The organism is Methylomicrobium agile (assembly GCF_000733855.1).
Taxonomy (GTDB): domain Bacteria; phylum Pseudomonadota; class Gammaproteobacteria; order Methylococcales; family Methylomonadaceae; genus Methylomicrobium; species Methylomicrobium agile.
The window spans coordinates 2,059,514-2,174,856 of the sequence record NZ_JPOJ01000001.1 but is presented as its reverse complement, the minus strand read 5'-3'; the positions used below and the strand labels follow the sequence as shown (position 1 = coordinate 2,174,856).

The window sequence follows — 115,343 nt, the reverse complement described above, 5'->3', positions numbered from 1 at the left end:
CACACATAATATCCGCAAGCAGCTGCAAGCCGCGCCGTTGCTGCACCAATTCCACGGCTACCGCCAGTTATCAGTATTACTTTAATCACATTTATAAAGGTACTCGATTTTTGGTTTATTTACCTAAAGGATGCGCTGATTAAATCCTTCGACAAGCTCAGGATGAACGGTAAGTGGTTGATTCCGTTCGTAGGGAGCTTGTCGAACCATGAGCGGAATCGATTTATTCAGCAATTCCCCAGGGAATTAGATAGTTAACAACATATTTACCGCAAAATTTACATCAACCCAATAAAGCCTTGATCTGCATTAGTTTTCCTCTTCCGTATACCATCTGGACAAAGTAACTGTGGTTGGTAAAGATCAAATTTCAACCATTGAGTCAGATGGAACGTTCGACTGCAGGGGTCGTATTTACTCAGACACCAGCCACTCCTATCCCGTAATTATGGCATTCTACGCAGCTAGAGCTTTACGTTCTCACGCAGTCCACCATTGACGGCACCGCAATCATTATCCCCACACTTCCAAAACTGCTTTCCCGTCTTGGCTAGGCTGGGCCAGCCGTTGGGCAATCAGGTAATTTATCAGGCCGTGGCAGTCCAGCAGAACGTTGTCATGCGCTTCCGCCAATCCGGCCAGCCGGGTTGCGGCCTGTCGAGCCCGACAATTGGCGGCGGCATAAGCTTCGCCGTTTTGCTAGAAACCGGCCAACCAGAGTAACCGGCAAAATGTCCCCCAAACCGCAATGGGCAATGTAACCGGGCCGCCGCCGAAATGCGGATGCGCCGATTCGCGAAACAAGCTATCCGTCACATACATATCGGCAAACCTCATCGCATGAGCCGATTCGACCGAGCGCCACAAGTCGCTGCATACCACGTAGTTATAGATTCGGCAATATGAAGTTTTAACTTATTTTCAGATCAATACCTTCGGAACCGGCGTGTTTCCTGGTCTACAGTCCAAGCCATAACGAATATCTTCAAACTTCAGAGGGCCGGATTAATAGCATGGTGCAGTTAAAAAAATACATGATTAATCGACAAACGGCGCACAGATAAAATCAATGTCGCCGTAGTCGCAACCGCACTGGCTCAACTGCGCGGTGATTTGGCCGCGATGATGGGTTTTATGTAGCAACAAGGTGGTCAACATGATCCCGACACTCAAATCCTTGTCCTGTCCGGTGGACAGGCTGCGAAACGCGATGCGCCGTTGCAAATCGTCGATTTGCAAGTTTTGAATCCAATCCAGCAAGGTTTGGTCGCAATTGGCTTGCGCCGCCCGCAATTCGTCGAAATCGGCGTAAAGCTCCAAGTCCAAGCGCTGGTAAGGCGCGGGCCGCTCCTGCAATCGGGCCAGCCAGACGCGATCCCCCAACAGCAAATGGTTCAAGGTACCATGGATGGATCCAAAAAATACGCCGCGATCCCGTTTGCGTTCGTCGTCCGCCAAGGTGTCGCAAGTGCCATACAAACGCTGGTTCACCCATTGACTGTAACGTGCCTGCAACAGCAAATTTTCCAGAAAATTCATCTTTCACCTCCGCACTCTACGGCTATAGTCCGCTGAAAAGCCAGTTGCAACCGGCGGAACACCGGTCCGGGGCAACTAGGCAATAGTCGGCAGTCGATACTGGCCACCGGAATAAGTTCCGCGCCGGTGCCGGTCAAAAAACATTCGTCGGCGGCATACAAATCGTAAACGCCCAAAGGCTGTTCGCAGGTTTCAATGCCGTCGGCTTGCGCCAATTCTAACACCAAAGCGCGGGTGATACCTTCCAGCGCGCCTTCGCTGCAGGATGGCGTCAATAAGCGGCCATTGCGGACGGTGAACACATTATCGGCGGTGCCTTCGGCCACCCGGCCTTGCGCGTTGAGCAGTATCGCCTCGTCGACGCCGGCATGGTTGGCCTCGATTTTTGCCAGAATGTGGTTCAAATAATTCAGGCTTTTGATGCGCGAATCCAGGCCGTCGGCCGGCAAGCGGCGCACCGACGACACCATCAAGCGCGCACCGGCCTGTTGTTGATCGATGTATATCATCGTCAATTGGTCGGCGATGGCGATGACATTGGGCTGCGAACAATTTTTGGGATTCAAGCCCAGCGGTCCGGCACCGCGCGTCACCATCAGACGGATATAGCCGTCGTCATCGGGAAACGCATCGATCAACCGTTCGATGACGGCTGTTAATTCGTCGGTAGAGAGCGGTATTTCCAGCGCAATCGCCCGCGCCGACAGCCGCAGCCGCTGCAAATGCCGTTGTAGCCGAAAAGCGCGGCGCCGGTAAAAGCGTATGCCTTCGAACACGCCGTCGCCATACAGCAAACCGTGGTCGTTGACCGGGACAACCGCTTGATCGGTGGACAACAGTTGGCCATTCAGCCACGTTATCGAATGGGTACTCATCAAATTCTCCTGAAAATTGAGTGTCGGTTTTAGGATTTTCTGCCGTCCAAGACGCAAGCGGCGACCAGTGAGGCGGTTGCCAATTGTTCAATCTCGACGCTTTCGCCGATCAAGGCCGAACCGGCCGCCATGCTGAGAAACGGCTGCAGCAATCGAATATCGGATCGAGTTCCGCCACCGCCAGCCGGGTTGCCGGCAAGGTCAGGCTGAAACCGAAGATACCGGTGGAACTAAACCAATAACCGCGCTTGAGTTCGGAGGGCTGGGGAGAAATCGTATGGTTTCGACCGCCAACGGCAAACGTGGCGCGGTTCAACAAGCGGAATTTCATAGTCTTGCTCTGCTTGATCGGAGGCGCCAGTTTAGACTATGATCAGGCAATCAATACAGATGCAAAATCTGTAAATTATATCGATACAATTTTGACTCATAATGAATTGTATCGATAGCCAAGCGCCGAAACTGTATTGCAAACGCCATGAATCTACGCTACGAAAACCTCGCCGAACATTTGCTCAACGCCATCGCGCAGAATCTGTACCGACCGGGAGAACGTCTGCCCAGCGTGCGCCAACTCAGCCAACAACATCAGGTCAGTACCGCGACGGCGGTCAGCGCATTGCGGTTGCTGGAGGACCAGGGCCATCTCGAAGCTCGCCAGCGCTCGGGCTATTACGTCAGGACGCGTCCGCGCTGTTCGCTACAGGAACCGGCGATTTCGGCGCCGTCGCGCGAACCGTCGCTGGTGACGGGTCAGGAATTGGTGTTGCGTTTGGTCAAGGCCGCCAACGATCCGAGAATCGTGCAATTGGGCGCGGCAGTGCCGGCAACGTCGTTTTTGCCGACGCAAAAAATGGCCCAGCTATTGGCCAACGTTGCCCGCCGTTACAGCCAACGCATTGCCAATTACGAGTTTCCGCCCGGCGTGCCGGAATTGCGGCGGCAAATCGCCCGCCGCATGTCGGAACAGGGCTGCCCGATCGCCCCCAACGACATCCTGATCACCAACGGCTGCCAGGAAGCGATGACGCTGGCGTTGAGAGCGGTTACCCGGCCGGGCGACATCGTCGCCGTCGAATCGCCGACCTTTTACGGGCTGTTGCAAATCATCGAATCGTTGTCGCTGCGCGCGATCGAAATTCCGACCCATCCGCGCGACGGCATCGCGCTGGACGCGCTGCAACTGGCCTGCGATCAATGGCGGATTAAGGCTTGTATTGCGGTGCCCAACTACAGCAATCCCTTGGGTTATTGCATGAGCGACGAACGCAAACGCGCGCTGGTGGAGTTGGTCAACCGCTACCGGATCGCGCTGATCGAGGACGACATTTACGGCGATCTGGGGTTCGGCGTTCAGCGCCCGTCGATGGCGAAAAGCTGGGACAGCGAGGGACGGGTGTTATATTGCTCGTCGTTTTCAAAATCCCTGTGTCCCGGTTTACGGGTGGGTTGGCTGGTGGCCGGGCCGTACCTGGAACAAACCGAATACCTGAAATACGTTGGTAATCTGGCAACGCCGACCCACGCGCAATTGACGGTCGGGGAAATGCTGGCCAAGGGCGGCTACGAACGCCATCTGCGCCAGGCGCGCAACCAATACCGGCAAGCGGTGGAAAGAATGACGGCGGCCATTGGCGCTTATTTTCCGCCTGGCATTCGCGTTACCCAGCCGGAGGGCGGCTTCGTGATATGGGTGGAGCTGCCGGAAACTGTCGATGCGACGACCTTGACCCGGCGAGCGTTGCTGCAAGGTATCAGCATCGCGCCCGGCCAGATGTTCTCGGCAACACAAAAATACCGCAATTTCATCCGCCTGAATTGCGCGGTGGATTGGGACGAGCGGGTCAATCAAGCGTTGGTCAAATTGGGACAGATGGTCAGCGAGCAATAACCCGGATTGAACAACATACTTATAAGCTCTTAACAAAAAATCGTCTGGTGTTTAGAATGTAAAGATTTATGAAGCCAGCCAAGGAAGGAAATGCGAGTTGTCCGTGTTGAACTGACCGACACCGATCGGGAGTTGCTCCAAATCATCGTCAAAAAAGGCAGCGACTGGCGCGAACGAGAACGAGCCCAAGCGATTTTACTGCTCGCCGAAGGGCATACGACGTTCGAAGTGGCGGAAAAGCAAGGGGTGTTGCCGGAGACGATCCGGGAACGGCGGCGCAAATGGTTCAAAGCCGGTTTAGCCAGCCTACCCGACCAACCACGCAGCGGAGCACCGAGCAAGTTGAGTGATGAACACCGGGCGCGGTTAAAGGCGTGGATCGAGGCCGAACCGTTAACCTGCCGGTTCTTGGTCGATCGCCTGGAAACCGAATGCGGCATTCGCCTCAGCGCCAATACCTTGCGTAACGAGTTGAAACGCATGGGATATGTCTGGAAGCGGACGCGCTACAGTTTAAAAAAAAGCGCGACCCCGAGCGCTTCGCACAAGCCCAGCGCGACATAGCAGAGCTCATCGTCCAGGCGAAGGCCGGCGCGATCGAGCTGGCTTATGTCGACGAAGCCGGGTTTGCGCCGCAACCGCCCAACCGTTCCGCCTGGACGAAAAAGGGCGAAACCCATGCCGTCACGGCGAAACGGGGGCGACGACTGAATGTGATTGGGGCCATGCTGTCATCGGGAAAACTGGTGATGGCAAAACTATGGCAGAGCATCAATGGGTTGTGGTTCTTTGCCTTCTTGATGACCATGCTGGATAAGGTCAGCAAGCCTTTGGTAGTGATCCTGGACAATGCGTCCATCCACACCGCCAAAAAACTGAAACCTTACTGGGACTTATTGGAAGAAAAAGGCATGCGGTTTTATTTCCTGCCGCCTTACAGCCCCGAATTGAACCGGATTGAATTGCTTTGGCACAAGATGAAATACGAATGGCTCAAATTCAAACTGTATACGCCGGATGAGCTGGAACGGGCCATCGACGAAATTGGGGAAGAGTTCGGCAATTTATACAGGCTGACTTTTTGAGAGGCGCTTAGCAACTAGCGAACAGCATGCACTCCAAGAAGGAAAAAATATGATTGTCACTACTAAAGATGGAGTAAGGAAAACAAACTACGGAGTTTTTTTCTTGGTTTTGTCACATGGCCATGACGCCATGATTACCAAAATGGTTTACAAGCCTGGCGATAGGGTGTGCCCCTACACGATCACCCAAATGAACAGAGTGGATTCGTTCTGGCTGGGAAATACCGAATAAAATTTTCGGGGTATGACCAAGAAATTGGTCCGGGAGATTCATACACTATCCCCGCCAACGTGCCGCACAGTATTGAAATATTGAAGGCAGGAGAAGTATTGGATATATTCACTCCGCCGCGCGGAGATTTTTTGGATGCAAAATAACGCGTTCAACGCTGGCTTGCAAAAAGGGGCGTGTGCGCCACTTTTTGTTCGCCGGTTAACGCGAACGCCAAGTACAGACCACAACAAGCCCCCTATCCAATGAACAGAGAACTCGCCGAACACTTTACCAAGAACTGGCTCGATGCCTGGAATGCGCATGACCTACCGCGCATCCTGGCCCACTACACCGATGACTTCGAAATGTCCTCGCCGCTTATCATCCAAGTGACCGGCAATCCGGAAGGTCGGCTTCAAGGCAAGCAGGCAGTCGGCGACTACTGGGCCAAGGCACTGACACTTTTCCCGAACTTGCGCTTCAACCCCCTATGCACGCTGATTGGAGTCAACAGCGTCGTGATTCACTACGTGGGCGCCACCGGCAAACGTGTGGCCGAGGTTTTCCACTTCAATGAAGCCGGCCTGATCTTCCGCGCTCAGGCGCACTACGAGCCATGAACCTCACTCCTCCCCACAAAAGTACAGCCCATGAGCAATCCTAAGCCCCCCATCGCGGTGCAAGCGGCCGAAGTGCCGCCTCGCACCAAGCCCTCGAATTATCCTGAACCATTTGCCTCGCGAATGAAGGGGAGAGAAAAGCGGCAACTTGGCGATCTCTTCGGTCTAACCAACTTTGGCGTCAACTTAACCCATCTCGCCCCGAAATCGCTCTCTGCTCTTCGCCATAGTCACACCAAACAGGACGAGTTCATCTACATCCTCAGCGGCTATCCGACGCTGCGAACTGACGAGGGCAATACTCAACTCGCGCCGGGCATGTGCGCTGGCTTTAAGGCCGGAACGAGTAATGCACACCACTTGATAAACGACACTTCCGAAGTCGTCGTCTACCTCGAGATCGGCGATAGAACTCCCGGAGATCAGGGGGCGTACCCGGACGATGATATCCAAGCCGATCTCAAGGACGGCAAATGGCACTTCACCCACAAGAACGGAACGCCTTACTGAGGATAATTGCATCGGCTGCTTTCGAGCAATTTTATTGATTGCTAAGGTCCATGGGGATTGCGAATTCATCAGACACATTGAAGATTTAAACGATGGCGTCCAGGTAGAGATGATAACGAGTATGCTTCCTTTCGCCTGTCCTTGACAACGCGCCCTTGCCGACCAAGTCCTGCAAATCCCGTGTCGCGGTGGCTCGGGTTGCGCCGGTGATGTTGATGTATTTTTCGGCACTCAGCCCGCCCGTGAAGCCTTCCGGTCCTTCCCGGAACATCCTGGCCAGCGCTTTTTCCTGACGCGCATTCAATTGGCCCCGTAGCCGATCATACAATTTGGTTTTTTTGATCAAAAACTCGATCCAGCTTTGGGTATAGGCTTGAGCGGCTATCACCCGATCCGCGAAATAGATCAGCCAATCAGTAATCTCGTTGTGTCGATTGGCGCGCTCAAGCGCTTCGTAGTAGGACTTTTTGTGGCGTTCGATGGTGGTGGCAAGTGCAATCAGGGTCGGTTGACCCAGACATTGAGCCAGCGCCTTTTCGGCAAGCGCCCTTCCAATACGGCCATTGCCATCTTCGAAGGGATGGATGCTGACAAAATAGAGATGGGCCATGCCGGCGCGCAATAAAGCCGGCAGCGGGTTTTTTCCCTCTGGTGCTGTATCGTTAAACCAGGCAATAAACCGATCCATCTCCGGCATCATTTGCTCGGATGGGGGGGCTTCAAAATGCACTTTTGGCGCATAGACGGCGTCGGACACGATTTGCATCGGCTCCGGGTGAGTCCGGTATCGACCGATGTCATGCAGGTCACGGCGACCATTCGCCAGCATTTGATGCCATTCGAATAGCAGGGTATGGGACAGAGGCGCAGCAAACCCCCGATACAACGACACCATCAATTCCGCGATGCCTTGTTCAGCCGGGGAGACTTTGCGATTGTCAGACAGCAAGCCGAATTGGCGGCGAATAGAGGACTGAAGACTATCGCGGTTAAGGGTTTCTCCTTCAATCTCGGAGGTTTTCAGGGCTTCATTACTGATCAACTCGATGGTTAATTGCCGCTTGTCATCTTCGCCAAGGTGTCTAAAAGCGCCGAATAAAAGACCGGCGCCCAGCAGCAGCCGCTTTTCGCTTTCCTCAATCCGGGATGGGTCGTAGCTAAAATCAGGCCAGTCAGGCTGCTGCCAGTTCCAGATCATGAGTGATATCTCCTCCTCTTATAACTCATAATAAGCAACCATATGAGTTATAGAAAGTATTTTTTTAACTCATTTGCCTCGTTGAAGAAAGTTTCAGTGAAATTCAAGTTTTCCGGATGTAAAAATAAAGCGTTTGAATCGAATGTCATCCCGATCTACGTGTTTTCCTGATTCACTGCGTTGTAATGCTATGGAAAAAACCGTTAAACTCGCTTCTGGGTATTGGCCAAAAACACATTCAGGGCAGCCGCTACCACAAAGATGCCGACTGGGATCGCTTGCGGCGGCACCGGAAACGGCAGCGTTAGCCCCATGAACAACAGATAGACGGCGCCCAGCATCAGATAAAGACTGTAGCGATGCGCCATGGGGCTGGGATAATCGAAATTGGTCTGGCTGATTTTGCGTCGAATCAGACCGTCGATTGCAAAGGGCATGAGGGTGACAGCCAACAACGGCCACCACATCCACGCCATGATCAACCGTTTGATCATCTGGTACACGGTCTCCCAAAGCACATCCAGTCGGCTTTGGATAAACGGAAAGAAATCCCGGCGGCCGACATCTTCAAAACCTTTCGATAGTTGCCGTTCGCGTTCGGTCGGAATGAAGTAGTGGTAGACGCTCTCCCGGATTCCGGTACTTACGAAGAGCCTATCAAACCCTTGTTGGCTGGTCCGGCGGATTTCCGCCTCTTTCTCGACGCCGATATAGGCGATCAGCATGTGGTCCTCGGCCGTTTGAATCTCCCTGGTCCAACGATCCGAGACCAGGCAGGCCACCAGAACGATTTCCAAGAGCCAGATCATCAAGCTGAGCAATAAATTACGCTGCACGTTCAATCCTTGCCGGTGTCGAGGACTGAACGCAGCACCGGCAGTCGGCCTTTAACGATTCGTCCGCCCGACAATTTGGCGATGTAATGCAGGTCAGGGAGTTGCCCCAACAGCTGCGGCGCAAACAAATCGCCCTCCTCTTCCATCAAACGCTCGCCGACATTGCCGGAAAATACCGTGGGATTCGTCGCGCTGGTGGCGACACCCTGAGTACGCATGATGTATTTCAGCCGGGTCTTGGGCAGATTGTCGGTAATGTACTGCTGGGTTTCGCTATCCATGATGCGCAGGGCGATCAGATTATTGACGTTGCCGAGAACCTGCCGGGCTTTATCCTGGGAGCCCGTGCGCGCCGCAAAGTCGGCAAAAGTCTGGGTGGCAATGAACAACCGTATCTTGGCGCCGCGGCCTTTGTTCAAGACTTGAATGAAAGGATCATTGATCACTTCGGCGGCTTCATCGACAAACACATTCACCGGTCTGTCCGAGGCCCCGTAGTTGTAGCGATCACCGGCAACGGCGGCGAGATCGGCCAGTAGAATCGAACCAATCGCGCTGCCGACCAAGCCATCCGACAGAGAATCCAGGCCGATATACGCCACTTGCGCTTTTTCGATAATATGGCCGGTATTGGTGATGGGGCGAAGATCATCCACATCATTCGGATTGGGCGACAGTAAAGGTCCTAAAGGACCAGACGTCAGCATATTCATGATCGGAATCAAGGAGGCCACCATCTTGCTGAAATGGGTGCGATCGTGTTCGAATAACGATAACAGGCCTTCCAGATCCAGGTTGGCCGCCTGGTGCTGCACAACTTCCCGATAAAAGCGCACCAGGCCGGCGGCTTTGGAATCAATGTCTTTGGCCGCTTTTAAATACGGTCTGGCCTCCCGCCGCCAATCGCCTAGACAGGTGTCGTAATAGCGTTCCAAAGCCTGAATGACCAAGGTGGAAGGGCCGCCTTCCAGATAACGGCGCAGCTTGGCTAAGGTCGGCCTTTCCTCGATCACCAAGAGCCCTTGAATCACGTTGTCCAATGACTTCTGGCCAAATGCCTTGAAGGGATCATTGGTCGTCTCGCCCGGCGAAATGGCGGTAATGCGGCTGGCAATTTCCGAAGGGCGGTTGAAATTGTGCAGGGGATCCAGACGCACGCTGTCTTCCGGGAAGGCCGGATGGAAATAGACGAAGCGATCCGGGCGCTTGGCCAATTGACAGGCCCGCTTCGCTGATGCCATCAGGTCCTTGTCGCCTTTGGGATCGATGATGATCACCGCTTCACCGCGCAGCACCGCCTGCGTCACCAGCAAATCGAACGCCCGCGTCTTGCCGGCGCCGGTGGTGCCGACGATCAAGGTATGGCCGGCCGTATGTGGAAGCGGCTGCCGGACATCGCTTTCCGAAATTTCAAGCCCATGAATCCAGGCGGAGCCCATGCGTTGATGATCCGTCGGAATGAGGGTGGAAACATCGCGTTTGAGAATTTCGTAAGCGAGCTGGGCATGGCTTTGCACCCAATCAAAACCCCAGCCGAACCATAACTCTTCCGGGTGGCGTTTCACAAACTGCTTGAGCTTGTCGGCTTCCAGATACTGAAACCGGAATTGCCGAAGGCGTCTTTTGCGGACCCAGAGACTTATCGCGGGCGGCAATCGCCACAATATCATGAGGCCGCACACCCCCATTAGCCAGTCGAAAGGCTCACGCGGCAAACCCGACCAGCGGTTGACCCAAAAGGCCATGACAGCGCCGCCGAGCCAGCCGGTAATCGAAATGACTTCGAAGAGAGGCCGCCAGGGAAACTGATAATCGTAATCGGACTTCATGGACCGATTCTGACTTTGATGTCACCGTTCTCGATTCGACAATCGGGATGGCTAGCCATCTCGCGTAATAGCGTGCTGCGCTTGAGTCCGGGATGCTGTTGCAGACATTGAACGAGGTTAGACTCCTCAACAAGGCACCAATCTTTGTCAACAGGACCCGCTTTTGAAACCGGCCTGGTTTTTCTCAATTGGTCGATCAAGGCCATGACCGCTTGACTGCCAGATGGCGTACTGTGGGCCACCTTCGTCACGAAGGGCTTGGTCGAAACGGTATCGACAGCGGACTTTTGTTTCGATGGCTTTTGGGTAATGGATGACTCAGGATCAGATTGCTGTTTGGGCTGGGAAAATGCCTCGGGTTTGGCTTGCGCCGGTTTCACGGCTAGTCCTTTGGCCGCCCGGGTTTCTGCAGGCACCGGATTATCTGCAATCGAAGCTTTATTGGGGTCAAGCCGCTTCCCGGGCTTTTCAGACCTGATTGGCAAAGGTTTAACCTTTTTGTCCTTAACAGGTGTTCGTTCAGCAATTCTCGGAGCTTGTTCCATGGCAACGGCTAGCGAACCGGGTACCTGAATGAGCTGTTTCAGAAAGCCACTGGGTTCCTGGGCCAACAGTACCCCCGAACCTGATTGATCACCTGTACCTTACGCATGGGGGAAAGAACATCGGTCACCAGCCAGCCTTTCTCTTCCAGGGTCTTGATGAATAGGTTTTGTTCGACATGGAGTTTTTGCGCCGTGTCCGGAAATGGCAATAACCATTTTCCCTGAGCCTCCAACAGATCGACGCCCCACTGTAAATTTCCCGAGTTAATTTCGTCAGCCAGCTGAATGAGCCATTCTCCAGCCAAGCCATGGGCATCATATAGCCAATTTCTGGCTGCATCGACACTGTCGATTTTGGACGGAGGGATAACTGGTTGTTCGTTGTTTGCCTCAGGATTGAGCGAAGTGTTTGGACGTTTTAATTTTTTCGATGTGGCGGCCTTTTCGATGGGTTGTACGGCATGTTGAGAAATGGCCATATCCGTGTTGATCGGTTCAACCCCGGCAGTCGGGTTTAACGGCGTGTCACCCATTTCATCCTTATTCAACTGATCTGGGTATTCCGGAAGGATCCGTTGATCAGGCGCCGTCGCAACCTCCGGGTTGCTAGCAAGCATGTCATTCTGCTCTTGATTGATTCCCATTGCCGACGTGGCCATCGCGCCATCACCCTCGAAGGTTGTTATCATCTGCGCATTCCGTTGAGCCTCTAGCTCTGGTTTGCCTTGTTCCGATTCAGCTTTAACGACTGCCTGGAGGTCTTCATCGACCTCGATCCCTTCGATGGCGACCGGTGGCTCATTGCTATAAATCAATTCCGTTGAAGCCAGACGCAGCATGTACAAAACCACATCCAATCCCTGAGGCTGCATGCGCCAATAGCGATAATGCCGGCCATCAGGCAAGGTCTTCGGAATTGCCAAGCCGCGCTCGATCAAAATATCGGCCAAGGTATCTTCATCGCGCGGAATGCCGGGGACTTTGTCTTTGGCGAGCAGGTCAACGATATCCTGAGCGCCGGTCCGCCAGACAATATGAATGCCTTCCTTGAACCGCCAGAGGCGCGCGCCCTTTTCATTGGCCAGCCAGTGTCCCGACTTGATCAAGCGCCGCATCGCATCGAACAGGTATTTTTCAACCGGCATCCCCATCGCCGAATCGACGGTATGATAATGCGCCTTCAGGTCACGCTCGACGCTCTTCCGATCCGCCGCCATGACCAGTTCATATAATTTCGCACCGCGGTCCAGGCCGTGGATAGCTTCCAGCATCGCCTGCATGATGTCGGGACCTGGCGCCAACAGGTAAGTCCTCGAAGCCCGGGTGAGCACCCGCTCGATCACCAGGGCGGAGAACTGTTCATGGCGCTTATGACGGTTTTCCCGCCAGCGCAAAAAATAACGGTCGATGCCATGTTGGTATGCCCAGTCGGTCAGATTTTCCTCGCAGGGATTCCAGAGATGCTCGCCCTCTCTGTCGACGACAGCGATATCGGAAACCGGTTTACCGATGTCATGCAGCAAGCCCGCAAAACACACCGCCAGGCGCCAACGCAGTTCTTGCTCTTTGCGTTCGCGCGGCGTGGCCTGGGTGGCAAACAAACAGCCTTGCGCGGCCTGCGTTGCCCAATGCGCCACCTCCAAGCCATGCCGGAACAGACCGCCGGCACCCCGATGATGGTGCGATTCCGAGGCCGGCAACAGATGGCTGAAGGCCGCGTAACGCGCAATGACGGGTTCGGCGATGGTCTGATACAGATCGTCCGGCAAGGACAGCGCATGTTCGATCGCTTTGATCAGTTCGACTTGGCTTGCCAGGATGCGCTCGACCGGCGCCGCTGGCAGCCCTTTCATGAACGGCGGGTAGCGTGGAATCTCCTCTTCGGGCGGTGGCGTCTGAACGGTTGATAACGCCGGACGTTGGCCAAACAGACGGTTCCCCAGGCGGCTGATGAAGTCAGTGTAAATTTTTCCCATAACGGTTCATCGTGGCAAACATCGGGGCCGCGTGCCTGACAAAAGATGTCAAAAAGCCCAATCTTTTACGTTAATGCAACGCTTGATTACTTCTACGGTGGTGATTTTTCAAATCATCCCGGAGCCACCATGAAATCGAAATCCCTGCCCTCCTTCCTCCTCATAAACTCACTGTTGAGCACGGGTTGCGCTCATCATGCCCCATCGGCAGAGGTGAGCGAGGCTGTGATCGCGTCGCTGTTACCCAATGATCCATCTGAACTGCCCTGGCGCCTCGATCATGCCTGGCAAGGTGGTGAACTCGGTGGCGCGGCATTACGGTCGGCGTCGATCGAGCATGTCGTCCGGCAGATCGATAATCCGATTCCGATTTCGTCATCCGACTCAGACTTATCGTCAATTAAGCCTGGTGTCGACAACAAAACCGTTACATCTTCAAACTCAAGTGACAAGGAAGGCATCGAGCGCGCCTGGCGGAAGTATTGTCATCACCAACTCGACATGACAGCGGAAGACCACGCTCTCATCGAGCGCATACCGGTTCCTAAGACCATCCTGAAACAAGGCTGCAACCCTAAGAGCCTGTTGAAGTGAGGCGACGATGAAAAATTGTCGCGCTCCCTCAGAACCTTCAGAAATGAATGGTCAAAACTCGGACCCCATCAACCCCAACGATCTTTCCGCCCGATTCGAACAATTGGTCAAGCGCAAAAAAGCTCAGCTGCGCGTTGTCGAACCGTTGACGGCGATTCCCAGTTGGCCGACAACGATGCGAGGCACTCCCAATGCCTGTTTACGCAGTGCCTTATTTGCCGGCATCCAGGGCAAAGAACGCATTGCCTACAAAAAACGTACCTTGCTGGCGTCGGTAGACGGTATCGAAGTCCGTTTTCTGGGCATACAACTGATCCAGTCGGATCTGGATGTCTGGATGCAAATCGTGCATCTGTCCAGGCAACAGTTGCCGGGGTTCAGCGTCACCTTCAGCGCCCATGCGCTGCTGACCGCTCTCGGCAAAGGTACCGGCAAAAGTCAGCACGAATGGCTGAAAGAATCGATGGCCCGCTTGGGCGGAGCCTTTGTCGAGATCACCTTCCAGGGCCGCGACAGTTACGGCGAAAAAGGCTTTCTACGGTATTACCGAGACGAGACAACCCAGCGCTACATTGTCGAGCTGACCGAATCGATGCTGCGACTGTTTGAAGACGGCTATACCCACATTCAATTCGAGCAGCGGCACAAATTGCGCAAACAGCCGCTGGCTCTGTGGCTGCATGGTTTTTTATCTTCCCACGCTGCCCCTTATCCGCTGAAGGTCGACACGCTTCATCGTTTGAGCGGCAGCAGCACAACCAATCTTCGGGACTTCAAGCTGAGATTGCGTAAAGCCTTGGAAGCTCTGGTTGTCATCGGAGCGATCGAAAGTTTTTCGATCGCCGAGGATGCGGTCAAGATCAAAAAGAACCCGACCCCGAGCCAACAACGCCATCTCATCAGCAAACAGCAGGGATGAAAAAGCACGGCATACGGCTGACGCCCTTTTGGGTCGGTCAATGTTCCTGGGATACGGCATTCGGCCGACGCTGACACGGCATTCGACTGACAGAGGCACGGCATTCGGCCGACGGGATAACGGCATTCGGCTGACTCCACACGGCATTAGGCCGACGCAAAGCACGGCATTCGACTGACGTTTGACACGGCATTAGACTGACGCCAAGCCCATTTTTGAAAATCGCTGCAGCCCTTGCTTGACCTGGCATACAGACAATTTGAAGACGCCCAAAATTCTCATGCTAATCTTTTTATAATCTTTATTTAATCTAAATAATAAGGCAGACACGGCTGTGGATAACTCTGTACGGTTTGCCCAAAGCACGAAATAGCCTCATTCAATCCTTACCTAAAACTGGATGCGTCGACTTGACCTTCCAATGGATCGACGGCACGACCTTCGCGTCGCTCTCCAAGTCCAAGAAGAGACAGCAGATGGGAAGTCAAGAAGAACCATGGAGTGGACAGGCACATGCAGACCACTCCCGGCATGTCGGACAATAAAAAGACGCGGCCAGGTGGCTATGTGTAATGGTGTTAATGGCCAATTAAAAACGGTCGGGCTCATTTATCGCCAATTTCAGCTCGAATTAATTGCAAATGAGCTTGCATTCATGGGCTCGGGCTTGCAATGCATCTTCGTGGGCTCAATTTTTTTGCAACTGTAGTGTAGTCCCAATTCTGTCTCATTAGGATCTAGGGCTTCGAACTCGCTCGTCTCAAAAATGCTGAATTGATCCTATTGGTACATGGATATCGCCTCAATCGAGTGTATCGTAAAGGTATAGGCACAAGAAAGCCCATAGATATGTCAGTAGCGGCGAATAAATGTTTAAACTGTCATTGATTATTTAGCGCATGTTTAATAAAATAAGATCGTCTTAAATTTTTTATGGGATTTTAAATGGAGATGTTTCAACAAGTGCAGTTAGACTCCAAGCTTGAAGAGCTGTTGTTGAACGGCATGACATTTATTTCGTGGAATCAGATTTATACCTGGTACAGGGTAGCCAAAATAACTAAAACGCCGTGGCGTGACATTCAAAACCGTTGGAACATCTTATGTGAGAGCCAAGGCATTGACGATCCTTTGGCGATCACTGTGCGTGGAATCACTGGCGGAAAGGGTGGAGTATGGCTCGTTAGGCCGCACATTGAGCGTTTCGATGGCACAGAAACGCAAATTGACGAATTGATCTAGGAGAATTTGATGAGCAATCTATTGAAGAAACATCGTGTAATTGGTATTCGGCACTTTTCGCGTGTATTGAAAGATGCTGGTCTTATTTCAGAAAAAGTAATGTACCCAAGTGAAGCAGTCGCCGAATTGAAACCTATCAAAGTTAAAGCCGACGCGGCACGTCGACAGCGTAATGCGCGTCGAGATGCATCCATTCCTTCTATCATAAGAACAATCGAAAAAATATTGAAATTGCCACATGGTTCCGTAAAAATCATCTATCCAAGCGGTCGCCAAGCGCGCTCGGATGCGACCGTTGGATCGCTTCGGAAGCAATGGAAATAACTTTCAATGCGAGCCACTACAGGAGGTGGCTTTGAAACATAGAAAGGACGGCAAGAGGGCTAGCTCTTGCCATCCTATCCGCTTTCGTGAGTAGGCAGCAACTCGTTGTTTATCCCGAGACGTAAGAGGCCGATCAGCTCACCGCATCGAGTCAATTTTGAATAGCCTGGATGCGTGGTTTTAATTTGCAATTAATGTGAGCCTACGAAAATGGATTGCGAGCCCGACCGATTTCAAATGCAAGCCATTACGGCTATGGATTCAGTAGGCCTATCGAAGCCTGAGCGTGAGGCCTTGCGATAGCCCTGTATGGCATCCCGAATTTTTCCCAGCAAATCGATCTGCTTGCGAATGTCGGCAAATTCGGTTTCCAACTCTTCAATCAGCACCGCCTCCCATTCGGGTTCTCCTTGCAGGAGACGCCCCATGGGGTAATGATAACCCGGCCCTTTTTTGAGATAGTGGGCGATGGGTTTGGTTTGGCCCTGCTGACGAATCATCGCCATCCGAAACCACTCGATACTGAATGACAGGCAAGATTCCCGACGGCGAATACGCACCCCGATTCGGGCCTTTTCCGATGCCGCATGCTGGTTCTGCTCCGCTTTCAATCGCCGCCAATAATCATCGACCAACACCTTGGCCTCTGCGTAAAGCTGATCCACTTTCGTCTCGATCCAGCCGAGCACGTCTTCCTCCGACAACATGGATAAGTCCACATTGGCTTGTTCGTTTTTCATTCACGATCCCTAATACTTAACTACAGGAATTTAGGCCTGAAATCCCTAGGTGATTGATGGGTCCAACAATGGCGTTTCTGGCGTTCATCCAGCAACCCAAACGACTTTCACGCCTATCGGGATTTTGAAGATTCCATCCCTATTGCATTAGGGATTTGGGGATCGACCAAACTTGGTCAACGATCGAGAAATTCCTAATGTAGGAACTTGCCTTCAATTTGATGGGCATTCTGAGCATCGCAATCCCTCATTTCTTAGGGATTTAATCTCGTCATCCCCAATAGAGACGTCAGGCCTTACTCGTGATTTTAGGAGAGGTTCCAACCAGCTTTCGGCAATAAATCAACCAGCATGCGATTTTTTACGGCAACCCCGTTCATGCTGCCCGCCTCCCCCACTGCAAATCATGGCGCTTTCAAGAATCTTTTGAAGACTGGGTGGGACTGGCCTGATGGAAAATTCGGCTATGAACCGAAACTCTGTCTTATTGATCGTGTTGACCCTATTGTTCCAGGACTATGCTGCCTGGAGCGCCGATATCGATGAGCCCGGCGTTTCGTATTTCACGGACAAGCAGCGCGGTTGGTTCTGGTATGAAGTCCAGCCGGAACCGGTGTTGAAACGCAAACCCGAACCGCCCCAACCGCCTCCGAGTTTATCCGCGATCACCGCTGAGCCACCCTCAAAGCCGAATACCCCGGCGGAACCAGAACCCTTCACCTCGGCCTGGCTGCGCAAAAACATGGAGACTTATCTCAACAAGGCCATTGATGAGCCGACGCATGAAAACGTTGCGGCGTTTTATTACCTGCAACGGGTGATGATGGACAAAGCCGAGCGTTTTACCAACACGGCTCGCTATGTGGTGATGTCCGATCCTCAGCTGGATGAAACCGTCCGCCGTCCGGTCGCGACCTATGCCGCCAATGAAGCCAATCATCAGGCCAGTGCCATGGCGGATCGCGCCTTGAAAGCCATCGCAGACCAAGCCGGAATTTTATTTTTCTTCCGCTCCGATTGCCCTTATTGCCATGTGCAGGCACCGGTTCTGAACATGCTGGAAAAGGCCTACGGTTTTAAGATTTATCCGGTCTCACTGGATGGCCGGCCGATGCCGAATGGCCTGTTTGGGATCTTCAAGCTCGATCAGGGCCAGGCCGCCATGCTGGGCGTTGAACAAACACCCGCCCTCTTCCTGATGAAACCGCCCCGGCAAATCGTGCCGCTCTCGCAGGGTGCGTTGTCGCTGGAGGAACTGACCAGCCGCATTTTGCTGGCAGCCAAGGAATCGGGTTGGCTGGATGCAGCACAGTACGAAACCATCCAGGGCATCCGTTCCACACCGCGGCTGTTACCCACTTCGGGGAGCATCAGCTCAGCCAGCCTGCCAGATCCGCTGTCATTGATTCAAGCGCTGCAACACAGTGCTCAAGACGGGAGAACCCCATGATCAGCCCGATGGGTAAACGAGCCCTATTGTTTCTTCTGCTGACACTGAGTTCGAGGTCCGCTGATGCCGATTTGCAGCAGGAAATGGATAGCATGTTCGGCACGATGACCAATTACACCGCGCCAACCGCGCATCTGGGGCAACGCCGGGGCGTGATTACCGGCGGCAGTCTGGTCGCTCGCAACGGCATTACCAACACCAATCTGGTGTCTTTCGTACCGCCTTCGTTCAGCGCCGGGTGCGGGGGAATCGATCTGTTCGCCGGCAGCTTCAGCTTCATCAATTACAACCAGTTCGTGCAATTGCTGCGGAATATCGCCGCCAATGCCGCCGGCTATGCATTTCAACTGGCGATCGGGGCCATGTGTCCGTGGTGCGCTTCGGTAATGACCGATCTGCAAAAGAAAATCCAGGAACTGAACCAGATGTTCAGTAACTCCTGTCGACTGGCGCAGGGCATGGTCAACGATACCGTCAAGGCGTTCGATCTGCAGAGTAAAACCAATCTGTCCAATGTCTCATTCACCCAGGGCATCAGCGATGTGTTTTCCAGCTGGACCAACACCAGTACGCTGGGCGATCCGGTTCAGCAGGTCAAACAAAACGCGCCCAATGACATGGCGCAAAAAATCCAGGGCAATCTGGTTTGGCGGGCGTTGATCAATCAGAATGCCGGCGCCTGGTTCCGCTTCGGCGGCAATAGCCTGTTGGAAGCGGCGATGAGCATCTCCGGCACCGTCATTGTCGATGCCCCCAAGCCGCTCCCGACGGCAAGGGCGAAAACACTCCGGTGAGTGCGCCGCCACCCCTTCTTCGCATCAAGGACCTGATCTACGGCAGCGATGCCGGCAACAGTTATCAAACCGTCAAATTGTACAGCTGTTCGGATGGCCATGGCGCCGACCAGTGCCTGAAACCGGTGGCCCAGAACATCAATCTGGTCGGCCTCAAACAACGGGTCATGGAGATCTTGCTGGGCTCGGCCAGCAACGGCAATGGCCTGATCGTTAAATTTTCGACCAACCAGGGACAAATCACCGCCACCGAACAGGCTTTCATGCAAACCGTACCGGATGCCATCGGCGGCATGATCCACAATCTGGCCCGTGAAGATGCCGGGATTGCCAAACTCTGGGCCGAAGAAGCCGCGCCGGTGATTGCCTTGGAACTGGCGCAGCTGATCGTCAACGATTTACTGAGTGCGGTGCAAACGGCCGCACAGATCAACGATCATGCCTATGCCAAGCTGCTGATGGATGCCCTGAAGGACGCCCGCGAACAGATCCAGGACGAATATGTCACCATCGCCGGTCGTTATGGCAATCCGCAAACCCTGATGGCGTTTTACCAGCAACTGATGAATACCGTCAAACCGCGCCAATATGGCAGTGTGGCTCAGCTCCCGGCTTCCGCTCCGGCGTGGCCGAGCCCATAGCCATTCCCATTCTCAGCTCATTCCACAGTCAGGACACTTATGTTCGAAATCTTCTCCGTCGGTGATTCGGCCTACCTGCAAGCCGTGTTAAATGCGGTCGCGATGATTTCCGGAACCGGCGATTACCGGACCGCCGCCGGCGTGGGCGGCTTGATCGGCGTGATCATCATCATGCTGCGGGCTTTACTGCAATGGGATGGCCGGGGACTTCGCTATCAGGACCTATTTTTGGCGTATGTCTTGTGGCTGATGCTGTACGCGCCCTCCGTCAAGGTCACGATTGAAGATGCTTATACCGGCAGTGTGGTCGTGGTCGACCACGTGCCGTTGGGGCCGGCCGTCGTCGGCAGCGTCATGTCGAATATGGGTTATCGGTCGACCCGCCTGTTTGAACAGGCCTTTGCCCTGCCCTCGATGACCGGCCATGGTTTTGCCGATAGTTTGCAAACCTTGACCGCGGTTCGCAGGAACCTGCTCTCCCGGGTCGGCTTGGGCGCCGCCAATGCCCCCAATGCCGGCAGCGACATGGAAACGTCCTTTGCCAATTATGTCCGGGAATGCACCCTGACCGGCGTGGATTTGAATCTGAAATCGGTCGACGCCATTTTACGCGATGCCGATCCCCTCAATGCGCTTCGGTTTGACTCCGACATTTACATGACCGAAATCTATGTCGGCGGCCAGCCGCAAACCAAAACCTGCACCGATGCCTGGGCGGATTTGGGCGTGGTGGCGAATGGCGCTTTCGCTACCTCCCTGGAAAATCTGTTGCAGCAGACCTTGGGCGTCGCCGCGGCGAGCGATACTGTGCCGAAAATTCAGGAGGCCTTCGATGCCCTGGCCGGTCCCGGTGTCATCCATGCGGCCGATTATATGTTGATGTCGGCGATCTTGCCGATGTTTGAAAAAGGCGTCATCGGCCGGCATGAGGATGCGATGCACTGGACCAAAGCCTCGATGATCGAACAAGCCATCCAGCAGCGCAATACTCAATGGGCGGCGGAACAGACTTTGTTCTCCAGGATTGTCCGGCCCATGATGGCGTTTATCGAAGGCCTGAGCTATGCGATTGCGCCGATCATGGCGTTCGTGGTGCTGTTCGGCAGTGTGGGATTGCGGATGAACATCGGTTACTTTTCCATGCTGCTCTGGATCCAGTTGTGGATGCCGATTCTCGCGGTGGTGAATTTGTTCATCAATATGTCGGCAGCCGGCAAAATGGCGGCGTTGACTTCTGCCAATTACAATCTGCCGTCGATGATGGGCATTTACCAGCTCGATATGGAATTACAGCAATGGCTGTCGATTGGCGGCATGTTGGCGGCCTCGACACCGGCCATCACCTTGATGCTGATTTATCGCGGCGCCGTGACCGCCACGCATTTTCTGGGACGGATGGACGGCGGCGATTATGTCAACGAGAAAATCGCCACCCCGGATGTAGTCAGTCCCGGACCGCTATTGAACGCTCAACCATTGCATCAGTACAGCCCCCTGTCGGCGGTCACTATGAGCGGAAGCGACAAAGTCTTGCCGACCTTTTCCGCAGGACGTGACCTTAACGCGGCCGTGGCGTCCGCCTCCCAGGCATCCGAACAAGCCACGAGTAGCTTCATGCACAACGTATCGGCGACGGCTTCAAAAACCCACAGTATCACCAGCGATGCGTTTGACAGCCATTCCCTGGGCCAGCAGATCGCCAGCAGCACCAGCCAGACCGATGCCTATAACCGGCAGTACGGTGAATCGTTTGCCAAGAAGCATAGCGATACGGGCATTTCAGCGGATCACTTCTCCGCATTGGTGGCCGGCAGCGCGAATGCCGGCGCCAAATTGTCCGAAGAAGCCTTGGGCGCCGCCATTTCAGGGCGGTTACAGAACGATTTTAAAGTCGGCCAGGATAAATTCGATTCGATCGCCGCGGACATAGCGCAAACGGTGATGGACAGTAAAGGTTATCAGGCCGGGCTTGCGAAAAGTTTGGCTCTGGACGCACAATCCGGCATCCGTAACGTGGCCTCGCTGGGCTTGCAAAACCAATCGCTATCATCGTTACAACACAGTGCAACCGATGCCGTTTTCGCCTCGGAAACCTATCAACAAACGGTCTCCGCCGGGCAACGCTTCGGGGCCCAGGCCAGCTTTGGCGCTGCGGAGACCGGATTGCGGCTGGCCAGTGACGGCGCCTTGATGGAACGACTGGATCAAGCGCTGGATCAGTATGGCCTTCGCGGAGATGCGCAACGATTGGCTTCGCAATGGAAATCGGTCGGTTGGATGGCCAATAGCGATCAGGCCTATGCGGCGGCAGGCATGTCCTTGTTAACCGGCTTTTCCTCACCCCGCTATCGAACCTTGGATAGTCAACAGTCGCGTAGTGCGGAAATTGCGGGTTACCAGTTACTGGGCTATGCGTTTCATGCGCCAACATCGGACGCTGACTGGAATTCAGGGAAAAACGAAAACCTGAAATCCCAGACACCCATCTTCGGTGCGGCTCAAACTCTGGTTGAACGCGCAGACCTGGCTGATCCTCGACCCGAAGCTGAAGCCGCTACTCACCGAGCACAAAGCCAGATCAACACGACAGGTGGCCGGATGGCGGCTGGTCAAAAGTCGATTGCGGCCGATCATCAGCAGAGCCTCGAGCGTTTGGATCAACAGACGAATGCCGGGGTTGACGAGATGAGGCAACTCAAAGCCGAACATTTTAGAAACGCGTTAGCAGCTGCCGCCAACAATACGCCATCAGCTGCGGAGTGGTCATACAACATGCTGGGCGGCAGTCTCTATGATACGGCTAAAACAATTGAAGCTGTCGGTGCTGCCAGCAGTGAGGCTATCCACCAATTTACCGGAAGCTTTCAAGAGGCGCTTTCGACAGGCGCGGATTACTGGGATGCGCTTAAATTCGCCGCATCAGAGTCGTCTTCCGGGTTTGAACAAGCTTCACAAATCTGGGCCGATCACCGAGTCAATGAAGTAGCCGACAAACTGACGCCGAGCCAACAAGCCTATTATCGCGCCGCCATGTTCGAGGCCTTTGCCGGAATTGCCGTCGGCGGTGAAGACAATGGCAGCTTGGGGCAGGCAAAACAAAAACTGCTTGAGGAAGAAGGCGACATCGACGGCAACAATATCGCAAATTTGCTACGCAGTGCGGCCGGGCAGAACCGAAAGGATCTGATCGATCAGATTGGTAACTTCAATCGGGCACGCGGACGGGTGAGCGATTAATAATCGATCCGACTGCTACTTGTTTCTAATCAGCATGCGCATACTGCCAACAACAACCCAACGTATCAGAAGGACGATGGAAAAGAGCATCAGCCAGTAATTGATCATAAAATCCCGTTGGTTGGCAATGATCAGTGCTATTAAAATCAATCCAGTCCAATAATAAGTGCTCTCGTGAGACAGTCTGGCGGCGAGATGTTCCACGCCCTGTACAAACAGTTCAGCCAAGGCCAATAGACCAAATCCGACGCTTCCTAATGCCGCGATAAAGGTTAGATTTACGGGTAAGATTGCCCAATCACTCACCCACCAGAGCAAGCCAAAGCCTAACGCTAGAACTACCATCCATGCAAAGGCAGCAAACGACAAGCGGCGCGTTTGAAAACGCTGCATCAGTCGCTGCAATCCGCTGGGAAATTTACTGAAGGTCGCGCCACAAAAGGGACAAATGGACCGTAACGGCTGGCCATAATAACTGATCACCCGAGGTACCATGGTCCTGTTACAAACATTGCAATTGACAGTGCTATGCTGGCCGGCAAAGCTAGCTTTTACCGAGTCAGCTGGTAGAGGACGGGGGGATAGTTTGATATGGCTTGAAGGAGATGAGAATGAGGGCATGATGAGCCTCCAATAGAACTCAATACTGTCTATAGTACTTCATATAGACTCAGTTGCCAATATCTATAAAACTTTGGCCTTGACCTGACGACTTCCAAGATTAGTATGAATAACCTGAGTTCGGGATAAGAAAATCTTGAGAGAGGCACCTCCTTTTTCGCGTAAGATTCTGTTTAGCAAACTAATCTGAAGGGAATCGGGATGCGCTCATGGACAGTTTAACCGAACTTTTTTGTCTGATCGACGATTTTTGCCGGGTGTTTGAGCCGCCATGGAAACGCCATCTGTTAGCGAGCGGGGCGAAACGGCGCCAGCGGCCCAGCACCTTGAGTCTATCGGAGTTAATGACGCTGTCCATTCTGTTTCATCAGTTGCGCATCCGCCAGCTCAAGTCCTCCTACCTGGGCTATGTCTGCCGCCATCTGCGCGCCGAATTTCCCAGACTCCCCAGTTATCCCCGTTGCGTCGAATTCCTGCCCCGCTGCGTGGTGCCGCTGGCCGCCTTGTTCATATTGTTCAAGGGCGAATGTGACGGGATTTCTATTGCCGATGCCACCGCGTTAGCGGTCTGCGATAACCGGCGCATTCGGCGCCACCAGGTCTTCCAGGGCTTGCTCAGCGCGGCAAGACCTCGATGGGCTTGGTTCTATGGCTTGAAGCTCCATGCGATCATCAATTCGAAAGGCCAGCTGATCGGCCTCAAACTGACACCCGGCAATGTCGACGATCGTAAGCCCATGCCGGAGTTATGCCAAGGGCTCTTCGGCCAGCTGTTCGCCGACAAAGGCTATCTGAGCAAAGAGCTGACTGAAACCCTGGCCGGGCTGGGGATCCAGCTCATTACCCCACTCAGAAAGAATATGAAACCTGTGCCCCGCACCGACTTTGAAAAAGCCATCCTGCGCCGACGCGCTTTGATCGAGACGGTCTTTGACGAATTGAAAAACTTGTGTCAGATTGAACACACCCGCCATCGTTCGGTGGGCAACTTCGTCGTTAACCTGATGTCTGGCATCATCGCTTACTGCCTGTGCGATAACAAACCCACGCTCTCATTACTTAAAGTGAATCTGGTACCTCAGACATAATGGCTTATCCCGAACTCAGGTTAATTAGGATTGGAACTATAGCCTAAGCCTATTGCCATATGGTTATGAAGCTTGCTTACAGAAGCATTAGCATAGGCAGTGTCGCCCGCCGCATCAATAGCACGGTAGGAGCCTATCTCAGTAGGAACCTCGGTCTGGCAAGAGACCTCTAAAACTGAAACGATTGTTGAAGAAGTATACAGTATGGGATTAGCGATAAAAGACGATGGCTGGCGGCTTTCGGATGCCTTATGGGGGCGGATGGAGCCTTTGTTGCCGCCCCGTAAGTCCCATCATTTGGGCTGCCACAATCCTCGCGTTCCGGATCGGCAGGCGATGAACGCGATCTTGTTCGTGCTGCGCACCGGCTGCCCATGGAATGCGCTAAACGCCACCGGCCTCTGTTCCAGCAGCTCGGCGCATCGGCGCTTTCTGGAATGGACCTAGGCCGGCGTCTTTTAAGCCTTCTGGCAGGAAGGGCTATTGGCCTATGACGGACTGAAAGGAGTGGATTGATCGTGGTTGTCTCTGGATGGAGCGATGAGCAAACCCCCGCTCGCGGAGGCGGAAAAAAGTCGGGCGCAATCCCACCGATCGCGGCAAGCAAGGCGTCAAGCGAAACCTATTGACCGACGCGGCGGGACTGCTGGTCAGTGAGGTGATTGACGGCGCGAACCGGAATGACATGAAGTTGACGCGTGCCACCGGGGCGGCGATTGTTATCCCGCGCCCCGAACCGACACCTGAGCCACCGAAAAACCGCTGCCAGGACAAAGGCTACGACTATGAGGAAATTCGCGAGTTGGCGGAGGCGTTCGGTTATACGGCGCCTATCCGGGGTACGCGGTGAAGAAGCGCAGTCCCTCAAGCGCGAGGCCGACTTTAAGGCACGGCGTTGGATCGTGGAGCGCACCCCCAACGGGATGAATCGGTTTCGCCGGATCCTAATCCGCGGGGAGAAACATGCGGCGTCTTATTTGTCCATGCTCCACTTAGCCTGCGGCCTCATCACCTGGCGCTTCGGAGCTATTGGGATAGGCTCTTAGTGCAATGACGTACAACTATTAACGATCTGATAATTAAAAACAGTTGTAATGGGAGGATTTGTGCCATGATATCCAATACTTTTCGTATCGCTGCCGCCTTTATTTTGTTTGCAAGCCTCATCATCTCGGCGTATGCCACTCCATTAGAAGTAACTGAATCAGCTATAAAAAATTGCCAATTTCTAGGCATTATTGACGGATTTTCCGGATATGGAAAGCATTTGGAATGGAAGCCGCTTGCCAAAGTCAATGCCATCCGGAAAGCCGGTGCCTTAAGGGCTACCGATATTGTCTATACGAATTTCAGAACGATTGGGGGATGGAACGGAGAAGCCGAAGCCCGGGTTTACACGTGCCGCTAACCGTTGTTTTTCAATAAGGAAAATTTCATTTAACTCACTTCAATTCAATTCACTAAACAACCACCGGCTAGAAGCCGGTGGGTTTGCGTTACAGACTGAAAGTCCGGATAAGCGTCGGCTAAACGACGCGTCTTCACCGGGCTTCATCTTAAAAATCGTCATTGGGATTAGGCACCCATGTGATACTCCAAATACGGTTTAATCATCCTTTCCGTCATTTCACTAACGATTGAACAGAAAATAATACTGTGCCCAATTTTGTTACCGTCACAAAATGATATTCAATCTGGCAAACCGTATGGCTTCCGTATCTGTAATCCATCTCACACCTCCTTGTGCTCTATTTTCGCAGCTAAAGCTGACCGGCTAAAGCCGGTGGTTTAAACCTTGTGATGGAAAATCAGAACGAAACGACGATATCGGCTCCAAACAACAGTTGATGATCTTTATTGCCTGCATCGTAATTGTCTATTCCGTCCGCCCAGTCGTAACGAATTTCTGGTCTGACCGCTACCCATTTGACCGGCTTCCAGTTCAAGCCTGCGGATACAGTGTAATAACTGGCAGGGCCGCTGGCCAGTTTGGCGCATCCGGGGCATATCTGGCCGACGCGAACGCCATCGTCATCGCGAAACCATTCGGCTCTGAGGCCAATGCCCAGGGTATCGGACAGGTCGTAACGAGTTTGCGTCTGCACCCCGTACCATTCGGCGGTGCGAAAATTGTTCAGCGGATGCTGCTGTTCGATGCCGTGGTCATGCTGCAGGACATAATGCCAGCGTTCGGTAAAATCGTGCTGGAGCACAAAACTGTAAAATGTACGATTGTCTCTTTTCTCGAAGCCGTTTTGCAACCGGAAATCCTCCAGCGCGCTGTCGCTGTTTACGTCGCCGGTAATGACGGACATCGCAAGCCGGGTTGCCTGATCTTTTGAATTCCAGAAGAGGCCGCCCAGAAAATTCCAGATGTTCAGGTTCTCATCGAAACCATCCCAGCCGCCGTTGCCGTCCAATACTCCGTTCAGGGAAGTGTGTCCGCCGGTGACTGCACCTGCGACCACGCTGAACTGATCGGAGAAAGGATAAGTCAGGGTCATCCCCAAGTGGGTGAAAGGTTCGCCGTATTGGAAAGTATAAGGATGGGTATAAAAAAAGTTGTCCGGCGACAACCCGGTTTCATACCCCATGATCGTATAAAAGCGCCCGATACGCGCAGTCAGGCCGTTGCCGATGGGCGCTAAGATGTCGAGGTAAGCATTCGGCATCGCGATTTTATAAAAACGCGTGTCGTCGCTGATCAGATCATTGTCCCAGTGGCCTTTTCCGTACGGATTAATCGTATTGAAACGCGCATCACTGCCGTACATAAAAGTGAAGCGTCCTCCAATATCCCAGTCGTTGCCTTTCGTGTCTATATCGCGCGAAAGCTGGACAACCAGTTGATTCAAATTGAATTCATTGGCGCGATCTGCGAAGACCACCGGACCGTTGTAATTATCCTCGGGATCATTGGCATTATAGACAATTCCCATATCCGCCCAGGCGTTCAGATACAATCCGCTGTCTTTGAACCAGGATGACTCGTTGATGAAGGAAAGGCCGTCCAGGAGGCCCTGACGGTCTTCGGCGTAAAGCGTTCCGGGCGCGAACACGATCGGCAAGGCTGCTCCCAAGGTGCGAAATAGATGGAATTTATGGGTCATGCTGAAACCTCTCGAAAACATTGTGAAAAAAATAAATCGTAAAATTTATGCGCAAGCCGGCCTGACTCGCTTGCTACAAGGCCAGCGAGATCGTATGCGGCGAAGATCGGGGAAAATGGCCTGGAAGCGGCCCGTGTCGACTACGAGGGGCGCGCGAGATACGCTCGCCAGCTATTGAAGACGGTTATGTCGCGGGCTTCTTCGGAAGCATAGGCCTCGCAAAGAAAGCCCTGCACCCGAGAACCGTCGTTCAGTTCGACCCAGCCGATACCGAGCGGGGCCGGGATTTCGGCGACAAACTCGCCATAAGCCGTCGTCGGCAGCTTCCAGACTTCGACTTCGATCGAGGCTCCGCCGGCGCGCCTGACTAGTCCGGGACGCTTGCCGTCCGGCAAGGCATACAAGCGGTAAAGAGGTTGCGTCCGGACGGTCCGGATCAGGCGTCCCCCGCGATCGGTCAGCAGATGGTTCAGAGGCATCCCGGAGAGGTGGGCTCCGCAAACAGCGACTTCGGTAAACTCGGGCTTGGAATAGGAAATTGCCGCTTCGAGAGCCGCCGGATACCGGCGGCTGGTTCCCAGTGTGTGCGGCCGCGCGATTTCGCGGCGCCGCGCCAAGGCCAACAATAAGCGATCGGAAAACGCCGGGGCGCACAACGTGATGCCGAACGGCAGGCCGTTGGGACGGAATCCCGCGGGCAAAGCAATCGCGGACAGGTCGAGCAAATTCATGAAGTTGGTGTAATAGCCGAGATCGGTATTGCGTTTGATGGGTTCGGCCTCGACTTCATCGATCCGATAGATCGTACCGGTCGTGGGCGTGAGCAGGACATCCGCCTGTTTCCAAAGACTATCGGCCTGCCGCTTCAAGATCTGAAGCCTGTGAAAGGCTTTCCAGGCATCCGCCATCGATAACTCCGCGCCGGCGGCGATAATTTCCCGGGTAACCGGCCACAAGGCGTCCGGGTCGCGGTCGAGCATCTTCCTGACGACGCCGTAGCGCTCTGCGACCCAAGGGCCGTTATACAGCAGTTTCGCCGCTTCAAGAAAAGGTTCAAAATCGACCGCAACCGCTTCCCCGCCGAGTTCGGAAAGCTCATCGACAGCCTGATAGAACAGGGCCCTGGCGTCCTGATCGCCGAAGAAAGCCAGTTGCCCGGACTCCGGAACGCCGAAACGGAAGGTATCCGGAAAGCCCGGCCACATCGGCCTGGGATCGTCGGGGCGGGCGTAGAGATCGAGCCTGTCGTAAGCCTGAGCGACCTGCAAAACCCGCTCGGCATCCTGGGCGCTCAACGCGAAAATCGAAACGCAATCGAGGCTTTGGCAGGCCGGTACGACGCCCGAAGCACTGAGCAGCCCGCGGCTGGGTTTCACTCCGACGAGATTGTTGAATGCCGCCGGCACGCGGCCGGAGCCGGCGGTATCGGTGCCGAGCGCAAAACTGACCAGGCCTTTGGCAACAGCTACCGCAGAACCCGAGCTTGAGCCACCCGCGATGTAATCGGCATCGAAAGCGTTTCTGCAAATACCGTAGGGCGAACGGGTGCCGACCAGGCCGGTCGCGAACTGGTCGAGATTGGTTTTGCCGATCGGTATCGCGCCCGCCGCAATCAACCGCTGCACCACGAAAGCCGATTTTTCCGGGCGATAGGCAAAGGACGGACAGGCGGCGGTCGTCTCCAAGCCGGCCAGATCGATGTTGTCCTTGATCGCAAATGGAATGCCGTATAACGGCAATTCGTCCGGGCTTTTCCGCTCCAACGCGGCGGCGTAGCCGATCAAATCCTCGCGGGACAGCCGGCTGATCCAGACGCCGTCATTCGGGATGTGTTCGAGGCGTTGCCACAACCTCTCGACGAGCCCGGTCGGCGTCAATAGGCGGTCCATATAGGCTTGCCGCAAGGCTGCCATATCGAGCGCAAGGGGTAATTCGTAAGGGATGGCCATCAGGCGTGCTCCTCGTCCTGCAAAATCAACAAATCCTGGCCGGCCGCAATCGGTCCGCCTTCGCTGCAAAACACTTTCCAGATACGGCCGCTTTGGGGGGCTAGAATGTCGAATTCCATCTTCATCGACTCGACGATGACCAACGGATCGCCTTGATCGACCCATTCGCCCTCCCTGGCCAAAACCTTCCAGACGTTGCCGGCCATGTGACTGGCCACCGGTCTTGCGCCGGCCGGCAAATCCAGTTCGGTATCGGCGGACGCCTGTGCGACCGCATGATCATCCGCGTAACTCAGGCCTGTACGATTCCAGCTTTCGCGTTCGTCGTCGAATGCCGCTTGCTGCCGGCATTTGAAGGAGGCAATCTCGGCAGCGTGCGCGCGCAAGAACTCGTTGTAGCGGCGCAGGCTGAAGGTTTCTTCGCGGATGTCGAGCTTGATTCTGCCCCGGGTCACGTCTTCTCGGTAGCGCAACAGTTCGTCCGCCGTGACCGGAAAGAAGCGGATCTGATCAAAAAACCGCAGCAGCCATGGCTTGCCGTCCTGAAAATCCGCGGTTTGCCGGTAGTGGTTCCACATCGGCACGGTGCGCCCGACAAACTGGTAACCGCCCGGCCCTTCCATACCGTAGACGCATAAATAGGCGCCGCCGATCCCGACCGCATTTTCGGGCGTCCAGGTGCGGGCCGGATTGTACTTGGTCGTGACCAGGCGATGACGGGGATCGATCGGCGTCGCAACCGGCGCGCCGAGATACACATCGCCGAGACCCAGCACCAGGTAACTGGCGTCGAAAAGAATCTCGCGCACCTGCTCGATGCTGTCGAGGCCGTTGATCCGGCGGATGAACTCGATGTTACTCGGGCACCAGGGCGCATCCTTGCGCACCGATTGCATGTATTTTTCGATTGCCAAACGCGTTGATGGATCGTCCCAGGACAAGGGCAAATGCACGATCCGCGAGGGCACTTCCATTTCATCGATCGCCGGCAATTCCGCTTCGGCTTGCGCCAGAATGTCCATCAGCCTGGACAACGGCAATCTGCGGTCGTAATGAATCTGCAGCGAGCGAATGCCCGGCGTCAGATCGACGATCCCGGAAATCCGCTCTGTCCTGAGCCATTCGACCAATGCGTGGATCCGAAACCGCAGATTCAAATCCAGCACCAGAGGACCGTATTCGACCAGAAGATAGCTGTCGCCGGCCTGGCGATAGATGACCGCCAGGCTGGCCGGGGATTCCGGAAGCCGTTTCAGGACACAGTCTTCGCCGACGCGAGTCTCCGTTCTGGCCGGTAACTGCGGCGGCAAGGCCTGCTCCGGCGCCGCGATGAACTGCTCAAGGGACCTATCGAGCGCGGCGGCTTCTTCGCGCGTAAGGCGGTGAAAACGGATCGTGTCGCCGGGCTTGAGCTGGCCGAGCTTCCACAAGTCGGCGCCTACGACCGTCGCCGGGCACACGAAACCGCCGAGGCTCGGGCCGTCCGGCCCCAGGATCACCGGCATGTCACCGGTAAAGTCCACCGTGCCGACCGCATAGGCATTGTCGTGAATGTTCGACGGATGCAGCCCGGCCTCGCCGCCGTCGGGACGCGCCCATTCCGGCTTCGGCCCGATCAGACGGATGCCGGTCCGATTCGAGTTGTAATGTACTTCCCAGGCGGTCGAGAAAAATTGTTCGATGTCCGCCTCGGTAAAAAAATCGGGAGCGCCATGCGGGCCGTACAGCACGCCGATGGTCCAGTCGTTTCGATAATCGGGTATAGCGGCTTTTCGAATCCGCGTTTCCGTCAAGCCGGAACTCTCTTTCCGCACCGCGAGCACATCGCCGACCCGCAAGGCCCGCCCCCCGTGGCCGCCGAACTTGCCGAGCGCGAATGTCGCGCGGCTGCCGAGATACTCGGGCACGTCAAAGCCGTGGCTGACCGCCAGGTAGGTGCGGCAACCCTGGCCGATAATACCGCCTAGTTTCAACGTATCGCCCGCCTTGACCACCACCGGCTGCCAAAAAGGGACCGCTTCGCCGTTCAGTTCGGCACTCATCGCCGCGCCGGTCAGCGCAATCCGGGCATCCAGATTAAATCTGAGCGTCGGACCGTGGATCGTCATTTCGAGCCCAGCCGCATCTTCTGCATTGCCGAGTATCCGGTTGGCCAGACGGAACGCGAAAGGATCCATCGGGCCGGAAGGCGGCACCCCGACATCCCAATACCCCAGGCGTCCCGGATAGTCCTGAATCATGCTTTGGGTGCCCGCCTCCAGCACGTCGATCGTAAGGGCGCAGTAGCGGAATTGATTCAGATACGCGGTCGTTTGCCGGCCGCCGCGGAAGATGGAGTCGGCGACGATTTGCCGCAAATAGGCCAGGTTCGTTTCAATGCCTGCCAGGTGCGTGGCGTCCAGCGCGGTTTCCATCTGCAGAAGCGCGGTGGCGCGCGTATCGCCGTGCACGATGATCTTGGCGAGCAAGGGATCGTAATGCGGCGTCACCAGCAAACCGTTTTCGAGCCAATGATCGACACGGATATGCTGCGGAAGGCGCGTATCGGTTAAAAGGCCCGCTGATGGTTGAAAGTTTTTGTTCGGGTCTTCCGCGTAGACCCGCACCTGCATCGCCGCGCCTTGCGGCCGGTGCCGATAAGTGTCCAGAAAATCCGATTCGCCGGCTGCGAGGCGCAGCATCCACTCGACCAAATCAACGCCGGTCACGGCCTCGGTCACGCCATGTTCAACCTGAAGCCGCGTATTTACCTCCAAGAAATAGCATGCAGATGCGTCTTCGTCATAAACGAACTCCACCGTGCCGGCCGAGCGGTAATTCACGGCGGCGGTCAACGCAAGCGCATGCCGGTAGAGCGAGTCGCGCATCGCCTCCGGCAGATTCGGGGCGGGTGTTTCTTCGATCACTTTTTGGTTCCGTCGCTGCACAGAGCAGTCGCGCTCGCCGAGATGCAGCACGCGGCCCCGGCCGTCGCCAAAGATCTGCACTTCGAGGTGGCGGGCGCGCTGGACGAACTTTTCGAGGTACAAACCGCCGTCCTTGAAGTTGGCAGCGCTGAGCCGCTGCACGATGCCGAACGCATCCTGCAGCTCGTTTTTGTTGCGGCACAGGCGCATGCCTATACCGCCTCCGCCGGCGGTGCTTTTAAGCATGACCGGATAACCGATCACTTCGGCGAGGCTTTCCGCCTGTTCAATGCCGGACAAAAGGTCGGTGCCGGGCAATAGCGGCACTCGATTGGCTTCCGCGAGCGCGCGCGCTGTATGTTTGAGTCCGAACTGCCGGAGCATGTCCGGCGTCGGGCCGATGAACACGACGCCATGAGCCGCGCATTGTTCGGCAAAATCGGCATTTTCGCTCAAAAAACCATAGCCGGGATGGATCGCCTCGGCGCCGGTGGACAGAGCGGCGTCCAATATCCGGTCGGTGCGCAAATAGCTGTCGGCAGGGGCGGACGGACCTATACAGACCGCTTCGTCGGCTTCCTGCACGTGAAGCGCATGCGCATCCGCTTCCGAATAGACAGCAACGCTGCGGATATCGAGCTTTTTTAGCGTGGCGATGATGCGGCAGGCAATTTCGCCGCGGTTGGCGATCAACACCTTGGTAAACATGATTCCTCGTTGGGCGGGCCGTCCCGCCGAAAGATTGCTGCGCGCCGGGCCGTCCCGGTGCGGAAGTATGGCGACTAATCCCAGATCAACAAACGCACCGGCGTCGGATTGTAAGCGTTGCACGGATTATTCAGTTGCGGGCAGTTCGAGATCAACGCGATCACGTCCATTTCGGCGCGCATTTCGACATATTTGCCGGGTGCGGAAATGCCGTCCGCGAACGTCAGCTTGCCGTCTTCGGTAACCGGCACGTTCATGAAGAAATTGATATTGCCGGTCAAATGGCACTTGCTCAGGCCGCAGTCGGCATGCGCAATTGCGTGCAGGAAACTGTCGCGGCAGCTGTGCATGAAACGCTTTTCCAGCGAGTAACGTACGCTGTTGCTTTCGGCCGCGCAGGCGCCGCCCAGGGTATCGTGGCGGCCGCAGGTATCGGCGACGAGGGTCATCAGCACGTTGCCTTCGCTTGAAATCAATTGGGTGCCGGTGCTCAGATAGATGTTGCCCTGGCGGCGGATCGTATCGCTGGCGCTGTAGCGGTCATCGTGATCCGCCGCGCTGTAGAACAGCGTATCGACGGCCTGATTGCCCTCCAGATCGTGAATCCTGAAGGTTTGCCCCTGCTTGATCATGTGCAGCCAGGGTTCGCCCGCGGGCAGAGTGAAATCGTAAACCGCAGCGCGGGGACCGAGTTTGCTTTCGACGATTGCCATGATGGTGTTCCGTGTCAGAGGTAATATCTTTCGGTGTTGCAAAAACCGCGTTGATTTTCCGGACGAAAGTTCCGGCAAAAATCGTCGCTGCCCGCAGGTTCGCTGCGGAATGCCTGCAGCAGCACCGGTTTCGGCGCATAGACGGGACTCGGATCGAGAGGATGGGGACAACTTGACAAAATCACCAGCGTGTTCATCTCGAAGCGCAGTTCCACCTCGCCGCCGGCCGGAGAATGGTTCGACACAAAACGCATGTCGCCCGCTTCGGAGACGGTCACCTTGCTGAAAAAATTGATCGGTGTCACAAGATCGCGCTTGCCGAGTCCCCATTTTTCGAGTTCGATCAGCATACTGTCGCGGCCGTTCCGGTACATCGCATTGCGATGGGTCTGGTAAGGCGCCGCACCGTATTTGGCTTCTACGCCGTGCGCATCCGAGACCCCGCACACGGCATCGTGCCAGCCCACCGTGTCGCCAGTGACGGAACAGAGAACGCGCCCCATGTCCGAGTAGCAGACGAAGCCCCGAGTCAGATAGAAGGTATGCTGGGCTTTCAGTGTGTCGGCCATGTTGTAGCGCTCGGTTTTTTCATCGTAATGTACGAACAGCGCCGAAAGATTCGCACCGCCTTCGAGATCGGTCAGGCGCAGTCTGTTGCCGCGCCGGATCGGAAACGAATGGTGCGCGCCGCCGGGCAGTTGTTCGCTCCATAACACACGTTGAGCGTCAATCGGGGGTAAATTCATCGATGTCTCCATAAAATCAATAAGAAGCGCCGGAGGCTTCGCCGAGACGCTCCAGCCATTCGCGTTGGGTTTGCATCCCCGATGTGGCACGAATGCCGTCGAGAATGTCCTTTTTGAGCCGAAGAAACTCCGGGGATTGTTTCATCTCCTGATCGCGCGGATCGGGCAGCGGAACCGGATGGATGGCTTCGATCCGGCCGGGGCGCGGAGCCATCAGCACGACCCGGTGCGCGAGATAAATCGCTTCCTCGACGTCATGAGTCACGAACAACAGGGTCGTTTTTTCAAGCAGCGAAACGTGCAAGATCAAATCGTGCATCACCTCCCGGGTCTGTGCGTCCAGGGCGCCGAAGGGTTCGTCCATCAGCAAAATTTTCGGTCGCGCCATCAACGCACGGGCGATTGCAACCCGCTGCTGCATGCCGCCGGACAACTGGTTCGGATAGGCGTTCGCGACATGGCTAAGGCCCATCAGTTGAATCAGCGCGTCGGCCCTGCCGGCTGCCGCTTCGACGTCCGCCGAAGTCGAAACGTCGCGGTGCACGCGCAATTGCCGGCAGAATTTGATGTTTTCGAGCACCGTCAACCAGGGATACAGGCTGTAATGCTGGAACACCATCGCGCGGTCGATGCCGGGCCCCTGGATCGGCTGCGCATCGACCGCGACATCGCCCGCGCTCGCCTGTTCCAGGCCGGCGACGATGCGCAGCAGAGTCGATTTGCCGCAGCCGGAGGCGCCGACCAAGGTCACGAATTCGCCGGGCGAAATCTGCAGATTCGCATTCTGTAAGGCGACGAAGTCCAGCCCGTCCGTCGCGAACGATTTGGAGAGGCCGCTGATCGAAATTGCGGGAGTAGTCGTCATGATCATTTCCGGTAGAGCCAGGGAAAGCTTCGCCGATGCAGCCCGCGGAACAGTTGGTCCGTGACCAGTCCGAACAAACCGATCAGGATGATGCCGGCGAAGATTTTGTCGGTTTGCAAAAAACGCTGCGCTTTCAGGACCGCATAGCCAAGCCCCGAATTGGCCGCCACCAGTTCGGCGACGACTAGGTAAGTCCAGGCCCAGCCCATCGTGATCCGCAAGGTATCGAGGATCGCCGGCTTCGCCGACGGCAGGATCACTTTCATGATGATTTCCTCGCGGTCCGCGCCCATCGTCTGCGCGGCTTCGATCTGCTCCATCGGGACGCTACGGATGTTTTCGGCGATCATCAGCACCATCTGAAAGAAGGTGCCGATAAAGATGATTGCGACTTTCGCGCCCTCATCGATGCCGACCCATAACATCACCAGCGGAATGAAAGCCGCGGCCGGCATATAACGGATGAAATCGGTCAGCGGTTCGAAAAAGGCTTTGACCGGCGCATAAGCGCCGATATAGATGCCGAGCGGCAGCGCGATCGCGGCGGATAGCAAAAAGCCGGCCACCACTCGGTACACGCTGATGCCGATATCGCCGATCAAATCGCCCTCGCGAAGCCAATCCCAGGCGCTGATGACCACCAGTGGCGGGGTGGGCAAGAAGACCGCATCCACCGTCCCGGCTGACGACAGCCACCACCAGCCAAAAAACGGCAGCAGCAACCCGGACAGGGCAATGGACCAATAGCTGCGCCGGCTCAGTGAGCCGCGCAGGATCCAGCAAGATCGTCGTGAGGGCCTGATTGCTTTCATCGGCGTATCCGCTTAGTGTCCGGCCAGTGCTTCGATAAGCAGGGAAGCGTCGATACCCGCCGCCAGCGACGGATCGCCTTCGATCAACTTATTGTCTTTGAGGAATTTGGCGATCACAGGGCCGACCGCGAGCAGTGAAGACGGTTCGGCGTCGGGTCCCAACGCCTTCAGGCTGTCTTGTAAATTGAAGAAACGGGTGCCGGGCAGGAAAATCTTATAGGCATCCGGCTTCATGCCGACGACTTTGGCCATGATCCGGACGGCTTCGTCGGGCTGTTCCCGGATGAAACGTTGCGTTTCGTCCCAGGCTTTGATCATGCCGATCAAGTCGGCGCGCTGCTGTTGAATGGCCTTTTCACGGGCGATCAGCAAGTCAGGGATCAATCCCGGCATGTCCTTGGAACTGAACAACGCCACGCCTTTGCCGCTGGCCTGAATGTTATTGACCCAGGGATTCCAGACGACCGTTGCATCCACCCGTCCACTTAAAAAGGCCGCCGCGGCATCGCCGGCCGACAGGTTAACGATGTTGACATCATCGAAACGCAAGCCATTTTTCGCCAGCGCGGTCGCGAGCACGAAATGCGAGATCGAATATTGCTCCAGCGCGATGGTTTTGCCTTTCATGTCGGCAAAGTTCTTGATCGACGGCTTGACCATCAGCGCATCGTTGCCGTCCGAGTTGTCGTTGACCAGGATTGCCTTCAGCGGTATGCCCTTGGTCAAGGGCGCCATCGTATCGGACCAGGTTTGGCTGTTCGCGTCGATCTGGCCGGCGGATAGAGCGGAAATGGAGTCGGTGTAATTGGCGAACCAGACCAGTTTGACCTTGGCGCCGTGCTTTTTGAAAAACTCTTTTTCTTCGGCCACATACCAGGCGACCCAGCCGGGCCAGTCGCTGACGCCGACCTTGATCTCGGCTTGCGAAGAAAGCGGATTGAAGACGAGAAGCGTAAAAAAGAGTGCCGCGAAACGGCGGGAGAAAAGTATTGAGTGAAAGCTCACGAGATGCTCCGGTTGAGATGAAAAGACTACACACAGAGGGCGATCGGTTCGATATGAACCGAAATGTCCTCCCGGGCTTTTATCCCGCCGTGTAGCCCCTACCGGAGCCGGCAACTCTCGGTCCAGACACTCACTGATGAGCCGGAACCCTAGTCGCCATTTTTTTCAATCAAGATACTGTCGAACGACCGCACCTCTTGTGTTTTTCAGTTCTGATTAAGCACTTTTTATGCCATATTATACAATTTATTGATAATTCAGAGATATAAAATGTTAAAACGGGTTTAAGTTTTTAAGAATGCACTAATATAGCGCATTATTAATAAGTCAATGCACAATATTGGGGAGGTTGAGTAAACGATTGTTTCTACAAATTGAATAAGGAATATCCACTCTTGACGACTGCAAAATTTATGTCCAGTTTTTCAATTGTGGAGGGTTTGCTCAACTCAATAAATACCGGTTATTCCCCCCATTCAACTCCAAGGTACTATGTATAAAAGGACACTTAACATAATGGCCGAACTAAGACTGTCAGTGTCATGTTCAATCCAAACTGATGTATGAATATGCCCGATCAAACCGAGAGTTTTACAAAAACTCACATTCTGCCGTTACCTCAAGCCCGGAGTGTTTCCCCTTTTTCGCAATTGATCTATGACACAAATCTGGCAGGTGGGCGAAAATTTGCTGTTGTAGATAACGATATGATCACCATGACAGCTTTTACAATAATGCACGGCTGCCAGGCCGATTTTTAGCGCTTGCGCGACGACCCAGGCTTCGCTGAAATTGGCGGGACGCACTTTGCCATAAGGTCTGCGTTCACGAACATGGTTGGGAAATGTCTCGCAAAAAAAATCCCAGGCAAAAATAATGGCGGACACATCCATTTCAGCCCTGATATCAATCTGGCTGGCACTTCGATAAAGGGATGCAAACAGAGAGATGTACAGCATAGACTCTCGTACTTGGGGAATAGCTTCGATAGCCGGAAGCAATCCCGAACTCGGGCTCTCGCCTTGGTGAATCGAGCGATGAATATCCCGAATTTCCGGCAAACTGATGCTTTTAATCAGTTGGCTAACATACGATGTTCTGAGCTTTCGTTTCAGCAGTTGATAGGCTAATTGGTAGTTTTGCAACTGATCTTCATAGGACAAGCCTTCAGCTATCATGACTGGCCTCCTGATTTGCTTAAAAACATTCTCAGACGGAGGGCGCGTTGTTCAAAAGGCTCGCTCACCGTGGGTTCGTTACGCAAGAATGTCCGCCAGGAATTGACGTGAAAACGGGGAGCAAAACTGAGCACATCGCTTCGCGCCAGCATTTTCAATTGATCGACCGGCATTTTAGCCAAAATGGTCACCGCTTCCGGTGTTAAGCCGAGACTGACCATGGCGTGCTGTTTACGGCCGGACTGGATCAACGCATGAGCCAGAATCAGATAATCCAGATTCAGGTTATAGATATTTTCGTCCATAAAGCACGCGATCAGAGCACTGCCCTGATTTGATTCGCCACCGCCAGCACCCTGCGCCCATAACTCACTGCGGCTTCGGTATTTTGCCAGCTGTGATAGCGCCCTATCCCTAAAACCAGATCATGGGGTGCTGATTGGATGGCTTCGGCCAAGACTAAAGCACCGATCTGTAAGTTCGTGACAGGGTTCAACAGTTGCTCAGGTTTGCCGACCCGATGTCCATGCCAGTGGAGATTGATTTGCATGAGTCCGACATCGATATTCCGGCCACCCTCGATAAGGGTCTTATTTAAGATAGCTCGTGCTTCCTGTTGAGAGGCAGGGATGATGGATTTGCCGGACTTGTTAATGGCCCAAGGCCATGGAGTCACATGATTTAAGGGATTCACTTTGGCTGATTCAACCAGCGCAACGGCATATAGAATGTAGGGATCCAGCTGATGCTGTTCGGCGATTTGCCACCAAAGTGTGGTGTGCAGCTTGGAAGGAGAAGGGTTTGAAATTTTTGAACTGGCCGTAGTGATATAGCTTTTTGGCAAAGCCGCCTTTTCTTGCGCTTGGCAACTTGGGCCGAAACTAATGAGCCCTAAACAAAATATAAGCAGCACAAGAGCATAATTCTTTTGGCAAAAACTCCGACTCTTGTGGGATTCAGAGAGATGTTGAGCCGATGACTGATGGTGGCTCTGTAAATTAGTAAGCAACATGGTAGATGAGCATCATTTGTAGTGATGAAGCGAGTCTACCTTGTGTTCCTAATTTCTCTATGTCGGAAAAACGACCGTTTGGGGGCTTTTCTAAGAAAGAATCGCTTGGGCGCCAATCTAAATGGATCACAGTTAAGCACACCTCTTCGTCGACAACTGCGAACCAGAAAACCGAGTAGTCTCAGTTAACTAAAAACCGATTAGGACAGCACTGAGCTAGCAAATTTGCATGTTGCAATATCCCATATTAATGGATAATCCGTATTGACATTGTGATCACAATTGGATAAAAATAGCACTTACGACTAAAATCCATGGAGGCCTCATCAATGCAGCCGTCATCAACCAAAGCGAATAGCCCCCGCGACATTAATATCAACATCAGGGCCAAAAGAACGCAACGCGACTTGATCGACCAGGCCGCCGAGATGCTTGGCAAAACTCGATCGGATTTCATGCTGGAAACAGCGTGCCGTGAGGCCGAAGAACTGTTACTTGATCAACGAATTTTCCATTTGGATGCGGAAAGATTCAAGCAATTTCAAGCCTTGCTGGATACGCCGCCGACTGCCAATCCCAAACTACGCGAACTAATGTCAAGCAAAGGCCCTTGGGAAGACTAGTTTGGCTAGTTCAGTAAAATGGAGCCTGCCCTCACCGCTGAAAACAGAACATGACTTTACCGCGTTTACTTGCGGCGAAATCAGTCTTGATCATTGGCTAAAAAATCGTGCACTGCGTAACGAGGGTCGTGGCGCTTCACGAACTTATGTCGTGTGTGTTGACCAACCTCGCGCCGGAACCATCGTTGCCTATTATTGTTTGGCTACCGGATCAATTGCCTGTGAGCTAGCGCCGGGAGGCATTCGTCGTAACATGCCAGATCCCATTCCCGTCATGGTGTTGGGCCGACTCGCCGTTGATATAAACTGGCAAGGCCAAGGGATTGGCAAAGCGCTTTTGCGCGACGCCATACTCCGTACCCTTCAAGTGTCCGAAATCGTGGGTGTCAAAGCCCTTGTGATTCATGCACTTTCGGATCAATCCGTCCATTTTTACGAAGAACACGGTTTTCAAAAATCGCCGATGGATTCCAATACGCTATTATTGCCTTTACCGCACGTTATTTTCCAAGGTAACGCCGAATAACGGAGCGATCTTATCCCCATGCCCCACGTTGTCCATCTTTTTTGGGCCCCTGAAACCACCGAGGCTTTCATTCAAGCCGGCCACTTTTATCTGTGGGTGGAATCCGCGGCACAAGCCGCAAATCAATCCAAGAAACGTAAAACCCGATCTCACCCCAACCACCTGGATGCCGAGCGTTTGCGAGACTGGTTGAAATCGTCCATCGGTGTCACGTCACGAGAGTCCGATTCTGTGACCTATCCCGTGCCACTCCCTTCGTTCCAGGGCAACCCCCTTCCCTGCCCCGAATTATCGACCCATCTGGATGCCGAAGCGTATGCCTGGCATGAGGCGGAAATCGAGATCTGGCCCATCCGCTGTTTTTGTTTCAATAACCGGGCCATCAACCTCATCAACGACATCCATTTCCGGTTGATCTTCCAGGGGGAAGACTTTAAAGCCGGCAGCGATTTTTTGTTTTGGTATTATTTCACCCAATCGCTTCGCGGCATCCTGCTCAAAGACCAGTATATCCCGGCTTTGCGCTACCGAGTCCGGCAAACCGGCAAACACCCTTACGAGGTTTATACCGGTTGGGAGTTTTTGTCTCCGCACTACGAATGCCTGATAGAGGAAGCGGCCGAACGCCTGCCGCCGGCCGCCGCACCGAATTTCGAACCTGCCACGGTATTGCGTCATTGTGCCGAAGTATTGCTCAGACAGGCCGCCGGCAATTCGCGCCTGACGCAAGCCCTGGAGAAACAACTGGCCGATTCGTGGCTGTTGCCGGCCTGTCGGCCGACTCGTCAAGAACCCTGGTTGACCGCCGGGGATCTGACGCTTGGCGAGCAGTGGGCCACCTGGCGAAAACAGCTTTCGGGCGCAGCCGGCGAAACCGGCTTCCAACTGGGTCTTCAACTGCAGGAAGCCTCAACAGAACAGCCCGACTCCTGGCGCCTGGAATTCCGTGTGGTATCGCGCCGCGACCCTTCGCTGCAACGACCGCTGGCCGACTATTGGCAACTTTCCGGCACTGCTCGGCAACATTGGGAAAAGGATTTTGGGTCCGATTTTGAGCAGCGTTTATTGATCGATTTGGGACAGGCCGCGCGTGTGTATCCCGCGTTGTGGAAGGGCATGGAAACGGCAGAGCCGTCCGCCATCGATCTGTCGCTGGAAGAAGCGTTCGCTTTTTTAAACGAAACTGCCTGGATATTGGAAGATGCCGGCTTTTTGATTAGCGTGCCGGCCTGGTGGACCCCACAAGGCCGGCGGCGCGCCAAATTGCGTATGCGTCCGGCGGCAACCTCGAAAAAAGCGGCACGCTCTACAACGCAAAGCCTTTTGAGTCTGGATCAATTGCTCGCATACCGTTACGAACTGACGCTAGGCGGTGAACAGATCGGCGAGGAGGAATGGACACAACTGGTCGAGACGAAAACGCCGCTCGTGCAATTCCGCGGCCAGTGGGTCGTGCTGGACCGTGAACGCATGAAAAACATGCTGGAATTTTGGCGACGGCAGGGCGAGGCGGAAGAAAACCTGGACATGCGCGACTGGCTCAAGCGCACCGCGGATGAGGCGGACCTCTTCGAAGTCGACCCGGAAAGCGCCTTGGCAGACATGCTGGAGAAGTTGCGTCATCAACAGCACTTACAGCCGATCGAGGACATTCCCGGTCTGAACGCCGAGCTGCGCGAATATCAAAAACGCGGCGTTGCCTGGCTGGTGTTTCTGGAACAACTCGGCCTTTCCGGTTGTTTGGCCGACGACATGGGCCTGGGGAAAACCCTCCAGGTCATCGCCCGGTTAGTGATGGCGCGTGACGAAGCCGGTCGCGGCCCCTCTTTGCTGATTGCGCCGATTTCGGTGCTCGGGAACTGGCGCAAGGAGATCGAGCGCTTCGCGCCGCAGCTCAAAACGCGGCTGCATCACGGCAGCGAGCGCTGCAAGAATGAAAGGGAATTCGCCGCGGCGGCGGAGGCCGTGGATGTCGTGATCGTGTCCTATCCACTGGCGCTGCGCGATGCCAAGTTGTTTCAAGCCCTGAAATGGCGGCGCATCGTGCTGGACGAGGCGCAAAACATCAAAAACCCCGAGGCCAAGCAAACCAAGGCGATCTTCAAGCTGAACGCGGACTATCGCTGGGCGCTGACCGGCACGCCGGTGGAAAACCGCCTGCTAGATTTATGGTCGATCTTCAATTTCCTGAATCCGGGCTACCTGGGCAAGCAAGCCGCTTTCCGTAAAGCCTTTGAGGCCCCGATTCAGCGTGATAACGATCCCATGAAGTCCGCGATGTTAAAGCGTCTGGTAGAGCCGTTCATTTTGCGCCGGATCAAGACCGACCCGGCGATCATCCGCGACTTGCCGGACAAAGTCGAGAACAAGCAATACTGCAATCTCAGCAAGGAACAAGCTTCGCTGTATGAAGCCGTGGTGCGCGACGTCGAACAGCAGCTGGAAGCCAGCGAGGGTATTCAGCGGCAGGGCCTGATGCTGTCGACCCTGATGAAACTCAAGCAAATCTGCAACCATCCGGCACAGTTTCTTCAGGATGACAGCGCCTTCACCGCCGAACGCTCGCATAAATTGGAACGGCTCGGCGATATGCTCGCCGACGCCCTGGCCGAAGGCGAAAGCGCGCTGATTTTCACGCAATTCACCGAAATCGGCGCCCGCCTCGAACGCTATTGTCGCAGCCATCTCGATTGCCAGACTTATTATTTGCACGGCGGCACGGCCCGGCATACGCGCGAGAAAATGATCGGCGAATTTCAAAATCCGGAAACGCCGCCGGCGGTGTTTATTCTGTCACTGAAAGCCGGCGGCGTCGGCATCACGCTGACGCGCGCCAATCATGTGTTCCATTTCGACCGCTGGTGGAATCCCGCAGTGGAAGACCAGGCCACCGACCGTGCCTTCCGCATCGGCCAGACGAAAAATGTCTTCGTGCATAAATTCATCACCCTGGGCACGCTGGAGGAGCGCATCGATCAAATGATCGACGCCAAAAAGAAAATCGCAGGGGCCATTGTCGGCAACGACGAGTCCTGGCTGACGCAACTCGATAACGCCACGTTCAAGCAGCTCATTCGCCTCAATCAAACCGCCGTATTGGAGTAAACCATGAGAGCGATACGCACCTGGTGGGGACAACGCTTTATCCAGGCCCTGGAGTCCTTCACCGATTCGGCAAGGCTGGCGCGGGGGCGCGCCTATGCCAATAACGACCGCATTCGAAGTTGGCAGCGGCAAGGCGGCATGGTCAGCGCGCAGATTCGAGGCAACGTTAATCCTTATTACGGTGTTTATAAAGAGCCAATCTATAAAACAACGATCGCCTTCCAGACGATCGACGCCGAACAGTGGCGGCAACTGATTCAAATTCTCGGCAGCCGCGCCGCTTTTATTTCCCGCCTGTTGCTGAACGAAGTGCCGGATAATATCGAAGACGTGTTTCGGACACTGAAACTGAACTTGCTGCCTTCCATCCGCACAGACCTGAAAACCGACTGCTCCTGCCCGGATTACGCCAACCCATGCAAGCACATCGCCGGCCTGTATTATTTCCTCGCGGCACAATTGGACCGCGACCCGTTTTTATTGTTCGAATTGCGCGGCCTCGAACGCGACGAATTGCAAAAACAATTACAAAAAACGCCGTTGGGGCAGGCGTTGGCGGCGGCCATCGGGGAACAGGACGCCGGTTTTGACTGCGTTGACAGCTACTTCACGCGCGCAAAAGCACACCCACTTGCCCAACGCATGACGCCATCCGACTTCTGGCATGGCCGTAAACGTCTACCGGAGAACTTACCGCCGGCCGTACCGGCGTCCATTCCGGCCTTATTAATCAAAAAAGGCGGTGGCTTTCCGGCCTTTTGGTCAAACGACCATTCTTTCATCGATGCGATGGAAGCCATTTATCAAACCATCCGCAAACGTGAAAAAGACTGGTGATATTCTCGTCCTATGGGGAAGAAAACTCCGGGTTTTAGCTTATACTACGCCCGGTCAAGTCTGCGGTTTTTAAAAAAACGCAATTACTTTAGAAAAGGTGGGGGCGTCGCGCTATGCCCTTACCTTTCAGATTCAGCAAAGCATTTCGCGCGCCGAACCCACCTTTTCTCGAAGCTTTGTTTTTTGTGGAAAATCCCATGCATACCGTAAATATGTTGCAAGCCAAGTCATCCCTGTCCCGCTTAGTGGAAGCTATCGAACAAGGACGCGAGCGTGAAATTGTGATTGCCCGGAATGGCCACCCGGCTGCCAAACTGGTTCCGATGGATACGGTACCCTCCGGGAAACGCATTGGTATAGCAAAAGGTTTGTTCGTGGTGCCAGACAGCATCGATGCGCACAACGACGAAGTGGCGCAGTTGTTCATGGGTGAGGGGCAATCTTGAATCTGTTGCTGAATACTCACGTTGCACTATAGGCCATTACAGATAGACAAAATTACCGCAAAAGACGCGTGATTCGATTGCATCACCCAAGATAACCGTGTGGGTCAGCGCGACGATGTCTGGGAAATTGCGATCAAGCACTCGCCGTCGAGGCGGAGCATGCGAGTGCCGTCGAAGGGTTGCCTGCGCACCACCAAGACCCGTTCGATCGTATTCTTGTGGTTCAGGTACTCGTAGAGCCGATGCGTTTAATGACCCACGATCCCTTGGTAGCGCTCTATAGCGACACAATCATCAAGATTTAATGTAGTTATCTGTAACCGGGCGGAGTTGATTGCCCACTCCTGTGGAACATAGCACAAGCCGGGATTATCTCAAATAGCCATCAATTAAAGTGAGTTCTTAGTGTAGCATTTGGCGTAACAAATTAAATAAGCCAATTGAAACCCATTATAAATCAATGCCCACATACTGCTGCATCATCGGCGTATGTTCTTTTTGCTGGTCTTCCCCATTACCCTGATTCAATTTGTCTTTCATTCTCATCTTATTGATAACAGAGGGTTATTAACATCTTTATTCGTCTCGCTTAACATCATCCGCACTTATCAAAACTTACCTACACTTTACATTTCAATGTAGCTTTTTTATATCATTTCAAAAAAGCTATACTGAAATTTCAGGGCAACTAAAAAAGCTATACTAACCTGAATTCGGGATAAGCCATTAGGTCCGAGGCAGCAGATTGACTTTGATGAATGAGTGCAGGGGGTTGTTGTTTCTCATCCCGAACTCGGGTTTCAAGTAGGGTACGCTGTGCGTACTTTTTTCGGCGGCAAAGGTACGCTCTCGGCAATTGCTCCTGCATTGCTCTATCTCCTGCATCCCTGCAGTCGAGCGTACCCTACGAAACGGTCCATAAACGCCTGCCGATTCCGTTCGAATTTGTTTCCTAAAACAGCAGCTTACGCGAAAAGGTGCGCGCTGGACTTCTTATCCCGAACTCAGGTTATACTAATACGCACTTCGACTCCCGCACAGCCAAAGCTTTGCAACCTGGACAGCATATCACCTTTACCGATTATCCCGGTCTTCGCCTCTCGGCTTCAGCTAAGTTGCGGACCTGGATTTATCGATATAGAAGCTCAATTGATGGACGCGTTCGGCAAGCCGCTATAGGTCATTGGCCGGCCATGTCCTTTCCAGCCGCTATTGTCTCTTGGGAAGCCTTGAAAAACCAGCGCGATTCAGTATTATCAACAACTTTATGAGCCTGCTATCGCAGCATGACTCACAACCAACAGCCTCCGAGATTCCCGGGGCGGTTCAATCCCGAAAGCCCCAACCGAAGGATAGTCCGACGTTCAAGGAGAATTATTGACTTGCCTTGGTTGGCCGGATAGAAATCAGAATATCCTGCACTAGCAATTTACATGCAAATCAAAATTCTCATCGATACGTATATTTGGTTAGATGTAACAAAAAGTTTTCTACATATTGGTTATCATAGAGGCTACTTCGCTAAATATGGACTTACTATTCCATGCGAAGATATAAACAACCCCTTGATAGCCCGAGTAGCCGCAACATGGAACAAGGCGCGTTCATTCTCATCGCGTAAGCGGGCTTCTGTCGGATCTTGCGTTTCGGTACTGATTTTCAATGGCACAACACCCTCATTGATACCCGCCATTAAAACCACTTTAAATTCCAACCCTTTTACACGATGCATCGTCGCCAAGCGAACACCCGGCAAATTTCTGTTATCCGATTGTTGCCTTGACAATTTTCGGGTTTCGATTCCCAGCTGTTGTAATTGAGAGCCATATTCATCGACTAAATGATTAGTTCGAGCAACTAAACAAATATCTTGAGAGAGTAAGCCATTTTCAATTAATGCTTCAATTCTTTCCCTTATCCACTTAGCTTCTTCACCAATGGAATTAAAATGCTTAATTTCAGGAAAGTCCCCATGCATCAGCGATCGATAATCGGTCAACGTATCCTGAGCATCATCCATGTCATCCACAGCAATTCCTTCTAAGACTTGTGTAGAAAAACGTCGAATTTCTTCGGTGGTTCGGTAATTGATTTTCAGTTTTTTGCCTCGCCCACGAATATTAATCCCGCATTTGCCTAAAACGGCTTTACGCTGATAAATCCGCTGGTGCCCATCACCGACGATGAAAAGGTCGTCTGGCCCCTCTGGAATCAAGCGGCGCAACAAGGTCAGCATTTCCGGCCCGAAATCCTGACCTTCATCGACCACAATTGACCGATAACGCTTAATATTCGCGCCCGAATCGAGCATGGACATAATATCAAAGGCCGCATCTTCAATTGTGGTCAGCTTTCTTTGTGTCAATTGGATACGCATTTCTTCGAAAACCGGCCAAATATCGGCCCTCTGTTTTCTGGTGAGCGGTACGCCACGCCCCATGCGGCTCGTGGTTAAATAAGCCTGACGCGACCGAACGAACTGCGGCAGAATGACCCTTTCCCATTCTTCCCTATAAAAGCTTGTCGGTAATCCTAAGCTGGGCGAAATTAAACCCTCTGCCAAAGACCAACATTTTTCATATTCACTGTCTTTGCCATTGGGATAAGCAATTCGGAAGTCATATTCTTGCTGCTTCAAAAAATTCACTATCCAGGCGTCGATGTGTTGTACGTCAATGCGTCTGAGCTCCTGTGCCGTACAAATCTTGCGTAAACTTTCCTGAATATCGACGGCTAAATTGCTGGTAAAGGTTGTAAACAAAATCCGTTCGTTCGTTTCGGCCGCTTGTGCAGCCAGCCATTTAGCACGGTGCATGGCAACGACCGTTTTACCCGTGCCGGCACCGCCGAGCACGCGAACCGGCCCGGACCAATGACGGTCGATGAGTCTGCGCTGAGAGGGATGCAGAAAAACCCGCCATTTTTCCAACGGCGCTTCCAGCATTTCCAATAACTCCATTTCGTCGGCCACGACATAGAAGCGCCGCCTGGATGCGTCCTGGTTGAGCGCTTCGGCAAAATCCTCAGTATCAACCGCTGTCGATTTTTTCGCGGCGTAATCGGTTAATATTTGGTCCAACGATGTTCCTGCCGCCAACAGATACAGCGCTTCGAAGGCTTCTACGGGCAGCGATTTTTCAATCGCCTCCAATGCCTCGACATGGGGCAAGCCTTGGATTCTTGCTAAATCATCCGAAGGGACTCCCAAACTCAACAATGTCTCGTCCGATAAATCAAATAGACGATTTTCCTGCGCTGCCTGAGTTTCAATCTTGACCGGTTCGATCTCCGGTTGATTGCCTTGCAGTATCTCGACCAACTGCAAAGCGCCCGTCTGCGGATGGATGTCGCAGCGGTGACTACGCGCCCAATCGTAGGCGTCATCATGTTTATCGACCCACAGAAGAATGTAAACGTTGCCTTGCGCCGGCTTCAGCACAATACCTCGATAATCCTGATCGATTCGCACCGAACGAAAGTTCACGTCCCGTGCATCGTTGATTTTTTCGTAATTGATGCCGTTCGCCATCGGGTTGTAACGAAACTTTGCGACAAACTCCATCACCTTCCTCTGTTTGGCTTTCGGAATTTGCGCAAACGATTCCAGAAAGCCATCCCCAATCGCTATTTTTAGATTTTCCACTTATCGCTCCCGATTCGTTAGCAACGTCAACAATCGATCCATCCAATCCGGGCTTTGAACGCTAATCATTACCCATCCCGGTATGTTATTGTGAAAGTCGTCGTAGACGCGATGTCCTCGTCGCGTGGGGACGTCCTCGTCGCGACGAGACGTCGCATCTACACTTAGATTTTCCACTTATCGCTCCTGGTTCGTTAGCAACGTCAACAATCGATCCATCCAATCCGGGCTTTGAACGCTAATCATTACCCATCCCGGTATGTTATTGTGAAAGTCGTCGTAGACGCGATGTCCTCGTCGCGTGGGGACGTCCTCGTCGCGACGAGACGTCGCATCTACATCGTTAGGGAGTTCCGCTCTATTTTCCATCATCAGCGCGATGGAACGGTTGGGCCAAGCCAATTCAGCCGTCGCCACGACTTGCGAATCCAGATACAGATCGAGACCGACTTCCGGACAATCAATCCCTGCGGCAACCAATTGCTCCAATGCAAACTGCTCGATCTGACACAAGTCAAAAACGGCTTGCCAGCGCTCATCGGTGGTTTGCAATGCGGCCGATTTTTTCAGTTGCTTCGACGACGGCCAGCCTTCCAGTAAATTTTCATACATTTGCTCAGCGACACCGGTTCGAGTCGCCACCGTAAAATAAGGAACAAATTGCAGCACATTGACCGCATGCCAAAAGCCGCGCCAGATTTTTTCAAATTCCTTGGTTTGTGCCGCCGCGGTATCGTCGAGGGTCACCGAAATGCCAACCTCTTCTAACAGGCGTTGTTTCGAGCTCAATGCAGTCGCTGGCAAATAAACGGCGATATCGACCGGAGGGGTCCCCGTTTGAATCCCTTTCAGCAAACCGCCAAATGCCATCGCATCTTCATGAGTCTGCAGCCATTGCCAAACCGTGCCTGGAACAACCCTATTCAATCCCATTGCCGGATCGTCCCAAAGCCGTGCTTTCAAGGAAGGCAAATAGAGCCAACCGATCGTATTGCAAAGCGTAATTTGTTGGAGTTGTGATAAGGTTTCTGCCGGCTTCTGCAAAAATGCCAGCAAAAGCTTAAACGGCCCGGCGGTCAGAGCATCCTCAATCTTTGTTGCTTTTTGCCATTCAAATCGTTCCGCCAATTTATCGTACTGAGCCAACATCGCGGGTTGACGGTGATTTAATAGATAATCGTTGATAACGGAATTGGGCTGTTGGCCGCTCTGCGGTATGTCCTGCCACCCCAGGCTCCATACGCGCCGCCCCGAGCGCATCACCGCCAGGCGTTTTCGCGTATCATCGGTCTGGTTATTGAAATGCGGTCCGAATCCATCCAAGTACAAGGCCCACTCGCCAAACTCGGCCAGATCGTTTTCCCTGACCGGACGCAGCATAAAATCCGGGATGGTTTGCAATAAAACGTCTTGAGACGGCCCAAGTTTTGCTTGAGGTTCAAGTTCCCACACTTGATCAGCGCCATCTTCTCCTCGCGCATGAATCCAATAGCCGGGTTTGCCGTTGACCGTCTTTTTGGTCATTCCGACAGATTTTGACAACGCACTGACAAATAACGCCTCCAACGGGCTACCCAGCGCGCTGTTCATGTCGATTTGGCTTAATTGCTCGACCGGCTGCAATTGATCGCGCAAAGCCAGAATTCGCTCCAACAATTCGATCGCCGCTTTTCTCGAAATCGCCGCCATGTTACGGCTATCCCGGTAAGCCAGGATACAATGATAACAACCGTCCTGATCGGCCTGATCCGCACAGGTGCAACTCAACAACAGATCATGAGCCTGCTCCAACAATCCCATCAAATTATCGGAGGTGCGCATCAACTCCTTCAAATAACCGGTTCCGCCCGGAACGCGGTCATAGATCACCAGATATTGACGAGGAGAGTGACCATTCGCATCCGATTCCGACATTTCGGTAATTTCAAGGTGCTGCACGTTGCCACGGAAATACTGACGCAGTCCCATATTCAGAGCAGCGATGAATGATGTCCTTCGCACCTCGGACTGTGCGACATCGGCCAGCGGCAACAGAATACGAATGGCTTCGGAATTCAGCTCCCTATACAGATAAAGACTGCTGATCCAGTCAGATTCGCTGACTTGTGCTCCCGGTTTCGATAAAAGGCAATCCAAGGTATGCGCATATTGACCTTTGCGCAATCGTTGCCGTCTGACCATGCCGCAATGCCGGCAAATCACGAAGCCTTTGCGCGCATCGCTTCTGCCGGCGACATGAAACGTTTCGGCAGAATCACCCGGTTCTCCAAAATTGATTTCCCGAAAATGCGCATTGCGCAAATACTCGAATCCAAATGGCAACTCGTCTCCGGCAATCCGATAGCCGCCCTGCATCGATACAGGCGGCACATCCACCAGCAACTGCCGCTGATAAAACACCGGCTCACGTTGATCGTTGTCGTCCCCGATACGATCACTCTGCGCATCTGCTCTGGCATAGACTTGCCGAAGCTTCAGCAGCGTGCGCTTTTGACCGGTATCGGCCCACTGCGCATTACCACAGCGGGGGCATACGCCGTGCGGATCGCCGCTCTCTTCAAGGTTTTCGTTGTAATGACACGAAGGACATAAACGCCAGGTTTGGGGCTTTGAAAGTTTCAAATCGACTTGTTCGATGTTTAATTGATGCTCTGCCGCATAAAAACGGGCCTCCGGCACCAATTCGCCCAGCGCGGCCTGAGCGGAGCGCTGAAACGAAAAACTCAAGGCTTCGTACCGTTTGCGTTCATCGCCTTCATCACGTGTTTCCCTGCGGCGGAGAATGACCGAATTCAACGTGACCCCTTCCTCCGGAAAGGCATAATTGGGCAATAAGCCTTCATCGGTGAAAAAATTCAGCGTCAATCGTCGATTGATGCTGCCAATCAATGCCAGCAATGCCCCCCGCTCGCTCCTGGAATCGGCCAACAATTGATCGCGGGCTTCATCGGCAGGTTGGGCTTCCAATTGCGCAATGCGTTTTTTCAATTCATCGGCGCGGCCTCTGACGGATTTGCGGGTCTCGACAAGCTCGCTGAGCCGATTCAAGATGCGCCATCCCAAAGCCCCTTCGGTTTTACTGCCCAACAAAAACTTTTTAATGTGCTCGATCCCCTCGACATCCAGATCAGGAAACAGCACCAAAAATCGATCCAAGATCGAAAGACCGTGCTCATCGACAAATTTAAGCAAATTGTGCGGAAAGCCATCCAGCCTTCCGGCTTCTACCGTATCCAGCACCCTCTGTAAGGTGCCAGGAATAGCGGAGGCATCGACGCCGGTTGCCACCCATCGATCAAAACAAAAGGCGATCAACTGCCTTTCCAGCACCGCCATCGCTTGCAGAAAAACACCGGGCGGAGAAATCTGTCCCTCCATCATTTCTTTCGGGCTGGTGTAAAAATAAAGATCGTGCCGATGCCCAGTCGCGATGGTAACCGCCAGCGCATTACCGTCGCGGCGCCCCGCCCGCCCAATGCGTTGCAGATAGTTCGCCTGCGCCGGCGGCACCGAACAGAGCAACACCGTCGACAAATCGCCGATATTAATCCCCATTTCCAGCGTCGGGGTCGCGGACAAGAGATTAATATCCCAAGAATTGCCGCCCTCGATAAACGAGGATTCAATGGCGTGGCGTTTCTCGCCGTCCAGTAAACCGGTATGTTCGCTGGGCACCAAACGCCGGGGCCACGCACGATAATGCCCGGATCGCGCCTGCATCGGCGCCGGCTGGTAATGGCCGAAACACCCTTGCCGCAAGCATTTCATGCCGATCAGCCAATGCAGTTGCCGGCTTGGCGTCGGCAAGCGATGCTGACAGTCCTTGCAGGCGACATCGAGCATTTGCGTGGTCACCTGCCATTGCGACGGATTCAGGCCCCAAACCATCTGCTGACGGACCTGGATGGCATGTAACCAACCATCCTTTTCCAGCACATCCAGCGTAATCGTGTACGCCTGTTGGTACTCGGCCGAAGCCAACGGTTGATCAGCCGCCAGACATTTGTTGAACCAGTCGCGATACCAAGCGCCTTGGCTCAGCAAATTTTCAAAATTGCCGGAGACCTGATCCATGCTCAGCATCGCCGGCGGCCGGTTGCCGAATCCGTATCCCGGCATGAACGGCAATCGGGTCAGCAAAAACTCCTTGCCGCCTTCCTTGACGTAAGTCTCCAACTCCTTCGTATAAAATGCGCCTTTTTGCCGAAGCCGCGTTAACATCCCCAACAGAAAATAGCGAACATCGTTGACAGGCACATCCGAAAGCATGCCCAGTTCTTCTCGTAATCGATGTGTCAGACGGTCGCAACTGTTTTGCAAGCGATCGTTATCAGGCACCACGGTTGCCACTGCCGAACGTTCGAGCGTCCGTCCGATCCGGCAACGCAGCCCGAACTCACTGATCACCTCCCAAGACAGACGTTTGGAAACCAAGTTGGCCACATCGCTGGCATTGGGTATTTTGCCGGTCGCCTTCAATTCCTGATAACCCTGCAACCATTCCATGTTCGGCGCGATAAATGTGCCGACGAAGACTTCCTCACTGGCCAATTGCCGCCGCCAAAAATTCGGAAATTCTTGCGCCAGACGGGGTAACGCCAGCCCTTCACCTTGGCTACGAATATATCGAGCCAAGGCATTGCGCAGCGTTTGCGAATACGTTCTCGCGCCAAAAAAGCCGGCCCGATGCGCCGCATCCTGCACTGAATCGGAAAACGCGATCAGCTTGTAATCGTCGTTGAAAGATGATCCGAACAACTCTCCGATCATCACACTGGACAGGTTTGCCGCGCGGGAACCGATTACCGATAGCGACTCATGGCCGCTGCAACAGGGACAATCGGCCGAAACCACGGTCCTGTTGATGCCGTTCCGCTGCACCGGTTTACGAATGTCCGGCGCCCAAAGCGCAATGCGCTCCCCTTCACAGCCTGTACAGACATTGCCGCCTTTCAACGGCGACAATTGATGGCAACGAACACAAAGCCAGACTTTCTCGTTGTCGGCTCTTCTGCGTTCGGAGTCCAATGGAAAAAACAAGGCCGCATCCGGTTTTTGTGCGAACCAGGATTGATAAAAACCCTGCAAATCGGGCTTTATTCTGCGTTCCCCTTCGGCAACGACCGAGCCCCAGGCAACGGCATGGCATTCCCGGCAGTGCAGAAGCGGCAGATGCAGCGGATCGGCCAAATTGCGCAGATCATCGGCATGCGTCAGTTCAGGATTTTCACTCACACTAGCGACCATCCGCCTGAGTTCGCGCAACCAAAGCTGAACCCTAACCTGCAAGAAAGGTTCGACATCGTCCTTCTTCACAGGCCCTTTTACATCATACCCCGGATTTTTCCAGCGCCGGGCGGCCGAGACCAAAGCCGCCAAGCTATCGATCAAGGTTTCGGCGGCTTCCTGGTCGGGCAGGCGCAGGCGCTGCCGCCATTCGTTCGCCAACGCTCTGGCATCGCACAAGACATGCGCTTGCCTTAACAACTCCTGGAACGCCGTCAGCCGCGACAATTGCTCGCCCAATAGGACGGAAGCCTTGATTCGGGCAGATTCGTCAGCGGCATCCAAAGCCAACGACTGACCCAGCCACAACTCGGCGGCGCGGCGCAAATAAACGCCCGCGTCGGATTCTCCGGGACGCAATTCGGCCAGTGCCTCGACCGGCCATCGCGCGATCACCTCCTGATGCGCGCCATGACGGCTCAAATATTCATCCACCGCCAAACGATCTTCCAGCACGATCGCATCGTCATCAAACGGCGTGGCGAATACCTGTTCGGCATAGTCCTTAAGATCGGCGACAGCCGACGCATCGCCGATGGTGGCCGAAGTTCCCACGCAAGCCATTTCATCACCGGCGCTCAATTTATCGCGCAAGCGCCGGATCAAACAGGCCAGGTCGGTTCCCTGCGCGCCATCGAAGGTATGCAGCTCGTCAACCACCAAATAGCGCAACACGCCCGGCGAATTGAATTGCCACAAACGCTGATCCTGCGGTCGCATCAGCAAAAAGTCCAACATCTTGTAGTTGGTCAGCAAAATATCCGGCGGATTGTCGCGCAACGATTCCCGATGCGTAATCACTTGTTCCGGCGTCATCCCCCGATTGTTCGAGCCATCGTCGCCGGTAAACAGGCCGACGCTCAATTTGATGTCGAGCTTGCTGCATTCCTTCGCAAAACGCCGCGCCTGATCGGTCGCCAGCGCATTCATCGGGTAAATGATGATCGCCTTGATGCCCGAATGCCGATGAGACAGACAATAATCCAGTATCGGATACATAAAGCATTCGGTCTTGCCCGAGCCGGTGCCGGTGGCGACAATCGTCGATCGTGCGCCATTGCCGGACAAACGCCTAAACGCCAAAACTTGATGTTGATAGGGCGTAAATGTGATCGAATAATGCGTAAACGGCAGCGGCTCGCCGGTTTCAGCGGTTCGATAAGGCAGTTTGACTTCCAGCCAGGGCCCTTTCGCCAAATTGCCGTCTTTGTCGAGAAAGTCGTCGATCAAGGTTCGGCTGGCGTCGTGTCTAAACCCGTGTGTGGTAACCGGAAACGTTGTACGCAAAAATGTTTGCAGACCTTCGACAATCTGGCGCGCGACCAATATGGGGAGCATACCGGCCTTACCGTATGCCCTGAATTTCTAAATTTAAGGCCGCCGCCAAATTTAACCAGGCACGGTCGGCAGTAAGCACCGGAATCTGTCGACGCATGCCAAAAGCCAAGCAAGCGCGATCACCCAGCGATAAACCCAGCGGCCGTGAAATCGACCATAATCTTGCGGCGCACTCGGCATCTTCCAGAGTAAAGGCCTCGATTCTTACCCCAAGCGCTTCGATGTCTTCGCGCAAGCCTTCGATATCTATGCCGCGGGATAAGGATTTTTGCATCACTTCGGACCAATTGACCGTTGAAATGAAGCTCTCGCCAATGACCGCGCCAACGGTATCCGCGCCGGGTTCTTCGTGCAGATAAGCCAATAATGCAGAAGCGTCCAAAACAATACTCATAACTCCCCATCACGGCTGGCTTCGCGGCGACGGTCCGCGATCAATTCATCGGCCAAGCTGACATCGGCGGGAATTTTTGCAAACCGGGCTTTCAAACGCTCTCGAACGTTGTCTCGTTTTTCGAGTATCAAACGACCGTCTTCCACCTTCGCTATCAGCGAAGCGTCATTTTCGGCGGCAATTGCGCGTTTCAATTCGATCGGTATGACCAAGTGGCCTTGCGCATCGAACTGGACTTCGGTTTGTAAAATGACGGCCATAGTTGCCTCCTGAGGGTTGGGATGAGCGGTTAAACTATATCAGACGCTTAGCGGCAACCCTAACTAAAGTGCCTTGATAAATGCTTTCAAACCATCCAGCACCGGGTGATCGAGATTCCAACAACCTTTCTGAGCCGCCAAGCCCACTGCCGTCACACTCTCGTGCATTCCGGCCAGAAAAGCCTGTGCCTTCGCTTTACTGCGATTTTTAGGGAAATAGAAACATCCCGGTTCTTTGGGTTGGTTAGGTTGCCGGATCATTAACGAGTGCTCCAAACAAGCTAGGTATCCATCGACACAATTCATCGCCGGATGATCCGTTACTGTTTGTAAACATAAATCTTCCAACATGCCTTCTTCTTGATTGCCCGGCATGATGAATACTCCGACACGGCGTTTATCAGTGCTGTCGTAATCCGCGTGCTTTGTCGGAACCGGTTCCTTATTCTTTTTTAAAAGATCGGTAATGCTTTGAAATGCGGCCGCCGGATCGCCGTCCGCATCACGGATGATCGCGTAGGATTGAACTTGTTTATCGAAGCTCAACAGGAACGCAGCCAATTCATTCGGAAACTTGTCTTTTCCGCCAACCTCCCAAATGTCCACATTTTCAACCCCGCAATTTTTCAGTAAAGCCCCAAAAAAATTGACTTCATCCTTGCCTTCGACCAATAAAACCTTAGGCTGTGTAATCGATTCGGCCATCAACGCACCTCCCAATTGCGTTCAAGCGCCGCGCCTAATACGCCATGCGAATAAGTTTTGCCTTCAATGCGTCCGTCTAAGCGCTCCAAGCGCACATAACAAAACTCATTTTGTAAATCTTCCGGCAAGCCCTGAACTGCAGCCTGCAAGCATTCATAGCTGTGCGTCGTTGCGAAAACCTGACAATTGAATTGCTTGGCGGCCTTGACGATGCCCGCCCAAACTTTCGGCAAAGCCGAGTAATGGATGCCATTCTCGATTTCGTCGATAAAAACGCAACCGTCTCTGGTGGTCATCATCACCAGAATGACCGACAACAAGCGCCCCATGCCGTCGCCCATGAAGGCGACCGGAATTTTTCGCTCCAAGCCTTCCAGTTGGGCATGAATAAAGGTTTGGTCTCCGACCGCAACGGCGGAAAGACCTACCAGCCTGGGTTCGACGGTTTCCTTCAAAAAATGCACGACTTCTTGCAATTTGCCGACAACATCCAATTGACCGAAGCGAACCGCATCCTCTTGCGTGGCAACTCTCCCGGTCGCCGCAAGAAAAACAGCCTTTTCCGAATTAACTGACATGTTTTCGATCTCAAGACTGATGCCTTGCTGGCCAATGACGTGGTGCGAAATCTGCGGCGATTGCTTATCCAGTTGGTAAACAACATCCAGCGATAAACTCGGCGTAGGCTTGGCTTGAGTGTCTATTTTTGCCGGCATGCCGTGCAAAGCAGGAATTCCGGAACGAACCCGGCTCACGTAATCGCGATTCAATTGCAGTTTAAGGTTAGCGGTGTGCTTTTTTTCATCCTTAACCACAATTTCGATAGCTTTCTCCATGTCGTATTTAGAAAACATCGGCGCCCACATCGCATCGGGATTGAGCGATACGAAGGGAACATTGCGCCAGGCATATTGGCGCAGCAAGGCATCCGCGTTATGGCGATCGAAATAAAGAAACAGCGCTTCCAGAAAACTGGTCTTGCCGACATTGTTGCGCCCGCCGAGCAAGGTAACCCTCGCCAAAGCGCTGACCTCAAACTCCGATAAGCCTTTAAAATGCCTGATCTGCACCTGTTTAATCATATAAAAACCTAATTTATCGTTTCTTTTTAGTGTTCAAAGCCGCAGGCTTTGCATCATTTTAACTGTCTTCTATCGTATCTCTGAAAAATGCCACTATTTTGAAGTTGACATCTGCCATCAAACAATCCCGGACCTAGCTCATTTCGGCCCGGACTGAACTTGATTTTCAAAAAACGCCCAGGCAATCCGATAATCCACTTCCCGGTTCGGTTTGAAGAAGGGGGCGACGTAGGTAATCGTGCGTTCGGTGGGGCCGCCGGGGAGCGTGTCGTCCAGGAAAGTTTTGGTGACTTGGCCGGATTTCATATCGGCAATGTCTTCCCAGCCGAGAGCGATGTCTTGCTCGTTTCGGTCTGTGCTTTGGATGCCGTAGCGGATGCCTTCGTTGAGGTCGGATTTGCGGACTTTGCGCGGCAGACCAACGCCGACCAGGCCTTTGCTGGGGGTAAAGACGATGCGGCCGTTTTGGTCGTACCAGGTGTCGGCTTCGTACTGACGCATCACCGGAAATTGGACGCGGTAGATGGTCAGCAACTCTTCCAGTGTCATGCCCAAGGCTTGCGCGACCAGCACGTCGATTTCCAGCAGCGCCTGACGGCGGGCATAATCGATGCGTAAGGCGCAATGGCGTTGCCATTCAGGCGTGAGGTTGGCAAAGAAAGTAGCCGCGGCATCCTGCCGCGAGTCGAGCGCCGGGGACGGCGCTGCTACGATCGCCCCGGCGCTATTCGATAGCGCGGGGTGATTGCTGGACCAGCGTTGTTTTAGAAACTCTAGATTCCATAACTTTTTCCATAGCGAGGCATAACTATGGGTTAAGCAAAGAAGCGTCAAAAATCGACATTCTGCCGATTTGCTTGAAATCATCGGAAAAAAACGAAGCGTCGACTCCCAGAGATCGGTCTTACCTGTTGATTTCAAGTAAAAATCATAGATGATAGACTGACATACAGTACCGAGAGTAATGGCGCTAACTATGTCCTTGAATGTTGTTCCAATACAAGTATTGATATGCGCAACGTAAGGGGGGATTATTGTTGTTATCAGTGATCGTTCTGACGATGCACCGAACATCCTGCGATTCACAAACCGATAATACTCCGTCACCCGCCTCGTCTCGTCTTCCCCCTCTTCAACCCAACTCACCTTCGGCACCCGCGCAAGATAATCATCCACCGAGCAGGCAGGCACATAGTTCGTGCGCGGCAGATAGTCATCCGGCAAAGTTTCCAAATCCAGCACATCGTAATGGCTGTTTTGAGTGCATTCGGCGCGAGGGGTTTTATAAAATGGCGTACCGACAAAAAAATGCGGACCGGACAATACCCATTCGCCGGCATGTTTTGGGAAACGGGTTTCCCTTTTTATCGTGCCGTCTTTTTGCGCATTGGTTTCGTCAAACATGACGGTTGAAACATACCCGCCTTGCAAATCGCCCAGCCGTTTGGGTTGCGCGGCGAACTTCTCCAGTACCGCGAGCAATTGCCGGGCGTGCAAGGCGGGCAAGCGGGCTTCCAGCGCCGGGGTTCCGGCTTCGTCGTAAAGTTTGGCAAACAAAGCCAGTTCATGTTCGCCTACGGAAATCATGCGGTCGCGGTGGCCTTGGGTATTCCAGCGAGTTTTTACTTTACCGTCGGCGTCTTCGGTTTCTTCCTTGATACCGGGGATTTCCCCGGTACCATCATGATTAAAACATGCATCAAGAGTTTTAGGTGTAAATAAATTGTTAATGCTTAAAAACTTAACTTTAGGATCGGCCTTAGCTAAATAAATATGAGTCCCGAACCTTAGCCGACCATGATCGTTTGTTCCGACGAAAAGGGTAAATTCATTTTGATATTGGGCATGCAGCCGCAATCTCTGGTAAATTTCACTCCGAAATTGGCCTCCATTTGGATCATCATAAACACCTTCTGGGTGAACAAACCCGCTTACTCCTTTAGCTGAGCCATTTGCCCAGGCTCTCGGCAAAAAGCACTTGTACAAATTGGTCTGCATGCCCTTCAATTCCGGGTAATTGCAGACCGCGTTGAGAAAATTCTGCGTCCCTTCCGATTCCTCGAATTCCGAACGCCAGGCCGCTTCCAGTTCGGGTATCCGGTGAAAGGTTTCTTCACGCAAATCCGCCAACTGCTTGGCGCTGTGATTTTTCAGCACGAAGCGCGGCTCGAAGTCGCCCAGCACCGCGCCGCTATTCCATTCCACTTTCAACCAGGGCGGGTTTCCCAGAATCAGATCAAAACCACCGTGATGGCGTGAACGGCGAGACGCCGCGGCTACCGTAGCAGCGGCGTCCCGCCGCTCATCCCCCCGCTCACTCCCCGCAAAACCTTCGGATTATCCCGAATATACTGGCGAATCCGTTCCATTTGCTCGGGATTGCGCACGATATGATCAAACGATTCCTTTTGCCAAAACGTTCCCGTTTTTCCGGCCCGCTTGTTGATTTCGTGCGCGGTAAAGGATTTCCACGACTGGGTTATTTCGGACAGTTGATGTTTTCCGAGCGGCGCGACCAGCACATGCACATGATTCGGCATGACCACGAATTCGTCCAGGCTATAACGCTCGCCGTCGAAATGACGCAAGGCATTTTCGACCAATTGCTTGTACTGCGGCTCCGCCAGCAGGCAGGCGCCATAACCGTTATCCAGGCATTGGTGCAAACGCTCGGTAAAGCGCTCATGGTATTCGCGCTTCTCGTCGTCGCTATGGGGTTTGGGGTGTGCCGACAGCCAGGCATCCCGTTCCGCTCGCCACCGATCGAGCAAGGTTTGCGGGAGCGAGTCGGCGGTGCGGAAGGTCACGAAATAAGTCACGCCTTCTTGCCGCCAGTGGGGCAGGTTGCCGGCGTATACGGCCACAGGGTCTTTGGGGCTGTAGTAGCCCAGGTTTAGGGGTGTGGCGTTGGGTGATGAACGGCCGGAGGCCGTTGCTACTGTTCCGGCGAAGATGTCGGCAAAGGCGAGGTGCCAATGGAAAAACCGGCGTTGCCCCGCAATTTCGTCGGCGCGTTTGAGCCTTGGCGAGGCATTGAACAGTTTATTGAGATTGACCACGCCAAAGCGATTCACGAAAGGCACCGCTTCCTGACGCGGTTGGGCTTCAGTGAACAATTCCATTTGTTCGCCGCTCGGCCCCACCGGCACGGTATCGCCCAATAACAGCGTTTCCAGGTCGAACAGCCATTCTTCGCGGCTGGGTAAATCGAAGGCGTCGTGGATCGGCCAAAACCACAGCGCGCACCAGTAATCCATCACCAGCTTCAGGCGGCGATAAGCGCTGGCGTTTTCCAAGCCCTTGGCTTCCAGTTCCTGCGCCAAAACCTGATCCTTAAAGCCCAGCGAAGTGGGCTGTCCGCTCAATTCGAAACCGTAAATCCGGTAAGGATCGGTCGTTTTTTTGCGCAGCCCAGCCAGCGACCGGGCATGTTCATGCCACAGTTCCTCGACCTTGGCGCTCAGTTTTTCCAACCGCTCCAAATCGGTTTTATCGAACGGCTTGATAAATCCTTTGCGCCAGGCGCTGATGGCTTTAATTTGATCGGGATAGAGCGATTTGACTTCCTTGTCGCTGTAGTTCGCCATGCCGCTGTCGGGCAACAGAAAGTGCCAGATTTGCCCGGATCTTCGTGGGACGGACATCGGCACGGCCTGAGGCGCTCGATTGAGCCAGCAGTCTTCGTCACCCGATTTACGGTTGAGCCGGTCGCTGGCGAACACTTCTCTGCGGGCGCCGATCAACGAATTGCCGCAATAGAGTTGCAGCCCGAACCAGGGCACGAAACGGTCTTTGGACAAGGCATTCAGCCAGAGCGATACTTCGGCCAGTTCCACCGCGACCGGATTCAGGTCGATGCCGAACACGCAATTGTCGGCCAGATACATTTTGACTTTTTGCAGTTCTTCCCGGTATTGATGCTGCGGGATGCGCTCGTTCAAGGCCGATTGCATTAGCTCCAGGTATTTTTCGGCCAGTTGGTTGATCGCTTCGTTCAAGAACGCCGCCGAGCCCATGGCCGGCTCGCAGACTTTCAAGGTTAACAGCTTTTCGGCGCGGGCGCGGTCGTCGGGAAGCGGTTCGAATTGTTCCTTGAACAGTTCTTTCAACGCATATTTGACCAGGCTGCGGGTCAGCACTTCCGGGGTGTAATAGGAGGCGGACTTTTGCCGGTCGCGGCCGGCCAGGCGGTAAATGAAGCTGCCTTTTTTGTGCAGGCGCAGAACTTTTTCGCCGCGCTCGTTGCGGTCGTACACCCGTTCGTTGTCGGCGTAATCTTCCAAGGCTTCGCGGGTCACGAAATAGCCGGTATCGAGGTCGTCGGGATCGGTATCGGCTTTTTTGACTTCGTACAAATCGTCCTGGGCGAAAAAGCCGCGATAGGACAGCAGCGCCTCGTACACCGCACCCAATTGGTTGATGCCGAGCTGGGCGTAGGAAATCCGCCCGCGCCGACGCTTGCCCTTGGCTGGGCGGCTCAGCGACATCAACTGAATGACGCGTTGCAGAATGTGGTTGGGAAAGACGACTTTATCGAGTAACGCGGTGCGGTTCGGATCGAACAAGTGCGATTTGAGCGGCGCCAGTTCGAAAGCGTCGCGGCCGGTTTGCTGTCCGATCATGAAGAGGTTTTGCTCAGGCTTATGCTCGGTGCCTTCGCCGACCAAACGAAACAGCATCTGGATCGAATGATGCAGATAATGGCCGTTGCGTTCCACTTCGCTGGTCAACGGCATCAGTTCCAGATCACGCAAGGCTTCGAGCGAATAGCCTTTCAGGTAAACATCGGAATCGGTCGGCGCATAGCCCAAATCCGGGCGGGCTTCGATATAAAACAAAAACAGTAGCCGGTACATGTAGCGCAGGCATTGTCGTGTTAGTTCTTCACGATCGAGCGCGTCCTTGCCGGTGAAAATGCCTTTTTTATCGGCACGGGCCTGTTCGATCAATTGCTGCGCGGCTTCGTTGCCGAGCAATTCGATACATTCGCGCAACGCATATTTAAGATCTTCCGAAACGCCATAGGCATGCTTGTGCGCGTTTTCGTCCAGCGTATCGAGCAGGCTTTGGCCTTGGGCATCGAGCAGCGATTCTTTATGCAACAGCACCGATACAGCTTTCAGAGTATCGGTTTCGCGGCGAGTGAACAGTTCTTTCCAGTCGAAGCGCAACAGGCGGTGTTGGGCAAACTTGGCGCGATCCAGGAGCAGCCATTGAAACGGGCTGACCAGCAGCACCCAGCGCGGCGGCCGGGTTTGGGTAAACACGGCGGTGGACAATAGCTTTTGCCAGTCCGGCGCGTCGGAGCCTGCCAAGGTTTTGGCGACCGGAATAGCGCTCAGGCTGGTCAGTTGCGCCGGATGGATGCTGAGGCTCAAGGGATCGGCGTCGAATTCGTCGCCTTCGTCGAGCGATTGCGCTTCGAGCACCCATAATAAGGGCTCGCCCTGCGGCGCGCGCAATTCGCCGAGCAAGGGCAATTCCAGGTCGTCATTGCCGCTGAGAGGTTGTCGTGTAGCCTGAAAAGGTAAATCGAAGATGTTCAGCAGTTGCCGAATCAAAGCACGCCCTTTGGCGAGTCGCTCAGTCGGCGGCTGTGGGCGTTGAATACTATCCAGTTGATTCAGCGCTTCGCGCCAAAACGCATTCAGGCGATTGTAAGGTGCGCGGTAGCCGGGTTCCTTAAGGTTTTGTTCGCGGGCGGTTTCGCGGGCTTCGGTTTCCTGATTGCCCCAGGCTTCCAGCACGCCGCGCACGTCGCCGGTAAAGATTTCCGACAGATAGTGCTGGCTGTAGAACTCGTTTTCGTTGGTGATACCGATCCAGTTCACGCTTTATTTTTCCAAAGATTCGATGATAGGCTCCACCCAAGCGGGTGCCGTCTGGTAGGTTTTCATAATTTTGCCGTTACTGGCACGCAAGATTAGCGCGGCTTCCGCACCATCTACCGAGTTGTCGTAGAGGTAAAGCCGATCGACCCAAGGCGCAATCAGCGCGCATTGGGCGATCGACCGAAAGTAACGGTTGATGATTTTGGGGATGGGAACATCGTGTCCGCCCTGCATGACGCGGCGTGCGACGCGGGCGGCATTGATCGCAGGGTCGGCGGTGGCGACGAAAAATACTCGAATAAAATAGCCTTGTTGATGCGCGCGCAGTAGAAAATCCACTTTGTCCGGCGCGGAAAACACGGTTTCAAATGCCAGGCTGCGGTGATCGTATAAACAACTTTCCCGTCGATCTGCCGCCAGCTTTGCTGCTTTTAGAATCGCATCCGGCGAATTCCAGTCGCCGAATTCATCGCGAGCGATAAAATCAGGGTTGATATACTCACAGCCGGCAAACCATTCGTGGGCAAGACCGCGCTCGGTCACTGTGGTTTTCCCCGAACCATTGGGACCGGCGACGACTAACAGCCTCGGTTTTTGCAAATCGGCTTCGGTCATTTTGATGCTTGATGACGGGCCCGTACTTGGGCAACTTCGTCTAAAAGGCGTTGCCGCATCATGGCGTCGGACATTTTTTTACGTTCCATCGCTAAATTAAGCGCTTCGCTCATGACCAGATGCAGTTCCGCATCGGTCGGTTCGGTCTCGGGCGCCATGAGGTCGCGTTCACGGGCTTGGGGTTGCATGATCTGACTCCTAATGAAAGATGAGATTCTACCGCGCGGCCTGACCGGTAAATAGCGCCGCGACTTGAATAAAGGGCTCTTCTTCGGTGGTTTGCGTATTTTCCAACCAGGCAAGATGATCTTGAAAAACGCGCTCGATATGCGACAGACGGTCTTCACGGCGGTGTTTTTTAATCGCTTCGGGTTGATCGCTGCCGCTAAAATCGATTTCAAGCTGCTCGACGTGGCGGCTTTTCAGTTCGTACAGGTTATCCGACAACTTTTTGAGACGTTGACTAAGGCTTTCCTGTTTTTCTTGACGTAAGGCTTGCAATGATTTTTTTGCCGGAGGAATGGCCAAGGCAAGCAGTTTTTGCAATACCGAGGAATCTCCCGCTTCGCCACGATTGGCCAATTTGCCGGGCTGGATTTGAAGTTTATCAAGAACGGCTTCAAGCGAGTGAATGCCGACGACGGTTTGCTCCTGAAACTCGATGCCTAGCCAGTCATGCACCATGATGTGGCCGCGTTTATTCGGAAAACCGCCGTAGATCAACACCATGTGCTGCCGCGCCTGTAAACTGCCCAAGCGCAGAATCGGCGCGGTGTGTCGGCCAAAGGCATTCAGCGCCCGATCGGCCAGCCATTCCATCACGGGATGCTGTTCCCAGAGATATTGAATGTCGGGCCAGGGGCTGTCTTCTTCCCGGCAGCGCTTGAGTTCGTCATAGATGCGCTGCTTATTGCTGGATAGCAGGAAGCGGTCATTGTCGGGCCGGACTTCGCTGGGCAAATAGCGCAGTCTCTGCACCAAATCATTCGGCGCGGTGATACGCAGCAGGTCGCCTTCGATATCGGCTTGCAGATCGACGCCGCTGTCGCGCAGCCATCTTAAGGCTTGGTCGGCATAATCGAGGTCCTGCGGGTATAGCCTGGGACTTTGTTTCAGGACTTGTACAAAATCGGTGCTGGGCGCGCTGTCCGGGGTGAAATGCGCCAACAGATCGCCGGATGATTCGGTATCGCCGAGTAGATCGGCAAAAATGTCGGAAATATCGTCATCGTCTTTTTTATCCTGCTCGATAACGATAGCGGTTAAAGCTTCTTCTTCCTCAGAGTTGAATTTACCCATGAACTCGGAAGGGTCGCCGATGTTCTTTCCCGCCTGGCTGTCTTTTTCGATCAGGACTTCCAAAACGCGAAGGTCGCCTCGGACGTGAGCATTTTCCGACTCGGTCAATAGATAACGAATTTGCGTCTGCCGTTGCTGCCCATAGCGATCGATTCGACCGTTGCGTTGCTGAAACACCATCAGCGACCAGGGAATGTCGAAATGGATCATGCGATGGGACAGATGGTGCAGGTTGATGCCTTCGGAAGCCACATCCGAACAAAGCAGCAGACGGACCGGGCTGTCGAGTTTGTTGAATTGTTCGACGGCTTCCATCAGGTCCCTATCCTTCATATCGCCGCGCAGTGAAGCGACTTGTTGGGGTTTCAAGCCGAGATCGTCCGGCAAGTGCTTTTCCAAGAAGTCGAGCGTAATCAAACTTTCCGTAAAGATGACCAGGCGGTCATCGGCATGCCTTGGGCTCCAACCGAGACTTTTTGAGCTGCCCGAGCGCAGAAGCTCCACCAAACATTGATATTTGCTGAATCGATCGGATGTTATGGCTTGAATGGCTGAGCGTAAACCCTCCAGCGTGCTGATGTCAGCCCTTATATCGTCGTTTTCGCTTCTTCCTTTTAGCCGCTTCAGACGGTTTTCGATCGTCGACAAACAGGCTGCGGGACTCGAAAACAATGCCTTTTCTAAAACGGTTCGAAATAGTTGACCGGCTCCTGGCCCGTCCAAAGTATGAAATTTGGCAGTGATCAGTTGGTCGTAGACGGCTTCTTCGACAACGCTCGCTGGAGTGCGAACGGTATCGATTTCGCGTTCCGGGAAATTTTGTTTTAGTTGTTCGCGCACATCTTTTTTAAAACGGCGGATGACCAAGCCTTTATCCCGGAAATCTTCCTGCGAATAATCGCGGGGATTGGCAATAGCGGTGGAATCGAGCATGTTCATCAGGCTGGCGAAACTGGTCGCCTTGCCGTCATGCGGCGTGGCGGACAGCATAATCAGCGTGTCAGAACGAGTAGCCAACAGCTTGGCCAGTTTGGCGCGCTGGGAATTGGCACTTCGTTCCGCAACGTTATGTGCTTCGTCGATAATGATGATGTCCCAATAGGCTTTTTCCAAATGGTGCCGATATTCGATATCCTGCTTCAGAGTATCGATGGAAATGATTGATCGGTCAAAATAATGAAACGGGTTGTGATTGGCCGGTATGCGATTCCGGACCCGTTGCAATCCAACCGAATCCAGGCGGACGAGCGGAACCGAAAAACGGTTCCAGAACTCCTGCTGAAACTGGGCCAGCATTGATTTGACGGCCAATACCAGAATGCGCTTCCCGCGGCCGCGAGCGATCAATTCACTGACCAGAATGCCCGCTTCGAGCGTTTTTCCCAAGCCGACCGAATCGGCGATCAGAATGCGTTGACGGGGCTGACTTAACGCTTGTAAGGCCGGATCAAGCTGGAAAGGCAGCTGCTCCATCGCTGCGCGTTGAGCGATATGGATAAATTCGTCGGTGGGCGGCGTCTTTCGCAGTAACGTATCCAGATAAAGCAGGCTGGCTCGAAAATTGGGTGTCAGATCGTCCACCAGCTGCGTGGTTTCCGGATCAAGAATGCGGATGCCGGGACCATGCGTCTCCTCCAACTTGGTAAGAAACAGGCTTTCACGGCCGCGCACGATCTCCGACAGCCCTTCGCATGTCAGAAGATAGCCCCCATCGGAGGAGTGATCGACCCGCTTGATGCGCCATTCGGCATCGCGCGCTTCTATACGTAAACCCGATGCAAATTGTCGATGCGTGGCCAAGCTTGATCCGTCCCTATTGTTTTGGTTAAGTGGCTTCCAGAAGAATTTGGTAATTATAGAGTAAAGTGTGTTTTGCTATCCTTGTTTAGGTATTTATGCAAAACAGTTTTTCTTGATTATCTCCACTCAAAATCATATTCCGGGGTTATGACTCAAAATCGGATGTCGCGCGCGCCTCATAGCTTACCCCGACCCGCTTAGGGGCGAATTGCCTACGTTTAAGAGATTTTTGCACGTATTTGATTGCCTCGTCTTCATTGCTGACGACTGTAACGAGCTTTGGTCTTTTGCCTCCAATACGTCCGTAAGTCATGTCCACAATCGAATTGCCGAAGAGATCTTGCCCATAGGCGATCGAATAGGCGCGGTGGATGTTGCGGTTGGCATCTTAGGATTCGAGGTAGACAACGGGTGTCAGCATGGCTCGGCCTCCTGAATCGCTCCCCTGCCCCCGGTAGATGGCAATGTAACGTAGAAGGTGAGGCGCTATGCGAAGACGTTTGGCGACATCTTCCATGGTAATGTCCGGCTCTGACAACATGGCCTTAATGAAAACGAACCGGGCCGGATCGAGGGTCGGCTGCGCCTGTTGCCAAGCCTTGCGCTGAAGGCGCACATCCTCACGCCCTTGCTCGGCTGCTGCCAGCGTTTTTTTTGAAGGTCAGGCCGAGGCGCTGGAGGCGATGCCAGAGCGTGGAAAGGTGAACTTTCAGCCCCAGCTTGTCCCGCAATTCCTCCAGGGTGGTATCGGGCTGCGCCGCCAGCAGCGTGCGCAACATTTCATCATGTTCGAGGGACGACAAGGGTTGGCGTCCTCCGCCGTGGGGCTTGGGTTCCAGCGTACCGCTCTTCCGCCGCCGCTGTTGCAACTTATTCACAAACGAAGGGCTTACGGCGAAGCGTTGCGCCACCTGAGCAATGGTTTCACCCCGATCGCAGGCTTCGATCACCCGTTTCCGTAAATCCATCGAATAGGCTCTGGGCATCAGGATATCCCCTTCCGCAAAACACCTTCGACGACGCTAGCATGCGGAAGTTGCTGTTCACTCAATCTAAAAACGCTCTAAAGCACCGATTTGCAAGTTCGTGACAGGGTTCAACAGTTATTCGGGTTTGCCGACCCGATTCCATGCCATGGGAAGCCTTGAAAAACCAGTGCGGCTCGCTGCACCCTCCTTTTTTCTGTGTCAGGCCCTCTATATCCCTGCTGCCGGTCTCTCCACCGCTTCCCGGACGATCTCGGCCAGACGCTTCACGCCGGGACCCGCAAAGTCCGGATTGGCGAAAATCAGGTACAACGGGACCTCGCGCGTGCCCCCTTCCCGCAAAGACAGCGGCTTGAGCAATCCTGCCTTCAATTCCTCGCGGATATGCGCTTCCGGAAGCCAGGCAAAGCCGAAGCCCATGACGACGGCCTGGATCGACGTGGCGATCTGGCTTACCGTCCAGCGCTGATCCACTTCGACGGAGACCGCGCGCCGGTCGCGCCTGCTGCCCGAATCCCTGACCACCAGGTGGCGATAGGCGCGCAGGTCGCGCCGGGTCAGTGCACGGCCATAGCGGTGCAGGGGATGATCGGCCTGCGCAACCGCGATCAGTCGCACCCGCATCAAGAGTTCGCCCAGGAAGCCGGGCGGCTGTTCCGGGGAAATGACCAGGTCGGCCTCTCCCTTGAACAGCGCATCGGCCGTACCGCCGAGCACCGATTCGATCAACTCCACCCGCGTGCGCGGGCTCTCCCGGCCGAAGCGGTCCAGACAGTCCAGCAGCAGCCGGCAAGGAAAAAGGATTTCCGCCGCGATGCGAATCTCCGCCTCCCAGCCTGCCGACAGCATGTGCGCTGCCTGCTCCAGATCGCGAGCCTCTTCGACTAACGCCAAGGCGCGCCGGTACAGCATCTGGCCGGTTGGCGTCAGGGTGGCTTTGCGCCCCTGGATCTCGAACGCTTTCACACCCAGCAACGATTCGATTTTTTGCACCGCATAAGTTACCGCCGATTGGCTTTTATTCAGGATTTCCGCCGCCTGCGCGTAACCGCCGGCATCCACCACCACGATCAGCGATCGCCATTGTTCGAGGGTAATATGGGGCGCCTTCATCATTAATCCAATAATTAGATAAGTTTAAGCAAATTATTATACTTTTTTATCGAATTAATTGGATGTTTAATGAAGCCACATTCAGCAACGGAGGAACATCCATGAAAACCCTGCTCCAAATCAACTCCAGCATTTTTTCTTCCGGCGGCCAGTCCAGTCAGCTAGCCGACCAATTTGTCGCTGCCTGGCATAGCCATCATCCGAATGCCCGAATGATCCTTCGCGACCTGGCGCAAGTGCCTCTGCCGCACCTGGACGCGCAACGGGTGGCGGCCTTTTTTACAGCGCCCGAAGCGCGGACGCCGGAACAGCAGGCTTTCGCGGCCGAGTCGGACGCTCTGATCGATGAGATCAAACAGGCCGAGATTCTTGTGATCGGCCTGCCGATGTACAACTTCGGCATCCCTTCGACGCTCAAGGCCTATTTCGACCACATCGCCCGCGCCGGAATAACCTTTCGTTACACCGCGAACGGCCCCGAAGGTCTGTTGACCGGCAAGAAAGCGTATGTCTTCGCGACTCGGGGCGGGCTGTACGCCGGCACGCCGCTCGACAGCCAAACCGGTTATGTACGGAATTTTCTGGGCTTTCTGGGCATCGCCGATGTCCAATTCGTATATGCCGAAGGGCTCAACATGGGCGAGGCGAGCAAGGAGGCCGCACTGGCCGAAGCCCAACAACGGCTCGCCATGCTGGCGGCTTGAGAAGACCATTCCATTCCAATTTTCCAAGAGGAACACCATGTCTACGCGAACATTGAAAAAAGCCATCAACGCACTGCCCGCCACCGACGGCGGTGGCGTCAAACTGCTGCGCAGCCTGGGGCAATCCCAATCGGCGCGCCTTGATCCCTTCCTGATGCTGGACGAGTTTTCGTCGGCGAACGCCGACGACTATAGCGCCGGTTTTCCCGATCACCCGCACCGGGGTTTCGAGACGGTGACTTACATGCTGGAAGGGCACATGCTCCACCGGGACCACCTGGGCAACCGCGGCGATTTGAAGAGCGGTTCGGTGCAGTGGATGACCGCCGGCCGGGGCATCATCCATTCCGAAATGCCGCAGCAGGAAAGCGGCCGCATGCATGGTTTCCAGCTATGGGTGAACTTGCCCGCGCGCGAGAAAATGAAGCCGGCCGCCTACCGGGATATTCAACCGGAAGCCATTCCCCTGCTAGCCCTTCAGGACGGAAGCCGGGTAAAAGTCATTGCCGGCAGCACACAAGCGGAAGGCCGGGTTGTAGCGGGACCGGTCCAGGGACTGAGTACCGAGCCTTTGTTTCTGGATGTCCATCTCCCGGCAGGCGGCCATTTTGTCCACCCGGTTGCAGAGGGGCACAACGCTTTCGTTTATCTTTACGAAGGCTCGGCCGAAGTCGGCCCGATTGCCGAAAGACAGCCACTGGCACCCCATGCCGCCGGCCTGCTTTCCGAAGGGGATCGCGTGGAGGTGCATGCCGGAAAAGAAGGCGCCTCTTTGCTGGTGCTCGCGGCCAAGCCCCTGCGCGAACCGGTTGTCCAGTACGGCCCCTTCGTGATGAACACGCGCGATGAAATCGAGCAGACGCTTGCGGATTATCGGGATGGGCAGTTGGTATGAATGATTGTTTCCATACCAAGCGCGCGTTGGATGGTTTGGCTCATTCGGAATCATGAGCCAAGCCATGAACTTTCAATTCCCGCATGACTCATCCTTTTAGGGTTTTGTCAAAAATAACTTCCCCCTTTGAAAAAGAGGGACTTAGTCAAAAGCACCTCCCCCTTTGAAAAAGGGGGATTGAGGGGGATTTATTAAAAAATCTCCCCCGGCCCCTCGGCAATTGCTCCCTGCATTGCCCTACCTCCTGCATCCATGCAGTCGTCTTTTTCAAAGAGGGGAGTAAATCAGCTGCTTTTCGAAACAATCAACATTCGGGAAGTTATTTCCTACCGGATCCTTAGACATGTGGCGAGTTATTTCTTTAACGGAGATCACTATGAATGCGAAATACAAAAAATTGAACAAAGACGATGCGGCCTTGCTGTTGGTCGACCACCAGTCCGGGCTGATTTCGCTGGTCCAGGATTTTAGTCCCAGCGATTTCAAAAACAACGTAATCGCACTGGCCGACATCGGCAAGTTTTTTCAGTTGCCGACGATATTGACGACCAGCTTCGACGAAGGACCTAACGGACCGCTCGTTCCGGAAATTCTCGAACGTTTTCCCGATGCGCCTTTCATCCATCGCCCCGGACAGATCAACGCCTGGGACAATGAAGACTTTGTGAAAGCGGTCAAAGCGACCGGACGCAGGCAACTGATCATCGCCGGCGTCGTGACCGATGTATGCGTGGCTTTCCCCACCTTATCGGCCTTGGAAGAAGGCTATGACGTGTTTGTCGTCACCGATGCTTCCGGCACGTTCAATTTGACCACCCAGCAGAGTGCATGGAACCGCATGTCGCAAGCCGGAGCGCAGCTGGTCAACTGGTTTGCGGTCGCCTGCGAATTGCAGCGGGACTGGCGCAACGATATGGAAGGACTGGCGACTTTATTGTCGAATCATTTGCCTAATTACCGCAACCTGATGACCAGCTATTCCAGGCTGCAGCAAGCGAGGAATAAATAACGCAGGCTGCCGGAAACCGATTGGGGAGGATCTTACGATGAATACCGTCAATACGCCGGACAAGATTTTCAGAAACGGCCGCTTTACCACGCTGGACCGCAAAAATCCCGAAGCCAGTGCCGTCGCCGTCAAGGACGGCGTGTTCCTCAGCGTCGGCGACGATGCCGCGATCATGAAGCAGGCCACGGCTTCCACCCAGGTCGTTGACCTCAAAGGCAAGCGGGTCATACCGGGTTTTATCGACAGCCATCTGCACATTATCCGCGGCGGCTTGAGTTATTTGCTGGAACTGCGCTGGGACGGCGTGCCGGATGTCGCCACCGCATTGGGCATGCTGAAACAGCAGGTGGCGATCACCCCGCCGCCGCAATGGGTGCGGGTAGTCGGCGGTTTTACCGAGCACCAGTTCGCGGAAAAGCGCCTGCCCACCCTGGAAGAAATCAACGCGATCGCGCCGGACACGCCCGTGTTCATCCTGCACTTGTACGACCGCGCGCTGCTGAACCGCGCCGCGTTGCAGGCTTGCGGCTACGATAAAAACACCCCTGATCCGCCGGGCGGCGAAATTCAACGGGATAGCGGCGGCCATCCGACCGGTTTGCTGATTGCGCGCCCGAATGCGATGATTCTGTACGCCACCTTGGCCAAAGGGCCGAAACTGGCGCCGGAAGATCAACTGATTTCCAGCCGGCATTTCATGCGCGAATTGAACCGGCTGGGCGTCACGTCGGTGATCGATGCGGGCGGCGGTTTCCAGAATTATCCCGAAGACTATCAGGTGATCGAGCAGCTTGCCCGCGACAAGCAACTGACCATCCGCATCGCCTACAACCTGTTCACCCAAAGGCCGGGCAAGGAACTGGAGGATTTCCGGACCTGGACCCAACTGCTTAAGCCAGGCCAAGGTTCCCCTATGTACCGTCATAACGGAGCGGGCGAAATGCTGGTGTTTTCCGCCGCCGATTTCGAGGATTTCAGGGAGCCCAGGCCCGATTTGGCGGCAAGCCTGGAAGATGAGCTTTACCGCGTCGCGAGGCATCTGGCCGAAAACCGTTGGCCGTTCCGCATTCACGGCACCTATGACGAATCGATTTCCCGCTTCCTGGACGTGTTCGAGCGGGTCAACGCCGAATTCCCCCTGGACGGCTTAAACTGGTTCATCGACCATGCCGAAACCGTCACGCAGCGCAACCTGGACCGCATCAAGGCGTTGGGCGGCGGCATCGCCATCCAGCACCGCATGGCTTACCAGGGCGAGGATTTCGTCGCGCGCTACGGCGCGAAGGCGGCCGAAGCCACGCCGCCGATCCATAGGATGCTGGCCACCGGAATTCCCGTCGGCATGGGCACGGACGCCACGCGCGTCGCCAGCTATAATCCCTGGATCGGCATTTATTGGCTGGCGACGGGCAAGACCGTGGGTGGACTGACCCTGTATCCGCCCGCCAACCGCCTGTCGCGCGAAGAGGCTTTGAGGTTGTACACCGAAGGTTCGTCGTGGTTTTCCACGGAACACGGCAAGAAAGGCGTAATCGTCGCCGGACAATATGCCGACTTTGCCGTCTTGCCCGAAGACATGATGACGATCGCGGACGACGACCTGAAAAACCTGAAGGCCGTCATGACCGTCGTGGGCGGCGAGATCATCTACGGCGACCGGGAATTCAAGGAATTCGACCCGCCCGCGTTGCCGATTTCCCCGTCCTGGTCGCCGGTGATCCGTTACGACGGCTATCATGCGTCCGCACGTCAGGCTCACGCCAACGCCATGGCACAGACCTGCGCCTGCGGCACGGCTTGCGGCATCCACGGACACGCCCATGCCCGGGCTTTTCAAAGCCGTGTTCCGGCGGCCGATTTGAAAAGTTTCTGGGGCGTGTTGGGTTGCAGTTGTTGGGCGTAAGGATCTGGTAGGAATTAACTTCCCGAATGTTGATTGTTTCGAAAAGCAGATTTATTCATTCCCCTCTTTGAAAAAGACGACTGCATGGATGCAGGAGGTAGAGTAACGCAGGAAGCAGTTACCGAGGGGTTAGGGGAGATTTTTCAAATAAATCCCCCTCGATCCCCCTTTTTCAAAGGGGGAAGTTATTTTTGACGAAATCCTAAGTTTTTTCGATGTCCATGGCTTATCGGATTTTACTGTTTTTACTGAATCTGGCGATAGGCTTTAATGCCTGCGGAGAATCCGGCGCTGAGCCTGCGCCGCCCGCCTTTAAAGCCCTTCGCTACGAAGAAACGTACCAAGCGCTGAAAGATCTCAAGCGGCGGCACGGTTTGGGAGACGACATCAAATACATCGCCTTGCCGTTTCTTCCGGACGCTTATTTGAGCCTGGGCGGCGAATGGCGGGAACGCTACCAGAACCTCCACAGTTATGAATTCGGCCTGGCGGAATTCAAGGATGACGATTATCTCCTTCAGCGTGTTTTGCTGCATGGCGATTTGCACTTGGGCAGCCATTTTCGTGCCTTTATTCAATTGGGCAGCCATTACGCATTCGGCAAGGCCAACGAAAAATCCTCCGTGGAAGAAGACCATTTCGACCTGCAGCAAGGCTTCGCGGAAGTGCAATTTCCTTGGGGAGGCCAAACGCTGACGATCCGCGGCGGCAGGCAGGAAATGAGTTTCGGTTCCGAGCGGCTGGTTTCCGTCCGCAATAATCCGAACATTCGCCGCAGTTTCGATGCGGTGCGCACCGGCTTCAAGGGCGGCGGTTTTACGGTGGACGCCTTTTATGCCGCGCCGCTGGAATTGAAGCAAGGCGTCTTGGACGACCGGTATGACGGCGGCCAGCGCTTCTGGGGGCTTTATTCCGTGTTTAGCCAGCCGGCGGCCCGGTATGCGCCCGACATGGATTTTTACTACCTTGGGCTGGACCGGGCCGATGCGGTTTACGCCCAAGGCATTGCCGACGAACATCGGCATACCCTCGGCACCCGGTTATGGCGCAAGTCTGGAAATTGGGATTACAATTTCGAATTCGCCTACCAGTTCGGCCGTTTCGGCAAGGATGCGATTTCGGCATGGACCGCGGCGTCGGATACGGGGTACCGCTGGAAGCATGTCGCTTTCAAACCGCGGATGGGTTTGAAAATGGACATCATCAGCGGCGACGACAATCCTCATGACCGCACGTTGAAAACCTTCAATCCTTTGTTTCCCAAACTGGCCTATTTTTCCGAAAACGCGTTGGTTGTACCCGCGAATTTAATGAATGTGTACCCTTATATCGGTATCGAAGCCGCAGAAGGCGTTGAATTGAGCCTGGGCTGGGATTTTCTCTGGCGCTACAGCGTCCACGATGCGTTTTACGTCAACCCGTTCCAGCCGCTGGACGGCACCGACCAAAGCCGTGGACGCTACATCGGCAGCGAACTGACATTGGATGCGGGCTGGCAGATCAACCGCAACATACAGTTGAATTTCGCTTACGTCCATTTGTTTACGGGCAGCGTGCTGCGGTCCGTAAAAGCCAATGATGTCGATTTTCTGATGCTGATGACCAGTTATCGATTTTAATCTTGAGTAAGGAAAAGACGCCTGTGCCGCAAAATAAAACACCCTCGCGCCAATCGATCTGGCAGCCGCTGGCCGACAAGCTGTTTCTAGCCGTCTGGCTGGCGACACTGGTTTCGAATATCGGTACCTGGATGAACGACCTGGGGGCTGCGTGGCTCATGGCTTCGACGACGGCTTCTCCCGTGATGGTCGCTTTGGTCCAGACCGCCACCACGCTGCCGATCATGCTCCTGGCAGTCCCGGCGGGCGCGTTGGCCGATATCGTGGACCGCCGCCGTTATTTGCTGGCGACGCAAATCTGGATGTTTGCCAGTGCGTCGGGTTTATTGTTCTGCACCCTGTCCGGGTTGACGACGGGCTGGGTTTTGGTGGGGTTCACTTTTTTACTGGGTTGCGGTACGGCGATGAGCATGCCGGCGTGGTCGGCCGTCACGTCGGAACTGGTCGCCAAACAGGAACTGCATGCCGCCATCACGTTAAACGGCCTGGGCGTCAATATTTCCCGTGCGATCGGTCCTGCGGTTGCGGGTTATTTGATTACCCTCTACGGCGTGCCCAGCGTATTCCTGGCCAATACGATATCCTTCCTCGGCGTCATTGCCGTCATCGCCTGCTGGAAAAGACCCCCGAGCGAAAGCGGTTTGCCCGCCGAACGCTGTCTGGGCGCGATGCGGTCGGGCTTGCGGTACGCACGTTATTCCAGCTTGCTGCCTTCCATATTGGTCCGAGGCATCGGCTTCTTTCCGTTTGCCAGCGCCTTGTGGGCGCTCTTGCCGATTCTGGTCAGCCAGCGTTTGCACGCCGGCTCTTCCGTCTACGGCCTGTTGACGGCCTGCATCGGAGTGGGCGCGATCACGATTGCCTTCGTGCTGCCGCGCATCCGGCAGCGCATCCATTCCGACAATCTGGTGCGCCTGGCGACTTTGGCTTACGGCGGCGCTTCGGCCGTCCTTGCCGTCCAGGACGACCTTTACGTCTTGCTGCCGGTCATGCTGCTGGCGGGCGCGGCCTGGATCTGCGTGATGTCGTCCCTGCAGGTGGCCGCTCAGAGCAGCCTGCCGGACTGGGTGAGAGCGCGCGGCTTGTCCGTATTCATGATGGTATTCATGGGCGGCATGGCGGGCGGCAGTCTGCTTTGGGGCTATCTGGCCAAGCACTACGGCATCGAAACGAGTTTTCTGATCGCCGCCGCCGGCTTGATCGCAAGCATTTTCCTCACCTGGCGATACCGCATCGGCGGCTATGACGACATCGATTTCACGCCCTCCATGCACTGGCCGTTGCCGATGGTCGACCAAACCCCGGAACACGACAAAGGCCCCGTGCTGGTGACGATCGAATACACGGTCGCGAGCGACAAACTCCGGGAATTTCATGACGGTTTGCAGCACTTGAAAAAAATCCGCAAACGCGACGGCGCCTACTTTTGGCAAGTTTTCCAGGATACGGCCAAAGCCGACCATTACATCGAATGCTTTATGGTGGAGTCCTGGCTCGAACACCTGCGCCAGCATGAACGCGTTTCGGTCAGCGACCGTGTTTTGGAGGATCGGATCGGGGCTTGCCTGGCCGCCGGCGAAAGCAAGAAAATCAACCACTATGTGGCGCCCGGTTACGCGAAAAAAGCTAAGCGCAAGCTTAAAAGATAATTGCCCGCCTGAAAAATCCGGTTGCTTCCATTCTATTGATTCGAAGGGCGTTTTGCCGGGTACGGCAATTTCCGCAAGCCGGTGGCCCCTTGCCTTGACGCGCGGATGAGGGACGAAGCCGAGGCGCGGCGGCTTTATGCCACGTCCATCCGCCAGGACAACGGATACACGCCTTGCTGCACATAGGGGAAAAAAGTCGAATAGGGCCAGTCGGCGACTCCCTTGACCAGACCCTGGTTGACCGGATTGTAATGCAGGAAATTCAGATGCAGGGCAAAATCCTGATCATCGCGCAGCATATAGCCGAAACAACGCTTGCGTTCGAAGTCACCGTCCTCGTCGCCTTGCTGCTCTTCGGAAAGGCCGGCCAGTTCGGCGAATTCGTTATTGACCTGCTGCCACAGCAAACCGGCCTCCTCCGCGTCGCCCGGCAGTGTCATGAGGCCCTGCACATATTTCGGCAAAATCACCAGCGCATCGAGATTGAACGGGTATTTCCGCTTGATCCTGACCAGTTCGAGACAGAGCGCCTGGGTCCAGTGCATCGCGGCGCCCGAACGCCATTCCGGCAATGCCAGGGTAAAAAAATAAGTTTTGCCGTGGATACGGTAACGGTTCAATTCGGTCATGCCGGTTCGCCTCGGAAAGTTAAACGGAATCGCACTGTCCAGCTAAAAACAGGAAAAAGCGCTCGGCGGCGCCTTTGGATGGACCCATGCTGACAAATTCCTGAAGCAATAACCGGACCAGATCGTCAAAAATGAACAAATTCCGCTCGTTCGAGAGCCCTCCCGACCGGCGGAGCAGCGAACTGTGTGATATGACGCAGGTCTTTGCCGCAAAATCGGGCAAATCCCCCAATTCGGAACAATATACCGTATCGGTTTTAAAACGCGAATAGGCGCTTTACAGTATCCCGGCCTTGATAATGAATGCTTCGACCAGTTTAAGCCCCTCGCCTTTTTTCAGATTCGTAAACACGAACGGACGTTCGCCGCGCATCTTTTTCGCGTCCTGCTTCATGACATCGAGTGAAGCGCCCACATAAGGAGCCAGATCGGTTTTGTTGATCACCAGCAAATCGGAGCGGGTAATGCCTGGCCCGCCTTTACGCGGAATTTTATCGCCGGCCGAGACATCGATCACGTAGATCGTCAAATCGGCCAATTCCGGGCTGAACGTCGCGCTGAGGTTGTCGCCGCCGCTTTCGACCATCACGAAATCGAGATTGCCGAAGCGTTCGCAGAGCTCGTCGACCGCCGCCAGATTCATCGAGGCATCCTCGCGAATGGCGGTATGCGGGCAGCCGCCGGTTTCGACGCCCAGTATCCGCTCTTCCGGCAGGGCCTGGCTGCGGATCAGGAACTGCTGATCCTCGCGGGTGTAAATGTCATTGGTCACCACGCCAATTTCGTAGCGATCGCGCATGCGCTTGCACAGCGCATCGACCAGCGCGGTTTTGCCGGAACCCACCGGGCCGCCGACGCCGACTCTCAAGACTTGTTTGCCATTCATTTTGTCTCCGGATTTTATTTAATCGACCGCCCCATACCCGTAAAGCAGGATATGCGGCGAAACAGTTAACGTAGGGCGGGTTCGGCGCGCCCTGTAAAATCTTTCGGCTGCAACGGATCATTTTGCGCGCCGAACCCGCCGTTATGCGCCAAGGTGGGTTACGCGCGCGGACAAACCGTTACAGCGCGAAATCCATGCAACAGCGCGCGCAACCCACCCTACGACCGGAACAGACGCGAATACTGCATTTCATGGCGGCTGCTCGCCAGGGCAAGGCCGAAAACGCCGCCGCCGATCTGGTCATCGTCGATGCGTAAAGCGCGGTCGACTGCGGCCGGAATGCCTTCTGCCAGATGCAATAACAATTGCTGCCCCGCGACTTGCCCCAAAGGCACCAGTTTGACCGCGCACAGCACCTGATTCTCGAGCCAGCTCCAGGCATAGCCGAGCATTGCCTCGCGTTTGGCGACGCCGAGCCGCAATGCGGCCAGGCCGAATAGCGCCGCCCACGTCATCGAGCGCGCCGCCGGCACCGCAGCGCCGCCGAGATCGAGCGCGGCCAGCAGCCGCTGCAAAGCTTGCCCGGTTTGCCTGTCCTCTGCACGTAATTCAGCAGACTCCCGGCAACTGAGCAACAGGCCGCTCCAATATTCCACACCCGCCGCATCGTTGCGTTCCCCTGCCTCGTAAAGCCTGGCTAAAACCGGCAGATCGGCCCGTGCGACGCTTCTGTTCAACACAGCGCCGATCCAGTCCCCGGCCGTTGCGGCATTATGAATCAAGCCGTCGTCGACCGCCTTTTCGAGCCCTTGAGAATAGCTGTACATCCCGACCGGCAGGCCGGGCTGGCCAACTGCAACAGCCGCAGCAAGGGCAGATCAGTGGCCATGCGCATGATAGGCGCCGGCTTCGGGCTCGAACGGCAGGCGATCGTGTTCGACCTGCAAGCCGAGCAGTTCGAGCATATGATCGAGCACATGATCGCTCAAATAGCGCAGTTCGCCGTTCATGATCTGCAGCGGCACATGGCGGTTGCCGAGGTGATAGCAGGCCCTGGCGAACAGCAAGGGATCGGCGCAGCGCACGATCGACAAGGCTTCGGGCGCGGCCTTGATCAGGACCCGGTAGCCTTCGTTGCCGGTCAGCACCCTGCCCGGCCGCAGGCACTGCCCGCGGATCGCGAACACGCCGACCTCGACGCCGTTATCGGTCCGCGCCGCGCAGCGGCTTTTCTGGCGAATGTCGAAAGGCAGCGTCAGGCTGTCGTCGCTGTGCTCGGAGTCGGAATATTCGGTCAGTTTCAGCATAATCAAAACAGAAAATAACGTTGGGCGAACGGCAGCACGGCGGCCGGTTCGCAGGTCAGCAGGCGGCCGTCCGCGCGCACCGCATAGGTTTGCGGATCGACTTCCATCAACGGTTGATAATGATTGTGGATCAAATCGCTCTTGCCGATCGCGCGCGCGCCATGCACTGCGCCGATCAGCTTCTGCAAGCCCAGGCGTTCGGGGATATTGTCTTCGATCGCCGCACGCGATAAAAACAGCATCGAGGTGCCGGCAATCGCCCGGCCGAAACCGCCGAACATGGGCCGGTAATGCACCGGCTGCGGCGTCGGGATCGAGGCGTTCGGATCGCCCATGGGCGCTGCCGCGATAAAGCCGCCCTTGATGATCAGGCTCGGCTTGACCCCGAAAAACGCCGGCTGCCAGAGCACCAGATCGGCCAGCTTGCCTTTCTCGATCGAGCCGACTTCATGCGCGATGCCGTGGCTGATGGCGGGATTGATCGTATATTTGGCGATATAGCGCTTGACGCGGAAATTGTCGTTGCTGCTCGTGTCTTCCGGCAGCGAGCCGCGCTGCACCTTCATCTTGTGCGCGGTCTGCCAGGTGCGCGTGATCACTTCGCCGACCCGCCCCATCGCCTGCGAATCGGAGGAAATCATCGAAAACGCGCCGAGGTCGTGCAGGATGTCCTCGGCCGCGATGGTTTCGCGGCGGATGCGCGACTCCGCGAACGCGACATCTTCGGGAATGCCCGGATCGAGATGATGGCAGACCATCAGCATGTCCAGGTGCTCGTCGATCGTGTTGACCGTATAGGGCCGCGTCGGATTGGTCGAAGACGGCAGCACATTCGGCAGGCCGCAGGCCTTGATGATGTCCGGCGCATGGCCGCCGCCCGCGCCTTCGGTGTGGTAAGTATGGATCGTCCTGCCCTTGAACGCCGCAATCGTGTCCTCGATGAAGCCCGATTCGTTCAGCGTATCGGTATGAATCGCGACCTGCACATCGAAGCGGTCGGCCACGCTCAGGCAGCAATCGATCGCGGCCGGCGTCGTACCCCAGTCTTCGTGCAGCTTCAGCCCCATCGCGCCGGCGCGGATCTGTTCTTCGAGCGCGGCCGGCAGGCTGGCGTTGCCCTTGCCGAGCAGGCCGAAATTCATCGGCAAGGCATCCAGCGCCTGCAGCATGTGCTTCAGATTCCACGGCCCCGGCGTGCAGGTCGTCGCGTTGGTGCCGGTCGCGGGACCTGTGCCGCCGCCGATCATCGTGGTGACGCCCGAATACAGCGCTTCTTCGATCTGCTGCGGGCAAATGAAATGAATATGCGCATCGATGCCGCCGGCGGTCAGAATCTGCCCTTCCCCGGCGATGATTTCGGTGCCCGGCCCGATGACGAGATCGACGCCGTCCTGAATGTCGGGATTGCCGGCCTTGCCGATACCGAAGATGCGGCCGTTTTTGACGCCGACATCGGCTTTCACGATGCCCCAGTGATCGACGATCAGCGCATTCGTGATCACCACATCCATCGCCCCTTGCGCCGTGACCTGGCTTTGCCCCATGCCGTCGCGGATCACCTTGCCGCCGCCGAATTTGACTTCTTCGCCGTAGATCGTATGGTCGGCTTCGACTTCGATGAACAGTTCGCTGTCGGCCAGACGCACCCGGTCGCCGGTGGTCGGGCCGAACATTTCGGCATAAGCGCTGCGGCCGATCTTATTCATCCCGGACCTCCAGGCTGCCCATGACCTGCTGGCGGAAACCGTACACTTGCCGGAGCCCGCCGAACGGAATCAGGCTTACTTCGCGTATCTGCCCCGGCTCGAAGCGCACCGCGGTGCCGGCCGCAATGTCCAGGCGGCAGCCGCGCGCCCGGTTCCGGTCGAAATCCAGCGCGGGATTCGCCTCAAAAAAATGATAATGCGAACCGACCTGAATCGGCCGGTCGCCGGTATTCCCGACTTCGATACGGATCGCATCACGGATCGCATCAAGGCCGGCGTTCAGTTCGATATCGCCGGTTGCGGTGATGATTTCGCCTGGGATCATTAGCTGACTCCAATGTTTTTTTAATATCATAAGGATTCGGTCAGAATTAACTTCCCGTAATCCGGCCTTATCGTTCCGTCAACGCCATCAAGTCAAGAAAAAACGGAGTCCAAAGCTTGCTTTGGCTGACTTGGCGATTTTTCCAAAGCAAGCTTTGGACTCCACGCGAGGCCGGCTCGATGCTGTTGACTTGGCAGTTTCGTAGGATGGGCTGACGAAGGAAGCCCATCAATCGCGAACGATACGATCGATGCGCTTCACTTTGTTCAGCACATCCTACGTCCTTATAGTCGTACCCATCCCGCCTTCGTCTTATGCAATCGGATTATGCACCGTCACCAGCTTGGTGCCGTCCGGAAAGGTCGCTTCGACCTGCACGTCGGGCAGCATCTCGGCGACCCCTTCCATGACATCCCCGGGATTCAGCAAGGTGCGGCCGTATTCCATCAATTCGGCGACCGTGCGGCCGTCGCGCGCGCCTTCCATAATGCCGGCCGAAATATAGGCGACCGCTTCCGGATAATTCAGTTTGAGGCCTCTCGCTTTGCGCCGCTCCGCCAGCAGCGCGGCGGTAAACAGCAGCAGTTTGTCTTTTTCGCGTGGTGTCAATTGCATCGTTGTGTCCTAGTTCAATACGCCCAAATACGCGGCGGCACATCGGCGCGCAGCAGAACCGCCGGCCTGAGCGCCGCCCAAACCGTCTGCAAAAAAGCGCGCAGCCGATCCGCGCGCGCATCCACGGCCCGGCAGATCAGCACATCGTCGATCAGGGTCACGCCGCGCCCCGGCGCCTCGCCGATCAGATCGCGTACGATTTCCAGCGTTTTGGCCGATGCCGGCGACGCAAACAGCGTTCCGCACGACGAACAGCCCTGCAAACCCCAGTTGGCCTTGACCGCTTCCGCATCCAGCAGCACCCGTTCGATGTGGAACGGCCTGCCCGCTTTGAACAGCCGCCAGCCCGCCTCGACGAAACCATCGTTAAAAATCTCCCCGGCCGCAGGCCGGCCGAACGCCAGCATGTCCCAGCCGATAAAACGCGATGTCTCGCCCAGCTCGATCCGCATCTCGGAGCGAAGCCGGGCGCCGTCAAAAATGATCGTCTCCTGCGGCAGCCATTCGAGCGCGGATTGATCGCCGACCGTCAGTCTTACCGATTGTTCGGCAACACGCGCATCGCTGCGGTAACATTTGCCGGCGGCCGGCGTGGTCAGCAGCGCTTCGCAGCCTTCCGCCAGCGTCGCCTCGATAGTCAGCCGGTCGCCGGCGACCATGCCTCCGGGCGGATGCAGCAGATACAGGTGGCAAAGCCCGTCATCCGCGTAAAACGGCCGCTGCACGGTCAGAGGCCCGCGATGCTTCCGCTCGGTCAATACCGTTTTTTCCCGGCGGCGCGTAAAGCCCAGTTGCAGCTTCGCCTCCCAACCCGGCAGTTCGCCAGGACCGGCGCGGCCGGGATGGAGCGCGCCGCTGCCGTCCGGCGCAAGCAGCATCCGGTCAGATTCCAAGCAATAAGGTAATGCCGGCGCCGGCGCAAATAACGCCGAAAAGCGTCCTCATCCAACGGCCATGCCGCGCGGAAACTCGCCCGATCATCAAACCGATACCCAGCAGCAGCGCGGTCGATACGAGAAAACCGCCCGTATACCCGAGGGCCTGGCTGCCCATTCCGGCTTCAAGCGCATGCACATAACCGTGACTGAAGGCAAACAGCGCCGCTAATACGCTCGCCCAGCCGTGTCGAGCAGAAACGTAGGGTGGGTTCGGCGCGCTTTGTCTACGCCCTTCAAATCCTACGGAGTTTTCCGCGCGCCGAACCCACCTTTTGCAACCCCCGTGGTGGGTTACGACGCGGGGAAAGGACAAACGACAAATAAAGATTGTTCCGATGCGCGTCGTAACCCACCCTACGTTCTTCGCCAGAAAAAATAATTTCGACGGAACTCGCAGCAGAATCGCCCCGATCGCCAGCACCGACGCAGCGACCCAAATTTCCGGCCCTTGCAGCACCATGCCGGCAAATGCCAAAGATCCCCCGGCCGCCATCGCAGCAAGAAAGGCGGCCGGCAGCCATCCGCGTGCAGCCCCGCCTAAAAAACCTGCCCACAAACCCACGCCGACCATCACCAGAATATGATCGATGCCCAGCAGCGGATGCCAGAGACCGGCCCGAAAATCATGTGCAAGCCCCTGTCCGACATGCGCTTCCGCCGGCAGCGACAGCGACAACAATAACCCTGCAAGCAAAACTGCCAAATGGTGGTGTTTCATAAAACTCTCCGAAAAGTCATACGGTCAAATAGCGCTTGACCAGATCGTCGTTCAATTGATTGATCGCACCGGCCGCAACGCCGCGCCCGCGGTCCATGATACAGAAACTATCGGCGATCTTGCGAGCAAAAGGCAGTTTTTGTTCGACCAGCAATACCGTAACGCCGAGTTCGCGATTGATCCGGGAAACGGCTTCATGAATCTCGAAGCGCGGTTCGCCGGCCGCAGGCGCGGCCGGGACCTTGCCGAGCCCGCGGTTCAACCGCTTGATCACATCGCCGATTTCGCTGACGATATTCGGCTGGATGCCTTCGGTCGGTTCGTCCAGGATCAACAATCTCGGATTGATCACCAGCGCCCGGCCGATCGCCAGTTGCTGCTGCTGGCCGCCGGATAAATCGCCGCCGCGCCGTTTCAGCATAGCCTTCAGCACCGGAAAAATTTCGAACACCGACTCGGGAATTTTGTTGCCGAAAATCTTCGGCGCGGCGCGCAGGCCGGTTTTCAGATTCTCCTCGACGGTCAGCAGCGGAAAAATCTCGCGCCCCTGCGGCACGTAGCCGATGCCCAGCTCGGCGCGCTTCTCGGCCTTGATTTGTGTGATATCGGTACCGTCAAAGCGGATGACGCCGCCGCTGCTCTTGACCAGCCCCATCACCGTCTTCAACAAAGTCGTCTTGCCGACGCCGTTGCGCCCGAGCAGGCACAGGCAGGCGCCGGCCGGAACGTCCAGATTCATTTCCCACAAGGTATGGCTTTCGCCGTAGTGTTGATCCAACGATTCGACTTTCAGCATCAGTCCCCCAAATAAACCTGTATTACGCGCGGATCGTTCTGTACCTCGTCCATCGTGCCTTCGGTCAGCACCGAACCTTCATGCAGCACGGTCACCTTGTGCGCGATCGAACGGATGAATTCCATGTCGTGCTCGACCACCACGATCGAGCGCTTGCCCTGCAGCGACAGCAAGAGTTCGGCGGTACGCTCGACTTCCTGATGCGTCATCCCCGCCACCGGCTCGTCGACCAGCATCACCAGCGGCTCCTGCATCAAGAGCATTCCGATTTCCAGCCATTGTTTCTGGCCGTGCGACAGGATGCCGGCGCGTTTGCCGGCCAAAGCGGTCAGCCCGATCGTTTCGAGCGTCTGCCCGATCAGATCGCGCTGCTCGCCGTTCAGTCTGAACAGCAGCGACGACCAGGTGCTTTTGTTCGCTTTCAGCGCCAGTTCGAGGTTTTCGAACACGGTCAACGCCTCGAACACGCTCGGTTTTTGAAATTTGCGGCCGATGCCCGCCTCGGCGATCGCCGCTTCGTCCATTTTCAAGAGGTCGATCGTCTGGCCGAAGAACACGCTGCCCGTGTCGGGCCGGGTCTTGCCGGTAATCACATCCATCAGCGTGGTCTTGCCGGCGCCGTTCGGCCCGATCAGGCAGCGCAGCTCGCCCGCATCGATATACAGCGACAACTGATTCAACGCACGAAAGCCGTCGAAGCTGACCGACACATCCTCCAGATACAGGATCGTGCCGTGGCGGGTATCGACCACGCCTTCGTGATACATCGCGCCGTCAAAGGCCGACTCGTCAATGTTCGGTTTTTCCTTCGTCAATTCGATCATGCCGCACGCTCCTTCAACCTGCGGTTCAGCAAGCCGGCGATCCCGTCGGGCAAGGCCAGCGTGACCAGGATGAATGCCCCGCCGAGCACGAACAGCCAGGCGTCGGGCAAGAGTCCCGTGAACACCGTTTTGCCGTAATTGACCAGCACCGCGCCGACGATCGCGCCGTACAGCGTGCCGCGTCCGCCCAGCGCGACCCAGACCACGATCTCCAGCGAGTTCAGCGGCGAGAATTCGCTCGGATTGATGATCCCGACCTGCGGCACATACAGCGCGCCGGCGACGCCGGCCAGCATCGCCGCGAATACGAAGATCCACAGTTTGTACATCTCGACCCGGTAGCCGATAAAGCGCACGCGCGATTCCTGGTCGCGGATCGCGGTTACGACGCGGCCCAGTTTGGTATTGACCAGCCATCGACAGGCCAGGAGCGCCCCGATCAAGGCAGCGCCCGAGATAAACAGCAGCGCCGCCCTGACGCCTTCGGCCTGGATGTTGAAGCCGAGAATGTCCTTGAAATCGGTCAGCCCGTTGTTGCCGCCGAAGCCCATTTCATTCCGGAAGAACGCCAGCATCAAGGCATAGGTCAACGCCTGCGTCATGATCGACAGATAGACGCCGGCCACCCGCGCCCGAAACGCCAGCCAGCCGAACACGAAAGCCAAAAGGCCCGGCGCCAGCAGCACCATGAGCAACGCAAAGCCGAAGTGGTCGAAGCCGTGCCAGTACCAGGGCAGTTTATCCCAGTTCAAAAACACCATGAAGTCGGGCAGCAGCGGATTGCCGTAAACGCCGCGCTCGCCGATCTGGCGCATCAGGTACATGCCCATCGCATAACCGCCGAGCGCGAAAAACGCGCCGTGCCCCAGCGCCAGAATGCCCGCGTAGCCCCAGACCAGATCCAGCGACAGGCCGAGCAGCGCGAACGTCATGTATTTACCGAGCAAGGACACCGTATAGGCCGAGAAATGCAGCGCCGAGCCTTCCGGAAACACCAGGCTGCACAGCGGCACGACTACGGTAATCGCTCCCAGTACCGCCAGCACGGCCAGAGCGGTCTTATCATTGCCGAAGAAAATCGCTTTCATCGCTTACGCCTCCGCCGCCCGGCCTTTCTGCGGAAACAATCCGCGCGGGCGTTTTTGAATGAATAGGATGATGAAGACCAACACCAGAATTTTGGCCAGCACCGCGCCGGCGTAGGGCTCCAGAAACTTGTTCGCGATCCCAAGCGAAAATCCTGCGACCAGCGTGCCGAACAGATTGCCGACGCCGCCGAACACCACGACCATGAACGAATCGACGATATAGGCCTGCCCCAGATTCGGGCCGACATTGGTGATCTGGCTCAAGGCCACACCGGCGACGCCGGCGATCCCGGAACCAAGCGCGAAGGTCATCGCGTCGACCCGGCCAGTCGGAATGCCCATCGCCTTCGCCATCCGGCGGTTTTGCGCGACCGCCCGCACTTCAAGGCCGAGCCGGGTACGCTTCAAAATTTGCAAGAGCGCCGCGAAAACCAGCAGGCAAAAAATCAGGATGTAAAAACGGTTCCAGGTCAGCGACAGAAAATCGTTAATCTGCCAGGAGCCGCTCATCCACTCGGGCGTCGCGACGCTGCGGTTCAACGGCGAGAAGATCGAACGCACGCCCTGCTGCAGGATCAGGCTGACGCCGAAGGTCGCCAGCAGCGTTTCGAGCGGACGCCCGTACAGGAAACGGATCAGCCCGCGTTCGATGGCCAGCCCTGCGAGCGCGGAAATCAAAAAAGCCGCCGGTATCGCCAGAAATATCGATAACCCCAGGCTGTCCGGCAGCAGTTGCTGAATCACATAAGTCGTATAGGCGCCGAGCATCATCAACTCGCCGTGCGCCATGTTGATCACGCCCATCACGCCGAAAGTGATTGCGAGGCCGATCGCCGCAAGTACCAGGACTGCACCGAGGCTGAGGCCGAAAAACACGGTTTCGATCGAACGGTAAAAATGGATACGCGCCTCGATCGAACGCAGGGTCGTTTTGGCTTCGCTGCGAATATCCGCATCGGCTTCCGCATAGCCGCCTTCGCCGTCGGCTTCCAGCATCGCGTTCAGTTTGTTCACGACGGCCTGGCTGTCATAGTCCTTGAGCGCCTGAATCGCCTTGAGGCGGGCGGCTTTATCGTCGCTGTCGAGATCGCGGACCAGAAAGATCAAGGCGATTGCCTGCTTGACGCGTTCATCCGTTTCGGCCGCGCGGTGTTTCTGCAAAAGATCCAGCGCATCCTGATCCGCGTCCTTCATCATCGCGCCGATGGCGGCAAGGCGCGCCGACGCGTCTTCGGACCCGAGCCGGAGCCGGCCGATCAGTTTGCGCAGCTCGCCGCGCAAACGGCTCGTCACGTTGATCCGGCCGATCGCCTCCGCCTCGGCAAGCCCCAGATCGGCGCCGTTCGAAGCCTCTTCTATCCGGTAGCGGCCGTTGTTTTTTTCCGCGATGACCGGCCGGCCCGAGGCTTTTTCCAGATAAAGGCGGCCGTCCAGCAAGGCCTGTAAAATATCCGGACTGCGCGGATGGCCGGATTCGGCCAGCGCCGCGATGCCTTGTTCGCGTTCGGCCATCGAACCCCGGCCGATTTTCGCGACCGCTTCGGCAAAGGCGTCCCGGATGCCCGGTTGTTCGGCGCGCGCGCCGCCTGGCGGCAACATCAGCGCGATCGTCAGGCCGATGATCGTGCTATAGGTTTTGATAATCATCTGGTGTCCCGAAATATTCAATTTTGATCGTTCCCATTTATGCCCTTGGGGTACGCTCTGCGCTCGTCATTAATTCACACATCGGGTTGCGACCACGGTGTAGGTTGGGTTAGCGATAGCGTAACCCAACGTTTGATGTCCCGATGTGTTGGGTTACGCTATCGCTAACCCAACCTACGTAGGGAGTTTTCTCGTAAGCGCTCTGCGTGGGAACGATAAGCGGGGAGTTTATTTGTAATTCTGCCCCGAGCACTTTTTGGTCTTGGTGTTGTAATTGCCGCAACTGATCGGTGCGGTCCAGTCCGCGATGATCGGTTTGCTTTCCGGCAGATAGTCGGACCAAGCGTCGCCGTCGACAACCTTATTGGTCTGCCAGACGGTCAGGAACTGGCCGTTATCCTGAATTTCGCCGATCAGCACCGGCTTGCTGATGTGATGGTTCGGCAGCATCTTCGCGGTACCGCCGGTCAGGTTCGGAAACTCGACGCCGATCAGCGCCTTCTGCACCGCATCCGGATCGGTCGTGCCGGCCTTTTCGACCGCTTTCACCCACATGTTGAAGCCGATATAGTGCGCTTCCATCGGGTCGTTGCTCACGCGTTTGTCGTTCTTGATAAACGTCTTCCATTGATCGATGAAGGCCGCGTTCTTGGTCGTATCGATGCTCATGAAATAGTTCCATGCCGCGAGATGACCCACCAGCGGTTTGGTATCGATGCCGGACAGCTCTTCCTCGCCGACCGAGAAGGCCACGACCGGAATGTCCTCGGCCGAGACGCCCTGGTTGCCGAGCTCCTTATAGAACGGCACGTTCGCATCGCCGTTGATGGTCGAAACCACCGCGGTTTTCTTGCCGGCCGAGCCGAATTTCTTGATGTCCGCGACGATGCTCTGCCAGTCGGAATGGCCGAACGGGGTGTAGTTGATCATGATGTCCTTCTTCGAAACGCCTTTCGCTTTCAGATAGGCTTCGAGAATCTTGTTGGTCGTGCGCGGATACACGTAATCCGTGCCGGCCAGCACCCAGCGCTTGACCTTCAGGTCGTTCATCAGGTAATCGACCGCCGGAATCGCCTGCTGATTCGGCGCCGCGCCGGTATAGAACACGTTCTTCGACGACTCCTCGCCTTCGTACTGCACCGGATAGAACAGGATGCCGTTCAGTTCCTCGATCACCGGCAGCACCGATTTCCGCGACACCGAGGTCCAACAACCGAAGATCGCGGCGACTTTGTCCTTGGTCAGCAGCTCGCGCGCCTTTTCCGCGAACAGCGGCCAATTCGACGCCGGATCGACCACGACCGGCTCCAGCTTCTTGCCGAGCAGGCCGCCTTTCTTGTTCTGTTCGTCGATCAGCATCAGCATCGTATCCTTCAGCGTCGTTTCGCTGATCGCCATCGTGCCGGACAGGGAATGCAGGATGCCGACCTTGATCGTGTCTTCGGCGGGCTTGGCCTCTTCGGCCGCAGCGGCCTGCATACCGGCCAAAAGCACTGCCGCGGATAACGCACCGGACAGCAGCCGGCGGGGGGATCGTTTTGAAAATAAACTCATGTGAATTCTCCTTGCTTGAATGGTCTTGTCGTTAAATTTGCCACTGGAAGCCCAGCGTCATCGCATTCACCCGGTCGCCGCTCGCGGTGGATGAGTAATCCAGGCCCTTGGTCATCAGGTCGCCGTACTGCCAGCTCAGCGAAATACGGGCGTTATGGCCGTCGATCACGTAATTGACGCCGCCCTCGTAAACCTCGCGGGTCGCGCTGCCGTTCGGATCGACGTTCACGTAGCGCACGAAGGGCTGGAACTGGCCGATCCAGAGTTTTTCCGGAAACAGGTACATCGCGCTAACGTCGTAGGCGTTGCCTTCGAACATCGCGAAACCGCCGCCGGCATCGCGCGAAGCCTGGCTGTAGCCGTCCGAAATGCCGTAATTCTTGTACTCGCCGTTCAGGGTCACCACGCCTTCGTTGGGCAACACTTTTTCGAGCAGCATATCGACCGCGGTGCCCCGGAAAGTGCCCGGATCGAGCTGCGTGCCCGCGCCGTCCTCCTGGTACTGATTCGAAATCGCCAGGGTCAGGATGTCGCCGCCCTTGCCGTAATAGGTGCCGGAGGTGTAATAGCCGGGATTTTTTTCGACGTCCCAGAAGTTGTAGGCGATGCGTTGCGAATAGAGGATGTTGTCGTCGACGTTCGCACCGCCGCGCAGGCCGCGGAAAAAACCGAGCGCGTACTGCAAACGTCCGTCGAAGAACGAACCCCAGACCGTCGCGCCGTCGTCCCGTCCGAACGAACCGGCGGAAGTGCCGTCGCTTTTGATCACCAGATTGAAGTCGGCCGGCTCGAACGGCGTGCCGGTCGCAAAGATGTTGTAAATCGCGCTGTAGAACGGACCGTTCATTTCCCGGCGCTCGGCCGGCACCAGCATCCGCCCGGCCCAGATATTGAACATCGAATTCAGTTCGAACTTGCCGATCGCATCAAGGATGCGCATCTCGCCGCCGTCGCCGCAGGTCTGGCAGTCGGTGTTGAATTCGAGCTTGATGTATTGGTGGATCTGGCCGTTCAGGTACAGACGGATGTTGTCCAGGTTGAAATCGTTGGTCCATTTGCCGCCGTTCGCGGCGCCTTCGGTCGAGCGGAAACTGGTGCGGAGCCCCGCGCCGACGCTGACCCATTTGGTGTCGTCGATCTTGAAAGTCGCCCCGGCTTCCGCGGCCGGCGCATGCCCGCCCGCCGCGATCGCCAAAGCCAGTGCCGGTAAGGCCGGAAGCAGCCGCTTGCCCGCCGTCTGCCCGATGGTATCGTTCATGTTAATCCCCCAAAACTGATAAGCTTGAATGTGACTTGCGCATCAGGAATTTCGCGATGCAGCCTGGTTCGGCTGGCGGAAATTATTCGGCGGGACCATATTTCGCACAATGCGTCATCTGACTGATCAGTCAAATGACGTATGGCGGAATTCGAGCGGCTTTTCTATAGTGCCGGAAACGGTAACGGGTACACATTCCGATGAAAAAACGCACATCCTTTCGCTTATGGAAGACTCTGGGATTCCTGGTTCTGGCGCTGCTTGCCGACATTGCCGCGGCCGGCATTGACAAGGCGTCGGTCCGGAACATCGAAGTCACGGTCGACGAACAGAATCTCGATCAGTTCGGCGTCTCCTTATCCGCAGAGGAATTGGCCCGGGGAGTCGGAAAAAATCTGGCCGATGCCTATTTCCCGGTGCTCAAGCCCGGCGAGAAAGCGTTTTCGCATACGCTGAAGGCCTTTCTCCATCCCATCAAACACCAGGACACGCCGGTCGGATTTTCTTTCAGCGCCGGCAATTCGGACCCGCGCGCGCAGGATTTCCAGAAAGCCGATGTGTTGACGATCGAATGCGGGTTAAGCGACAACCGGACCCCGGCCAACACCGTCAGCCGAACGATGGAATTCGGCGCAAGCTCGCTAAAGCATGCAATCGGCAAGAAAAACAGGCAGCAAATCAGCAAAATCCTGGTCGAGCAGATCAGCACGGCCTGTTATGACCTGCTGGAGGATTTGGAACTGGACGAGTCGGCCGCGGATACCGGAAAAAGCGCCGTCAAGCGCCCCGGCTGGATGCCGCAAATACGCGTCGAGATACGGAACGAGGAGCCGGCGTCAGCCGAAAACAACGCGGGCAAAACAGCGTCGAAACCCGCGAAACCGGCACAGCACGAAGAACCGAAGAAAAAGATGATCATCCATAACCAGGGCTCCCCGGTGATTTTGAAGCTTGGGCACGAGCGATTGTAGGGTACGCTGCGCGTACCTTCAAAGGTTTTACCCGGCGATTGTCGCCGTACCGGTACGCGCAGCGTACCCTACGGTGCTGCATGCCGGGCCGCACTTTATCAAATACCGATTAAACGTTATGCTTCCGCTTTACGATTCGATCCGCGATCATCATGTCCAGCGTCATCTACCAAAACATCACCAAGATCCGCCGCGACTATAACGCCTGGGTCGCGAACGAAACGCTGGAGGACTACGCGCTGCGGTTCGCGCCGCGTTCGTTCCGCAAATGGCCGGAATGGCAGGTCGCCAATACCGCCTTCGGCTCGACTTCGTTTCTGGTGCTCGAAGCGATCGGCGGCTTTCTGTCGATCAATTTCGGCTTTACCAACGCCTGCTGGGCAATCGTCTCGGCCGCGCTGATCATTTTTTTGATCAGCTTTCCGATCAGCTATTACGCGGCGCGCTACAACATCGACATCGATTTGCTGACGCGCAGCGCCGGCTTCGGCTATATCGGCTCGACCGCCACCTCGCTGATCTACGCCTCGTTTACGTTCACCCTGTTCGCGCTCGAAGCCTCGATCATGTCGCAGGCGCTGGAGCTGTATTTCCGGATTCCCATCGCCTGGGCCCACCTGATCAGCGCGGTGATGGTGATTCCGCTGGTCACGTTCGGGATCACCACGATCAGCCGGCTGCAGCTCTGGACGCAGCCGGTCTGGCTGGTCCTGCTGATCGTTCCCTATGTCGGCCTGCTCCGGAACGAACCGGAGGCGGCGCTGACGCTCAGCGCGTATTTCGGCATCGCCGCCGGCTTCGAGGGCTTCGACTGGCTGGCGTACGGCGCGGCGACCACGATCGCGTTTTCGATGATCGCGCAGATCGGCGAGCAGGTGGATTTTCTGCGCTTCATGCCCGACAAGAAAAAGCACAACCGAATCCGCTGGTGGATCGCGACGATTTCCGCAGGTCCCGGCTGGATGCTGTTCGGCATGTGCCGGCAGCTCGCCGGCGCCCTGCTCGCGCATCTGGCGGTCCGGCACGGCATTGCGCCCGAACATGCGCACGAACCGACGCAAATGTATCTGATCGCCTACCAGGAGCTGATCGCCGACCCGCGGCTCGCCCTGGCCGTTACGACGTTGTTCGTGGTGCTGAGCCAGATCAAGATCAATGTGACCAATGCTTACGCGGGCTCCCTGGCCTGGTCCAATTTTTTTTCGCGGCTGACGCACACGCATCCGGGCCGGGTCATCTGGCTGTTTTTCAACGTGATGATCGCGCTCTTGCTGATGGAGTTCGGCGTGTTCGGCGCGCTCGAAAAAATTCTCGGCCTGTTTTCGCACATGTCGATCGCCTGGATCAGCGCGGTCGCCGCCGAACTAATGATCAACAAACCGCTGGGGCTCAGCCCGAAAACGATCGAGTTCAAGCGCGCCTATCTCCCCGATCTGAACCCGGTCGGCATCGTTTCGACATTGACCGCTTCGATTTTTTCGATCATGGCCTACGCCGGCCTGTTCGGGGATTATCCGCAGGCATTTTCGGCCTTTATTGCGCTGGGATTGACCTTTATCCTGATGCCGGCGTTGGCTTTTTGGTACGGCTCCGATCGCTACCTGGCGCGCGACCGTTTGCGCCGCAACCGCAAGCTGCACAACGCATGCTGTATTTGCGAAAACGAATTCGAACATGAGGATATCGCCTACTGCCCTGCCTATGCGGGCAGCATCTGCTCGCTTTGCTGCACGCTGGACGCGCGCTGCTTCGATGCCTGCAAGCCGGGCCATACGCTCGAGGACTATCTGCATACGGTCGCGCGGCGTTGTTTGCCGGCGCGCCTGACGCTCGAATTCCGGCTGCGCCTGCTGCGCTTCGCGCTGCCGTTTTCGCTGCTGGCGGTCTTGAGCGGCATTTTCATCGGCATCATTTATTACCAGGATCTGATCGAGGCGGCCGCGTATCCCGAAACCTTCCGCCTGCTGCTCCAAAATTTCATCAAGACCTATACCGCGCTGCTGGTGTTCATCGGCCTGTGCACCTGGTGGCTGATCCTGAACGACGAGAGCCGGCGCATTGCGCACGAAGAAACCGCGAAACAGACGCAAACGCTTCTGACCGAGATCGAAAAACACAAGCAGACCGACGCCAAACTGCAACAGGCGCTGACTTTGGCCGATTCGGCGAATATCGCGAAAAGCCGCTTTCTGAGCAATATGAGCCACGAAATCCGCTCGCCTTTGAACAGCATCATCGGCTATGCGCACATTCTCGAAAATGACCCCTCGATCCCCGAACACCGGCAGCAGGCGGTCAGAACGCTGAAACGCAGCAGCGAGCACCTGTCCGCCCTGATCGAAGACATTCTCGATATCGCCCGGATCGAGGCGCGCAAATTCGAACTGAAATACCGGCCGGTCAATTTTCCGGTCTTCATCGACCATCTGGTGCAAATCTTCCGCGAACAGGCGACCGAGAAAGGGCTGGCTTTCCGCTGCCATATCGGCAATACCCTTCCCCACTGCATCCGCGGCGACGAACGGCGCATCGGGCAAATCCTGATCAATCTGCTGAGCAACGCAGTCAAGTTTACCGAGCAAGGGGAAATCATCTTCAAAATCGGCTACAGCGGCGGCGTCGCGACCTTCCAGGTAGCCGATACCGGCACCGGCATCAAAGAAGAACACCTGCCGGACATTTTCGAACCGTTTACCCGCTTCGGTTCGGCCGGCGGCAATGCGGCGGCCGGCAGCGGGCTGGGACTGACGATCAGCAAGATTCTGGCCGAAATCATGGGCGGCGAATTGACCGTCAAAAGCGCGCCCGGACAAGGTTCGCAATTTTCGGTGCGCCTGTGGCTGCCGAGCCTCAGTGCCCCGGCCGACCTGCTCGAAACCGATATCACGGGCTACCACGGCCCCCGGCTCAAATTATTGATCGTGGACGATCAGATCGATCACCGGCAACTGTTGCTGGTGCTGCTGGAGCCGTTGGGCTTTTATCTGGCCGAAGCCGGCTCAGGCGAAGAATGCCTGCTCAAAATCGAAGAGGACAAGCCCGATCTGATCCTGCTGGATTTATCGATGCCCGGCATCGGCGGCGCCGAAACGGCGGTGCGCCTGCGCCGGCAGGGCTACCCACATCCGATCATCGTGCTCAGCGCGAATGCTTATCCCGCCGACCGTCTCGCCGCGCTCAACGCCGGCTGCAACGACTTTCTGGCCAAGCCAATCCAGGTCAAGGAGCTTTATTACAAGCTGAAACTGCATCTGAATCTGACCTGGATCGTCAAGGAATGGAACACTGGCACTGCCGCTGCCGCGCGCCCCTTGGAACGGCCTCCCGCAGAGATCATCGAATTGCTGACCGACTCCGTCCGCATTGGCGATTTACTCGGCCTCACCCGACAACTCAAGCAGCTCGGCGGCGAATATCCCGAGTACCAGGCGTTTTTCGCCAAAATCAGGCAATTGGCCGGCGAATTCCGGATCGCCGAAATCAAGAAGCTGCTCCATGCGCCCGCGGCCGACAAACCGCCGGCATGACGGTATGTTCAGGCAAAAACGGCTACCTCTGTGACTTTCTCTTGCGAGCCAACCTCAATGACGAGCGGCAATTTACCGAATAACGGCACTGTGATGATCGTGGACGATACGCCCGGCAACCTGGCGCTGCTTTCCGATACGCTGTCGGAAGCCAACTACCGGGTGCTGGTCGCGACCGACGGCTATTCCGCCCTGGAACAAATGCAGTATCTGCTGCCGGACATTATTCTGCTGGATGTCATGATGCCAGGCATCGACGGCTTCGAGACCTGCCGGCAAATCAAATCGAATCCCGAAACCGCCGACATTCCGATCTTATTCATGACCGGCCTCGGTGAACTGGACTCCTTGTTGCGCGGCTTCGGCGAAGGCGCGCTGGACTATATCGTCAAACCGATCCGTCCGCCGGAAGTTTTGGCCAGAATCGAAGTGCATCTCGCGCAAGCCCGCACTATTCAGCGCGCCCGGCACGCCCTGCAGCACGGCCGTTTTTCCGCGCTGACCGCCGACGGCGCCGGTATGATCCGCTGGCTGACGCCCTCCGCCCGGGACTGGCTGAACGAGATCCGGCCGCCGGAGCGTCCTCCCCTGACCGCCCTTTCCGCTATCAGCTCGCGTATTCCGTCCCCGCTTTACGAATGGTTCATTCATATCCTGACCGGACCCCAGCGGCAAATGCCGGAGAACGCGGCGCCGTATCAATCGGACCTGGGCCATTCCGCCCGCATGGCGCTTTGCCATCAGCCGGACGAGTATTTATTACTGCTGCAGAAGGCGTCCCCGGCCTGGGATCTGGAATCGTTGCGCACGAGCATGAAACTGACGGCCCGCGAAGCCGAAATCCTGATGTGGATATCGCGCGGCAAAACCAACAAGGAAGTCGGCCTGATTCTTGACAGCAGCCCCAGAACGGTCAACAAGCATCTGGAGCATATTTTCGAAAAACTCGGCGTCGCCACGCGCGCGGCGGCGGTGGCGATGGTGTTGAAAGGCCAGTAGAATCACCTCGGCCGACCGTGGTCAACCGAGACGCTAATTCCGCTTTTCGGTGATGAGTTGCCAAAGCGTGTGCATGAAGGCCGCTCGAACGCAGAGGCCTGGCTTTGAACCGGTGCTCCCTGGACCAAGGAATCTTGCTATCTCAATCGGCCTTGCAACGCCTTCATCTGAATCCGGGTCTCGATGCTGCCCGCCAACAGCATCAGATAGCCGACAAACTCCCCGCTTTCTTCAATCACGCATTTATAAAAACGCTGGTAGTCGTCTCCCATCAATTCCTGCAGGAAAGGGCCATGCCCGAACAATTGCGCTACCGGCATGGCCACGATAAATCCTCCCCACAGTACGGAAAACGCGGAAGTCGACATGAAATGCGCAAACTGCCAGCGGAATTTGTCTCTATTCGCGCAACCCAGATAGACGGCATACAGAATCAGGATAAAACTGAATTTCCAACTGATCCAGGGCAGCCATACATCCAGAAGGCCGTCCAGTTCCCGGATCGCGGCAAATCCGGAAACCGACGCCAGAATGATCAGCAGCTCGCGGAAATCCGAAGCGGCTGTGGTTGTTGACAGAAATATCATGCTGGCGCCTAGCAGCAACCCGACATGCACCCATTCGAGAGGCCCGTTTTCCCCAAAAATAGCTTCAACCCCATAACGGACCAACATGGGAAGCGAAAAGGCGAAAAGGGTAATCACCAGAGAATATGCGATGAAACGCAACATTCTTGGCAGCACCGGCTCATTGATGAGTCCGGAAGTGAAGCGGTTATTCTCCATAAAACATCTTAATGCAAATTTAAAACAGCCCAATATGGTGCTGATTTTATTCCCTCATTGCAATACCAATGTCACATTTAAAAGCACGTTCCCCATCAAAGCCGATACTTCGCGCTCTGATTCGGCGTCAACCGGTTGTGCTCGTCGATATAATCCTGCCGGCTGATCGGCCTGATCAGCAGCAGACCGGCGACAAATCCCCCCGCATGCGCCCAGAAGGCGATTTGCGCAGGGCCGCCGACCGCCGGGACCGCGCTGATCAGTTGGATGAAAAACCAGTAGCCGAGCATGTAAACGGCCGGAATCGCAGCGGTCGTGATAAAGAATCCCAATGGAATCACCGTGTGCACATAGGCCCTCGGGTAAAGCCTGGCATAGGCGCCCATGACGCCCCCGATCGCCCCGGAAGCGCCCACCATCGGCGTAACCGCGCTGGGATCGGCCGCGATTTGGGCCGCTGCGGCCGCCAGGATACATAACCCGTAAAAAAAGATAAAATGGAAGGGCCCCATCGCATCCTCGACGTTGTCCCCGAAAATCCACAAAAACCACAGGTTGCTGATGATATGGAACCAGCTGCCGTGCAGGAACGCATGCGTAATCAGCGTGGAAAGGCTTTCCTTGCCGTCGAGCACGCAGACTAGGTCGTCCGTCAACTGCAGGCGCGTGCCGACCGGTACGGAATTCAACAACTCGCCCGGAATCAGGCTGTACAGGCACAGCGATTTGACCAGCGGCTCTTCGCTGCCCGCGCCCTGCACAAAAATCCAGATCAGAAGATTCAATCCGATCAGTCCGAGCGTGGCGACAGGGGTACGGATCGTGGGATTTTCATCGCGGATCGGAAACATGGAATTCTCCTTTAAATTCGGTAAAGTCATTGTCCGGCTGCCGGCGGCATCCGGCCAATGTAAACGGAATCGCTCCCGATTTCAATCGGCATCCCTTATGGCAGGGCCGGAACCGTTTTATTTTTGGACCCGGCCCGCGCCGATTAGGTTGTCCAGCAGAAACGGACCGCCGAAATGACGCCGCCGGTCCGTTGATTGGATCAGGCTAATCCGATGCGTATCACAACGAGTACGGCGCGTGGGAACGATTTTAATTATTTTGCAATATCTCTCCGGCGCGTGCTTGTTTACCAACGCCCGCCGAATAACGCAGCGTGATAAACAGGAAAAACTGCACGCCGAAAATCAGATTCGCCATCAGCAGATGAATTGGCTGCGCGACCGGCGGCATGCCGAGACGGTCTAGCGAAACGCCGGCGAGAATCGCGGTCACGATCAGTCCGATCAGCGCGTAACCGGTACGCACCGGCAGGCTTTGCCGGGGCAGCGTCCGGCGCAGCTTCCAGAATAGCCAGAGGTTGGTGAGCAGGATGATCGACGAGAACGACCGGTGCACGTAAAAAATGATCGGAAAACCCTCGCGCCAGAACTGCCGGTCGATGGCGTTGTGCGCGTGCGCGAGGTAATCGACCGTCTCGCGCACCTGCGTGCCCATCGCGACCTGCAGCAGGGTCATCCCGATCGCGGCTGCCAGCACCGTCTTGAAACGGGGCGGCAACGCGCTGCTGTCGATAGTCGCGAACGTCTCCCTCTGCGAACGGGCGATCGTGTAGATCACCAGCGCCACGATCAACAGCGCCATCAGCATGTGCAGCGTGATCATGTACGGTTTCAGGTTGCTCGCGACAACCGACGAGCCGAGCCAGCCCTGAAAACCGATCAGAAACAGGTTAGTCAGCGATAGATAGAAAATCGTCTTGTCGCGCTTCCGGAAAATGCGCGACGCCCACGCGGTCAGCAGCACCAGAATGCCGGTGGTCGCGCCGACCAGCCGGTTCGAGTATTCGGTCCAGGTCTTGACCGGGTTGAACTGGGTGTTTTCGTAGCCGCGCTGCGCATAAATCTCATGGTAGTTGGACGGCAACTGCGACTCGTCGGTCGGCGGGATCCATTGGCCGAAACAGGTCGGCCAGTCCGGACAGCCCATGCCCGCTCCGGAGGCCCGGACGATGCCGCCGGCCAGAATCACCAGATATACCGCGAGAATGGTCAACAGGCCCAGGCGGCGGAAGTTCAGAATGGTTTGATCGTTCATGCGTTGGGTAAAGGTAACAAACGGAGGGAAATGTCGGGACGGTCTTTCAGTACCAGATCGTAGTCGCCGCTTTCGTTGACCAGCAGTACCGCGAGTAGATGGCAAATTCCGTTATGACCGAGCGCGGTCAACACCTGGCCGCGGCTTTGCTCGCCGCCGTCCCGGTCGACGATCGCCGCATTCGGCTCCGGCGCTTGGTCGAGCTCGCATTCGGCCAGAAACAGCGCGCGTTTGGACTTGCCGAGATAATGGGTTCGCGCGACGATTTCCTGGCCGGTGTAACAGCCTTTGGTAAAGCTGATCCCGTCCAGTTTGTCCAGATTCAGCATTTGCGGAACGTGTTCCTCGGCAGTCGCCGGCGAGAGCCAGGGAATGCCGCCGAGTAGGTCGAGCAGGCGCCAGTCTTCCGAATTGCCGGGCGCAAAGCCATGCTGATCCCGATGGTCGGCCCAGAACTCGATCGCCCGCTCCGGCTCGGCAATCACCAGCGTGCGAGCCGGAGCCAGTTCAATCCGGACTATGCCATCGTCAGCGCGAGCGGCAAACAACTGCCCGGCACCTGGCTCGTTCCGGCTCAACCCCAACAGGCAGAAGTCGCCGGAACGGTCGGCCAGTTTCACGTCCGCGCGCAGCGCGTATTTCTGCAGGTGTTTCCCGACCGCTTCGAGCTGTGCCAGCGGTAGCACGAGCAGGTAATCGTCCGCGTGTTTCGCAAGCAGAAATGTCGCGATCGCCCGCCCTTTCGGATTGCAGAACGCGCCGATCCGGGCCTGATGTTCGGTCACTTCGAACACGTTGCAGGTAGCCTGGCCTTGCAGCAATTTGGCCGCGTCCTTGCCGGAGGCGGACAGAATGCCCAGATGGGATACTGGATAAATCCGAGGCTGGCCGGTTTTTGATTCTTTAAAAACGACACGATCAGCATCGTCGATCACAGCCTGCTCGGAGAGCAGAAAGGTTTTCCATTGCGGATTCATGAAGCAGTTCGGAAAGTTAAAATGCCTATTATACCGGTTATCCTTCCCAAACAGGATCGTAGGATGTGCCGACGCAAGGAGGCGCATCGATCGCGAACGATGCGCTTCACTTCGTTCAGCACATCCTACGAGCTTGTCTTATGACAATCTCATCCGCGGACCCACCAATGTATTAAGAGCTATAGGGCGTTTTCGCGATAGCAAAACGCCATTTGCCATCCTGATGGCGGATTGCCTTCGGCGAATCCGCCCTACGAGAGCTACGAGAGCCGTAGGATGGGTACGACTGCAAGTTTCGATCGATGGGTTTCGGCTGGCGCCTCTACCCATCCGACGATCCTTTCCTTATGACAACCTCACCCGCGGATCGACCAACGTATAAGAAATATCGGTCAACAACAGCCCCAGCACATACAAAATCGACCCCAGAAACACCATCGCCCGCACCATCGCGAAATCCTGGCTGTTGATCGCGTCGATCGTGTAGCTGCCGAGCCCCGGAATGCCGAAAAACGATTCCATGATCAGGCTGCCCATGAACAGGAGCGGCAATACGACCACCACGCCGGTCAGGATCGGGATCATCGCATTCGGCAGCACGTGCCGGAACAGGGTTTGCGTTTCGGTCAGGCCTTTGGCGCGGGCGGTGCGCACGTAATCCTTGCCGACTTCTTCGAGGAACAGGGTCCGGTACCAGCGCACGCCCGAACCGATGCCCGAAATCACGCCGATCACCACCGGCAGGATCAGAAACTTGAACGCGCCGAAGCCTTCGTCGTAGCCGGAAATCGGCACCAGCTTCATCAGCTTGCCGATCGCGAACTGGCCGCCGATGATGTAGAACAAGGACGAGATCGACATTAGGACCACGCACAGCACCAGCCCGCCGAATTCGAGATAGCTGCCCCGGAACAGCACCATCAACAGCGCGAAGCCGATATTGATCAGCAGACCGACCACCAGCGTCGGCAACGCGAGCGCCAGGCTCGGCCACATGCGCTGCCGGATGTCCGCGCCGATGTTGCGGCCGCTGTCGGACACGCCGAAACGGAACAGGAACAGGCCGACCGTCTTCCGGTAAAAAATCGTCTCGGTCAGTTTGTCGCCGCCCTTTGCTTCTTCATTCCAAAGCAGCGGCTTGTCATAGCCATGCTGCTGTTTCCAGTTCTGGATCGCCTGCGGCGTCACATGCTTCTGGCCGAGTTGCATCCGGGCCATGTCGTCGGGGCCGTTCACGACAAAGAACAGCACGAAAGTCAGGATGTTGATCCCGATCAAGATCGGAAACGCGTACAGCAGGCGGCGGATAATGTAGTAGATCATCGAATGGCTTCCGTTTGAATCTTCGATATTTCGGACACGGGCCGGTGGGTGCGGCGGCGGTAGGCGCTAACCGCAGGCATCAGCAACAGAATCAAGGCCGCGCCGCCGATAGCGAGAGGCCAGAGCACCGGCCGGTTCCAGTCTTTGCGGAGTTCGGCGCGCCGGACCGGATCGACCCGGATATATTTGGTCCGATTGTTCGCCATCAGGTTCGGCTTCAGGTTGCTGACCCAGCCGTGGTACAACGAGAAAGTCTTCGGGTGGAAACCGAACACCCAGGGCGCATCGCGGCGGATGATCTCCTGCATCTGCCGGATGATTTCGAGGCGCGGCGGGTCGTTTTCCATGTTGCGCATCCGTTCGAACAGGCGGTCGAATTCGGGATTCCGGTAGTTGCCCGCATTCTCGCCGCTTTGCTTGACCTTGCCGTTCGGCCCGTACAGCAGCGAAAAGAAATTCTCCGGGTCCGGGTAATCGGCGTTCCAGCCCCAGGTAAAAATCTGCGCATTGCCGGAACTCATCTTCTGCTGAAAGCGGTTGTAATCGGTCGCGCGGATCACCAACTGGATGCCGAGCTTCTGGAACTGCTTGCGGTACCAGTTCATCAGCGGCTTGTCATCGACACTGGTCGCGGTGGTGTCGAAATACAGGATCAGCGGGGCTTTGGTCTTCGGATCGATCCCGTTCGGATAGCCGGCTTCCGCGATCAGCTTACGGGCTGCTTCGATGGGCTTGCGCTGCGGTTTGCCGTTCATCCAGTCGTAGACGTACCGGTTGAGCCCGGCCTCCCCTGCTTCGTTGCCGAAAATGCCGGGCGGAATCGCGCCCTGGGCAGGCACGCCGCGCTCGTTCCGGAAGATCGCGATAAACTCCTCGTAATCGACCGCAATCGCGATTGCTTGGCGCAGTTTCCGGCTTTTCTCGCCGTCGCCGCCGACCGTCGGATCGAGCATGTTGAAGCCCATGTAGAAGATCGAGGTTTCGACCGAAGTCTGCAGGCGGATGCCCTTCTCCTTCAGACTGTCGGTCAGCGCGATCCCGCCGCCGGTAAACTGGACCGCCTGGTCGAAACTGTCGGAAGCGATGCCCGAGGCGTCGTAATAGCCCTGCAGAAACTTGCTCCAGCTTGGAATCGTTTCCTTTTCGAGCGTGAAGACCACTTTGTCGATGAACGGCAGCGGCTTGCCGGCATCCTCCAGCAGCCCTTGCTCCGCATCGCCCGGCTCGCCTTCGGCCGGATAGGTTTCGGTATGAAAGTTCGGATTTCTGAGCAGCAGCATCCGTCGGTTCGGATTGTTCTCGGTCAGATAATAAGGCCCGCTGCCGACCGGATACCAGTCCAGCGTGACGTTCTTGTCATCGAGCCCCGGCTGGCCGTAGAACGCATCGGCCTCCCAGGGCATCGGCGCGAAAAACGGCATGGCCAGCCAGTAGCTGAACTGGGGGTATTTGCCCTTGATCCGGATCTTGTAACGGTAACGGTCCAGCACTTCGACGCCGCTCATCGGCAGCGTCCGGAGCGCCGGCATGGGCTTGTCCGCGCTTTGTCCGGCGAACTCGTCGAAACCGACGATATAGCCCTTCATGATTTCCGCGATCGGCGACTGCGTTTTGGGATAGGCCAACCGCTTGATCTGGTAGACATAATCCTCAGCGGTCAATTCGCGCGTGCCGGTTTCGGCAAAATCGTTCAGGGTCGATAACGATTCGATTTCTTCAGGCTTGAGATGATGATAGCGATATTGCCCGCCTTGATCCTGCGCGAAAGCCGGGTGCGGCTGGAAGCGAATGCCGGGCTTGATTTCGAGCAGATAGTCGCTGTAGGCGATGTCTTGCGGGTCCGCATCCGGGGCCAGCTTTTGCCCCTGCCGACCGTAATAGGTAATCTCGGGCAGGCGCGTAACCGTCAGCGGCACCAGTTGATAAGGCCGCTTCAGGTAATGGTATTGCAGCGGCGGTTCGTAAATCTGCGCGATGAACGCATATTCGTTCTCGCTGTAGGCGACCGCCGGATCCAGATGCTTCGGCCGTTCCGCGAACGATTGATACAGGACCGCCTGCCCGTCGTCCTCGGGCGGGTAAGGATCGTTCCAGAGCGTACCGGTGCAGCCGGCCGGAATCAGCGAAACCGCCAGGCAAAACAACACGAAAGCCGAAACGCCGGCAGGCCGAAATTTGGATGACAAAAGACTGGACATCGCAGGAGTGGTCGTGGATACTTTGCGGGTTATTTTATCGTGTTTGCAGGGCGATACCGGATTTTTCGCTCGCGAAGGCAAACGCCGCACAGAGTATATCAACAATAATAAGAGGAGATCAGAATGGGATTCATGCAGGGCAAACGTGTCTTGATTGTCGGTCTGGCCAGCAATCGTTCGATTGCCTGGGGAATCGCGAAGGCGATGCACCGGGAAGGCGCCGAACTGGCGTTTACCTTTCAAAACGACAAGCTGCAGGGCCGGGTCGAGGAAATGGCTGCCGAATGCGGTTCCAACATCACCGTCGAATGCGACGTCAGCAACGACGACCACATCGAGAATGTCTTCAAAGTCCTGGGCCAGCACTGGGACGGGCTCGACGGCATCGTGCATTCGGTCGCGTTCGCGCCGCGCGATGCGCTGGAAGGCGATTACGTGAACGCGACGACCCGTGACAATTTCCGGATTGCGCATGACATCAGTTCGTACAGTTTCACCGCGCTGGCCAAGGCCGGCCGGAGCATGATGGCGGGCCGCAACGGCTCGCTTTTAACCCTGACCTACCTCGGCGCCGAACGCGCAATTCCGAACTACAACGTGATGGGCGTCGCGAAAGCCAGCCTGGAAGCGAACGTGCGCTACATGGCGGTCGCGCTGGGCGCCGAAGGCACCCGCGTGAACGCGATCTCGGCCGGCCCGATCCGCACCCTGGCCGCTTCCGGCATCAACAACTTCAAGGCGATGCTGAGCAAAGCCGCCGACACCGCGCCGCTGAAGCGCAACGTCACCATCGAGGAAGTCGGCAATGTGGCAGCCTTCCTGTGCTCGGACCTCGCCTCCGGCGTCACCGGCGAAGTGACTTACGTCGACTGCGGCTATAACATCGCGGGATTGGCCGCGTCTTAATCACGCCTTCTTCCCTTCGTTCCCACGCTCCGGCGCGGGAACGGGATTGTACGACCCCGTAGGATGGGTAGAGGCGCCAGCCGAAACCCATCGATCAAAACATGCCGCAACTTTAATGATGGGTTTCGCTTCGCTCTACCCATCCTACAGAGCTGTAGGGCGTTTTCGCGACAGCAAAACGCCAATAGCCTTCAAAGCGCGGCGGATTGCCTGATGGCGAATCCGCCTACAAGAGCCGTAGGATGGGTAGAGCGAAGCGAAACCCATCGTTCGCGATCGATACCCTAAAGGACGCTCGATGCGCCTCGCAAACTCAGCGCATCCTGCCAGCGGCGAGCTTTAAAATCGATCGGCCCATTCGCCGCCCGTCCAAACTCTTTCAAAATCGGTCTTTACCGGACGGTAAACGCAGCTTCCGGAACCGTCGGTCACGAAGTAATCGCCCCGTCTGAAAAAATAGCCGGACAAGCGCGCTTCATCATAGATAACAGCGCGGCGATGGACGACCACATTCAATACGTCTATGTCCAGGAAGGGGGAGGCAATGTCTTGCCTGATTCTTTGCGATATCGTCATCATCTTTACTCTCCTGTCCCTAAGACACCCGGACGCATTGAATCGAAAATCGATTGAGTGAGTCGTTTTTAAATTTTTCCTGAACCGCCGACGGCCAGTAGGCGCTTAATAGCTCCGAATGTCAATCTTTATAATCAACCTGTCATGGATGCAATAAATCAAGATAAAACAATAATTTGTTGTTAAACCTGACTTATCCCGAAAAAGGCTTGCCCAATAAAATCGATCGGGCCACGTATAAAGACGTTTAGGTCTCGTCATCGTTGCGTCTCGAATGATCCGTTCGGATATAAGCAGGCTTCCGCCCTTCCAGGCGGCACCGGACTCATCCATGACGCTTCTCGATGTGCCCCGCCTTCCCTGCCGGAATTTTTTACGGGAAAAAACCGTCAGTTTGATAAGATGCGTGTTCTGTTGATGTCCCCCTCAAACCGTCGCATTTCAAATATATTAATTAAGGATTCGTTTCATGTCAGACGCCCACGTCTATCCGGTAAAACCTGAAACCGCCGCCCAAGCATATATCGATCGCACAACCTATCATGCCCTTTATCAACGGGCGCTCGCCGAACCCGACGCCTTCTGGGCCGAACAGGCGGAGCGGTTTCTGGACTGGGAACAACGCTGGCATACCGTCTCGAATTACGATTTCAAATCGGCGCATATCCGCTGGTTCGACGGCGGCAAGCTGAACGTCAGCGTAAACTGCCTGGACCGCCATCTGGACAAGCGCGGCGATCAGATCGCGATCATCTGGGAAGGCGACAATCCGGCGCACGATAAGAAGATCACCTACCGCGAACTGTACGAAGAAGTCTGCCGCTTCGCGAACGTACTGAAAACCCAGGGCGTCGAGAAAGGCGACCGGGTCTGCATCTATTTGCCGATGATCGCCGAGGCCGCGGCGGTGATGCTCGCCTGCGCGCGGATCGGCGCGGTGCATTCGGTCGTATTCGGCGGCTTTTCGGCCGAGGCGCTGAAAGACCGGGTTCTGGACTGCGGCGGCAAATTCGTGGTCTGCGCGGACGAAGGCTACCGGGGCGGCAAGGTCGTGCCGCTGAAGGCGAACGTGGACGAAGCCGCCAAGCATTGCCCGATGCTGGAAAAAATCATCGTGATCCAAAATACCGGCGGCAAAATCGGCTGGCAGGAAGGCCGCGACCTCTGGTATCACGAAACGATGGCCGCCGCCTCCGCCGATTGCCCGCCGGAGCCGATGGATGCCGAAGATCCTCTATTCATTCTTTATACCTCCGGCTCGACCGGCAAACCGAAAGGAATGCTGCATACGACCGGCGGTTACCTGCTCTATGCGGCGATCACGCACAAGTATGTGTTCGATTACCACGACGGCGACGTTTACTGGTGCACCGCGGACATCGGTTGGGTGACCGGCCATTCGTACGTAGTCTACGGCCCGCTCTGCAACGGCGCGACAACGCTGATGTTCGAAGGCGTGCCGACTTATCCGGGACCGGACCGCTTCTGGCAGGTGGTCGACAAGCACAAGGTCAATATTTTTTATACCGCGCCGACCGCGATCCGCGCATTGATGGCGCAAGGCGACCGTTACGTCAACCAAACCTCCCGGCAGAGCCTCCGAATCCTCGGCAGCGTCGGCGAGCCGATCAATCCGGAGGCCTGGGAATGGTATTACCATGTGGTCGGCGGCGGCACGCGCCCGATCCTGGATACCTGGTGGCAAACCGAGACCGGCGGGATCATGATCACCCCGCTGCCGGGCGCGACCGACCTGAAACCCGGCTCGGCCACCCTGCCGTTTTTCGGGATCAAACCGGAAATTCTGGATACGAACGGCCGAATCCTCGAAGGCGCCGCCGAAGGCAGCCTGGTCATCGCCCGATCCTGGCCCGGACAGGCGCGCACGATCTACGGCGACCATAAGCTCTACATCGACACTTATTTCAGCAAGGCTCCCGGTTTTTATTATAGCGGCGACGGCGCCAAACGCGATGCCGACGGCTATTACTGGATCACCGGCCGAATCGACGACGTGCTGAACGTGTCGGGCCACCGTTTGGGCACGGCCGAGATCGAAAGCGCACTGGTGCTGCACGAGTCGGTCGCGGAAGCGGCGGTGGTCGGCTACCCGCACAACATCAAAGGCCAGGGCATCTATGCGTATGTAACGTTGAACGCGGGCGTCGAGCCGACCGAACAACTGCGCAAGGAACTGGACGAACTGGTCCGGAAGGAAATCGGCCCGATCGCGCACCCGGACATCATCCAGTGGGCGCCCTCGCTCCCGAAAACGCGCTCGGGCAAGATCATGCGCCGGATTCTGCGCAAGGTCGCGGCGGGCGAACTGGACAATCTCGGCGACACCTCGACGCTGGCCGATCCTTCGGTGGTGCAGAACATCATCGAGCACCGGGTCGTGAAGGGCGATTAGGTTGAGAAAAAGCGGAGGGTACGCTCCTCGTTAAAAACGGACTCGCACCGCGAGTTAACCGCCGGTATCCAGCCAGTCCAGTTCGGCATCCGAAAAACCGGCTTTGTGGCGCAGCGGTCGGTTGAAAGGTCCTTTCGGCCGGCCGCCTTTGTAATACTCGCCGATGAGGCGGCGGTACTCGGCTTCGGGATCGCCCCCTTCTTCCCGGCAGACAAACTTGAACCAGTAAGACCCGAGTTCGACATGACCGATCTCGTCGGTCAAAATCCGGGTCAGGATCGCGACGCTTTGTTGATCGCCGGCCTGCCGGAACTTCTCGATCAGCGCCGGGGTAACATCCAGTCCCCGCGCTTCCATGCAGCGCGGCACCAGTGCCAGGCGTGCCGGCAAGAGCCCCGCCGTATCGGTCGCATGTTCCCAGAGGCCGCCGTGCGCGGGCAGATCGCCGTAATCGACGCCCATCGCCCTCAGATGCTCGCGAATCAGTGCGAAATGCTGGGCTTCCTCGTCGGCCACGCGCAGCCAATCGCGATAAAACTGTTCAGGCAGGCCGCGAAAGCGGTACAGCAAGTCCCAGGCCAGGTAAATCGCGACAAACTCGACGTGCGCGATCGCATGGAAAAACGCCGCGGCCCCTCCGGGCGTGTTCAGCTTCCGGCTCGGCATTTCGCGCGGCGGCAGCAGCACCGGCCGCTCCGGAAACCGGACGCCCTCGATCGGCAACACCTGCCCGGAGGAAGTCAACTGCAAACGGTTTTCCCGCAGCAGTTGCATTGCCCGATGCGTCAGTTCCAGTTTTTCGTCGATGTCGCTCCGGTAAAGGCAGGCTTCGGCAAAATCGAAAATCGAGTTCATACGGGTATCTTTGGTGGGTTGTTACTGCGCGCGGAACGATTTGTGAACCCCAAAAGATTCCGGCATTGCGCGACTAGAGCATTTTCGTTTTGGGTGTACGGTCATAAGCCATGCCGCAAAGTGAGGGGGAAACTCGTCATTCCGGCAGGGATTGCCGGACGACTGCATGGATGCGGGAGATAGAGCAACGCAGGGAGCGGTTGCCGAATCCAGAAGCCAGGGCTGGCAAGCTTTAATGCATCCCTGCAGTCTGGATCTCGGCACAAATCTGTCTGGAACAGATTTGCATTGACCCGAAGGGGGCCAGGCAGGAAAGCCTGGCATGAATCCATGCCGAGATGACGGCTTGACTTAACGGTATTGCGCCCTTATACGCGATATGAAAATGCTCTAACCCACCTTACAACAATAATATGCCGCCGTTTAAACTTTCGGCATCGCACGCAGTTTCTCGACGACCTTGTCGCCGAACTCGACCGTACTGATCATCTTGACGCCGCTGCCCGGTTTGGACAGATCGGCGGTCGAGAAGCCATCCGCGAACACGCCCTGCATCGCCGCCCAGACATTCTTCGCCTCGTCGGCCATGTCGAAGCTGTTTTCCAGCATCATCGCCACCGAGCCGATCATCGAGTACGGATTGGCGATATTCTTGCCGGCGATATCCGGCGCGGAACCGTGCGAAGGCTCATAATAGGCCTTGTCGTCGCCCAGGCAGGCCGAAGGCATCAGGCCCAGCGAGCCGAGGATGCCGCCGCCCTGGTCGCTCAAAATATCGCCGAACATGTTTTCCATCACCATCACGTCGAACTGGGCCGGGTTCAGGCACAGCGCGGTCGCGGCCGCATCGACCAAATAATTGACGACTTTCACTTCCGGGTATTCCTTCGCGACTTCTTCCATCACCTCGTTCCAGAGCACGCTCGATTTCAGCACGTTGCTCTTGTGGATGTTGTGCAGCAGTTTGCGGCGCTTCATCGCCAGCTTGAACGCCTGGTGCATGATCCGGCGAATCTGCACTTCGTCGTATTCGAGCGTTTCGCGAACGTAACGCAGACCCTGCGCGTTGACACCCATTTCCTTCTCGCCGAAATACAGGCCGCCGACCAGTTCACGCACCATGATCAGGTCGATCCCTTCGCCGATCACTTCGGGCTTCAGCGGCGAAAAGTGCGCCAGTGCCTTCGGCAGCGAAACCGGACGGAAATTCGCGTAGGTGTTGTAGCGACGGCGCAAAGGCAATAAGGCGCCGCGTTCGGGCTGCTTGTCGACCGGAATTTTTTTGGATTCCTCGTGGCTCAATCCGATCGGACCTTTCAAAATCGCGTCGGCCTGGTCGCAAATGGCGATCGTTTCCTGCGGGAACGCGTCGCCGGTCGCGAAATAGGCACAGGCGCCGAACAGTGCCGGCATCAGTTCGAAGGTGACGTCGTTGCGTTCTTCGACGACTTTGAGAACCTTGATGGCTTCCTGGGTAATTTCGGGACCGATACCGTCACCGGCCAAGACGGCGATTTTGTAATGCTTCATGAGTGCCTTTGGGAATGTTAATGAATTCAATGAACTGAAAATAAACCGCTCATTATACTGCAGTTTGAGCGAAGATGACGGCAGCGGAGGCAAATTTCATGGTGTCGGCGGCGTTCCTGGCGTAGCGGCCGCCGAACCGGAGGCAGCGCCGAAACCCGTAAGGCGGAACCGGCTTGCCGGGCTCCGCCGAATGAAGTTCTGCTGCAGAATAATGGATCGTTTGGCATGGCAGCGGAATCCGTAACCGGTTCCGCCTTAATGAATCAAACCCTCAATTAATGCGTTTTCCGGTAACGGAGGCGGCCGAATAACAGGCGTCAATCACGGACCGCTGGATCAGCGTCGCTTTCAGCGATTTGATTGTTCCGGCGGCGTCAAGCGTATACGTGCCGAGTATCACGATATGATTTCCGGCATCTCCGGAAAAGGCGCTGAACGAAGCCTTCTTGGCCGAGATCGGTAGACTGTTGACGTTGAGTTCGGCGACGACCGATGTGAGCGCCTGATCGCTATAGAGTTTTGCGGAGGTTTCGCCGTCGATGTGAAGCCACAGGTCGACGTCATTGCGCGAACTGAACTTCCGCGGCGGAACGCCTCCGCAATAGGCCGTGCCCGAGGTATTGAGTTTCAGCACTTCCTCGCCGCTTCCGATCGGCGTGGGCGGCACGGCGCCTTTTACGCTAACGATGACATGAGGTACGCTCTTGATCGAATAGGTTCCCGAAGAACGTTGAAACTTGCTTAAATCGAAGTTATCCGAAAACAGCGTCCACGTCGCCAGCGATATAACGAATTTGCCGGAAACCGGCGCCAGCAATTCGGGCGTCAGATCAAAACCAGATAAAGGAAAATTCCCGCTGGTAATCGGTATGAAACCCTTCGCATCGGTGTAAAGCGTGCCTTGTTCCCACTTCACCTCACCACCACCAATATCGGTGAAACGCTCCACATTAGTGAGATCTGTTCGCGGCGCCGCCTGCGCATGCCAAGTGACAAGGCTTATCGCGATTAACACCAGGGTTCTTAAATCAATCATGGTTTCTCCTTAAAAAGCAGGGCTCAAATTACCCTGTACACGACAAAAAATTTATCAGCTGGCTCTCATTGATGGGTTGAGAGGAAGTATTTCGGGCTGCTGTCCATCAACTCCAATTAGATCGGGCGCGCATAAAAATCCACTCGTCTCATCGACGTCCTCCATCTTGGCGGTAAACGCTCCGATGAATGCGCGATGCCGCTCCGCCGGATATATCAGCATAGAATAGATGTTACAGTCAAGCCGCTCGACGACCACGCTTAATTCGTTTTCTGCCAACCCGTAAGAAGCCGCCGTCGAACGACGAAAAAATCTGCGAACGGCGATCTGGAGGGGACGAAGGGCACTCCGCCTTCTCTCTCGACGAGGTAAAATGTGCCCATGAACCAGGAGCTAACATCATGAGCATGACAGACATGACCGATCTTGCAGCCGCCGTGCGCAGGGCGACGCTGCGTCTCAGCCTGATCTACTGGATCTGCATGTTCGTCGCCGACAGCCTATTGGGCTATTTCATCCATATCGATCCGCTGGAGTCGGCACCGCTTAAATTCGTGCTGTTCGGGGCAAGCGCGTTGATGACTTACGTCATGTCTCTGTTGCTGTTCCGGATGCGTGGGCTGTCTTTCACGCAGAAAGCGCTGTTCTGCTTCCTGATGACCGCGGTGACCGCGCCGATCTTCACCGCGATCGATTTCATCGACTATATGATCTGCAAATATCCGCAGCCGGTGAAGTTCGATCCGACCTACTCCGGTTATATGCTGATCGAAGGCGCCTCCATGCTGTTCGGCTGGTCGTGCCTGTTCGTTGCCCTCCTCTACAATTTCGAGGTGCGCGACCGCGAACGCAGGCTGGCGGCGGTTCGCGAGGAGGCGCTGACGGCGCAGATGCGGGCGCTCCGCTATCAGGTGAATCCGCATTTCCTGTTCAACACGCTCAACTCCATCGCGGGGTTGATCGAGGAAGGCGCGGCCACGCGCGCCGAACGCATGGTGCTCTCCCTGGCTACGTTCATGCGCGCCACGCTCTCGCTCGACCCCATGCATGACGTTCCGCTTGCCGACGAACTCGCGCTTCAGAAGGAATATCTTGAAATCGAGCGCGAGCGCTTCTCCGGCCGAATGACCTTCCGCATCGACATGCCCGCGGAAACTGGCGGCGCGCTGGTGCCGAGCCTGATCCTTCAACCGCTGATCGAAAACGCGATCAAGCATGGCATCGGGACCGCGACCGGCGAGGTGGAAATCTTGCTCAAAGCATACCGGGAGGCCGACCGTCTGCGCGTGGTAGTGGAAAACGACATACCGCCGTGCGATACGGCGGGCAACCGACCGCCCGGCATGGGCGTGGGGCTGCGGAACGTGGCGGAGCGTCTGAACGCCCGATTCCAGGGCGACAGCCAGTTTTCGTCCGGCCCTGTGGCACCCGGCCGCTACCGTGTCTCCATCGACATGCCCTGGAGGCTGGCATGATGGAACTAACCGTTCTCGTGGTTGACGACGAGCCGCTCGCCCGGCGCAGGCTGACGCGCCTTTTGGGCAAAATAGACTGGGTCGGCCGAATCGAAGAGGCTGGCGATGTGGACGAAGCCTACCGCGCGGTAGGGAAAATTCAGCCGGACATTCTGCTCCTCGACATCCAGATGCCCGGCGGAAGCGGCTTCGACGTGCTGGAAAGGCTAGTAGGGGCGGCGCCGCCCGCCGTCGTTTTCGTGACCGCCTTCGACCATCATGCGCTGCGCGCTTTCGAGGCCAATGCCGTGGATTACATCACCAAGCCCATTGAGCCCGGCCGGTTCTGCACGGCCATGGAACGGGCGCGATGGGCCGCTGCGTCACGCCTTCAGGCAGACCGGATCGCCGAGCTGCAGGAAACCATCGTCTCGCTCAAACGGGCCTTGAACGAACAGCCCAAGCGGGCGAGCGAATTTTGGGTGAAGGTCCGGGACGTGTTTGTGCGGATCGCGCCGGAAAACATCCTCCGCTTTCAGGCCGAACGCGATTATGTGCGCATCCATGTCGCGGGGGCGGACTACCTTTACCAGGAAAGCCTCGCCTCCCTTGAACGGCGCCTCGACCCGGCCGACTTCGTGCGCATCCACCGCAGTACCATCGTGCGCCGCAGTGCGATCGTTCGCATCAGACAGGCTCCTTTTGCCGCACTCATCGCGGCTCTCGCCGACGGGTCGGAAGTACGGGTGGGACGAACCTATGCCGCTGCCCTGCGGGCGCGCCTCACGCGAACGGCCGGCCGCGCATCCCGAACAGATGGACTTATTTGAGCTGGTTCCCACACAGGAGCGCCCATCGTTATACACAAGTCCTGCAAAGCTCGAGCATTGGAGTTCAAAGCTTGCTTTGAAAAGCTGGCTTTGAATGTGAGAGAAGAGTGATCCAAAGCGAGCTTTGGGGGAGATTTTTCAAATAAATCCCCCTCGATCCCCCTTTTTCAAAGGGGGGAAGCGAATGTTTATTTCAACTCCTCTGTAGCCTACCGATTTTCGGAAAATTATGTGGAGCTATCCTTAGAGCATTTTCATATCGCGTATAGGGAAGTCCTCACCTTCTGAAGGGTGCCCAGCCGTTAAGTCCAGCCCCGTAGGGTACGCTCGACTGCAGGGATGCGGGAGTTAGGGCAACGCATGGAGCAGTTGCCGAGTGCGTCCCCTCAATGTCGAAAGGTACGCATAGCGCTACGGGTGCAGTCGTCCGGCAATCCCTGACCGGGGCAGGCTCTGCCGGAATGACGTGCTTTCCTTACGAAGGCCATAGACCCAAAACGAAAATGCTCTAGCGCCCGGGCAAGCCGGACGCGAGCGGTTTGACTCGCGGCAGGTAATACGGCAGCACCGAGGCGGCTTCGCCGCCGTTCAACACGGCCGATCGATGCAGCCGATTGACCACCGCGTATAAACGGCCTTCCGGCCCGAAGCTGGAAGAATCCGCCCCGGACAAGCGCGGGCACTGCGCAAAACGCCGGTAGCTCCGATCCGGCGCAATCACACCGATCGCGTTTTCAGCCAGTTCGCCGAGATGCTACCCAAATGACGTTTTCTCATGCCGCCATTCATAAAATTTGTGAATCGCGGACATTCGCCGATTCTTTCGTGCAGCATCGTGCCGAATGGCTACGCCTCTTATCCATTCTTTACCCTAAATCAACCGTTATTGCCGATTCAAATCTTCTGCCGATAGCTGTAGGCTTCTGATTTAAACGCCGTACCGGGCTTTCTTTTTGAATTGTTTCGGCATCGGTTCTTATCGGGAGCTTGAAATTTCGATCCATCGTTCAGGGAGGATTTATGGTTTTACCCCTCCGGTCAACAAGTTGATCTCCAGGCCAATCTTCCGTGTATAGCCGCTTATGGATGGCTGTCTCCTTTTTAGTCCAATAGCTTGATAACGGAG

Annotated in this window: 95 protein-coding genes, 3 pseudogenes and 1 riboswitch (1 of these 99 cut by a window edge); of the genes and pseudogenes, 35 read left to right on the top strand and 63 right to left on the bottom strand. The window is 55.8% G+C overall.

Annotation, left to right across the window (positions count from 1 at the left end; translation table 11 throughout):
• From CC94_RS0110200 to CC94_RS0110175, 4 genes are all read right to left on the bottom strand, one after another.
• A protein-coding gene (locus CC94_RS0110200; RefSeq protein WP_031430732.1) for an SDR family oxidoreductase crosses the window boundary here: on the bottom strand, nt 1-89 show its 5' portion. Its footprint begins 658 nt before the window's first position; only the first 89 of its 747 coding nucleotides appear in the window; its start codon is at nt 87-89; its stop codon lies beyond the left edge, outside the window.
• A gap of 949 nt (nt 90-1,038) precedes the next feature.
• Nucleotides 1,039-1,539: a DinB family protein gene (locus tag CC94_RS0110190; protein ID WP_031430731.1), complete on the bottom strand. Its 501-nt coding sequence runs from the start codon at nt 1,537-1,539 to the stop codon at nt 1,039-1,041.
• Nucleotides 1,536-2,414: a branched-chain-amino-acid transaminase gene (ilvE, locus tag CC94_RS0110185; RefSeq protein ID WP_031430730.1), complete on the bottom strand. Its 879-nt coding sequence runs from the start codon at nt 2,412-2,414 to the stop codon at nt 1,536-1,538. The genes CC94_RS0110190 and ilvE overlap by 4 nt, the downstream gene beginning before the upstream one ends.
• A gap of 109 nt (nt 2,415-2,523) precedes the next feature.
• Entirely contained in the window at nt 2,524-2,745 is a 222-nt protein-coding gene (locus tag CC94_RS0110175; RefSeq protein ID WP_031430729.1) for a hypothetical protein, read from the bottom strand.
• Nucleotides 2,746-2,892: 147 nt separating this feature from the next.
• On the opposite strand from CC94_RS0110175, the gene CC94_RS0110170 reads away from it, so the two are divergent.
• The 6 genes from CC94_RS0110170 (at nt 2,893) to CC94_RS0110150 (ending at nt 6,734) form a co-directional block, all read left to right on the top strand.
• Nucleotides 2,893-4,305, top strand: coding sequence for an aminotransferase-like domain-containing protein (locus CC94_RS0110170; protein WP_031430728.1), 1,413 nt, complete (start codon nt 2,893-2,895; stop codon nt 4,303-4,305).
• A gap of 90 nt (nt 4,306-4,395) precedes the next feature.
• Nucleotides 4,396-4,869 carry a helix-turn-helix domain-containing protein gene (locus tag CC94_RS0110165; protein WP_051911453.1) on the top strand — a complete coding sequence of 158 codons (474 nt, stop codon included), beginning with the start codon at nt 4,396-4,398 and terminating at the stop codon, nt 4,867-4,869.
• Nucleotides 4,791-5,390, top strand: coding sequence for an IS630 family transposase (locus CC94_RS23025; protein ID WP_157203415.1), 600 nt, complete (start codon nt 4,791-4,793; stop codon nt 5,388-5,390). The genes CC94_RS0110165 and CC94_RS23025 overlap by 79 nt, the downstream gene beginning before the upstream one ends.
• Nucleotides 5,391-5,600: 210 nt before the next feature.
• Nucleotides 5,601-5,768: a cupin domain-containing protein gene (locus tag CC94_RS25485; RefSeq protein WP_425411958.1), complete on the top strand. Its 168-nt coding sequence runs from the start codon at nt 5,601-5,603 to the stop codon at nt 5,766-5,768.
• Nucleotides 5,769-5,867: 99 nt separating this feature from the next.
• Nucleotides 5,868-6,224, top strand: coding sequence for a nuclear transport factor 2 family protein (locus CC94_RS0110155; RefSeq protein ID WP_031430723.1), 357 nt, complete (start codon nt 5,868-5,870; stop codon nt 6,222-6,224).
• A gap of 30 nt (nt 6,225-6,254) precedes the next feature.
• Entirely contained in the window at nt 6,255-6,734 is a 480-nt protein-coding gene (locus CC94_RS0110150; protein WP_031430722.1) for a cupin domain-containing protein, read from the top strand.
• A gap of 85 nt (nt 6,735-6,819) precedes the next feature.
• Here CC94_RS0110150 and CC94_RS0110145 read toward each other — a convergent pair whose 3' ends face one another.
• From CC94_RS0110145 to mobH, 5 genes are all read right to left on the bottom strand, one after another.
• Nucleotides 6,820-7,932, bottom strand: coding sequence for a Fic family protein (locus CC94_RS0110145; protein WP_031430721.1), 1,113 nt, complete (start codon nt 7,930-7,932; stop codon nt 6,820-6,822).
• 203 nt (nt 7,933-8,135) lie between these two features.
• Nucleotides 8,136-8,768: an IncC plasmid conjugative DNA transfer DtrJ family protein gene (locus CC94_RS0110140; protein ID WP_031430720.1), complete on the bottom strand. Its 633-nt coding sequence runs from the start codon at nt 8,766-8,768 to the stop codon at nt 8,136-8,138.
• Nucleotides 8,769-8,770: 2 nt separating this feature from the next.
• Nucleotides 8,771-10,597: a conjugative transfer system coupling protein TraD gene (gene traD, locus CC94_RS0110135; protein ID WP_031430718.1), complete on the bottom strand. Its 1,827-nt coding sequence runs from the start codon at nt 10,595-10,597 to the stop codon at nt 8,771-8,773.
• A complete protein-coding gene (locus CC94_RS24720; RefSeq protein WP_031430717.1) occupies nt 10,594-11,208 on the bottom strand; it encodes a hypothetical protein in 615 nt (204 codons plus the stop codon). The genes traD and CC94_RS24720 overlap by 4 nt, the downstream gene beginning before the upstream one ends.
• Nucleotides 11,181-13,118: a MobH family relaxase gene (gene mobH, locus CC94_RS22305; protein ID WP_245619735.1), complete on the bottom strand. Its 1,938-nt coding sequence runs from the start codon at nt 13,116-13,118 to the stop codon at nt 11,181-11,183. Before mobH ends, CC94_RS24720 begins: the two co-directional genes overlap by 28 nt.
• Before the next feature lie 45 nt (nt 13,119-13,163).
• On the opposite strand from mobH, the gene CC94_RS0110120 reads away from it, so the two are divergent.
• From CC94_RS0110120 to CC94_RS23720, 4 genes are all read left to right on the top strand, one after another.
• Nucleotides 13,164-13,712 (top strand): hypothetical protein, encoded by a 549-nt coding sequence (locus CC94_RS0110120; RefSeq protein ID WP_245619734.1) that lies wholly within the window; start codon nt 13,164-13,166, stop codon nt 13,710-13,712.
• A 43-nt stretch (nt 13,713-13,755) separates the two neighbouring features.
• Complete coding sequence (gene trfA / locus CC94_RS0110115) at nt 13,756-14,631, top strand: plasmid replication initiator TrfA (protein WP_031430711.1); 876 nt, start codon at nt 13,756-13,758, stop codon at nt 14,629-14,631.
• Nucleotides 14,632-15,576: 945 nt separating this feature from the next.
• A complete protein-coding gene (locus CC94_RS0110110) occupies nt 15,577-15,873 on the top strand; it encodes a hypothetical protein (protein ID WP_031430709.1) in 297 nt (98 codons plus the stop codon).
• 9 nt (nt 15,874-15,882) lie between these two features.
• Nucleotides 15,883-16,197, top strand: coding sequence for a hypothetical protein (locus CC94_RS23720; RefSeq protein WP_157203414.1), 315 nt, complete (start codon nt 15,883-15,885; stop codon nt 16,195-16,197).
• 233 nt (nt 16,198-16,430) lie between these two features.
• On the opposite strand, the gene mobI is transcribed toward CC94_RS23720, so the two are convergent.
• Nucleotides 16,431-16,937 carry a conjugative transfer protein MobI(A/C) gene (mobI, locus tag CC94_RS0110105; protein ID WP_031430708.1) on the bottom strand — a complete coding sequence of 169 codons (507 nt, stop codon included), beginning with the start codon at nt 16,935-16,937 and terminating at the stop codon, nt 16,431-16,433.
• A 493-nt stretch (nt 16,938-17,430) separates the two neighbouring features.
• Here mobI and CC94_RS0110100 point away from each other — a divergent pair, with 493 nt between their 5' ends.
• Genes CC94_RS0110100 through CC94_RS0110090 form a run of 4 tightly spaced genes read left to right on the top strand, consistent with a single transcriptional unit; the run spans nt 17,431 to nt 23,059 of the window.
• Nucleotides 17,431-18,387: a conjugal transfer protein TraF gene (locus tag CC94_RS0110100; RefSeq protein WP_245619803.1), complete on the top strand. Its 957-nt coding sequence runs from the start codon at nt 17,431-17,433 to the stop codon at nt 18,385-18,387.
• Nucleotides 18,384-19,181, top strand: coding sequence for a conjugal transfer protein TraH (locus CC94_RS25480; RefSeq protein WP_245619733.1), 798 nt, complete (start codon nt 18,384-18,386; stop codon nt 19,179-19,181). Before CC94_RS0110100 ends, CC94_RS25480 begins: the two co-directional genes overlap by 4 nt.
• Nucleotides 19,178-19,822 (top strand): conjugal transfer protein TraH, encoded by a 645-nt coding sequence (locus CC94_RS25475; RefSeq protein WP_245619732.1) that lies wholly within the window; start codon nt 19,178-19,180, stop codon nt 19,820-19,822. Before CC94_RS25480 ends, CC94_RS25475 begins: the two co-directional genes overlap by 4 nt.
• 39 nt (nt 19,823-19,861) lie before the next feature.
• A complete protein-coding gene (locus CC94_RS0110090) occupies nt 19,862-23,059 on the top strand; it encodes a conjugal transfer protein TraG N-terminal domain-containing protein (RefSeq protein ID WP_031430706.1) in 3,198 nt (1,065 codons plus the stop codon).
• Nucleotides 23,060-23,074: 15 nt separating this feature from the next.
• Here CC94_RS0110090 and CC94_RS21435 read toward each other — a convergent pair whose 3' ends face one another.
• Nucleotides 23,075-23,452, bottom strand: coding sequence for a hypothetical protein (locus CC94_RS21435; protein ID WP_245549455.1), 378 nt, complete (start codon nt 23,450-23,452; stop codon nt 23,075-23,077).
• A 437-nt stretch (nt 23,453-23,889) separates the two neighbouring features.
• Between CC94_RS21435 and CC94_RS0110080 the strand changes: the two genes are divergently transcribed.
• From CC94_RS0110080 to CC94_RS0110065, 3 genes and pseudogenes are all read left to right on the top strand, one after another.
• Nucleotides 23,890-24,768 (top strand): IS982 family transposase, encoded by an 879-nt coding sequence (locus CC94_RS0110080; RefSeq protein ID WP_005369466.1) that lies wholly within the window; start codon nt 23,890-23,892, stop codon nt 24,766-24,768.
• A gap of 204 nt (nt 24,769-24,972) precedes the next feature.
• A pseudogene (locus tag CC94_RS23015) lies at nt 24,973-25,814 on the top strand (IS5 family transposase).
• A 65-nt stretch (nt 25,815-25,879) separates the two neighbouring features.
• Nucleotides 25,880-26,176: a hypothetical protein gene (locus tag CC94_RS0110065; RefSeq protein WP_005369460.1), complete on the top strand. Its 297-nt coding sequence runs from the start codon at nt 25,880-25,882 to the stop codon at nt 26,174-26,176.
• 217 nt (nt 26,177-26,393) lie between these two features.
• On the opposite strand, the pseudogene CC94_RS25470 reads toward CC94_RS0110065, so the two are convergent.
• The 12 genes and pseudogenes from CC94_RS25470 to CC94_RS0110010 form a co-directional block, all read right to left on the bottom strand.
• A pseudogene (locus CC94_RS25470) lies at nt 26,394-26,498 on the bottom strand (IS200/IS605 family transposase); the annotation flags it as partial.
• Between the two features lie 78 nt (nt 26,499-26,576).
• Nucleotides 26,577-27,878 (bottom strand): porin, encoded by a 1,302-nt coding sequence (locus tag CC94_RS0110060; RefSeq protein ID WP_031430704.1) that lies wholly within the window; start codon nt 27,876-27,878, stop codon nt 26,577-26,579.
• Between the two features lie 140 nt (nt 27,879-28,018).
• Entirely contained in the window at nt 28,019-29,827 is a 1,809-nt protein-coding gene (gene atzF, locus CC94_RS0110055) for an allophanate hydrolase (RefSeq protein ID WP_005369456.1), read from the bottom strand.
• Nucleotides 29,827-33,441, bottom strand: coding sequence for an urea carboxylase (gene uca / locus CC94_RS0110050; protein WP_005369455.1), 3,615 nt, complete (start codon nt 33,439-33,441; stop codon nt 29,827-29,829). Before uca ends, atzF begins: the two co-directional genes overlap by 1 nt.
• A gap of 74 nt (nt 33,442-33,515) precedes the next feature.
• Nucleotides 33,516-34,154, bottom strand: coding sequence for an urea amidolyase associated protein UAAP2 (locus CC94_RS0110045; RefSeq protein WP_005369454.1), 639 nt, complete (start codon nt 34,152-34,154; stop codon nt 33,516-33,518).
• 14 nt (nt 34,155-34,168) lie between these two features.
• The gene (locus CC94_RS0110040; protein WP_005369453.1) at nt 34,169-34,900 is read right to left on the bottom strand and encodes an urea amidolyase associated protein UAAP1; all 732 of its coding nucleotides are present in this window, start codon (nt 34,898-34,900) and stop codon (nt 34,169-34,171) included.
• Between the two features lie 16 nt (nt 34,901-34,916).
• Entirely contained in the window at nt 34,917-35,765 is an 849-nt protein-coding gene (locus tag CC94_RS0110035) for an ABC transporter ATP-binding protein (RefSeq protein WP_031430703.1), read from the bottom strand.
• A 2-nt stretch (nt 35,766-35,767) separates the two neighbouring features.
• On the bottom strand, nt 35,768-36,577 hold the full coding sequence (locus CC94_RS0110030) for an ABC transporter permease (protein WP_005369450.1): 810 nt from the start codon (nt 36,575-36,577) through the stop codon (nt 35,768-35,770).
• Nucleotides 36,578-36,589: 12 nt separating this feature from the next.
• Nucleotides 36,590-37,582 (bottom strand): ABC transporter substrate-binding protein, encoded by a 993-nt coding sequence (locus CC94_RS0110025; protein ID WP_005369448.1) that lies wholly within the window; start codon nt 37,580-37,582, stop codon nt 36,590-36,592.
• 66 nt (nt 37,583-37,648) lie between these two features.
• Nucleotides 37,649-37,746, bottom strand: a riboswitch (guanidine-I (ykkC/yxkD leader).
• A gap of 450 nt (nt 37,747-38,196) precedes the next feature.
• Complete coding sequence (locus CC94_RS0110020) at nt 38,197-38,760, bottom strand: FlhC family transcriptional regulator (RefSeq protein WP_005369447.1); 564 nt, start codon at nt 38,758-38,760, stop codon at nt 38,197-38,199.
• A complete protein-coding gene (locus CC94_RS0110015) occupies nt 38,757-39,065 on the bottom strand; it encodes a flagellar transcriptional regulator FlhD (protein WP_005369445.1) in 309 nt (102 codons plus the stop codon). Before CC94_RS0110015 ends, CC94_RS0110020 begins: the two co-directional genes overlap by 4 nt.
• Nucleotides 39,066-39,076: 11 nt before the next feature.
• Nucleotides 39,077-39,772: a lytic transglycosylase domain-containing protein gene (locus CC94_RS0110010; RefSeq protein ID WP_005369444.1), complete on the bottom strand. Its 696-nt coding sequence runs from the start codon at nt 39,770-39,772 to the stop codon at nt 39,077-39,079.
• 329 nt (nt 39,773-40,101) lie between these two features.
• Here CC94_RS0110010 and CC94_RS0110005 point away from each other — a divergent pair, with 329 nt between their 5' ends.
• The 5 genes from CC94_RS0110005 (at nt 40,102) to CC94_RS0109985 (ending at nt 45,309) form a co-directional block, all read left to right on the top strand.
• Entirely contained in the window at nt 40,102-40,395 is a 294-nt protein-coding gene (locus tag CC94_RS0110005; protein WP_005369443.1) for a type II toxin-antitoxin system TacA family antitoxin, read from the top strand.
• A gap of 1 nt (nt 40,396) precedes the next feature.
• Nucleotides 40,397-40,921, top strand: coding sequence for a GNAT family N-acetyltransferase (locus tag CC94_RS0110000; RefSeq protein WP_005369440.1), 525 nt, complete (start codon nt 40,397-40,399; stop codon nt 40,919-40,921).
• A gap of 231 nt (nt 40,922-41,152) precedes the next feature.
• Nucleotides 41,153-44,026 (top strand): DEAD/DEAH box helicase, encoded by a 2,874-nt coding sequence (locus CC94_RS0109995; RefSeq protein ID WP_245619731.1) that lies wholly within the window; start codon nt 41,153-41,155, stop codon nt 44,024-44,026.
• A gap of 3 nt (nt 44,027-44,029) precedes the next feature.
• Nucleotides 44,030-44,863 (top strand): SWIM zinc finger family protein, encoded by an 834-nt coding sequence (locus CC94_RS0109990; protein WP_031430698.1) that lies wholly within the window; start codon nt 44,030-44,032, stop codon nt 44,861-44,863.
• A gap of 113 nt (nt 44,864-44,976) precedes the next feature.
• Nucleotides 44,977-45,309, top strand: coding sequence for a type II toxin-antitoxin system Phd/YefM family antitoxin (locus CC94_RS0109985; protein WP_245619730.1), 333 nt, complete (start codon nt 44,977-44,979; stop codon nt 45,307-45,309).
• A gap of 1,513 nt (nt 45,310-46,822) precedes the next feature.
• Here CC94_RS0109985 and CC94_RS0109975 read toward each other — a convergent pair.
• The 14 genes and pseudogenes from CC94_RS0109975 to CC94_RS0109910 all read right to left on the bottom strand — a co-directional run bounded on the left by CC94_RS0109975 (nt 46,823) and on the right by CC94_RS0109910 (nt 69,661).
• Nucleotides 46,823-48,952, bottom strand: coding sequence for a 3'-5' exonuclease (locus CC94_RS0109975; protein ID WP_036303891.1), 2,130 nt, complete (start codon nt 48,950-48,952; stop codon nt 46,823-46,825).
• Nucleotides 48,953-49,129: 177 nt separating this feature from the next.
• Nucleotides 49,130-55,468 (bottom strand): DEAD/DEAH box helicase, encoded by a 6,339-nt coding sequence (locus CC94_RS0109970; RefSeq protein ID WP_051911439.1) that lies wholly within the window; start codon nt 55,466-55,468, stop codon nt 49,130-49,132.
• A 115-nt stretch (nt 55,469-55,583) separates the two neighbouring features.
• A complete protein-coding gene (locus CC94_RS0109965) occupies nt 55,584-55,970 on the bottom strand; it encodes a type II toxin-antitoxin system VapC family toxin (RefSeq protein WP_005369425.1) in 387 nt (128 codons plus the stop codon).
• Entirely contained in the window at nt 55,967-56,230 is a 264-nt protein-coding gene (locus tag CC94_RS0109960; protein ID WP_005369418.1) for a hypothetical protein, read from the bottom strand. The genes CC94_RS0109965 and CC94_RS0109960 overlap by 4 nt, the downstream gene beginning before the upstream one ends.
• 63 nt (nt 56,231-56,293) lie before the next feature.
• The gene (locus CC94_RS0109955; protein WP_005369416.1) at nt 56,294-56,935 is read right to left on the bottom strand and encodes a DUF3226 domain-containing protein; all 642 of its coding nucleotides are present in this window, start codon (nt 56,933-56,935) and stop codon (nt 56,294-56,296) included.
• On the bottom strand, nt 56,935-58,017 hold the full coding sequence (locus CC94_RS22300) for an AAA family ATPase (protein WP_005369415.1): 1,083 nt from the start codon (nt 58,015-58,017) through the stop codon (nt 56,935-56,937). Before CC94_RS22300 ends, CC94_RS0109955 begins: the two co-directional genes overlap by 1 nt.
• A gap of 138 nt (nt 58,018-58,155) precedes the next feature.
• Nucleotides 58,156-60,228 (bottom strand): hypothetical protein, encoded by a 2,073-nt coding sequence (locus CC94_RS0109945; RefSeq protein WP_036303888.1) that lies wholly within the window; start codon nt 60,226-60,228, stop codon nt 58,156-58,158.
• A 65-nt stretch (nt 60,229-60,293) separates the two neighbouring features.
• Nucleotides 60,294-63,848, bottom strand: a complete 3,555-nt coding sequence (locus CC94_RS0109940; protein ID WP_051911436.1) for a transposase — start codon at nt 63,846-63,848, stop codon at nt 60,294-60,296.
• A 3-nt stretch (nt 63,849-63,851) separates the two neighbouring features.
• Nucleotides 63,852-64,463: an ATPase gene (locus CC94_RS0109935; RefSeq protein ID WP_005369411.1), complete on the bottom strand. Its 612-nt coding sequence runs from the start codon at nt 64,461-64,463 to the stop codon at nt 63,852-63,854.
• Complete coding sequence (locus CC94_RS0109930; RefSeq protein WP_005369409.1) at nt 64,460-64,651, bottom strand: hypothetical protein; 192 nt, start codon at nt 64,649-64,651, stop codon at nt 64,460-64,462. Before CC94_RS0109930 ends, CC94_RS0109935 begins: the two co-directional genes overlap by 4 nt.
• Nucleotides 64,652-64,679: 28 nt before the next feature.
• Entirely contained in the window at nt 64,680-67,562 is a 2,883-nt protein-coding gene (locus tag CC94_RS0109925) for a DEAD/DEAH box helicase (RefSeq protein ID WP_031430687.1), read from the bottom strand.
• Nucleotides 67,563-67,707: 145 nt separating this feature from the next.
• Nucleotides 67,708-67,938 (bottom strand): annotated as a pseudogene (locus CC94_RS24705) (WGR domain-containing protein); the annotation flags it as partial.
• A 244-nt stretch (nt 67,939-68,182) separates the two neighbouring features.
• On the bottom strand, nt 68,183-68,548 hold the full coding sequence (locus CC94_RS0109915) for an IS630 transposase-related protein (protein ID WP_031430684.1): 366 nt from the start codon (nt 68,546-68,548) through the stop codon (nt 68,183-68,185).
• 210 nt (nt 68,549-68,758) lie between these two features.
• Complete coding sequence (locus CC94_RS0109910; protein WP_031430683.1) at nt 68,759-69,661, bottom strand: LysR family transcriptional regulator; 903 nt, start codon at nt 69,659-69,661, stop codon at nt 68,759-68,761.
• Between the two features lie 101 nt (nt 69,662-69,762).
• Here CC94_RS0109910 and CC94_RS0109905 point away from each other — a divergent pair, with 101 nt between their 5' ends.
• The 6 genes from CC94_RS0109905 to CC94_RS0109880 all read left to right on the top strand — a co-directional run bounded on the left by CC94_RS0109905 (nt 69,763) and on the right by CC94_RS0109880 (nt 77,440).
• Nucleotides 69,763-70,365, top strand: coding sequence for an FMN-dependent NADH-azoreductase (locus CC94_RS0109905; RefSeq protein ID WP_005369402.1), 603 nt, complete (start codon nt 69,763-69,765; stop codon nt 70,363-70,365).
• Nucleotides 70,366-70,402: 37 nt separating this feature from the next.
• The gene (locus CC94_RS0109900; protein ID WP_005369401.1) at nt 70,403-71,260 is read left to right on the top strand and encodes a pirin family protein; all 858 of its coding nucleotides are present in this window, start codon (nt 70,403-70,405) and stop codon (nt 71,258-71,260) included.
• Between the two features lie 376 nt (nt 71,261-71,636).
• Nucleotides 71,637-72,269, top strand: coding sequence for an isochorismate family cysteine hydrolase YcaC (gene ycaC, locus CC94_RS0109895; protein WP_005369399.1), 633 nt, complete (start codon nt 71,637-71,639; stop codon nt 72,267-72,269).
• A gap of 37 nt (nt 72,270-72,306) precedes the next feature.
• Nucleotides 72,307-74,172, top strand: coding sequence for an amidohydrolase (locus CC94_RS0109890; protein WP_031430682.1), 1,866 nt, complete (start codon nt 72,307-72,309; stop codon nt 74,170-74,172).
• A gap of 215 nt (nt 74,173-74,387) precedes the next feature.
• Entirely contained in the window at nt 74,388-75,791 is a 1,404-nt protein-coding gene (locus CC94_RS0109885; RefSeq protein WP_245619728.1) for an alginate export family protein, read from the top strand.
• A gap of 23 nt (nt 75,792-75,814) precedes the next feature.
• Nucleotides 75,815-77,440 carry an MFS transporter gene (locus CC94_RS0109880; protein ID WP_084675325.1) on the top strand — a complete coding sequence of 542 codons (1,626 nt, stop codon included), beginning with the start codon at nt 75,815-75,817 and terminating at the stop codon, nt 77,438-77,440.
• Nucleotides 77,441-77,574: 134 nt separating this feature from the next.
• On the opposite strand, the gene CC94_RS0109875 is transcribed toward CC94_RS0109880, so the two are convergent.
• The 15 genes from CC94_RS0109875 to CC94_RS0109795 form a co-directional block, all read right to left on the bottom strand.
• Nucleotides 77,575-78,069: an REP-associated tyrosine transposase gene (locus tag CC94_RS0109875; protein ID WP_031430678.1), complete on the bottom strand. Its 495-nt coding sequence runs from the start codon at nt 78,067-78,069 to the stop codon at nt 77,575-77,577.
• Nucleotides 78,070-78,346: 277 nt separating this feature from the next.
• Nucleotides 78,347-78,955, bottom strand: a complete 609-nt coding sequence (ureG, locus tag CC94_RS0109865; RefSeq protein ID WP_005369390.1) for an urease accessory protein UreG — start codon at nt 78,953-78,955, stop codon at nt 78,347-78,349.
• 218 nt (nt 78,956-79,173) lie between these two features.
• Nucleotides 79,174-79,782, bottom strand: coding sequence for an urease accessory protein UreF (locus tag CC94_RS21420; RefSeq protein ID WP_342666509.1), 609 nt, complete (start codon nt 79,780-79,782; stop codon nt 79,174-79,176).
• A gap of 51 nt (nt 79,783-79,833) precedes the next feature.
• Nucleotides 79,834-80,262: an urease accessory protein UreE gene (ureE, locus tag CC94_RS0109855; RefSeq protein ID WP_005369388.1), complete on the bottom strand. Its 429-nt coding sequence runs from the start codon at nt 80,260-80,262 to the stop codon at nt 79,834-79,836.
• 2 nt (nt 80,263-80,264) lie between these two features.
• Complete coding sequence (gene ureC / locus CC94_RS0109850; protein WP_031430677.1) at nt 80,265-81,968, bottom strand: urease subunit alpha; 1,704 nt, start codon at nt 81,966-81,968, stop codon at nt 80,265-80,267.
• The gene (locus CC94_RS0109845; RefSeq protein WP_031430675.1) at nt 81,961-82,293 is read right to left on the bottom strand and encodes an urease subunit beta; all 333 of its coding nucleotides are present in this window, start codon (nt 82,291-82,293) and stop codon (nt 81,961-81,963) included. Before CC94_RS0109845 ends, ureC begins: the two co-directional genes overlap by 8 nt.
• A gap of 312 nt (nt 82,294-82,605) precedes the next feature.
• Nucleotides 82,606-82,908 carry an urease subunit gamma gene (gene ureA, locus CC94_RS0109840; protein ID WP_005369385.1) on the bottom strand — a complete coding sequence of 101 codons (303 nt, stop codon included), beginning with the start codon at nt 82,906-82,908 and terminating at the stop codon, nt 82,606-82,608.
• 14 nt (nt 82,909-82,922) lie between these two features.
• Nucleotides 82,923-83,786 (bottom strand): urease accessory protein UreD, encoded by an 864-nt coding sequence (locus CC94_RS0109835; RefSeq protein ID WP_005369383.1) that lies wholly within the window; start codon nt 83,784-83,786, stop codon nt 82,923-82,925.
• Nucleotides 83,787-83,790: 4 nt separating this feature from the next.
• Nucleotides 83,791-84,564 carry a HupE/UreJ family protein gene (locus CC94_RS22295; protein WP_005369382.1) on the bottom strand — a complete coding sequence of 258 codons (774 nt, stop codon included), beginning with the start codon at nt 84,562-84,564 and terminating at the stop codon, nt 83,791-83,793.
• Nucleotides 84,565-84,580: 16 nt separating this feature from the next.
• Nucleotides 84,581-85,360 carry an ABC transporter ATP-binding protein gene (locus CC94_RS0109820; protein WP_005369381.1) on the bottom strand — a complete coding sequence of 260 codons (780 nt, stop codon included), beginning with the start codon at nt 85,358-85,360 and terminating at the stop codon, nt 84,581-84,583.
• Nucleotides 85,360-86,127, bottom strand: a complete 768-nt coding sequence (gene urtD / locus CC94_RS0109815) for an urea ABC transporter ATP-binding protein UrtD (RefSeq protein ID WP_051040450.1) — start codon at nt 86,125-86,127, stop codon at nt 85,360-85,362. Before urtD ends, CC94_RS0109820 begins: the two co-directional genes overlap by 1 nt.
• A 53-nt stretch (nt 86,128-86,180) precedes the next feature.
• Nucleotides 86,181-87,272: an urea ABC transporter permease subunit UrtC gene (urtC, locus tag CC94_RS0109810; RefSeq protein ID WP_031430673.1), complete on the bottom strand. Its 1,092-nt coding sequence runs from the start codon at nt 87,270-87,272 to the stop codon at nt 86,181-86,183.
• Between the two features lie 3 nt (nt 87,273-87,275).
• Entirely contained in the window at nt 87,276-88,919 is a 1,644-nt protein-coding gene (gene urtB / locus CC94_RS0109805) for an urea ABC transporter permease subunit UrtB (protein WP_005369378.1), read from the bottom strand.
• A 228-nt stretch (nt 88,920-89,147) separates the two neighbouring features.
• Complete coding sequence (gene urtA / locus CC94_RS0109800) at nt 89,148-90,398, bottom strand: urea ABC transporter substrate-binding protein (protein ID WP_245549510.1); 1,251 nt, start codon at nt 90,396-90,398, stop codon at nt 89,148-89,150.
• A 106-nt stretch (nt 90,399-90,504) separates the two neighbouring features.
• Nucleotides 90,505-91,731, bottom strand: a complete 1,227-nt coding sequence (locus tag CC94_RS0109795; protein WP_005369376.1) for a porin family protein — start codon at nt 91,729-91,731, stop codon at nt 90,505-90,507.
• 200 nt (nt 91,732-91,931) lie between these two features.
• On the opposite strand from CC94_RS0109795, the gene CC94_RS0109790 reads away from it, so the two are divergent.
• The 3 genes from CC94_RS0109790 (at nt 91,932) to CC94_RS0109780 (ending at nt 97,228) form a co-directional block, all read left to right on the top strand.
• Nucleotides 91,932-92,702 (top strand): hypothetical protein, encoded by a 771-nt coding sequence (locus CC94_RS0109790; RefSeq protein ID WP_005369375.1) that lies wholly within the window; start codon nt 91,932-91,934, stop codon nt 92,700-92,702.
• Between the two features lie 152 nt (nt 92,703-92,854).
• Nucleotides 92,855-96,229, top strand: a complete 3,375-nt coding sequence (locus CC94_RS0109785; protein ID WP_005369373.1) for a hybrid sensor histidine kinase/response regulator — start codon at nt 92,855-92,857, stop codon at nt 96,227-96,229.
• A gap of 57 nt (nt 96,230-96,286) precedes the next feature.
• On the top strand, nt 96,287-97,228 hold the full coding sequence (locus CC94_RS0109780) for a response regulator transcription factor (RefSeq protein WP_005369370.1): 942 nt from the start codon (nt 96,287-96,289) through the stop codon (nt 97,226-97,228).
• Between the two features lie 137 nt (nt 97,229-97,365).
• Here CC94_RS0109780 and CC94_RS0109775 read toward each other — a convergent pair whose 3' ends face one another.
• From CC94_RS0109775 to CC94_RS0109745, 6 genes are all read right to left on the bottom strand, one after another.
• Entirely contained in the window at nt 97,366-97,815 is a 450-nt protein-coding gene (locus CC94_RS0109775; protein ID WP_157203413.1) for a hypothetical protein, read from the bottom strand.
• Between the two features lie 293 nt (nt 97,816-98,108).
• A complete protein-coding gene (locus CC94_RS0109770; RefSeq protein ID WP_005369365.1) occupies nt 98,109-98,864 on the bottom strand; it encodes a rhomboid family intramembrane serine protease in 756 nt (251 codons plus the stop codon).
• Nucleotides 98,865-99,114: 250 nt separating this feature from the next.
• Entirely contained in the window at nt 99,115-100,119 is a 1,005-nt protein-coding gene (locus CC94_RS0109760; protein WP_005369364.1) for a COX15/CtaA family protein, read from the bottom strand.
• On the bottom strand, nt 100,116-101,096 hold the full coding sequence (ygfZ, locus tag CC94_RS0109755; RefSeq protein ID WP_031430665.1) for a CAF17-like 4Fe-4S cluster assembly/insertion protein YgfZ: 981 nt from the start codon (nt 101,094-101,096) through the stop codon (nt 100,116-100,118). The genes CC94_RS0109760 and ygfZ overlap by 4 nt, the downstream gene beginning before the upstream one ends.
• Nucleotides 101,097-101,441: 345 nt before the next feature.
• Nucleotides 101,442-102,419 (bottom strand): ABC transporter permease, encoded by a 978-nt coding sequence (locus CC94_RS0109750; protein ID WP_005369362.1) that lies wholly within the window; start codon nt 102,417-102,419, stop codon nt 101,442-101,444.
• Complete coding sequence (locus tag CC94_RS0109745) at nt 102,416-104,617, bottom strand: ABC transporter substrate-binding protein (protein ID WP_036303883.1); 2,202 nt, start codon at nt 104,615-104,617, stop codon at nt 102,416-102,418. Before CC94_RS0109745 ends, CC94_RS0109750 begins: the two co-directional genes overlap by 4 nt.
• Before the next feature lie 123 nt (nt 104,618-104,740).
• Here CC94_RS0109745 and CC94_RS0109740 point away from each other — a divergent pair, with 123 nt between their 5' ends.
• A complete protein-coding gene (locus CC94_RS0109740) occupies nt 104,741-105,523 on the top strand; it encodes an enoyl-ACP reductase FabI (RefSeq protein ID WP_005369360.1) in 783 nt (260 codons plus the stop codon).
• A 339-nt stretch (nt 105,524-105,862) separates the two neighbouring features.
• Here the strand turns inward: CC94_RS0109740 and CC94_RS0109735 are convergent, their stop codons facing one another.
• Nucleotides 105,863-106,102, bottom strand: coding sequence for a hypothetical protein (locus CC94_RS0109735; protein WP_005369359.1), 240 nt, complete (start codon nt 106,100-106,102; stop codon nt 105,863-105,865).
• 466 nt (nt 106,103-106,568) lie between these two features.
• Between CC94_RS0109735 and acs the strand changes: the two genes are divergently transcribed.
• Entirely contained in the window at nt 106,569-108,512 is a 1,944-nt protein-coding gene (gene acs / locus CC94_RS0109730) for an acetate--CoA ligase (RefSeq protein WP_031430662.1), read from the top strand.
• Between the two features lie 54 nt (nt 108,513-108,566).
• On the opposite strand, the gene CC94_RS0109725 is transcribed toward acs, so the two are convergent.
• The 3 genes from CC94_RS0109725 to CC94_RS0109710 form a co-directional block, all read right to left on the bottom strand.
• Nucleotides 108,567-109,367, bottom strand: a complete 801-nt coding sequence (locus CC94_RS0109725; protein ID WP_031430660.1) for a ferritin-like domain-containing protein — start codon at nt 109,365-109,367, stop codon at nt 108,567-108,569.
• 423 nt (nt 109,368-109,790) lie between these two features.
• Nucleotides 109,791-110,897: a 3-isopropylmalate dehydrogenase gene (leuB, locus tag CC94_RS0109720; protein WP_031430659.1), complete on the bottom strand. Its 1,107-nt coding sequence runs from the start codon at nt 110,895-110,897 to the stop codon at nt 109,791-109,793.
• A 271-nt stretch (nt 110,898-111,168) separates the two neighbouring features.
• Nucleotides 111,169-111,933 carry a hypothetical protein gene (locus tag CC94_RS0109710; RefSeq protein WP_157203412.1) on the bottom strand — a complete coding sequence of 255 codons (765 nt, stop codon included), beginning with the start codon at nt 111,931-111,933 and terminating at the stop codon, nt 111,169-111,171.
• Nucleotides 111,934-112,334: 401 nt separating this feature from the next.
• Between CC94_RS0109710 and CC94_RS0109700 the strand changes: the two genes are divergently transcribed.
• Nucleotides 112,335-113,408, top strand: a complete 1,074-nt coding sequence (locus tag CC94_RS0109700; RefSeq protein WP_051911432.1) for a sensor histidine kinase — start codon at nt 112,335-112,337, stop codon at nt 113,406-113,408.
• Complete coding sequence (locus tag CC94_RS0109695; RefSeq protein WP_005369348.1) at nt 113,405-114,217, top strand: LytR/AlgR family response regulator transcription factor; 813 nt, start codon at nt 113,405-113,407, stop codon at nt 114,215-114,217. Before CC94_RS0109700 ends, CC94_RS0109695 begins: the two co-directional genes overlap by 4 nt.
• Before the next feature lie 508 nt (nt 114,218-114,725).
• On the opposite strand, the gene CC94_RS0109690 is transcribed toward CC94_RS0109695, so the two are convergent.
• A complete protein-coding gene (locus tag CC94_RS0109690) occupies nt 114,726-114,938 on the bottom strand; it encodes a hypothetical protein (RefSeq protein WP_031430651.1) in 213 nt (70 codons plus the stop codon).
• Between the last annotated feature and the right edge of the window lie 405 nt (nt 114,939-115,343).

Coding starts and splice junctions, on each gene's coding strand:
- CC94_RS0109905 (WP_005369402.1), top strand. CDS start 69,763: ATGAAAACCCTGCTCCAAATCAACTCCAGCATTTTTTCTTCCGGCGGC.
- CC94_RS0110175 (WP_031430729.1), bottom strand. CDS start 2,745: ATGAAATTCCGCTTGTTGAACCGCGCCACGTTTGCCGTTGGCGGTCGA.
- ycaC (WP_005369399.1), top strand. CDS start 71,637: ATGAATGCGAAATACAAAAAATTGAACAAAGACGATGCGGCCTTGCTG.
- CC94_RS22300 (WP_005369415.1), bottom strand. CDS start 58,017: ATGATTAAACAGGTGCAGATCAGGCATTTTAAAGGCTTATCGGAGTTT.
- CC94_RS0109760 (WP_005369364.1), bottom strand. CDS start 100,119: ATGAACGATCAAACCATTCTGAACTTCCGCCGCCTGGGCCTGTTGACC.
- CC94_RS0109785 (WP_005369373.1), top strand. CDS start 92,855: ATGTCCAGCGTCATCTACCAAAACATCACCAAGATCCGCCGCGACTAT.
- CC94_RS0109750 (WP_005369362.1), bottom strand. CDS start 102,419: ATGATCTACTACATTATCCGCCGCCTGCTGTACGCGTTTCCGATCTTG.
- CC94_RS0109780 (WP_005369370.1), top strand. CDS start 96,287: ATGACGAGCGGCAATTTACCGAATAACGGCACTGTGATGATCGTGGAC.
- CC94_RS0110170 (WP_031430728.1), top strand. CDS start 2,893: ATGAATCTACGCTACGAAAACCTCGCCGAACATTTGCTCAACGCCATC.
- urtB (WP_005369378.1), bottom strand. CDS start 88,919: ATGATTATCAAAACCTATAGCACGATCATCGGCCTGACGATCGCGCTG.
- CC94_RS0110045 (WP_005369454.1), bottom strand. CDS start 34,154: ATGGCAATCGTCGAAAGCAAACTCGGTCCCCGCGCTGCGGTTTACGAT.
- CC94_RS21435 (WP_245549455.1), bottom strand. CDS start 23,452: ATGCAGCGTTTTCAAACGCGCCGCTTGTCGTTTGCTGCCTTTGCATGG.
- CC94_RS0109790 (WP_005369375.1), top strand. CDS start 91,932: ATGAAAAAACGCACATCCTTTCGCTTATGGAAGACTCTGGGATTCCTG.
- CC94_RS0110015 (WP_005369445.1), bottom strand. CDS start 39,065: ATGGACGAAAATATCTATAACCTGAATCTGGATTATCTGATTCTGGCT.
- ureA (WP_005369385.1), bottom strand. CDS start 82,908: ATGCAATTGACACCACGCGAAAAAGACAAACTGCTGCTGTTTACCGCC.
- CC94_RS0109740 (WP_005369360.1), top strand. CDS start 104,741: ATGGGATTCATGCAGGGCAAACGTGTCTTGATTGTCGGTCTGGCCAGC.
- CC94_RS0109915 (WP_031430684.1), bottom strand. CDS start 68,548: ATGCCCAGAGCCTATTCGATGGATTTACGGAAACGGGTGATCGAAGCC.
- CC94_RS0110120 (WP_245619734.1), top strand. CDS start 13,164: ATGTCAAAAAGCCCAATCTTTTACGTTAATGCAACGCTTGATTACTTC.
- CC94_RS0109935 (WP_005369411.1), bottom strand. CDS start 64,463: ATGACCGAAGCCGATTTGCAAAAACCGAGGCTGTTAGTCGTCGCCGGT.
- CC94_RS0110005 (WP_005369443.1), top strand. CDS start 40,102: ATGCAGCCGTCATCAACCAAAGCGAATAGCCCCCGCGACATTAATATC.
- CC94_RS0110010 (WP_005369444.1), bottom strand. CDS start 39,772: ATGTTGCTTACTAATTTACAGAGCCACCATCAGTCATCGGCTCAACAT.
- CC94_RS0109725 (WP_031430660.1), bottom strand. CDS start 109,367: ATGAACTCGATTTTCGATTTTGCCGAAGCCTGCCTTTACCGGAGCGAC.
- mobI (WP_031430708.1), bottom strand. CDS start 16,937: ATGAAAAACGAACAAGCCAATGTGGACTTATCCATGTTGTCGGAGGAA.
- ygfZ (WP_031430665.1), bottom strand. CDS start 101,096: ATGAATCCGCAATGGAAAACCTTTCTGCTCTCCGAGCAGGCTGTGATC.
- ureE (WP_005369388.1), bottom strand. CDS start 80,262: ATGCTGAAACTGACCGAATATTCCGACTCCGAGCACAGCGACGACAGC.
- CC94_RS0109845 (WP_031430675.1), bottom strand. CDS start 82,293: ATGATCCCAGGCGAAATCATCACCGCAACCGGCGATATCGAACTGAAC.
- CC94_RS0109965 (WP_005369425.1), bottom strand. CDS start 55,970: ATGAGTATTGTTTTGGACGCTTCTGCATTATTGGCTTATCTGCACGAA.
- CC94_RS0110060 (WP_031430704.1), bottom strand. CDS start 27,878: ATGACCCATAAATTCCATCTATTTCGCACCTTGGGAGCAGCCTTGCCG.
- CC94_RS0109875 (WP_031430678.1), bottom strand. CDS start 78,069: ATGACCGAATTGAACCGTTACCGTATCCACGGCAAAACTTATTTTTTT.
- CC94_RS0109900 (WP_005369401.1), top strand. CDS start 70,403: ATGTCTACGCGAACATTGAAAAAAGCCATCAACGCACTGCCCGCCACC.
- CC94_RS22295 (WP_005369382.1), bottom strand. CDS start 84,564: ATGAAACACCACCATTTGGCAGTTTTGCTTGCAGGGTTATTGTTGTCG.
- urtD (WP_051040450.1), bottom strand. CDS start 86,127: ATGTATCACGAAGGCGTGGTCGATACCCGCCACGGCACGATCCTGTAT.
- CC94_RS0109735 (WP_005369359.1), bottom strand. CDS start 106,102: ATGATGACGATATCGCAAAGAATCAGGCAAGACATTGCCTCCCCCTTC.
- CC94_RS0110030 (WP_005369450.1), bottom strand. CDS start 36,577: ATGAAAGCAATCAGGCCCTCACGACGATCTTGCTGGATCCTGCGCGGC.
- CC94_RS0110020 (WP_005369447.1), bottom strand. CDS start 38,760: ATGATAGCTGAAGGCTTGTCCTATGAAGATCAGTTGCAAAACTACCAA.
- ureC (WP_031430677.1), bottom strand. CDS start 81,968: ATGAATAAGATCGGCCGCAGCGCTTATGCCGAAATGTTCGGCCCGACC.
- CC94_RS0110040 (WP_005369453.1), bottom strand. CDS start 34,900: ATGAATTTACCCCCGATTGACGCTCAACGTGTGTTATGGAGCGAACAA.
- CC94_RS0109955 (WP_005369416.1), bottom strand. CDS start 56,935: ATGGCCGAATCGATTACACAGCCTAAGGTTTTATTGGTCGAAGGCAAG.
- CC94_RS0109710 (WP_157203412.1), bottom strand. CDS start 111,933: ATGATTGATTTAAGAACCCTGGTGTTAATCGCGATAAGCCTTGTCACT.
- atzF (WP_005369456.1), bottom strand. CDS start 29,827: ATGGCCATCCCTTACGAATTACCCCTTGCGCTCGATATGGCAGCCTTG.
- mobH (WP_245619735.1), bottom strand. CDS start 13,118: ATGGGAAAAATTTACACTGACTTCATCAGCCGCCTGGGGAACCGTCTG.
- CC94_RS0110110 (WP_031430709.1), top strand. CDS start 15,577: ATGGAGATGTTTCAACAAGTGCAGTTAGACTCCAAGCTTGAAGAGCTG.
- CC94_RS0109890 (WP_031430682.1), top strand. CDS start 72,307: ATGAATACCGTCAATACGCCGGACAAGATTTTCAGAAACGGCCGCTTT.
- CC94_RS0110145 (WP_031430721.1), bottom strand. CDS start 7,932: ATGATCTGGAACTGGCAGCAGCCTGACTGGCCTGATTTTAGCTACGAC.
- CC94_RS0110035 (WP_031430703.1), bottom strand. CDS start 35,765: ATGACGACTACTCCCGCAATTTCGATCAGCGGCCTCTCCAAATCGTTC.
- ureG (WP_005369390.1), bottom strand. CDS start 78,955: ATGAATGGCAAACAAGTCTTGAGAGTCGGCGTCGGCGGCCCGGTGGGT.
- CC94_RS0109885 (WP_245619728.1), top strand. CDS start 74,388: ATGTCCATGGCTTATCGGATTTTACTGTTTTTACTGAATCTGGCGATA.
- CC94_RS0109990 (WP_031430698.1), top strand. CDS start 44,030: ATGAGAGCGATACGCACCTGGTGGGGACAACGCTTTATCCAGGCCCTG.
- CC94_RS0109820 (WP_005369381.1), bottom strand. CDS start 85,360: ATGCTGAAAGTCGAATCGTTGGATCAACACTACGGCGAAAGCCATACC.
- CC94_RS0110065 (WP_005369460.1), top strand. CDS start 25,880: ATGATATCCAATACTTTTCGTATCGCTGCCGCCTTTATTTTGTTTGCA.
- CC94_RS0110155 (WP_031430723.1), top strand. CDS start 5,868: ATGAACAGAGAACTCGCCGAACACTTTACCAAGAACTGGCTCGATGCC.
- leuB (WP_031430659.1), bottom strand. CDS start 110,897: ATGAAGCATTACAAAATCGCCGTCTTGGCCGGTGACGGTATCGGTCCC.
- CC94_RS0110150 (WP_031430722.1), top strand. CDS start 6,255: ATGAGCAATCCTAAGCCCCCCATCGCGGTGCAAGCGGCCGAAGTGCCG.
- CC94_RS0109695 (WP_005369348.1), top strand. CDS start 113,405: ATGATGGAACTAACCGTTCTCGTGGTTGACGACGAGCCGCTCGCCCGG.
- CC94_RS0109745 (WP_036303883.1), bottom strand. CDS start 104,617: ATGTCCAGTCTTTTGTCATCCAAATTTCGGCCTGCCGGCGTTTCGGCT.
- CC94_RS0110090 (WP_031430706.1), top strand. CDS start 19,862: ATGTTCGAAATCTTCTCCGTCGGTGATTCGGCCTACCTGCAAGCCGTG.
- CC94_RS0109795 (WP_005369376.1), bottom strand. CDS start 91,731: ATGAACGATACCATCGGGCAGACGGCGGGCAAGCGGCTGCTTCCGGCC.
- trfA (WP_031430711.1), top strand. CDS start 13,756: ATGAATGGTCAAAACTCGGACCCCATCAACCCCAACGATCTTTCCGCC.
- CC94_RS0109960 (WP_005369418.1), bottom strand. CDS start 56,230: ATGGCCGTCATTTTACAAACCGAAGTCCAGTTCGATGCGCAAGGCCAC.
- CC94_RS0109770 (WP_005369365.1), bottom strand. CDS start 98,864: ATGTTTCCGATCCGCGATGAAAATCCCACGATCCGTACCCCTGTCGCC.
- CC94_RS0110165 (WP_051911453.1), top strand. CDS start 4,396: ATGCGAGTTGTCCGTGTTGAACTGACCGACACCGATCGGGAGTTGCTC.
- CC94_RS0110190 (WP_031430731.1), bottom strand. CDS start 1,539: ATGAATTTTCTGGAAAATTTGCTGTTGCAGGCACGTTACAGTCAATGG.
- urtC (WP_031430673.1), bottom strand. CDS start 87,272: ATGAAAGCGATTTTCTTCGGCAATGATAAGACCGCTCTGGCCGTGCTG.
- CC94_RS0109910 (WP_031430683.1), bottom strand. CDS start 69,661: ATGAAGGCGCCCCATATTACCCTCGAACAATGGCGATCGCTGATCGTG.
- CC94_RS21420 (WP_342666509.1), bottom strand. CDS start 79,782: ATGTACAGCTATTCTCAAGGGCTCGAAAAGGCGGTCGACGACGGCTTG.
- CC94_RS25480 (WP_245619733.1), top strand. CDS start 18,384: ATGATCAGCCCGATGGGTAAACGAGCCCTATTGTTTCTTCTGCTGACA.
- traD (WP_031430718.1), bottom strand. CDS start 10,597: ATGAAGTCCGATTACGATTATCAGTTTCCCTGGCGGCCTCTCTTCGAA.
- CC94_RS0109835 (WP_005369383.1), bottom strand. CDS start 83,786: ATGCTGCTTGCGCCGGACGGCAGCGGCGCGCTCCATCCCGGCCGCGCC.
- CC94_RS0109775 (WP_157203413.1), bottom strand. CDS start 97,815: ATGATATTTCTGTCAACAACCACAGCCGCTTCGGATTTCCGCGAGCTG.
- CC94_RS0110080 (WP_005369466.1), top strand. CDS start 23,890: ATGGACAGTTTAACCGAACTTTTTTGTCTGATCGACGATTTTTGCCGG.
- CC94_RS23720 (WP_157203414.1), top strand. CDS start 15,883: ATGAGCAATCTATTGAAGAAACATCGTGTAATTGGTATTCGGCACTTT.
- CC94_RS0109930 (WP_005369409.1), bottom strand. CDS start 64,651: ATGCAACCCCAAGCCCGTGAACGCGACCTCATGGCGCCCGAGACCGAA.
- CC94_RS0109700 (WP_051911432.1), top strand. CDS start 112,335: ATGAGCATGACAGACATGACCGATCTTGCAGCCGCCGTGCGCAGGGCG.
- uca (WP_005369455.1), bottom strand. CDS start 33,441: ATGTTTACCAAGGTGTTGATCGCCAACCGCGGCGAAATTGCCTGCCGC.
- ilvE (WP_031430730.1), bottom strand. CDS start 2,414: ATGAGTACCCATTCGATAACGTGGCTGAATGGCCAACTGTTGTCCACC.
- urtA (WP_245549510.1), bottom strand. CDS start 90,398: ATGCAGGCCGCTGCGGCCGAAGAGGCCAAGCCCGCCGAAGACACGATC.
- acs (WP_031430662.1), top strand. CDS start 106,569: ATGTCAGACGCCCACGTCTATCCGGTAAAACCTGAAACCGCCGCCCAA.
- CC94_RS0109985 (WP_245619730.1), top strand. CDS start 44,977: ATGCCCTTACCTTTCAGATTCAGCAAAGCATTTCGCGCGCCGAACCCA.